We start from the raw sequence: 115,343 nt of genomic DNA, 5'->3' as shown, positions 1-115,343 counted from the left end.
GTTCAATAATTGCTCAAACTCCACACTGTCACACACAAACAGTTTGATTGTACGATTTCATATAGATTGTACGATTTCATATAATAGCATTCATTGTTGAGAAAAAAGGTAAATATTCAACGAATAAAATAGCTTTTTTATTTTAATAATACCCGAAAAAACATCCGGAAAAACATCCTGCGATTTTACCAAAAACAATAACGTTAACAACATATTGTAAACAAACGAATTGCCCCTTAATATTTCGACAATCAATTTTATTACCCTACGTTCAGAAAATGAGAAATCTATGCCGGTTTATCTAATTCGTCACGGTCAGTCAGAATTCAATGCCGTAGCCCGCGACGGTATTGATCCCCTCATCTACGACGCCCCCTTAACAGCCTTGGGGCAATCACAAGCCGACCGTGCCCGTGAAATGATCAGCGACCTCAATATCCAGCACGTTATTTGCTCGCCACTAACCCGCGCCGTGCAAACGGCGTTGCGCATTTTCAAAGATGAGGTTCCGATAACAATTGAGGCCACCCATCGGGAAATGGTCTGTAACAGCTGTGATGTGGGTCGGCACCCCGATACTTTATCCCGTGATTTTCCCGATCTCAGTTTTGAACACCTCGACGATCACTGGTGGCACAAAGGTCCAGAAAATGAACACGGTGTCCCACATGAACCAGAAGATGTTTTCAACAAACGTATAGAAGATTTTGTGTTGCGTTTGGAAACCACGGCGACAGCCCCCTTTACAACGCGTCCACTTGCCATCGTCGGACATGGACTATTCTTTCAGGGGTTGGTCGGTCGCCTGATGGATAACTGTGAAATCGTAAGGTACAAATAGCTTTGGCCAATATCTTGTGGCATACACTATGAGACAAAGCCTATCCGAAGATTACCCTATAAGAAAAGCAAACGATTATTGCTTTATTAGCGGTTGCATCGCGATTTCAGCTTTAAAACGCTCCACTGTTGTCATTAACCACTCCCGAAATGTCTCGACATGCGGTAATCTGGCCTTGCTTTTTTCAGTCACAAGATAATGCGCCCCGATAGGCAAGGCCTTGCACGCCACAGCGGGCACCAAGCTCCCCAAAGACAACTCATTCGAAACATATGCCAGATTAGCCAGGGCAATACCATGTCCCGCCACCGCAGTCTGAATAGCAGTATCGTCGTGTTCAAATTTGAGGGCCCGATCCAGCGCAAGTTCAACTTCCCCGGACTTTATGGCCCAACTGCGCCAATCCCGCCCCGTCGGTTCATTAAAAATAACCCGGTGATTTTTCAGATCCTTCAGTAACAAAGTTTTGCTGATATGATCGTTTCCTACTGTTTGCAGTTCCAGATACCCAGGCGCACAAACAGGCAATAGCCATTCTGTCATGATCAACTCACCGTTCTCGGGCACCGTGCTTGTCTTGTCTGATGGGTCGCCAAGTTGATAGATAATTGACGCATCAAACCGGCGACTTTGTACTGTTCCCGGATAGGTAACTGTTTGCAGGTTGATCGGGATATTGGGATACAGCGCCTCAAATCCGGATAGACGGGGCATCAACCAGCGAATGGCAAAGGACGTTGTTACCGATAGGGTAAAGTTGGATACACCACCAAGAATTTCATCAGAAACCTGAGCGATCTGGAACAGAGCCTGATCCGTCACATCATAAAGTTTGCGTCCCTCGTCACTTAGCTGGACACCACGGTGTAATCGCAAGAACAATGCACAGCCAAAATATTCTTCCAGTAATTTGATTTGCCGACTAATGGCCCCTTCCGTGACGCAAAGTTCTCGGGCAGCTTCCTTGAAACTCAGATGCGAAGCAGCGGCCGTAAAATGTCGTATCGCAGTCATGGGGGGTAATTTCATAACGACCTCTTAGTCTTCAATCATCCTTATTCGGAAAAGCCAGTTAAACACATGGCTTGATTTTTTGTAAAGACAAGCTGATTTTAAATCGTTTGAGAAAACAGCTATATTTCGTATTCTCTCAGTAATTAAAAAATATACTTCATTCAGAAGAAAGCAACTGAGATGTCCCCAAATATTAAAATCGACCTCGAAAGAATTTTTGCTGATACACCGGGCAAAGAAAGCTGTATTCATTTGAATAATTGTGGATCATCCCTAATGCCACAATCTGTATTGCAAAGTCAGATTGATCATCTGGAACTCGAAGCAGCAATCGGGGGATATGAGGCAGCCAACAAAAAATATGACGCAATCGAAGCGGTGTATGATTCCGTTGCTCGCTTGATAAATTGTCATAGAGACGAAGTTGCTGTTGTGGAAAATGCCACCGTGGGCTGGGCCATGGCTTTTTATGCCATTCCCTTTCAGGCAGGGGACCGTATCCTGACCGTCGAAGCGGAATATGCCTCTAACTATGTGGCCTATTTACAAATTGCCAAAGAGAAAGATGTATCCGTCGAAGTTATTCCCAGCGACGAAAACGGTGTCGTTTCTCTTGAGACATTGGAAGAAATGATTGATGAACGCGTCCGGGTTATCTCGGTTACACATGTTCCGACAAATTCTGGTTTGGTGAACCCTGTCGAAGAAATTGGTAAAATTGCGCGTAAACATGGCATTCTTTATGTTGTTGATGCCTGCCAATCTGCGGGGCAAATGTCGCTGGATGTGGAAAAGATCCAATGCGATGTACTCTCGGCCACCGCCCGTAAATTTTTACGCGGCCCCCGTGGTGTCGGTTTCGTTTATGTAAGGTCATCTGTTATTGAACACTTACATCCACCGATGATTGACCTGCTTTCCGCCACATGGGTTAGCGAAAATGAGTATGTATTAAGATCCGACGCACGGCGTTTCGAAAACTGGGAAAACAACTATGCGGCCAAACTGGGCATGGGGGCTTGCATCAATTATGCCCTTGAAATCGGGTTGGACAATATTCAAGCTAGAATAGATGAGTTGGCAAACTATCTACGGGATAACTTGCAGACAATTGACGCCGTGAAACTGCACACTCTCTGCCCGACCCAATGTGGAATAGTCACCTTTTCTATTGCGGGCAAAGATTCAGTAGATGCGGTCCAAACGATCCTTGAACAAGGCGTAAATGTCAGTACATCATCACCGTCCAGCACGCTGCTGGACGCCACTAAAAACAACCTACCGGTTCTTATCCGCTCGTCCGTACATTATTACAACGATCATCAGGAAATTGATCGCTTTGTCAGTATTATCCAAGATATCGCCAACGGATAATCAAAATTGAGCTAAAACAGGGAAAGATCAAGGATCCTGACATATAAAAACCAAGCTGCTGTTTAATATAAATTCGTATAAATTTTGTTTTATATCAATACACTAAAATTTAATCAGGTAGAAAAAATCAAGAAACAGTAGCTTGGTCATATTATGTTTAGAATTTATGACATATTCTGATATCTGCTTGTGAAAATTACACATGGTGGTGACAGTATATGTTCATTTCCGCGCAATCGGATTTGTCAGAATTAAAAGAATATCCGCGCCTGCTGGATGGTTGGCATTGGTATTCTGGCCTTTGTGAAAAACTGAGACGCCTTCCCTCTCGACAAGATATTAACCCGCTGGATATCAAATTCGCCCTAGGCTACGAAATGCTGGTCGAAAATGATCGCCAAACTCAGAACCCGCGTGTACGTCTGATCGGCATCGTTGCGGAAGAATTCATGGGTCTTTCTGTCAGTGCAACGGGAAAAACCTATGATACCTTTCTCACTGACGAGAGCAGAGTTACCGCCTGTGGCAAACTCACAGAAGCTCTAGACGAAGGGAAACCTCTGTTCGGGACAACAACATACGCCCGCAAAGACGGACGAACTTTTGGCTATGCCAGATTAATCTGCCCCCTTCACTCGCAAAACAATGAACCGGAAATGGTCTTTATCATCTTTCAAGCCTTTACAGAAAACGAAGACCGGGAAACAGGTGCAAAAAAAGAAGAAGCCATGAAACGCTGGCTTTAATTTAATTAATTCAAAGAACATCCAATTAATTATTAGACAAACAGTCGCTTGATCATATTCTGTTTAGAATATATGTCATATTCTGACATCTGCTTGTGATAATTAAATTTTGGTGACACTACATGTTCATTTCCGCGCAATCGGATTTGTCAGAACTCAAAGAATACCCCCGGCTGCTGGAAAGCTGGCATTGGTATTCCGCGCTTTGCAAAAAGCTAGGCTATCTTCCAACCCGACAAGATATTAATCCCACCGATATTAAATTTGCACTGGGTTATGAAATGCTGGTCGAAAATGACCGCGAGAATAAAAACCCGCGTGTACGCCTCGTCGGTATTGTGGCAGAGGAATTTATGGATCTGTCGGTCAGTGGCACAGGTAAAACATATGACGCCTTTCTGGATGACGAAAGCAGAATTAATGTCTGTGAAGAAGTGACTAGAGCACTGGATCAAGGACAGCCATTGTTCGGGATAATGACCTGTACCCGCAAGGATGGACGCTCTTTTACCTACGCACGAATTATCTGCCCTCTGCAAACTCTGGAAAATGAACCGGAAATGGTGTTCATTACCTTCCAGTCATTCACAGAAAATCAGGGCCCTCAATCAGGAACACAAAAAGAAGAGGTTGTTAGGCGTTGGCTTTAGAGGTCAACCGTAGCTATATCTTATTGACACAATCTATTATCAAAAAATAAGAAACAATCATTATATTTTTTCGTATATTATCATTTGGCGAAAAAGGCGCATATTAGTCATCAAGGGCAACCACTCTTTTATGAGTAACCAAGAGGACTAATTCGATGAAACCCATCGTAACTGCCAAAGATTTTGATTTTACAGCCGCTGATATCGACTTTCATGTTCGCGAAGCACATCGCCTGCGCTCTGAAGCTGCGGGCCGTTTGATTGTTGCTACGTTCAAGCCGCTGTTCAGATCCGTCAAAGAATTTCTGGGCCGTATGAGCTACCACAAGGTGAAACACGCCTAAGTCATTCAGCCAGAGCTTCTGTTCTTTAAAGCCAAATAATAACAACCCCACTGAGTGTCATTTTCATCCGAAAGGAAGCAACACTCACATTATTTGGCTAAGTTAGATATGAAGGTCAGCTAAAGACCAAAGCGGGAAAACCAAAGTGAAAAAAAGAGGATGTCGTCTCGACATCCTCTTTTTTGTGTCCGTACCACACAGGACTGTCTTAAGCATAAAGGTTTAAAATGCACATACCTTTCACGTTCACATATTTTTCACGTTCAGTGACCAGCTCAACTCCCGAGCCTCAAGCGATATAACGCTCAGGCTCTTTCTTCCAAAACGAATTAAACCAAAATTGTTTGGTGGACACATATCGTCCAAGAATAATAAATCATAAAAAATACCTCTCTGATCACAGATGATTATTGCACCCCGCCTCTGACTTGTTATCCTTTTTTCAATAAAAAAGTAACAACCCATTCTCTTGAAAAAACGGTTCCCTCCAGATGCCGAAAACGACACCCTTCTCAGAACAAAAAGAGCGGGAAATAGATCTGACAACATGGTCGCGGTATAGCCAGTACGCCATGTTCAAAGACTTTGCCTCGCCCCATTTCAGCATTACAACACGCGTTGATGTCACAGCGATAATGAAGGCAAGACAAAACCACGGCGCTTCGCCCTTTAACGCCATGCTCTTTTGCATCATGCAGGCATTCAATGCGGTGCCAGAACTAAGAACACGATTTCGCGATACAGCAGGACAGCCGACGGTTATAGAACATAACAGAGTTCACCCCTCGGTCACCGTTCCGATTGAAAATGATCGCTTTGCCTTTTGTGAAATTCCCTACACCTCTGATTGGCAGGCCTTTAACAATCACTGTCAAAGTGCGATTGCAGCGGGCAAGGCACAAACGGAACTAGATGAAAAAACCATCGACACGGATTACTGGATTTTCATGTCCTGTCTGCCCTGGTTGAACTTTACCGACATGCAACACCCCTTGAAAGGACCTGATGACTGTATCCCACGCCTGGCTTGGGGGAAGTTTGTTCCTCAACCAAAAATAGCCTCAAAAGGTGATGATCGATGGGAAGCCGCCGTTAATCTTACAGCCCATCACGCCCTTGTCGACGGTATTCATATGGCGCAATTTTTTCAAAATCTGGAAAATAATTGTCGCAATTTCTCATAACCTTACCTAGATAATATTGATCTAAAATACTTCCAATTTTAACAAAGAAAAATGATGATTTTCAATCACGTACAAATAAAAGTAAAAGACCTTGGATCGAGCAAACTCTTTTACGATCGCATAATGTTAGCCCTGGGATATGATCTCGTTCTTGATATTCCCGAGACGGTTTTTGGCTATGGTACCAGTGTTCATGACATGTTTGAAATACGTCAGGCTGATGAAGATGCCCCCCTCTCTCATGCGGTGCACATATCCTTTAACGCCAGCGATAAAAAAAGCGTTGATGAGTTCTATCGTATTGCCATAGAAAATGGCGCAAGCTGCAATGGCAAGCCGGGCTTACGACCGGAATACGAGGACGGCTATTACGCTGCTTTCATTTTGGATCTGGACGGTCATAACATCGAAGCAGTTTATGCGGAGCAAAGGGAGTAAACCTCACCCCCGCAGCATTTCCTGCTTTGGACTAAAGCCATAACGACGGGTGAAGGCCCGCGAGAGAGCAGCAGAGCTGGAAAAGCCAATTCGACCAGCAATAGCCTTGAGCGGCACCCCCCTGGACAGTTCTGTCCGTGCCAGCGTCAGACGCCAGTTTGAAAGATACTGTCCGGGTGTTACCCCCACTAATTTGCGAAAAGAATTGGCAAAATGAGTTCTGGACATTGCCGAAATTTCCGCAAGGTCTTCCAGATTATAATTACAATTCGGATTGTCATGCATCGCTATAATGGCCAATGAGATATTCGGATCGGCCAAGCCTGCCAATAACCCGACCTCTGTATGGCCCGCCTCTATCAAATGCCGCAACAGGCGTATGACCACAATCTCACAAAGGCGATCAATAACGGCACGACCACCGCAACGCGGCGCAATTGCTTCTTCCAAAAGAATATCCGTAACGGCCCGTAACGGCGCAGATTGATCTAATCGCACAATCACAAGATCAGGTAACGCCAAAGCAATCGGATTTGCTTCTCCACCTGTATCAACGACAGCACAAACGAAACCATTTGTAATGTGTCCTTCCCCTAAATCGCTCTCACCAAACGGCTCTCTTGAAATAATTTTGAAATCATGCGGCACACCGCGGGGATAAAAAACCAATAAAGGTACATCTGATTCCAGATCATTCAACTCAGGTGCAGATGATGAAATTTGCCCACGCTGTACAACAAAAAAGTTAGCCGCTCCAATAGGAAGCCCCGCACACGTAATGTTGGGGGCACCATCACTTTCGGGCTTCAATCTCAGCACATTTTCGTGGGTAGCTATATCCATTTGGGTAGCGACCTGACCGGTCGCACGTCCAGTGATCTCATCTACTGCACGGTCCGCAGTATCTTGCCCACCAAGATATTGCCCTTGTGCTTCAGGTTCTGGCTCTGGCTCTGGCGCTAACAAATCACGTCCGATGTTCTGCACACGGGCATGAATATGAAACCGTTGAATAAGGGCAGATAGGCGATCAGCTTTTTTAAATGGCTTTCGCAAAACAGTCTCCAGTTTCGTTTCTCACAAATTCTTTTTTGTACGATGGATCAACTTTTATGCACAAAAAGTATTTCTAAGTTCACTATATTCAATATCAAGCGCTGAAGTCCAGCCAAATGATTTATCAGACCAGACGACCTCCCAGAAAGGGACCCCTTGTAATGCTGATGCCTCGTCAGAAAACCCCAAACCTCTCTCTGCCAACACTCAATGATGGAACTTTTGACCTCAGTAGTGATAGCGCCGAGCGTTATACGCTTGTAACCTTTTACCGCGGCCTGCACTGCCCGATCTGTGCCAACTACCTGAAAGAGCTCGAGCGTCTGACACCGGAATTCGCAGAGCGCGGCGTAAAGACCATTGCCATCAGCTCAGACGGTAAAGAGCGTACAGAAGAAATGGCAGCAAAAATCGATGCCAAAAACCTGCGTTTTGCCTATGATCTTCCACTTTCTGTCGCCAAGGAATGGGGCCTCTATATCTCCACATCCCGCGGCAAGACATCTATCGGCATCGAAGAGCCAGCTCTTTTCTCTGAACCTGGTGTTTTCCTGATCACGCCGGAACAAACATTGTATTATGCATCCGTTCAGACAATGCCGTTTGTACGCCCGGTCTTCAAAGAAATGATCGGCGCTCTGGATTTCGTTATTGCTAACGATTACCCAGGACGGGGCGAGTACACAGGCGAAGTATAAGAATAAAAGAAATTAAAGAAGAAAAGGCCAAAAAGAAAAAAGCTAAAGCAGATAAACTAAATTAATTTGCGACAATCTTTTATCTTCTACTTGGTTTTTAAGAGACATATCGAGTTTCTGGAGGTGCCCGTATTTTGGCAATGTTGGCGTAGTCATGATACCTCCAATACCTCCAGAAATGAGTCCCCGGCCCACCACACACACAAGCAGGTCGGGGACTTTTTCTTTCCGATATGATCGGTAACTAAAGGCATCAAACTATTTAGATCTATTCTTCACTCATACCTTACACGCAAGCTCCATGCAGGATCATTGTGTTTATCCCAATAAAGCCGATGAACTTGTGTATATATCGGGCCAAGCTGACCACCGCCAACAGCATAATCATTCAGGCGCGTTACAGGCATAACCCCGCCAGCGGTCGACGAGATAAATATTTCATCAGCAGCAATCAACTTGTCCCGAGATATTTGCGTTGCTTCACATGTAATGCCCAGTTCGGCACAGAGATCAAAAACAGTCTGGCGCGTAATACCAAGTAACACACCACTGTCCGGTGTTGTCACAACGCCATCTTTTACGCAGAAAATATTAAAACCCGGGCCTTCCGCAATATTGCCGTGCCCGTTAACCAACAGCGTTGTTTCTGCGCCTTTTTCGTAAGCATCATATAGTCCCTGAACCAGATCCAACCAATGATAGTTCTTTATTGAAGGATCAACAGAACTCGGTGGAATACGAACCGTGTCGCTAATCGCAAGATGTAACCCTCGGTCCATCTGATCCTTGTTCGCCACAGATCCAAAGGGAATAGCAAAAGCCATAAAGCGATTAATGGCATCGCGGGGATCACGACTAAAATCAGGAGAATTCCCACGCGTACAAATCAGCTCGACATAGGCATCCCGATGCCCCGACAACGCCACACAGTTTTGCAGAATTTCCGTTATCTCATCCCGGTCATAGGGGATAGCCATGTGAAGTTTTTCCAACCCGGCGAAAAAACGATCCAGATGTAAATCAAGCCTGAAAAAAGCACCTTTCCAGACATGAACCACGTCATAGGTCGCATCAGAATGCAGGAAGCCATAATCCAAAACGGAAACTTTGGCCTGATTCATAGGCACATATTGGTCATCAAGAAAAGCAATACCTTTGGGGTAATGATGAGGATCACGATAGGTTTGCGTAACTTCCGGTAGGGACATCAGCTCGTCAGCCTTTTTGGAGATGGAAAATCAGGACCAAAGGAAAACCAGGACCAAGTAAGAAACATAACCTAACAGCCATTTCGCTGATGCTGTCAATAAACTTTCGCCTCAAACAGCTTCAACCTATCGGATCCAGTTTCTAAATACAGAAATTCAGAACGTCTTCCACCCTTTTTCCTACCCCCTAATTATGTAATGTAATCTATTCCATCTCTAAAACAGTACGCGTGATCATCTCACCATCTTCGTCAAAATCACATTCGTGCTGAAAACCGAACTTCGAGAGAATGTGCAAAGACGTAGCATTTTTCTTTTGTGCAAAAGCATAAATCGTTTTCATCCCCAGTTTCTCTATCCCGAAATCCAAGACCGTCCGCGCAGCCTCTGTGGCCAGACCACCACCCCAAAATTCGGGCAACAGACCATAGGAAAGTTCAACGACATCGCCGGTTTCACTTTCTTCCCGTATACCGCATTCGCCTAAGAATGTTTCATTAACGCGATCAAAAACTGCCCAGAGGCCAAAACCTCGTCGCAACCAATGATCGGTTATAATAGCGAGTTGCGCATCGCTTTCCTGTCGCGTTTGTGTTCCAATTTTACGGATCGCCATGACCTGATCATTTCCATAAAGTTGAAACAAAATATTCCCGTCTTCCGAAGAAAAAGGGCGCAGGATTAATCGTTCACTGGTAAGAGTTTTGCCTGTAAGGAAATTATCAGTAAGGACCTTAGCGGTAGAGTTTTTTGCTTGCATTCGAGATAACCTGAAAAGAATAAAACTTTAAAATAAAAGCTAACAGACAAATCAAAAAACCATATGGTCTATTTAAAAGACCATATGGTTTTTCAAATACAAAAAATTCAATGGCTGTAATCTAAAAGAAGAGAAGTGATTCATAACCAATTGATTTTAATTATTTTTTCACAAGTATAAAATCGATAAAATTTATCAACAATTGCACGATCGGTATCTGCGCACTTTCTATCTGGTTATAAATTAGGGCAACTTCAACCAGATTATTCCAGCAATCGACCTCATACAATAGCGCTATTCGGCTGCAATAGCTCCATCTTTACGGAACATTTTGAGCAGCAGGTTTATCCGGTGATCCCCCTTGAATTCCGGGCGGTGGACCAGCGCGATATTGATCTCAGCATTGCCACCTTCTAACGGGAAAACTGCCGCTCTGTTTTCCAACTCAAAACTTTCAACGATGGACCGTGGTAATACAGACGCGCATAGACCAGCCTTGATACAAGCAAGAATACCATCCAACGTCGAAATTTCCATCATCTTGGGCGCCGTCAGATTTTGTGCCCGATACCAGTCTATTGCAAAATTTCGATAGCCACAGCCTTCCTGAATCAAAACCATGATTGGTAACTCCAATGCCTGTTCCAATTTGGTTAAACCCTTTGGCGCAATATAAACCAACGGTTCAATAAAGAGCATATGCGTTGTTAAATTATCCTGATCTGTACTCCGCTTTCGGCGATCAACCACAACCGCGGCATCCAGACGACACTCATTCACCGCATTATTAAGAAAGCCTGAGACCCCGGTATCCACAGAAATCTCTGCATCAGGATGAAAACGTCGATATTCCGTAATAAACCGTGGCAACAGATGAGATGCCTGCGTATCCACAAACCCCATCCGGATATGGCCGACATCACCGGGGTTCACGGCCCCCTTGGCGGCACGTTCCAGGGTCAGCATGGCATTGGCATATTCCAACAGCTTCTCTGCCTCGTGCGTTGGCACCAGACGACGATGTGCACGCAAAAAAAGAGAAACACCGAGCTCATTTTCAAGCTTACGAATACGCGCGGTCACATTGGGCTGCACTGTATTCAAGCTCTCTGCCGCAGCAGTCACACTGCCCAAATCCATCACCAGCTTAAATGTACGTAATGCAGATAAATCCATTTTATCGATCTTATTTTAATTAATGTTTCTCATCATTATTTTTTATTTATTTATAAAAATAAACTATTTTTTTTGATGTTATTTTTACGCTTAACTTCCTCCTGTTCATTCATTGAAGGATAGATTGATCTCGACAGATGACCAATCACAGCAAAAAGGCTGTCCCAAGAATGATCTAAGAAAAACAAGCCACCAAAGATCCGCTGACCCGATATGAATTGATGCCAGTTAAAGAAAGTTAATCAGGAGCCCGCAATGACCTTTGAAATCTGGATAGCCTTTGTTCTCACTGCCAGTGCCAATATTCTTGCCCCGGGTCCTGCAATTGTCCTTGCGATTAGAAACGGTTTGTCGCTGGGGGTGGGCAAAACGGTCTATTCGACACTTGGCAATGTTGTGGCGATTGGCTGTGTTGGTCTCGCTGTCACACTCGGCTTAGGGGCAATTATAACGACAGAACCTAAGATACTTTCCATTTTGCGCGTTCTCGGCGGCAGCTACCTACTCTGGCTTGCCTTCCAGAACTGGCAAAGGGGCATGATCTCTCTTGACCATCTCTCCGGAGATGACAATGACATAACAGATACTACGGGCAATGTAGGAGCCGACACCAATAGCATTGTTCGTGCCTGTGCGTCATCTCGTCAAATTCAGAGATCTGCCCCATACCTTTTCCGGCAATCCCTGTGGGTCGGGCTTACAAATCCTAAAATGATTACCTTCCTGCTTGCCCTCTTCCCACTGTTCCTAAATGAAAAGGCCGCAGCCACGCCGCAGCTATTACTCATGACAGCAACCTTTATGGGGCTATCCTTTCTCTCTCTTAGTACCTTTGCCTATACCGCAGTGAAGCTATCCCGCCTAATCCAAAAACCGGCAACCGTCGCCTTTATCAATAAAATTATTGCCATCATCTTTTTTGGCTTTGGCTCAAGCCTCGTCTATTTCGGCATTACAACGATATAATCACGGGGCCTTTTACACTTTCGTCCCTTTTGTACTGGTACAATTTCACGTCAGATCACAGTTTTCAATACTTTATCTTGATACATCTTCCCCGGTCGTGTTTGCTAAAAACAGAAGTCCCCGAAAAGCAACATTTTACAAGCAATTGATCAGAGGCAGAATATGTCCGCGCGTACCCAGACAAACACCAACCCACGATACAGACATGCCTTGCCGCAACTACAAGGGGCGACATATCTTACCGATGGCGGTCAGGAAACCGATTTGATCTTTAACCAGGGGATTCCAATCAAAGCTTTTGCGGCCCACACTCTTTTGCCGGATAAAAAAGGGCGTGCCGCGCTGACGAACTATTACCGCGGTTTTCTGTCTCTGGCTCAACGGATGAACACAGGCTTCATCCTAGATGCACAAACATGGAAAGCGCATGCCCACTGGGCGGATGATCTAGGGGAAAGCCTGGAAGACATTGAAGCCGCAAATCATACTTCTGTTGCCTACATAGCTGCTCTTAGAGAGTCCTGTGTTGGTGCCACCCAACAGCCGATTGTATTAAACGCCTCACTTGGTCCCCGCGGTGATGCATATGCCCCGGACTATCATATCTCTGCCAAAGAAGCCGAAGACTACCATGCGCAACAGGTAAATTGGCTTGCCGCATCGACTGTCGATATGTTGACAGCCATGACCTTTACACAGTCAGAAGAAGCAATCGGGGCCGTACGTGCCGCCCACAAAGCAAAAATGCCCATCGCGGTTTCTTTTACAGTTGAAACGAATGGTTTGCTCCCCACCGGACAATCGCTTGCCGATGCCATAGACCAGGTTGACCGGGAAACCAATTCGCAGGCAATTTATTTTATGATCAACTGTGCACATCCTGATCATTTCCCAGGCGCTTTGTCAGACACCAATCTCAATGAGAAAAACTGGGCAAAAAGAATAAAAGGCATCCGCTGCAATGCCTCACGGATGAGCCATGCAGAATTGGATAATTGCGAGACACTTGATGCGGGAACCCCCAGCGAGCTGGGCCAGCAATACCAGGAAATCTATTCCAGAATGCCGTGGTTAAATATTTTTGGTGGTTGCTGTGGCTCTGACCTGCGCCATTTGACAGAAATCGCGCACTCAATCCTGCCCGGTCCAGACAAATGATGTTTAAGCACACCAAGCCGACCCTATAGCTATCTGACCCAGAGGCTCAATCAGATATACCCGTTCACTTAGATCATCGAAATCAGGCGCCCGAGAGTGATGGATAGACAAGTTCTTCAACGCTATCCAACCCGGCGCCAATATCAATGAACTGTCTTTTAAAAATCTTCAGGTAATCCAGATTTTCCATACGTGCATCCGGAAGACGTTTTTCACAATCCAATTCATTCTTTTGGAAAAGAATCATCGGATGGCCGTTTTCACCATTCAACAAAGGAAGACCAACCGTTTCCATGCAGACGCTCAGGCCATTTAGCATAATCTGTTCGACAATCCCCACAACGCCACAGGGTTTGTTTACAACAGTCCAAAGAGACTGTGACGCCTGTATTCTACGTTCGTCCCCCACAAGATCCAGATAATTACCACCAGTGTTTGCATCCCCAAACTTTTCACTAAGGTTCGTCCCAAGAAGGCGTATTTTTATATAATCGTCCGAGATCATCTCGTACATCATAAAATTGGGAAGTAATGACGGCACTTGTTCTGGGCGAAAGCTATCACGAGACGGCGCATAACCATCACGAGGCAAATCAAGCCAATAGCGATAAAACTCTGCAGATTTCGGATGTTGAAAATCCATAAAGAGCCACAGCCTTTTCTTATAGTAACGCAAGCACAGCAGCTTCCAGAACAGGAGTTGTAGACTGGCGCAATCGCCTCGTAAAAACAAGGATCAGGAAGCCACCAAAACCAACACTGAAAACAACAGACAAGATCATGTCTGTGTCCATCGACTTTAATCAAGAACCATCTTTAATCAAGAACTATCTTGCTGATTTCACTTCAGTTTTAAAAATAACCAATATTAAAATCTTGTAGCGACACAAAATTACACAAAATGGTTAATTTTCATCGTTAAATTACCAATCGATTCAACACAAAGCCATTGTAAATAAAAGAAAAGTTACAGGCAAACGGCTTCCAATTGCGAATCAATCTCTAAAGTCTGGAATACCTGCTCCGAGATCAAAAAAACGTCGCTCAGAAACCCTGATACACTTCAACAAACGATCTTCTTTATCATCAAACTGATCCCAATTTTCCAAGAGTAAATCATCCCGATCCCGACTAATCTCATTATTCTGGAACAGAATAAGCGGATGACCACCTTCAGTGTTTGAAATGGGTAATCCAACAGCCTCGATATATGCAATGCGTCCGGACATCAACTCTTGCTCTAAAAGCACATGCATTCCGCAGGGCTTTTCAACCTGCGACCACAGAGCAGCGGATGCACTTGGTTTGCGATGCTCTTCTACCATATCTAGATAATTCGTACCTGTACGGCTGCCACCAAAGCGTTCCTCAACCGTCGAACCAATGAGCCTTATCCTGATAAAATCAGACGATATCAACTCATAAACCAGCATTGTGGAAAGCAGGCTTGGAATTTCTTCTGGTTTGAAACTGCTTTTATCCGGTAAAATTCCTACCCTTGGCAGATTGCACCAATAGTCATAAAAGGCCTGACTTTTAGAATGCCTGAATTCTATCAACGCATTTATGCCCTTCTATCTCGTCCGCAAGCATCGTTCTGGGATAAAGGAATAGCCCCGAAAAGGGTTAAACCCGAAAACCCAAAACACGCATATAAAAACATAAATGAAATAGTTAATAAAGTATTAACAAAATTTTTGATTACATTACATTTCATGAATGAAAATGACTACGTTCAAAGCACTAAAATAGAAAAATTTACCCTATCTGATAATAACTTTGCCAAAGCTTGCCTAAGAAGGTTAAAAAAAGTTCATCAAACTCTTTCTAAGAAAATCACCTCAATGAGACAATCTCTAAAGCAAAAAATTATCGAAATCTGTGACCTTAAAATAGAGAAAAAAGGCGAAACCGTTGGCTTGTCTTTCTACGCTTTTTTTGCCAACAAAAACGACGATCCAGATCTTTTGATGGAAGCAGCTACATGGTGGATCAAAACGCATAAACTTGATCACTTTGAAAAGGCGCAAAAGATTAAAGACATGGTTTTGGCCGACAAATAGAAAGCGAGTGAGATTAAGAGAAAGCATCTATATCTGATCGGTCCCGGCGGTGTTGGCAAATCAACCGTCGCCCCGTTTGTTGCACGTCGACTTAATCGCGCCCTGATTGATCTGGATACAGAGTTCTGCCGGGACATCGGTAATATCGGGCACTACATCCGTGAACATGGCTATGAAAAGTATGTCAGGGAAAATTCCAGGCTGTTCAACAAACTCCTTTCTACACAAACAGAGCCAGTACTTTTTGTTCTGTCCTCGGGCTTTCTTACGACAGATATCGCAACGGAAACAATGGCGTTTAATCGAAAACAAGTAAAAGAAACCGGCACCTCTATTTTGCTGTTACCTAGCTTGGTCGCTGCGAAAGCAACAAAGATTATTTGCACACGCCAAATGCAACGCGGTTTTGGCCTAAACCCTACAACTGAAACAGCAAAATATCTGAGCCGCATCAATGCTTACCAAAGCCTTGCAGATCATCAAATAGTCTCAGATAAAAACCCTGAGGAGATCGCACAAAGAGTATGCGATCTCCTCAGTTCCATTAGAGCGACATAAAGTTCAACACAGGCCATATCAACCAAAAATCGAAGCCTCGCCCCAAGAACTGACTCGTCAGTTTTTCTGTTTGATGCATATCAGAGAAAATTTCACCACACTGGATTAAGATTGAGTTCCAAGGGAAAGTTCGCACAGTTGATCTTTAAAAAGTTGATCATTAACAGGCGGCTTTACCACTGGCAGAGGACATTATCTGTGAACAACAGTCGGGCCATAAGTTATGACATTGGAACACGATCATTCATCCGAAGCCATTCGGGAACGTTTTGCCAAGGGCCATAAAGCAAGTTATCTGCAGGATTGGGTCTATGGTAGCATTGATGGCGCTGTTACCACTTTCGCTGTTGTATCCGGTGTAATCGGCGCGCAACTGTCTGTCCGTATCATTCTGATCCTCGGGATTGCCAACTTACTTGCCGATGGCTTTTCCATGGCAGCAGGGAATTATAGCGCAACCAAATCCGAACTGGATGATACAGAACGCCTGCGCGCTATAGAACGAAAACACATAAAACAAGTTCCAGAGGGAGAACGGGAAGAAATTCGCCAAATCTTGTCCGCAAAAGGTCTCAGCGGATCAACTCTGGAAGAGGCCACAGACGCCATAACATCAAACGAAGAGCTTTGGATCAACACGATGATCACCGAAGAATATGGCATATCACCCACGTCACGAGCGCCTCTAAAATCGGCGTTATCAACATTCACGGCTTTCTTTATCGCAGGCGCAATCCCTTTGCTGCCTTTTATCTTCTCTATGCAAAACGCCTTTACTATCGCCTGTAGCATGACAGCTTTGGCGTTCTTCATTACAGGCATGATCAAAAGCCGTTGGGCACTGTCCCCATGGTGGCAATCAGGCACAGAAACACTTTTAATTGGTGGATTAGCTGCGGCAGTTTCTTACGGTGTTGGATACCTATTACGCGGAATTGTTGATTAATTCTTATTTTAAACCTTGATATAACTAGACTTTAACTGCTCGTCGATAAGCGCCGGGACCTTGACCATATTGTCGTTTAAAGCGACTGGAAAATGACGGTGTTGATGCATACCCGCAAAGTTCAGCAATTCTATCGATTGAATAATCAGTACTGGAAAGTAAAAGCCGGGCTCGCATTAATCGCCAAAGCGTAAGATACTCAATCGGAGGCAAGCCAACCATTCGGGTAAAATAATCTGCGAAACGTGCCCGAGACATACCCGCTGCCTCAGCAAGAGAATTTACTTTCCAACCCTTTTCTGGGGTTTTATGGATCGCATTTAACGCTTTGGACAACTGGATATCCGAAAGGGCAGCAATAAAGCCCTTATGAGCATGATCCGGATCTAAAGCCAATCGGCGAACCAGTTGAATGAAAATAATCTCAAGCAGGCGCGACAAAATACCGTTCCTGCCTTGCCCCGCAAGTTCAGCTTCCAATTTTAATAACTGTAACGCACCGGACATCCAAGGCTCAGGACCAAGATCCTTTTGATTAAGAACCAACAGCGAAGGAAGGTTAATTAAAACTGGATGGTCTATATCTTCGTCAAACTGGCAAAACCCACAGAGAAGCCGACACCGTCCCTCTCCTGCCCCGTAAACAAAAACGCCCTCAGCAAAATGTCCCTGTTCCATAGCATCGGACAAAACAACAGGGCGTGGATAATCAAAATTCTCACTATGAGAAATAACCTGCGCCACCCCATCCGGTACTAAAACAAGATCCCCTTCGCTCAACAATTGAGATTCCATCCCATCTGGTGTTAACCAGCAGCTCCCCTGTAAAACCAAATGAAACCGGATACGACGCTGCTCATGAGGTAACTCAATTGCATAAGGACCTTTGAAATCAGTTTTAAAATAAAGTTGACTGCGAAGCCGTAGCGTCGAAAAAACCTCGCTCAAAAGGTCCGTACTTATATTTTTAGCAGATATATTATTCATATTACCCACAAACAAGACGATTGAATAAAAATCAGAGACAAATCAAAAGTGACCTTCTCTTTTTGTGCTGTCAAGTTGGGACATCAAACGGCCGTTATATCTACATACGATTCATAGGAAATATCAAAAATGCCATTAGAGACCATACTTGCTATATTTGGCTTTGCTTTCGTTACCTCAATCTCCCCGGGTCCCGGTAATTTTTTACTCTTAACCTCTGGGGTCAATTTCGGTTTTGTTCGTTCTGTTCCCTTGATCCTGGGTATCAGCTTTGGTTTTTTGAGTATGGTCTTCCTGGTTGGTCTTGGGTTTGGGCAAATATTAAAATCATTTCCCTTTTTATACAGTGCTCTTAAGTATTGCTGTTTTGCATACGTACTCTGGCTTGCATGGAAGATCGGGACAAGCAAATCATTAGGGAATGATGCCAACAGCCCAACGACTACAAAAGGCTTTGATGACCCTATAAACTTTGTTCAAGCTGCCCTGTTGCAACTCCTAAATCCCAAAGCCTGGACTGTATCTCTAATTATCACCGTTAGCTACACTAGCCCGACAAATTACACCAATAGTTTAATTCTGCTCGTTCTTTTCTTTGCTATTGTTAATCTGCCTAGCATTTCAATTTGGGCGTTATCCGGCACCTTCCTGCGCCGTACGCTTATTCAAGGTAATCGCATTGCCATATTTAACCGGTTCATGGCACTACTGCTTATCGGATCTATGATCCCAATGGTCATAGCTGCATAAAGGAAGCCTTGTATAACGATTTCAAGCAATCACACAAATCCCAACAACCAAGGCAAGACAACCCAGAATGACTTCTCCATACTTTTTCCCACCTACTTTTGCTTGATTAATCAGGGTCTCTTCGGCAGGATTCGCCGGATTGTAATAAACATCCACAGTTGCCCCGACACAATGACTTTGGCCAAGCCCTTTGACCTCAACCTCATCTAACACTGTATAATAGGCAACTCGTGACCCGCTGTAGTTCTGTCCACCGACGGTATAATCATACCTGGCATAAAAAACATACTGGTTACTGGTAGATTTGGAGCGTGACACAATACTTTTGGTCATAACACCATTTATTCTTGTCCAAGAACCACAGGTCTCAAGTTTTTTCAGCGACTTAATAGCATTCACCAAAAGGTAAAGCGCCAATCCCACCAGAAAAATCCCACCAGAAAGAGGCCGCCCCAAAAAGAACTATTCATGTGTAAATTTCCTCTTCTGCAAAAAGAAACTCATTCTCTTCGGAAGCTTAGAGCTTCTCAATCTCTTCCATGGTTCGGCCCGGTTTGCTTTTATAGGTTGGCAGGTTCCAACCGTAATAAAGCGCACCACCGCGAACGCCAAAAGCAACGAGAAAACCAAGAATAGAACCAACTGCATTTCCAAGTCCCGCATGATGGGAAATTACCCAAGCCACGGCCCCGCAAAGAGCTGCTGTCACGTAAATTTCCCGACGCATCAGAACAGATTGTTCACCAGAGATAATATCACGCAGAACACCGCCAAAGGTTGCGGTCAAGATACCAGTCACAATGGCAACCGAAGACGACCCAGTTGCCAAAAATCCGATCTCCGCGCCTTTTACCGAAAAGACCGCCATACCGATCGCATCCAGCCACAATAGAACTTTATAACGGGATTCAAATCGGTGAGCCGTAAAAAAGACCACGACGCCTGTTCCCGTACAAATCAAAAGATAGATCTGCTCCTGCACCCAGAATACAGGTGTTTGCCCCAAAATCGCATCCCGAAAGGTACCACCACCGATACCTGTCGCCGCCGCGAGAAAAAGAAAAGCGATGAAATCCAGTTGCTTACGCGACGCCGCCAACGCGCCTGTCGCGGCAAACACAGCAACCCCGGCGTAATCCAGCCATTGAACAATATCCACCTGTTCCCCCTTAATATTTTAAGCCACTTGCAGGTATAAACACCCTTTATCTAAGTAGCATATATCAAGTTAAGATAGCAGAATAATTAACAAATACAGTTAATTATACCGAGAAAATCCTCAATGTTTTCTCGGAACACTTGTTTTCCGATAATTCAAAAACAACCAAGCTTAAAGCACAGGATTAGCCCATAAAAACGGGAGCACCCTTGCCTATATCTATGATGTTCCGTTCAACAACGAGAATAAGTTTCAAACGTTCATCTGCCTGATAACCTAAGGAGTTCAAGTCATTGATTTCATTGCTTTGATAGATAATAATCGGGTTAGGCGTGCTGCCATCTACGGTCATGATATCATTGTGCAGAGGAAAACCTATTGATTCCACAGTTATATTACGCCCACTCGACAAGGCATGTTCCAGAACCGCAAGAACCCCACAGGGTTGTTCTGCCATCATCCAAAAGGCATCCGCCGCAATCTTTTTGCGATCCTCTTCAACATAATCCAGATAATTCCCCCCGGTCATATCATGACCAAAACGCTCATTGATCGCCGTGCCCTGCAGGCGTATTTTAATGTTTTCGCGGGATACCAGCTCGTAGATAATAATATTGGGCAGTAGTGAAGGAATATCTTCCGGGCGAAAAGCACTTCGGTTTGGCACAACAGTACCTTCTGGCTTTTCTAAACTTAGCCAATAATCATAGAACTGGCGATTTTTGGCATTTCTTATGTTCACAAAACCTCACTCCATACTCTGTCATCTGGTTACAGCCTGTTCTTGTCCCCCTGTCACCCGACAAATGCAGCCTATAGATTTTTTATGTAAGCATACAGTGATTTTTTATTGCTTGTTTCTGGAACTTTTCCGCACTGATATTGCTTCCTGTCGCAAAGCAAAAAAACAAACTCGACACAAAGTTACACCTTGTGAAATTTTCACAATCATACAGCTTCACTTTCTTTCTTGACCTCTATCAAAAGGGATGGTTTTATATTTCTACATTTCACGAAAAGTTACTGTTAGACCTCAAGCCACTTCTTGATGGTTTGTGCAGATAAGCGACCGGATATCTAAAACCGAATATCAGGGTAAGGACTTTATCGGTGCCTTTAGGGTATTCGACAAAGCCATATCAGGTATAGACACCCGGCCATAACCTAAAACACATAAACCTACCGGCTCCCTGTTTCTTAAGGGCCTCCCTGTTTCTTAAGGGAATGTCTCGGCTTTGTTTTGCTCGACCTATTCACGAGTAGATCACACCATGCTGCGGATAACCATTTTGAGCCTCAAGTGTATCTGTTCGCCGGATGCCTGGGGTATTAAACCAGTCAACGAAGTGTCAAACGGACTCCCCCTGGGTCTAGTCGATTGGTTTCACACTATTTTACTGCCATTGGATTGCGCCACCGTAATCAAGGCAATCTAATGCAAGACACTCTGCGAAACAGAGTAACAAAACGGAGAGTTACCATGTTGACACTATTTCATGCACCAGGAGCTTGTTCTTTGGCCTCTTGTATCGCACTGGAAGAAACCGGTGCAGAGTTTGAAGTAACAAATGTTTCCTTTGCTGACGGTGAGCAACATAAAGCAGATTATCTACGACTGAACCCCAAAGGCCGCGTGCCAGCACTTGTTGTTGAAGAAAAAGCTACAGAGAGCGGTATATTAACAGAAACACCCGCGATCCTCTACTACATCGCCCAACGTTTCCCTGATGCCAAACTGGCTCCTCATGGAAACGACTTTGCCCTGGCACAGATGCAATCATTCAACAGTTTTCTCTGTTCGACAGTTCATGTTGCACATGCCCACAAATTACGTGGTGCACGTTGGGCAAATGAACAGAACTCATTGGACGACATGCGTGCCAAGGTGCCTGAAAACATGTCAGCCCTTTTTACTATGATTGAAGAAACCTATCTCGGCCAGCCTTGGGTGCTGGGCGAACAGTACAGCATTAGCGACACTTATCTCTATACCATCGCGCGTTGGCTGGAAGGTGACGGTGTCGATATCACCACCTTTCCGCACGTCAATGCGCATTTCAAACGTATGGAAGACCGTCCTGCTGTACAAAGAGCCTTGAGGCATTAGCCCCGGGCTCGGACCTGATGACGCCAATCTATTTTGATAATCAGCTTTGGCGCTTCAGGTTTTAAACAATAAAGATAGAACCTATTATGAATAAGAGTCCTTTAAAACTACCTGAGTTCGTCATTCTTTTTGCCCTACTCACATCCATTACTGCCCTCAGCATTGATGCTATGCTGCCTGCTTTACCACAGATCAGTGCGGATCTTGCCATTTCCGATCCCCTTGATAGCCAATTGATCATCTCTCTTTTTATTTTTGGAATGGTCTTTGGTGAATTGTTTATTGGCCCTGTCTCTGACGCTATTGGTCGCAAAGGTGCGATCTTGCTCGGTGTCGGGATCTATGTTGGCGGCACTCTTGTCGCCATGACTGCCTCTACATTCGAGGTCCTTATTTTAGGTCGTATTATTCAGGGTATTGGTGCATCTGGTCCTAAAATTGCGACCAGAGCTCTGATCCGTGACCAATACGAAGGCGAAGCCATGGCACGGATCATGTCCTTTATCATGGTTATCTTTATCATGATCCCCATGATTGCACCCGCTTTTGGTCAACTGGTACTCGCCATTGCCGAATGGCGTTATATCTTTTTCTCTTTTCTGGTTCTTTCTCTTTCAACAGGCATTTGGTTGATCGTCCGGCAACCAGAAACCCTGTTACCGGAAAACCGCATTCCCCTTTCTCCGGGCAAGCTTATGAAATCCACCGGGCGTATTCTAAAACATGGCAAAGTCATGTGCTATTCTGTCTCTGGCGGCATGATTTTCGGTGCCTTGCTGGTATATGTCAGCACATCACAATCCATTTTTGAAGATCTCTATGGTGTCGTTGATAATTTCCCGCTCTACTTTGCGGTATTGGCCTCTTCTGTTGCTCTGTCTTCGTTGATCAACTCACAATTGGTGATGCGGTTTGGGATGCACAGAATGGTGGTCGTTGCTCTGAGTGGGCTACTTCTGTTTACAGCAAGCCTGTTTTTCTTCGCCTTGCCTTATAACGGAATTCCACCCTTTGCTGTCTTTATGGTCAATGGCTTCTTCATTTTTCTGTGGGTTGGCATTCTTTTTGGCAACATCAATGCCATGGCCATGCAATCCCTAGGTAAGATGGCAGGATTGGGCGCATCGGTCATTGCATCTATATCAAGTTTGGTTGCCGTGGCTGTTTCAATATCTGCCGGTCGGCTCTATGACGGAACCGTGATGCACATGGTTATTGCCCTGTCTTTCTGCGGGATCACAGCTCTTATTCTCGTCCTTGTGGCAAAACGTAGCAAAGCCGGCGCACTACTTCCTGCTTGATATTTCTTATTTTCGGCTTATATGACGAAAATAACCAATAATTTAGCTTTTCCTCTTTCCCCAAAGAGGTTACCAACAACTGAATTATTCATTTAAGTATGGGCTCGCATTATTCTAGCCCTGCTTAACGGGGTCCATCATATCCCCCTTAATGATGGACCCCACCTTTTCTCCTTGGAAGATTTAAATTTTTAGTCGATGAAAAAGAGCTGACGAAACCATCAGCCCTTCTCCTTTCAATCACGTTTTAGCAATTAACTTCCGTAAATCTCATCTTTCGGGAAACGTCCGATACCCTGTCTCTCAGCATCAAGAGGCGCAGAATATCCCTTTGCCTGTCTGGTTGCTTCGATGACAATAGCCTGAGCCTGAAGCTCATCAACCGGACTTGTCGCCATACCAGTTTTATAAGCATTTGCAACGACACGTGTTATCATAGGCGCGGCGACAGAGGTTCCATCCAATGTCACTGACACACCGGAATTGACACCTGATGCCTGCACGCCCCTAAAAACAAGGCTGCGATCACTTTCCGCAGAAACAAAGGGTGTTTTCGCCTGTTCAGGCAAGCCTGCATCTGTTGTCTGATACCCACTATAAATCGCAGTACGACCTGTGGCCTCTACATGACCTGCGACAACAATCGGAACGGTGCCTGTTGCCAAACCGTTGGATGATCCAGCCCGCTTTACAATGGAATGGTTATCCTGCTCCTGCAGTTTTCCTTCGCGATCATAAAGCTGATAGGCGACATCGTCGAAATAGGCTTGGCGACCCAGGGCAGGATAACCAAAAGGTGATGCATCGCGCTGAATACGGGCATGAATAGGCTCTGGCATTGTTTTGTCAAACTTCTTGATGACCCGCACTGTCCACAAACCATTGGGCACAGGCTTGAGAGGATTTAGATGCAGAGCTGTATCATTACGCACTTCTGTTGGCGCGAGAATCAACATAAAACGACCACGTTCGTCTTCTTCTGACAAAGGCGTATGCCTGTCATAAGACAGGCGCGCTACAGCTCCCGTATCACGGTTGAGAATAACCGCGCTATTCACCACACCAGATAATCTTTGCACCGGAATATTATCTGTACTTGGTGGAATAACCTCGACCTCAATGTCCCCGTCTTCATAATCTGATTTAGGCATCCATATCTCAAGATAGCTGGACGTTCGATCATTAGGCTGGACGCGCCAGGGCAGGTCACAGAAACAATCAGCAGCCCCAGAACTGTCACTCGCACCATCAACTTTAAAATCTGCATCTGCGATAACAGCATGAGATCGTTCCAGATGATGATTGCCAGATGGTAACACCACCGATGTTGGCGCGACACGATCATTACGCGCCGTTACGATTTCATCAATCGCTTTTTCCAACAGCGACGTGCCATCATGTGGTCCGCCAAATATCCCGTAACTAAAGTTAATCACCACAGGCAGGTTCGGCGCAATACGATCTGCACGATCAAGAATATAGTGCACACCGGCCAGAATAAAGCTGCCCAGCCCCATACCCGATGTATCCCAGGTAACAGCGGCTGGCACCTGTACCGTTATAATACGATCTTCTTCCAACACATCCGATGAAATACTGTCATAATCAGCCCCGGCAGCAAGATCCAGAACATGTGTACCGTGTGCGACTTTGCCATCCAGTGAATTGGGCATGACCTTACGACTATCAATCAGTCCCAGCGCGCGATAGAGGGCCGCTTCATTTGTAGCCCCCAGTGCATCAGTGTGTTCTGCTAGGGCACCATCAATATCAGCCTTGGTATACTCACGCCCAAAGGCAACGTCAGAACCAACCCCAAAACGGGAACCGGACCGGGTACCTCCAGACTGGGCATCCCCGTCCTGTACCCAGGCAAAATCAATCCGCGTACTGCCAGGCGCAGATTGGAAACGGCGATTGGCAATGGCAATGCCATCATCAATAACACCAACCACAACCTTTGCCCCAGAGGATACAGAAGGTAAAACAGGATTTGGCGTAGCTTGGGGTGTATAGCTTTGGTTCACGCTTGCCGCACGCAGGGGAACGCCGATCCGGCGTTTGATCTTCGAGGCTCCGTGACTTGACGGCTTAAAGCCGCTACCAACCGTACTCTCCCGCAAGACAAAGGGACGAAAGCTGGGCTGTTCGCCGCCCGGACGGTAAAGTTTGGGATAAATCGCATCCGGGTTTTCATCTCCCGCTACAAAACCATCCGAAGCTTCGGTTCCGGTATAACAATGCGCTTCATTTGGAGGACCAAAGGGAAAGCCATAACCCGCCCCTGTCTCTAGCAACCAGTCTTCATAGGGATCAACGGCTTTGACGCCATCATCCCGCCACTCATAGGAATCAGCCATTGCTGCCTCCTGCTGCTGGCGCGTCCTCCCACTCGCTTCTGGCCTTGAGCCACAGCCAGCGGAACAGGTTATCCGGCTCACCATGAACCTCTGACGTACCCCACTTCACAACGGGATCACTGTCCGCATCACCCAATGCGATGACAGATTTATCAAAATCACCCGTGGCGTTGTTGCCAATAAACTCAACGGCATCAATATCACCGCTTTGCCCGCTGGCAAGCTGTAGCAAATAATGTCCAAGCGTCGTCCCCAACGCCGCCCCGGCTGTACTATCCGCCGGGAAATGCACACCCGCAACAGTACGGTTCACAGCAACTCTTTCAGCAACTGAAAGAAGTAGTGTTTTAATCGAAGGGCTTTGCTGAAAATCCATCGGAGTATTCTTGAGTAAGGCACCATAAACTGTTGCAACAATAAAGGCAGCAGTCGCATGACCACTCGGCAGTGTTCCATGGCCAGGCGTGGGTATTATTGGCTGTATCTGAGCGGAATAGATATCAGGACGACGGCATGCCATTGAGTGTTTAACCCTTAAGACCACATAATCGGCTATCATTTGAACTTGGCCTAAAAGTTCTAATGTCCATTTATGTTTTCCTCCGTGAAGAGGTACTACGGAGCCAAAAAACTCTGTTGGAAAGCCTAGTTGAGTTAGAATCTCAGCAGATCTTTCTGACCTCTGATCGGCATAGTTTCTAACGTATTCCAATTGATCTCTAAACACAGCTTCACTTGGCCGTGTGAGTTTAATGAGCTTTGAATAAGAAGGATGCGGAGCATGATCCACCCCCCCGTGAGGATGGTTGTGTTGTATCCAAACCGAAAATGCTCCGTTCGCATCCCCTTTAAAAGCCAACTTAGATAAAATTTCCGAACGGATTGCGAAGGCACGTGCCCAAGGGGCCCACTGAGATAAATTCGCGGCACTATCAGAAGGCATATGAGGCGGTGCTTGTCCTGGTTCTGGTAGATTCCAGGGACTTCGAATTGCATCAGAAGAAGTATTAAGTGCAGAAACTAGTAATGGATCATAGAAACCCGCAGTACCGAGCACACCATCTTTACTAGCAATACCACCCGTACCTGCTGTACCAGCTGTACCGGCTGTACCTGCCGTGCCTGCTGTACCTGCTGTACCTGCCGTGCCTGCTAAAGTTGAATTCAACGTCATAATAATCTCCCTATAAGTCTGGGTTTATTTATCTGAACCAGAAAATCATCAAGAACCCTCAAGTATTAGGAATCCCAGAACTCAACAGAGCCTTTGACCATTCTTGACCTGTAGAAAACGATGCTGCTGGATGGTTTTTTAACCAGCCTTCTACAGTTAAATTTGGCTCAAGATTTAATAATTTTTTGGCCGTTTCATTAGCCTCTGCTTTACGATCCATATAATACAGAGACACAATTTTTGTTCTTAAAGTCGATGTATGCCTGCTGTTAGACTTAAGCGAATTCTCAGCTAAAGATAAGGCGCGCTCATACTCTTTATTTGCATTGAGTGCTGTTGCAGACAGGGATTGGAAAAAATACCGATGAGGATCAATCGGTGACAATAAATTTGCTCGCGAGGTATAGGACACCGCAGCTTCACCCTCATCAATGAAAGCATGGCAAGTTCCTTTTAGTAACCATGCGAGAGCATCATTTGGATTCAAATGAACAGCTTGATCAAATCGTTTTAAAGCTACATCAAATTTTTTATGTAAAAAGTTTAGAACTAACCCATTTACTGCAAGTGAAAATGAGTTATCAGGGTCTAAATCAAGAGCACGCTCTGAACAATCCAAGGCAATTTGATTATCTTTTACTAAGTTATCGCTCCAGCCCTGTGTAACAGATAATACGTACCATTTACCCAACCAAGCGTAGAGTGATGGGTGTTTTGGAAACTTTCGTATTATCTCTTCGATAAGTGGTCGCGCTTTGGCGAAACTCGCCAGTGTTTGCCGATGCATTAAAGTCACACCGGAGACCAATAGAGCGTGACTAGAAATTTCTGACAGAGGTTTACTGGTCGCCAACTCAATGGATGTCGAAAGGATTGACTGGCCAATCTGTCGAGAAATATCGGCCACAAACTCCTGGCTGCCATTGAGGAAATCAAACATCTTGGCATTGAATTGACGAGACCAAAGGATCCGACCGCTTTCAGCATCTAAAAAGTCAGCATCAAGATGAAAGTGCTCCCCCTCCTGCCGATAGCTACCATGGATGACATACTCAACATTCAAGGCTCTGCGCACATCAGCAAGGTTCAAAAGCTTCATATTGAGATTGCGGCATGAAAGATGAGAAATAACATCAATGAGTTGGGACTTGGAAAGTGCCCGAGACACTTCTTCAGCCAGCATATCACCAAGAACATTATCACCCTGCCGATTAAAGCTCTGCAAAAAGGGGAGTACGGCCACCGCAGGTAATATCCCTGTCTTTTCCGAGGCTCTGAAATACTCTAACTCAGAGGTTAATTGAGGGCGATTGTTTCTCTGTTCATTTACCCACGAGGTAAAACCACCTTCTGCGATTTCAATACCTTCAAGAAACTCGCCTTCGGTTGGTGTCCCCACGAGTTCAACAAGATCATCATTAAGAGCTATATTATCATGACAGACTTCAAACAGAGTTTCAAAGTCAGCGCCAATTGCGCGCTTCAGATCACTCAACCCACGGCGCAAACTTGCCCGCCCAAGTTCCGCGCCGGATAAGGACCAAAGCTTATCCTGCAGCCAGGAACGTGTCCGGGTCATATCCGGCGCCATCGCCAAAAGGGCAATCATTGCCCGCAGTTTTGTACTACGCACATTGAGCCTGGTACCATCAGACCATTCTGCGCTGAAGGTACCGTAAAGCCGAAGTTTAAGTGTTTTTTCTGCCGGGTTATTTTGCATTTTTGTACCCAGACCCTATTTCCCAGATCAGAAGCTTTAGAAACATTAGAACAATGTTCCTAAAATTACCCTTTTAAGTTCACAAAGATTACCACTTGTAGAGAAAGTTAAAAAACCTTTTACGTTTTTTTCACGCTTTTTGGACGCTACCCAGGCTCGGAACTGCTTCATAATACATTATATAAAAAATTAGATTTTAGATTGGCGGATAATAACTTGATAAGAGTTCAACATAATCTTTGCGGTTAATAACACAACAGCAAGAAAACAAAAATACTTATATTGCAAAGACTTGAAGCCAAGAGAATAGGAAAGAAGTGTGACCGGAGATAATAAACCGACCCCACAATTAGTACCAGAACAAGACTCTCTGAAACCCAGAGACCTCAGTGATTTCTGCCAAAAGTGGAATGATTTGAAAATACACGCAAGCGACAAACAGCTGGAAGCAGCCAAACTTTCACCGGAAAGCCGAGAGGTTATTTCCTGGCTTACAGTCCTTGCTGATAAAGTTTGTCACACCGAAGATTTTTAAGCGACCCACTGCTATTACCATGAAGCTCCTGGATTACCCGTGCTTAATCTTGCGTTCGCGCCAGAAAGAATAGAGGCCGGTAGCAATCAACAAGCTACAGCCGACCACGGTTGCTGTGTCCGGCGCTTCATCAAAAACAAAATATCCGACCAGAAGCGCCCAAACCATAACGGTATAGCGAAAGGGTGTTACAAAAGCGACCTCGCCCACGCGCATTGCCCGGATCAGGGTAATATGGACCAGCATAATAAAAACCGCGGCGCCCAATAAAAGCCCGATGGTATCGCTTTTAACCTCTTTCCATTCCATTGTTGGTAATAATACGGCACAAACCAGCGTGACGGAAACCATGGTCACGAAAGCAACAAAAAGAGACGGCAAGTTAGACGATATCTTTCGCGTCGCCAGATCCCTCAAAGCAACGGATAACATGGAAGCAAGAGCCCATAAGGAATAGACACTAAACCCATCCGTTCCCGGCTGGACAATGATCAGAACCCCAACAAAGCCCAGTACAATGCCGCCATAGCGCCGCCAACCAACAGTTTCACCAAGAAAAACAGCGGCCCCTAGTGTCACGACCAGCGGCAAGGCCTGAAGAATAGCTGTTACATTGGCAACCGGCATATTGAAAAGCGCCATAAAGTAACAAAGGGATGCACCGATTTCTCCGATCACCCGGATAGTTAAAACCCTGGCATCAGCGCGGGTTAGGGTAACAAACAGTTCTTTGCGATAATAAGCCACCCCCCCCAGGACAACTGCTGCACAACACCCCCGAAGAAAAATAGCCTGGAAAAGGGTCAAGTCGAAAGAGACCAGCTTCATCAGCGTGACGTTGCCAATAAAAGCAGCCATGCCGAGTGACATCAGTAAAGCCCCGCGTAGGTTACCATTTGCCCCCTGTTCGCTTTTAGCCTCGCAAACAGCGTCCGCATTGATACTTGTCACAGGTTCATTACTGCTGTGTCCGCTCAATGCAAAGTCCTCAATTTTCCGCTTCTAACGATTGATCAACTCCTCTGCTTTTTCCAGATCTTCTGTCTTTTCTGGCCAGATCCCCCGCTCATCTTGACTATCAGGAATATCTTTTTTCTTTTGACTTGAAGCTTTTTGGGCTTCTGCCCTCTTCTTCAGCTTGTTCTCACGATAGAATGTATAACCACCAGTGATAACCAGAATGATACTACCCACAATGGTCCAGAAATCCGGTAACTCACTAAAGACAAAGACACCGAGCAATATTGCCCAAAGCAAGATCGTGTAACGGAAAGGCGATACAAAAGCCGTTTCCCCCATACGCATCGCAGCAATAACACTGAGATAGCCGATCATCAAAAAGCAACCTGCCCCCGATAAATACCCCAAAGATACGGCCTGAACAGGCTGCCACCCCGTCGTCGGTAGCAATACAGCGGCTGTCACGGTTAAAGAAATTGATGTCAGTAACGCAACATAGATAGACGGGACATCATTGGAGATTTTCTTGGTCACAAGATCCCGCAATACAATGAAGACCACCGCCGCCAAGGCCCAAAAGGAATAGGCATTAAACCCGTCGGCCCCTGGTCGCACAATAATCATCACACCGATAAAGCCAACTGCAATAGCAGAATAACGGCGCCAGCCAACCGTTTCCCCCAGGAAGAGAGCCGCCCCAAGTGTAACGGCCAGAGGTAACGCCTGTAAAATAGCTGTTGAATTGGCAATCGGCATATTAAAAAGTGCCGTAAGGTAACAAAGCGTGGCACCAACTTCACCAATAACCCGCAGCGCTAATATTTTCCGATCTGCCATTGGAAGCGGACGAAATAACGCCCCTGCTCTCCAGGCAATCAATCCCAAAAAGAAAGTTGTAAAAAGACCGCGTAAAAAAATCGTCTGAAAAAGAGACAGATCAGCAGAAGCCAGCTTCATCAGTGCATCGTTAAAAACAAACGTTGCCTGACTTAAAACCATAAAGGCAGCCCCCTTGAAGTTCTCAGCCGCCGTAACCTCAGTATTTCCTGCGCTCGCAGAATATCCGGCACGCCCAGAAGGATTACTGTTCTGTGGGGTCATTGACCTATTCCATTTTCGATAAATATACCTTCATAGAGCAAGCTTTCAGGTATAATTGCAAGAAGGATTGTAGAAAATATGCATTTTGGCGAGAGCAGGATATTATTATCAGAAAAAGCGCGGGAAATGTCGTTTAAAGACGGTTATTGCCAAGAACCTATTCATGATATGCCCAGATTAGATTGTTCGGGCGCCAAATTGTTTAAATGCTAGTCTGTTTAAATAATGATGCCAAACTGGTTATATTCCACCATGCCCTGTTGGAATTTCTTGAAAGAGATGCATCCAGTTTTCATATATAAATCAAATATTTTTCCTAGGGGCTCATCAGCATGACAGAATACCTCTGTGCCACCTGCGGCACCCAATACCCCGAACAAAAACCAGATCCCCACCAACTCCGCCCCACTGCCCCATCTGTGAGGACGAGCGGCAATACGTGCCAGAGGCTGGTCAGAAATAGGTAACATCATCAGATCTGAAAGCTCATCATCATATAAGACATGTAAAGCACGCCGAAGGTCTGTACAGTTTGATCGTGGAACCACACGCAGCTATCGGACAACGTGCCTTTCTGATTGAAACACCCTATGGAAATATTCTCTGGGATTGCCTGACTCTCCTTGACCAAGCAACAATTGACTGGATCAAAAGCAAGGGGAAACTGACAGCTATCGCCATTTCCCACCCCCATTACTACACCGCAATGGGAAGCTGGAGCGATGCCTTTGATCAGATCCCTATCTAGCTTCATCAAAATGACGCCCGGTGGGTACAAAAGTCACATCCTGCCATTCATCATTGGACGGAAAACACCCTTTCAATCAATCCTGACATAACCTTGATCAAATGTGGCGGTCACTTCACAGGCGGAACCGTCCTCCATTGGCGTGATGCCAAAGGCTATCTTTTTACGGGCGATATCATGCAGGTTGTCGCAGACCGAAAACATGTCAGCTTTATGTACAGCTACCCAAACTATATTCCCTTGTCAGCCAGCAAGGTTGCCAACATTGGACGTTCTATTGAAGTTTACGATTTTGATACTCTACATGGAGCTTTCGAAGACAGGACAATCAAGACCGACGCAAAGCGGGCAGTTGAGCGTTCTGTGGTTCGTTATCTAAAAGCTTTGGAAGATTAGGAGTGCATCTTCATCAAAGCCTAATCTACTATTCCGTATTTGGTATCGATTTCAGGTCGATAAACAGGGATTAAATTCCAGATCGCTTCAGCAATATCCCGGTTAACATCATAATACTGATGGCTAAACAGCAAATAATAGGCTTTTGCCTGCAAATTTGGCGATAGTTTAATGATATCCTTATATCTGAGTGGGTCTTTTTGAATTAAAAAATCCCCTACCTCGGCCAATGTTGCAATGACTTCGATACGCCGGTGCTTTAACATTTCCAACAACAATTCAGTGTGCGGTTGTTCAGAAACTTTTACGCCAACACGATTTAATTTAGTTCCGATCGCGTAACCAAGCGGTATACCAATACTCTTGCCCTTTATTTGAGACAGATCGCCAGTCCAGACAAAGCGATGATTTTTCAAAACATAGAGCGAATAGCTCTTCTTGGCCAACCTCGCGTTCTGGTCAATAATGCCAGCCTTAAAGGGGTAATGGCCAATCGCTTTTCTTTCTTCAAGAAAAGATGCTCCCAGAACACCATCGATTTCATTTAACTCAAGCAATCTCAAACAACGATTCCAAGGGCGTCGCACCAAAGACAATTCGATCTCCAGTTGAGCAGCCACTTTCGTAAGTATTTCAATATAGATGCCTTGCTTCTGAGAAGGCACAATCACGCTATCTCCGAGATAATAAGGAGGTTGTTCGCGGTTTTCATAACAAAGTTTAAGCGAAGAAATATCAGCCCGCGCACTTGTATGAAATGTAAAACAAAAAACCGAAGCTAAAAAAGCCTTAAGGAACAACTTCATTAAGCATGACCTCCCTTCGCCTCATAATACACTATCATACTCAACTTCCGCAGCCATGATATAGATTAAGCCAATTTATCTATATTCCCAATAGGGCTGATCACCACCAAGCTTCTCAACGAGGAAATCAACAAAGACCCTGACTTTAGCAGGAAGATGCCGACGCTCGGGAAAGACAGCATATATTGTCTGGCTGGGTAATTTATAATCAACCAAAAGAGGCACCAATCGCCCTGCTGATATTTCTTCTCCGGCTATAAAGGTGGGCAGACGCGCGATACCTATACCTGCAACAATGGCTTCACGAAGAGCTTCGGAATTATTGACCTGATAGTTTCCCTTTGTTTCCAGGCTGACCGTTTCTCCATTAGCCTGCTCAAACTGCCAAGTATGAATTGTACTGGCATAGGCATACTGCAGACAATTATGATCACGTAAATTTTCTGGCTTTTGCGGGGTGCCGTGCTTTTCAAGATAACGCGGTGCAGCACACAAAAGATTGTGACAAGGGGCAAGTTTTCTGGCGATTAACGCACTGTCTTCCAGTGTACGCACCCGGATCGCAAGGTCAAAACCGCCTTCCACCATATCAACAACACGATCATCCATGACCATATCAATCTCAACCCCAGGGTAGGCAGACAGGAATTCAGGGATAAGAGGTGCAACATGCAAACGACCAAAAGACATTGGCGTATTTATACGCAATCTGCCTTGTGGAGCCCCCTGTAATTGAGTGACCGCATCTTCTGCATCCTGCGCCGCCGCCAGCGATTGAATTGCATGCGCGAGATACTGCTCACCCGCCTCGCTCAAACTTAGTTTACGCGTTGAGCGATGTAAAAGCTGAACCCCTAAGTGGGTTTCGAGTTGAGAAATCCGCTTACTGATCGCCGATTTTGTGACACCTATCCGACGGGCAGCCCCTGCGAAACTACCCTCTTCGACCACAGCAACGAATACTGGGATTACATTCATACTTTCCATAGGAGCTTCCTGACAGCAATAATTTTGTCAACTTTTTCTCACCAATCCGTTTCCATATACACCTATTAAAACACAAAAGGAAACACCTTACCTTTAATCCAGACACAACGATAATTGTCTTTTCTTGCAACCAGATGCTGCAAAAAAGACGAACTTTATACAGTTCAGGAATTGAAAGGAAAGTTCCATGGTCCGTTTTGAACATGCCAATTTGGTTGTCACCGATTTAGCGGCAACTTTAGATTTCATCCAAACCGCCTTTCCCAAGTGGATCGTTCGCGGTCAGGGCGAAATGCAATGGAGAGGAAAGCCACGTCGCTGGTTACATGTCGGGGATGACACCACTTACATTACCCTGAATGACAACGGGGACGGCGAAAACCGCGAACTTGCCGGGCACAAACCCGGTCTCGCACACTTGGGATTTGAAGTTAATGATGTGGACGACATTATTAATCGCCTTCAGGCCAAGGGATTTGAAATCGACATTCAGGGCGTTGAACACCCTTTTCGTAAAACGGTTTATTTTGTTGATCCCGAAGGTTTCCAGTTTGAATTCATCCAGTATTACAGTGATGACCCTGCCGAACGGAACCTATACGACACGCCATAAGAGACACAATCAGATCAATCTCGACCAGAAATTAATCACGCAACTAATCACAATGAGAAATAATAATGCCAAACCTTGCTTATAAAACGCCTGTATCACACCCAGAAAATACTTCGTCAGATGCAAAGAGTTTGATCGCAGCACTATACAATGCTGTGGATGGAAAAAATACATCAGACCTTGGGGAATTCCTGGCAGACGATCTTCGTTTTCAGCTTGGAAACTTTGATGAGGTCAGAGGCAAAGATGCCGTTCTGGAAACTAACGAAGCTTTCTTTCAAATCATTGATCGCATGACACACCGAATTGACGGCACCTGGGCGCAGGGCGATGATATTATTTGCAAGGGCGAAGTACATTATAAACGACTGGACCAAAGTGAACTTTCCTTGCCCTTTGCAACGGTTTTGCGGATGAAATCGGGTCTTATTCAGGACTATCAGATTTATGTTGATGTCACGCCACTCTAATTCTTGACAGTATTGCTCTGCCTAGAAAACGATCTCTCAGATAATAGATTTCTGATAGATAATACGATAGAGAGTCCGTTTTTTTGGCTGGCTCTCTATTATTTTCCCTCGCATCGTTGATCCGTCATACCACGAGACGTTCCCGGCGTAATCTAGTTCCAGTCAGAGCCAATCAAAGCCTTAATCAGTCAAAAGATTGATAATGATGTAACCAGCAATCAACGATGAACTTTTCCATTCCTGGCGGAATATGCGCCTCGTTCCATTTTTTTCCTGCAAATCCTTTCAAAGCGGCTTCGCTGGACCAAGTTGAGATCATCACATACTCATCCGGTGCCCATACTGTCGGCTTTCCGATTGTTACCGATACAAACCCTTTGGCCTTTTGTACTGCATCGATGGATTTCACCCGATAAAGTGCTTCGAATTCTTCTCGTAATTCCGGTTTGATTTGCACCCTGAATATACGTGTGATCATATTACTGCCCTTAACTTCACGCTCTAAAATTTCTGTCTGTAAAGCCACTTTAATTTATAACATGGCAAACAATCAAACGCCTGTTCCCGTCAAGTCCTTATGATTGGCTTATTCGGGTTCGCCTATAGTTTTTTAATTACTTATCTGATAGCATTAATACAGTACCTTTAAGCGGGGGCAGAAAGGGGGCTGAAATGAACCATAAAATGTCTTTGGTATTGGCTGCCAACCTAGCCATTGTCGTAAGCCTTCTTATCATTTTATTCCAAACAACAGCCTGGGCAGAAGAACGGCCCTTTGTTCTCTGCACAGAGAACCAAAGCTACCCTCCTTATTTTATGGGAGAGCAAAATACCTTCCCTCAAAAAAACCCCGGTATACTTGTTGAGATCATTGACGCCTCTCTAAAAAAGACAGGATTTTCTGTAGAATTCATTCGCCGTCCCTGGAAGCGCTGTCTCAAGCTTATAGAACAAAATAAAGTTGATGGTATTTTTGCTTCTGTTCACCTGAAAGAACGCGAAATCATCGGGCGCTATCCCTATCTTCCCGTCAGGCTTAGCATCAGCAACAAGCCAGATCCTGATCGGCGTCTTCGACGCGTAACCTATAGTCTTTTCAAAAAAACGAACAGTGCTTTTGATTGGAACGGAGAGAAATTCAGTAACCTCAAACACTCCATCGGTGCACCTGCCGGGTATGTGGTTGTCAAAAAATTAAAAGAAGATCACAGCGTAATGGCAAACACCCGCCACTTGCCAGCAAAAGGCTTGCAACATGTCGCGGACGGGCGTCTGGATGCCTATATTGTCGAAAGCACAATAGGCAGAAGCCTTGTAAAAAAGCTCGGCTTAGAGAGCAAATTAACCGAAATAAAACAACCCTTTGCCAGTTACAACTGGTACATGATGATCAGTCATAAATTTTACAATACCAATCCCCAAATCGCCGATAAAATCTGGACGACACTCGGTCAATACAGGCAACAAAATATCCAACGACTGATAAAACACTACAATAGCGTACTATGACACCCACAAGTGGCATATCTGTAAATGGGATACCTGTTGGCAAAATTGGTTTAGTCGGGGTTAGTTTAGTTGGGATTGGTCGTTAATCTTTTTCAGATTTTATTTCTGCGCGATAATTGCTCTGTATCCTGATCAATCAACCTGCGGATAGTGCGGGTGTTTTTATCAAAATCAGTCTGCTTTTTGCCATAGGTCAGATTAAACCTGTAATCAAAATCTTCAGGATTTTGACCCTGTGTATGCTGAAGAACAGTTTCTAGCTTATCCAGTGCTTTCGCCAGCTGGGCTTCTTCTGATCGTCCCAGGTCATAGTCATCCCATAGCCCCATGATTTTAGTTTTCAGACCCGTGGGCAAAACAGATGTGACCTCATCAAGATCATTTCGCTCCTGAACATTTTTATTATGATCCACTGATTGATCAATCGCCGGGATATCACCATTAATTACCTCCCCCAGGTCATGAACAATACAAATCTTTAGAAGCTTTAGCATATCCAATTCCGGATACTCATCTTCGAGTAGCAACGCCATCAGACAAAGACGCCAAGTATGCTCTGCTGTACTTTCCTTGCGCCCAGAGGCCGTATAGCCGCTCCGCAAGGTCGATTTCAATGGTTCACTTGCTCGAAGAAAATCCAATAAAGCGGCGATGTCTTGTTTATTCATGAGAAAAGTCTTTAATTAACTCGATTATTCAGGACGCATAAAACGATCCCGTGCTTCGCGCACCTTGTCACGCATTATACAACCGTCAACATGATCGTTGATCAATCCCATTGCCTGCATCAGGGCGTACATCGTGGTTGGGCCGACAAACTTCCACCCCAGCTTTTTCAAATCTTTTGATAAGGCAACTGACGCCGGTGATGTTGACGCAGTTTGCGGTGCAGACAATTCTTCCTCTTTAGGCTCATACCGCCAGATAAAGGCTGCCAACGATCCCTCACACTTTACCAACTCCTGTGCGCGCTTGGCGTTATTAATAACAGCTTCGATCTTGCCCCGGTGGCGAATAATCCCTGCGTCCTGCAACAGGCGATCCCGATCTTCATCGGTGAAAAGCGCCACCTTGTTAAAATCAAAATTGTGAAATGCCGCGCGAAAGTTTTCACGCTTAGCCAGTATGGTGCGCCAGCTCAGGCCGGATTGAAAACCTTCCAGACAGAGCTTTTCAAACAGTCGGTGATCATCCCCGACCGGGAAGCCCCACTCATTGTCATGATAGTCGATAAATTCCGGGGCAGCATCACTCCATCGACAACGGATTTTTCCGTCTGGCCCCACAGTTGTTTCACTCATATTCTATCCTTTCAATCTAGAAGAAAGCTCAATCTGTCATCAGCTTTGGCCGGATCAATCTCCAGAATTTCAGCATTGACGACATTCTCCGCGACAAAAGGATCTTCCTCTACCCGCCTTTCCAACTCTTCCAAAGAAGAATTATGAGCAATAACCACTCCGCCAACCCCGGGTTTCAAACTGCCAACCATCAAAAAAACATCCTCATCAAACCCCTGTTTGATCCACGCCTTGTGTCCGTCCATAAACTGGCCCGCATTTTCTTTATTGGTTGAAAATCTTAGTAGCACGATAAACATCTGATTTTTCCTTGTGATAACAACTTCTGTTTAAAATCTTCGGAACTTATTTTCATTTTCCGAATTGTACTTGCGCCTGTTCAGTTCACCACCAACAGATCCTGTGCCTGATCATCAGCATTATTCTTTAGGCATATAAGCATTGAGCCAGTCGCACATCTGTGCAACTTCCTGATCAATGAATTTCGCATCGTGAAAAGCACTTGCCAAAGTCGCAACCCCTTGAGATCTGGCAAGCAAATGCATCGCCAGATCATCCGCATCTTTTGAACGACCGAGCAAAATAAATTGTTCCTCCAACCAAGTGCGGAAAAGAGTGAACAGAGCATTTGCCTCTTCCCTTGAGGCATGGTTCAACTTTGCCAGTTCAGTTGTCAGGGTGCCAACGGGGCACCCATAATTCAGAATTTTATCCCGATTGGTAATCAAAATTCGGATAAAGCATTCGATGCGACCCTGCGGCGTTGATCCGTCCAGTTCCCACTGGGCCAGCATCTTGCGGGTCTTATCCATACGCGCACTGATCACAGCGTCGAGAATATCGTCCTTGGTTTTGAAGTGGTAATAGAAATTACCGCGCGAAATCTGCACAGCATCGGATATATCCGTAAAGGATGTGTGCTCATACCCCTGTTGATAAAATAGCTGATCCGCTGCTTCAACAATATGGTCTCGCGTTTTTTGTTTCTTCATTTCTGAGTATCAATTTCAAAGTTAGGACAAGCGTCTTAATTAATATTAGGACACGCATCCTAAAAAATCAACATCTAAAACATTTACCTCAAAAGATAAAATGATCTCTAGCTCTAACCACTTTCAACAAAAACTAAAAAAGGGAGCAAATGCCCCCTTTTCTACAACAATCGTTTAACGCATCATGCTCTGCCATGTTCAGGATTCCGACAGACTGTCGACAACATCCCTGTCGCCAAGGCTTGTGAAAAATCGCAACAGATATCCATCCGGATCCTGGACAAGAAATTCACGGTTCCCCACTTTACTTTCACCCGCCCGATACCATTGGTCTTCCATTGGCCGGAACAAAGGCCACCTCAGGCGTTTTAAGCGATCATGAATGGCATGAACATCAGCGACCTCAATCATGAAATTCACACCACGTCCATAGGGCTTTGTTGCTCTAGCAGTCCACCAATCCCCCTCATCACTGCTGATTTCCGGGGTTTCATCCAGCATCATTTCGACCCCGCCCATTTCTAGATAAGCGAAACGATTTTCTGGTCGGTCATAAAGAACTCTAAAGCCAATAATGTTCACATAAAAATCAAGGCTTACTTCCAAATCAGAACAGAGTAATTCAGGCACCAGTTTTGGACGTGACATGTTCAATCTTCTTTTAAAACTCCGAGATAGAAATTACATTTCTATAAAGCCGTTAAATAGCACAAAAATATAAGCCAGCGAGAAAAGATGATCCAGGATCAAATGATAGCTTGGTAATGTGATATTAATCAGCACGACCCCTTCAACGAAGCTACCAGATGCATACATAACGAAAACAAAAACCGGATCTCGCTAACAGAGCTCCGGCTTGTTTATCCCAATAAATGGTACGATTAATCTTAACCTAAACAAAACACTTCACTTTACATAATGATGTCTTTTTGACTTTCCGTAATAACGATGGTGTTTGCGCTTATGATGCGACTTGGAATAGTGGCGTGAAAAATGATGCCTATTTCTTTTGTATTTAAAATGTCTGTGCGAATGATTTGGTTGATAATGCCTTTTACCACCAGATTTTGAATGAATGCCGTATGGCTTCTTTTTATAGTGATGATGTCTGCTGGCTGAATAGTGCTTGTTATAGTGATGAGCTTTCTTATGCGTTTTATGATGCTGACCATAATACGAATGTTGGCGATGTGGCTTGCGATATCCATAGCCAATAATTACTTGCCCTGATTTTTTAAAGGCAACATTAGAGCGCGAGGATTCTCCTGAATACCCAGACAGAGAATAGCTGGAATTACCCGTATCCTGAAAGGCATAAGCTGCCTTTAACGGCAGCACACCCAAAAGGACACTTGCAAAAACACGAATGGTGAAACTTCTGATCAGGTTTGAACGATATATCAACATAAGATACTCTCCTAACGGTGAATACCTTACATAAGCTTTCTGATTATAAACTACCCATCACATTCAATTTACAGGTTTGTTAACTGTTAACCTGTCAATCATTCCAAGACAAACCTTGTTATAAAAAATCGAGCCTAAGAAAAGGCTCGATTATATCACCAACGATAAACGAGGCCCAGCATACTACTAAATTGGTTGGCAGATCCTTCATCATCAACGATTGGACTGTCCGCCGCATCCCCCAACAATCGGGAGTATCCCCCAGTGGCAAGAACAGAGACATTTTCAGTAAGGGCATAGGAAAAACTGGCATTCAGGCCAACATCTTTTATACCGCTCTCTGCATTATAAACCGCATAATTATTACGAGAGGCTGCGGCTTGAGCTCCACTGATCCCAAAAGTATTTTCCATGTAATTATCATCAGCCCAAGTAATTGAAGGACCAAAGGAAAAGCGTCCCTTGTTCTCTAACACCATCATCCGATAATCAGCAGCCAATGTCGCTCGGGTACCTTCTCGATCTCCCGTTAGATCACTCGCCAACTCTGCAGAAAACTCAACGGGTCCGTACTCATAAGCAAGCGCTCCGACAGCCACCGCGCCCACATCCAGATCCCCAAGCCCTTCCAGTGCATCGTTATCGTTATCATTTTCATCACGACCAAATTCATATCGAACACCACCTCTGACAGAGAAATCATCCCAAATCTCATGTTGAAGGTAAAGCCCTGGGCCGCCATCCCGGGTAGTCAAGACAATAGTATCTTTCCAAGCGGCATGAACATACGGCAGTCCCATCAACTCATAATCATCTGATCCTTCATAATCCGGAGAGAAGCCTCCAACAGCACCGAGTTCTAAATCCCAGACATCTGAATTAGTAGGGATCGTCACTTCGTCCGAAAGGGCAGAATTTACAGTAAAAAGGGCAGCCGTCATCATCCCCAAAACCAAGGGAAATGAACGTGATTTATGTACTTTCATATTCTTTAAACTCGTGTTTAATAACAGGGTAAAGACACATTAGACTCTGAATATGAAGTGAACCTGAAAACGACCTGAACCTTCGATATGCGTATATTAATCTACGAAGATGACCCTGCCATTGGTGATGGCTTGAAACGCCGGCTTCAGCAAGAAGGCTATACCGTTGACTGGCTGGAAGAAGGTATATCCTTGAGCTCAGCAGAAGAATATGATGATTTCACAGTCATTATTCTCGATCTAGGTCTTCCCGGCGAAGATGGCATGACAATTCTTGAAAATTTGCGCCATCTCGGAGCCAACACACCTGTGCTTATTCTCACAGCGCGGGATAGCATCACAGACAGGGTTAAAGGTCTGGATGCCAATGCAGATGACTATCTGACCAAACCTTTTGTTATGGAAGAGCTTCTTGCCCGGGTTCGTGCGCTTTCCAGAAGAAAAACAGCCAAGGCACAGAAAACTGTTATCTATGGTGATATTGAAATAGATATTTCCGGTATGACTGTTCGCAAGGGAACAGAAGTTATCGAATTCACGCCAAAAATTTTCAACCTACTACTCACGCTTGTCAATAATAGTGGTCGGGTGCTTACACGTGCCGAGCTGGGTGAGAAACTCTATGGCTGGGACGGTGATGCCGAAAGCAACACGCTCGAAGTTTATATTTCCCAAATTCGCCGCAGGCTCGGTTCTGACATAATTAAAACTGTTCGGGGCATTGGGTATATGTCGCCTAAAAAGTAAGTATTAACATAAGACATGATTGCGAAATAAACAGGAGCTCGAAAAGGTGCCCACATTATCCATAAGGGATGTACTTTACCGCCGATTGTCGATTTATTTAGCGACAGGTTGGATTATCGCTACAGTCCTCATTGGCTTTGCCAGTTCACAATACTTCAACGAAGCTCAACGTGGTCAAATCACACATCTCGCTCATCGGATCCTCGCCTTTGAAAGTGCCTACAACAAAACTGAAAATTCAATAAAACAAACCCATAGCCAGCTAACCCAAACAACTAGTGACATTGGTATTGCAGACTATTTTATTGTTATCATTAAAAACGGACAAATACACTATACGACGATAAACCTTGCCGACGATGAACTGTTGGCTTTACCAATGGAAGGTCAGTTAAAATATCAAGCTAAAAACCATCCTTGGGGGGTAATTGATAATAACTGGGCTCTATACGGTGTTTATAATCAAGAACAGAACATAAAGGTAATTGTTGGCACTTGGCAGGGAGAAGTCTTTCTCGGAATTTTAATCACAACAGCCTTTGTCTTTTCAATCGGTTTGATTGTTGGGGTTATTTCTCTGCTTGTTGCACGTCGTACTGTTAAACAGGTTGTCGAGCCAATGGAACATGCGGCAACAATCGTTCGTGCGCGAAAACATAATCAGCTTTCACCAATAGAATTGGGAAGTGATTTATATGAAATAAGAGAAATAGAAGATGCTTTGAACAACCTCATTGCGCGAATGGATCAAACAATTCGGCGAGAGCAAAACTTTATCGCCAACGCAGCACATGAATTACGCACGCCATTAACCGCTGTGCGAACACAAGCCGAAGCCATCAACCCCAAAACCATTCCCGAGGAAGTGAAAAAACAAATTAGCGGTATGCTCGCCGCAACCGAAAGAGCCACAAGGTTGATATCACAACTATTACAGTTGGCACGGTCAGAAAGTGTTACTCTTCGGGCAAACGAAGGTGAACTCACTGACTTAGTTGATTTTACGCGAACAGTAATATCAGATTTTGTGCCCCGAATTTACGAAGGCGGCGGTGAAATTGAACTGATCTCACCCGACAATTTAAACCAGACAATCAATCGTGCCCTAATCCACAGTCTACTAGGTAACTTGATAGAGAATGCTATAAAATATTCCGGAAAATATGTCAGTAAGGATGCAAGTGACGATACCAAGGCAAACATCTCTAAACTCATATCAGTAGAGCTAGGGCATACAGAACAAGGTAAAGTATTCATCAGTGTCGAAGATAATGGTGACGGAATGAGTAAAAGCGATTTTAAAGCCAGCTTTGCTAAGTTTGATCGCCTTGGAAAAAAGTCAGGCTCTGGCGCTGGTTTGGGGCTTTCTATCGTAAAACAGATAGCCCAACGCCAGAACTTGATACTTGATCAACAGCCAGCAACTCGGTTAGGCGGCCATAAGATTGTTGTTATTTTTAATTCACCAAGCGGCATCAAATAAAGCGAGCAAAAGTAAGTAAACTAACTATGGCCAAGGCATTGCTTCACAAATTTAAAACCAAAGATACCGACGCTCATTGAAAACAAAAATACATAAATTTCGGTTGATCCTATTGTAAGTGCTGTGAGCGCAGGTCCCGGACAAAGACCGGTTATTCCCCATCCAAGACCAAACAAAACAGAACCTATAACAAGCTTGCTATCAATTTGTTTTTTCACAGGCAATAAAAAATCAGGTGATAAAACGGGGCGCTTTCGGAAAAATATCAACCTGTATCCAATCCCCGTGGTGATAAGGGCACCGCCCATCACAAATGCCAAGCTGGGATCCCAATCACCGGCGACATCCAGAAAAGCCAATATCTTTGCAGGATTTACCATCCCGGATACAATTAATCCCAGGCCAAAAACTACCCCCACGATCAAAGCCACAAAGCTCTGTTTTATGATTTTCCTAAACATATTAAGCTCCCCAAACATGACGAACAAAGAAAACGGTCAAGGCTGCTGTACTCATAAAAATCAACGTTGCCACGATGGAACGAATAGAGAAACGGGATATGCCACACACACCATGCCCGCTAGTACAGCCGCTTCCCAGTTGAGTACCAATCCCGACTAGTACGCCACCAAGAGCAAGAAACGGCCATGAAACAGAGAAGGTAATTTCCGGTATTTGACCGACAAGAACACGATAGAAGAAAGGCGCAATGACAAGTCCGACGAGGAAGGCTATACGCCACAAAGTATCATTCGAATTGAAAGGAAAAACACCGCCTAGGATACCACTAATTCCGGCAATCCTGCCATTGAACAACATCAACCCGATCGCAGCAATACCAATTAATATACCACCCCCCAAGGCCGGGATCAGTGAAAAAATATCCATAGGGCTTTCCCAGTATAATTAAACGTATGATTTAAACGACCATACGACTAATACTCTATTTTAAACAGGGAAACAGCTTACAAAAATGACGCACCCATAGCCTCCCTCTCTCAGCTAAAACAAGACCATAAACACGATTGGCTTTGTGATCATCAGTCATCAACGACAAACAGCCACAAAGCCAATTCAATTTCATCAATCGGTGTTAATCAGTCCCCCATAACCGTCCCTTCACGGCGGGTGTCTGCGCCGCCCACAAGCTCTCCGTCAAAGATCTGGATTGCATGAAGGCCGGAATTAAGATCACGAACATTGATCTCGTGACCTTTGGCTTCTAACGCAGGGATCATGGCAACGGCATCCGTGCCTTCTTCGACATCTGTAGCGCCATTGCGGTTAACGATATGGGGCTGGCTAATCGCAACCTGTGGGTCCATGCCAAAGTCCAAAATACCAATAATGGATTGGGCCACATAGTTAATAATCCGCGATCCGCCGGGTGATCCGATTGCAAGAACAGGTTTACCGTCTTTTAGAACAATGGTTGGTGCCATGGATGATCTTGGGCGCTTTCCACCTTCAACACGGTTGGCAATCGGTTTGCCGTCTTCTTCCGGGGCACGAGAGAAATCCGTCAATTCGTTATTCAGCAAGAACCCGTTACTCATGACACGAGACCCAAAACCGGTTTCAATGGTTGTGGTCATGGAAATGACATTACCCTCGGCATCCACAATCGAAAAGTGGCTGGTTCCCGGGCGTTCCAGTTGCGTATCCGGCGCATAGCGGCTTGCTTCTTTCCACGGCGGCGTCCCTGCATCTGCCTTGCCCATGGTTTTTGCCGGATCAATCAATCCTGCACGTTCCTTCAGATAGGTCTGGTCCAATAGGCCTTCAGGCATCTTCACAAAATCACTGTCAGCCATGTAAAGCCCACGGTCAGCATAGGCCAGCTTGGCCGCTTCCAGATAAAGGTGGGTACTCTCTGCGCCCGCCCCCATTGCCGGAAGATCATAGTTGGACAGAACGGACAGAATTTGCCCAACCGTCAAGGCACCAGATGAAGGCGGGCCCATGCCGCAGACTTCATACCCACGATAAGGCGCACAGGCAGGCTTGCGTTCGACAACTTCATAGGCTTTCATATCTTCCAGTGTCAGAATGCCGCTGTTTTCCTCGGTCTTCACGGCCTCGACAATGTCTTTGGCAATTTGTCCTTCGTAGAAGACTTTGGAGCCTTCTTTCTGGATCATTGCAAGGGCTGCGGCAAATTCAGGGTTACGTAATAATGTGCCCTGTTTTAGGGGCTCGCCGTTCTTGTCAAAAAAGTAAGCCCGTGTATGGGGCATGGCTTCCAGCTTGCGTTTACCTACGGCATTAGCAATGGAATTGGCCATGCGATGGGAAACCTGAAACCCGCCCTGTGCCAGTGCACGGGTTGGTTCGATCAGCTCAGCCCAATCCTGAGTACCATAACGCTGATGCACGGTTTCAATCAGCTTAAGCGTGCCCGGCACCCCGACGGATCGACCACCGACAACCGCATCAAACCAACCAACAGGCTGACCATCAGCACCCAACCAATAGTCTGGCGTAGCTGCCATTGGTGCTTTTTCGCGACCATCAAAGGTTGTCAGGCTTTTGTCTTTGGCATCCCAATAAACCATAAAGGCACCGCCACCAATGCCAGAGCTTTGCGGCTCGACAAGGTTAAGCATCAACTGCACAGCAACAGCCGCATCCGCAGCCGTTCCGCCGCGTTCCAACACTTCATAGCCTGCCTGGGTTGCGATTGGATTGGCCGATGCCACCATAAATTTTTTGGATTTTACCGCCTGCTTTTCAACAACCGCATGGGTCGCTTCCGGCTGTACAGCTTCCTGAGCCATAGCCGTGTTGCCAAGAATGACGGATGCACCCAAAATGGAGGATGCGTAGAGGGGTAAGGAGGTCGCAAAGGCCAAAAATGGCTTTTTCGAAATCATGGACATAAAACTATTCCCTGTCTTTATGTTACTTTCGATCTTTAACATTTCCCGCCCAGTATTGATCAGTGCTTCACAGTACCGGATAGTTATTTGGATAGTCTATTGAAGTGAGTGGAGAGAAATTGATTGATAGATTTTATTTATGAACTCTACACTTCACATCAACACGTAAATACAAAACCTATTCACAAAACATACAGAATATCTTTTATCGGTATTACATTCACGCTGGGGTTAACGGCTAAAGAGTTATAAGATTGCCATCAACCTTATAAAAAAATACTATGAACCTATAGGTAGTTTTAATAGCATAGCCCGTTATGAATTTATTTGGCAACGAGACAAACAAAATTGACACATATTCACTCTGCTATCCGCCCGAATATGGCAGTCAAACAGAAAAACCCCATGGCAAAACATAAAGATGGTAAAACATAAAGACAGCAAGCTCGCCCATTTGAAATCACTCGAAGCTTTTGCTGTAGTGATGGAAAGTGGCAGTATTACAAAAGCGGCAAATGAACTTGGCGTCACCCAACCTTCTGTAAGCCAGCACATCCAGCGGCTCGAAAATATCTTTGAAACCGATCTTTTCATTCGCCGAAACGGCAGAGTCTTCCCAACCGAACGCGCAAAAATCCTGTTCGAAGATGTAGAAGAATTGCTGTCAGGCGTCGATAAAACATTCAGTAAATGGCGGCGCGGACAAACCCGCGAAGTCAGCCAACTGCGTATCTGCGCTTCTTTTTCCAACTGTTCTCTGGTCTTGCCTCATCTACTGACAAAACTACCCCGACAAAACAGTATGCATTTTCAGGTCACCTCTGCCTCGGTAGAGGAATCAATTACTGCTCTGATTGACAATCGTGCTGATGTTGCTTTTCAGACCAAGCCTTTGGATCACAGCAGTATTGAAAACAACCTTTTTATTGCGGCCAGACAAGTCTGTGTTCTACCCAAAAATCACCCGCTGGCTAAGAAGGAAATTATTTCTGCCACCGACCTCGACCAGCAAAAAATGATCTCGGTCTCCAAAGGCGATCCTTGCTATCAGGAACATAGAGATATTCTGCGTCGTCACGGATTGAAAATTCAGAACCTGTTGGAAACGCCCTATTCAACCCTCGCCATGCAGATGGCCGAAGAATTCAATGCTCTTTACATCGGTAACATCCTGATTGCAGAGCTTTTTTGTCAGAAAAATCCAGGCCTCGTCTGGCGAGAAATTGACGAGTTCGACCAAAAAACCAACTTCTATTTTGCCGTTTCACCCTGGCTCAAAAATTCCGACACCGAACAAGAACTCGCCCATTCAATTCAAGATGCCTTTGCAGATTTATCGACAAAACTTATGTTGTAAGAGAAAACTCTTTTAAACAGTCTTTTTCCAAACGCTTTTCCCTCTGCGTATCGTTTCCACTACACTAAGTTTATCCAGATGGTCCGCATTGGCGATAGGATCATCAGTCAAAATTGCAAGGTCGGCCAACTTTCCGGGTTCGATTGAACCACGTTCTTTTTCCTGAAATACCTGCCAGGCTGCATCAATAGTATGGGCCCGCAAGGCACTTATGGCTGAAATTCGCTGATCTCCCCCAAGGACGCGCCCCGATGATGTTTGACGATTTACGGCACAGTGCATCAAATGTAGAGGACGCGTAGGTGTCACAGATGCATCATTATGGATCGTATAACGCACACCCGCCCGTTCAGCGGATCCCGCCGGAGAAATTCTATTGGCACGGTCAGGCCCCAGAAAATCAGTGTAGTGCTTATCGCCCCAGAAATAGATATGTGCACTGAAAAAGCTGACGGTTACACCAAGTTTTTTCATGCGCGCCAATTGATCGTCCCGTAAAACTTGCCCATGAATAAGGGTGTGCCGATGATCGCCCCTCGGATTATCTTCTAAAGCAGCTTCCAAGGCATCCAGTAACATATCACTGCCCGCGTCACCGTTGGAATGAGTGTGAATCTGATATCCCATATCATGCAATTTTTTGATTTCTGAAAAAAGAACATCCCGCTCTACATAGGGCAGCCCACAATCAGGTTCGCCACCATCCTGTGCCGTAAAAAACGGTTCGGTTAGATAGGCCGTTCTCATTTGAAATGATCCGTCGGTAAAGAGTTTTCGCGGCCCAAGCTTCACGTGCGGATTATCTGGCCAACGAGCACCTAAACCGCTCGTAGAAAATGCAGGTTCAATTTCGGCAATCGGTAAAACCACAAGATCAATACCGGGATCACCATCTGCGGCAACTTCAGCAAACATTTCCAGCAAGGCTGTTGGCGCCCAGGCATTCTGCGCCAAAGTAACGCCATAGCTAAGGTATTCATCACGACAGGTATTAAAGCCTTCGCGAAAACGCTCAGAGTTGATCAGGAAATGCGTATCTCCCATGTCACCCATTGCAGAAATTCCCTCGATCTGGCCATTAAGCCTGCCAGCCCTATCCCGAAGAAAGCGCCCACCCAGAATATCCTGTATATCCTCGTTAATTCCTTGAAGTTCCAGAGCCATTGAGTTTGCGGTCCCACAATGTCCCGATGCATGAATAACCCAGATTGGATGTTCTGTGGAAATTGCATCCAGTTCATCTTTGTAAGGCATGCGCCCTTCTGACAATGACGTATGATCCAAGGCAGCGCCCATCACCCACTCGCCTTTGGGTGTTTGGGTAACCTTTTCCGCAATCAATCGAAAAGCATCCTTCAGACATACGCACTGCCCCCGAGGAGGCGAAGCGAGATCCACCCGAAACAAATCAATAAAACCGGGATCAGGGAAATGTCCATGAGGATCAATAAACGCCGGGATCAGCGTTTTACCCTCGAGATCATTTTTCTCTGAATCAGATGGCATTCTTTCCAACACATAGGTCAAATCACCAACGGCAATAATACGGTCGCCGGTAATGCCGACAGCCTCAACAACACTGTTGTGATCATCAACGGTCTGTATGTGACCGTTCATAAATATCTTATTTACATTACGCATATTAATTACCTGAGTTTTCCCAAATTTTAGGCGTGTGACAGCGATGAAAACTGCCACTTTCGGCTTTTGTCCATTTGGGAATGTCGGTTGAACAAGAAGAATGTACAAAGGGGCAGCGATTATGAAACTCACAGCCTGTTGGGCGTCGCAAAATACTTGGCGGCTCACCATTTAATTCTACCCGCATTAGCTTTGCATCCGGATCAGGTTCCGGATTTGCCGCTAATAACGCCAACGTATAGGGGTGCTGAGGATTAGCGAAGACTTCTTCCGTTGGCCCTTCTTCAACGAGCTTCCCCAGATACATAATCCCGACCTTATCAGTAATATGCCGCACAACATTCAGGTTATGGGTGATGATCATAATCGCCAGCCCCAATTCATCTTGAAGACGAGCCAGTAGATTGAGCATTTCCCCTTGGATAGATACATCCAATCCTGCTGTTGGTTCATCTGCAATAAGCAGTTTAGGCTCTAATGCCAAAGCCCTTGCAACCCCGACCCGCCGAGCCTGCCCACCCGAAATTTGATAGGGATAGCGATTGGCAAATTCAGCGGGCAAACCAACCATTTTTAATAATCGATTTGCCTCTGCATCCAGGTCTTTGCCTTTCATACCCTGAATACGAAAAGGCTCTGTGATCAGTGCCCTAATATTCAAACGTGGGCTAAGGCTACCAATCGGATCTTGAAACATCATAACAATTTCACTGCGCAGAGGACGAAATTCAGCTTCGGGAAGGCCTCTTAGTTCCTGATCTCCATAACGAATTGAACCTTCACTGGCATGATGCAATCCAGCAACTGCCTGTGCCAATGTTGTTTTACCAGATCCACTTTCGCCAACAATGCCATAGGTTTTTCCTGCCTCAATTGACAGACTGACACCCGAGACAGCATCAATACTCAATCTGCTTCCGAACAGGCTTTTGTTTCGGACACCGAACCTGACAAAAACATCTTCGACTTCCAGAAGAGTACTCATCCTCTTGCCTCCTTATGGTCTGAGTCATCAGCATTTTTATTGTTTAAGTGACAAGCGACGGAATGCTGTTCATTTACAGCTTCAAACAGAGGTCTTTTGACCTGACATTGCGGAACTTTCCTGGAACAGCGATCTTGAAAAATACATCCGGCGGGCACATCGACTAAATCAGGAATTTCACCGGGAATAGTTGGTAAATTACGGGTTTTTTCCTTAATATGGCCGGGATCGCATTTCAAGAGAGCTGCTGTATAGGGATGAGCAGGGCTATGAAAGACATCTCTGACAGATCCCTGTTCGACCACTTCACCCGCATACATCACAACAACTTCATCACATAGCTCGGCAATTACGCCAAGATGGTGCGAAATAAACAAGATGGAACACCCGATTTCTTCCTGGAGCTCTTCGAGGCGTTTAATAATTTGCACTTCAAGCGTGGCATCCAGAGCTGTTGTCGGTTCATCAGCAATCAAAAGATCAGGTTTAGCCATCAAAGCCATCGCAATAGCAATCCGCTGGCGCATACCCCCGGAAAATTCATAAGGATACTGGTTAAGTCGTGCCTGCGCATCAGGAATACCAACCAGTGACAACATCTCTGCCGCTCGTTGACGTTTTTTTGATTTTGATAGCTTGTCCCGATACTGGATATCAATCATCTGCTGACCAATGGTCAGAACCGGGTTGTGGGTTTGCATCGGGTCCTGAAAAACCATGGAAATATCGATGCCACGCAAGGCGCGCATTTCCCGCTCTTTAAAATCAAGCAAGTTACTATTATGAAACAAGATCTCACCAGAATGAACAGTCGCATTATTTGCCATTAGCCGGATGATTGCCGAGATAAGGGTTGATTTTCCGCAGCCGCTTTCCCCAACAATGCCAACAATTTTTTTCTGTCCGATCGCCATGGAAACATTACGCAAGGCCTTTAGATCTCCACGGGGTGTCGAATAGGAAACGGAAAGATTTTTCACATCAAGAACGTTCGTATCTGGCATTATTTTGCACCTCCACGACCACGTAGTTTCGGATCAACAACATCCCGGAGTGCTTCACCCAAAAAGGTAAACCCGAGTGTAATCAGGATGAGTGGGATCCCCCCGGCGACAATCAACCAGGGTGTGTTGCGAATAAGGGAATAGCCATCATTTAACAAAGATCCCCACGATGGTGTCGGTGGCTTTACGCCCATCCCTAGAAAACTCAATCCGGCTTCCAGACCGACAACAGTTGGAATATCCATCGCCGCCAAAACGGCTAATGGTCCCAATACATTCGGCAGAATATGGACTGACATGATACGAAAGGTGGATGCACCAAGTGAGCGCTCTGCCATGATGAATTCACTGGTTTTAATAGACAGGGTCATGGTGCGAACAACGCGCCCATAGGTGGGAATTGACGTTGCCATAATCACAAAGATAACCGTGTTCAGGCTTGGCCCGACAAGCGCCACCACAGCAAGAGCAAACATAACGGTTGGGAAAGAGCGTACAGTATCAAAGAAAAGCAGGATTAGATTGTCCAGCCACTTTGGACCATATCCGGCTATCATTCCCAACACGAGACCAAGGAATAAAGCCCCGGCTATTGTCGGCAAGGCGACCTGCAAAGCCACTCTGCCACCGTATATGACCCGTGAAAAAGTGTCTCTTCCCAGTTGGTCTGTCCCTAACAGATGGACAAAACTGGGACCTTGAACACGGTCGGGAATATTCAAAGCAACGGGATCATAGGGTGCTATCAAAGGAGCGAATAACGCACTTCCGATAATAAGCATTACGATAATCAATCCGAGAAGCCCCAGTCGATCACGGATAAGATGGCGAAAAATTTCTACAATTTCTGAATTGTTTTTAGCGGGTTTATTCACAATATCCATCCTATCTTGCAGACCGTAGACGCGGATCGAGCAGCGCATTGATAATGTCAGCCAAGGTCGTAGAAGCGACGAAAATCAGAGTAGAAAACAGCACAGACCCCATAACCACGGGATAGTTGCGCGTGGTTATTGAATCGATCACCAACTTGCCAAGGCCCGGTCTGGAAAAGACAATTTCTGTAAAAACAGCCGCTGATAAGAGAAACCCCATACCAACACCAATGACGGTTACCGTAGGCAGGATGGCAAGCCGTAATGCATAGCGATAGGTAATCCATCGTTCCGGTAAGCCAAAGGCACGGGCTGTGCGCACATGACCTTCACCCATTATCTCAAGCATTGAGGCCCGGACCAACCTTGCAATGTACCCAACCCATGACAAACCAATCGCCAGACTAGGCAAAACGAGATGCCAGAGCTGATCGCCAAAATCACCGGGTTCTCCGGCGCCAATTGCCGGGAACCATTTCAAGGTTACGGCAAAAAACAAAAGCGAATACAGAGAAACCACAAATGCTGGCACCGCAATCATGCTGACTGAAAGAACTCCGGTTAAGCGATCACCAAAAGAATTACGGTTTGCTGCGGAATAACAGCCCAGCGCAATACCAATAATCGCCGACCAACCTATCGAGGTCAGAATAAGCGTCAGCGTATAGGGTACCTGCCCAAGAACAATATCCGTGACCTGGCGATTGGAGAAAACATCAATTCCCAAATCTCCCCTGAGCATATTGGCAAAAAACAACCCGATTTGAATCAACAGAGGTTCGTTAAGACCCATGCGTTCTTCAAGAGCCGCCCGTAATTCCGGGGATGCTTTAGGGCCCAGCATCGTACTGACGGGATCACCCGGAATCATATGAATAATTACGAAGAGCAACGACACTGCAAGCACTGTAATCACAAGCGCCAAGCCAGTTCGCCTTAAGATATAAGACAGCATTTCAACAGTCTTTCATGCCAGAGGTATTTCGAGGAAATTTAAAGCAACAATATCACCGCAAAAAAGTGGGCAGCGACAGAACCACCAGCCGCCGCCCTCAGGGAAACTATGCCTTACTGAAGTACCTGTAGAGCGGTAATCCATCCGGCCTTAGCGCTGGCGAGATTGTATTGCGATAAATATTTGGTGTTGCCTCGTGGGTAATGAACTTATAGGCCCCACTCTCTTCCATCAGATCCTGCGCACGTTGGTACATCTGATTGCGTTTGACCGGATCGCTTTCGGCTTGGGCATCAGTATGAATTTTATCAAACTCTTCACTGCCAAAACGTTCCCAGTTCCAAACTCCGGCTTGTTCTGTGATAAACCAGGATGTTGCATAGTAAGGATCTGGCGTCATTGAGAAACGATTCAGAATCAATTCGAGATCTTCGTTACCACCTAAATTCCAGAAGGTTGCCCCTTCGTGCAAACGCACCTCAAGCGAGATACCAATTGCAGCAAGGTTAGCCTGAATAATTTGCGCGGTGGTAACATTCGTTGACTTGTTCAGGATATCAATCGTCAACGAGACATTACTCTCACCAGACTCATCCATCAGTTTTTGCGCCATTTCGAGGTTCGCAGCAATCCCCGTTAAAGACTGATCGCGATGCCCGGAAAGGCCGGGTGCAATAATGCCCGTTGATGGTGCCGCCCCGCCAAAATAGGATGCCTGCATAATAGACGGAACATCAATTGCGTATTGAATTGCCTGGCGAAGCTTCAAATTACCCAACTTCGGATTGCTCAGGTTCATTCCAACCCAGACATAAAACAGTGACGGGAATTCCGCGACTGTCGTGTTTTCTGGTGGGGATGATTTTAACCTGTCCAGTGAATCAAGGCTTACACGTGTGAAATCAATTGAATTTGCTTCATACGCGATTTCGGATGCTTTTTCATCATCAATTGGGTAGATCTGAATTTCATCAAAAGCAGCCGGATCACCTTTCCAATCTGGATTACGAACCAGCGTTGTTTTCTGTTTTGGCACCCAGGACTTGTGCATATAAGGTCCCGACGTTGCCACTGGCGTGGTATCGATTTTACCACCGACAGATTCAAATGCCTTTTTAGAGACAATGTTACCAGCAATATAGGGAAGTGTGATGCTCCACAAAGGCTGGAAAGCATTCTTCAGCACGATAGTTCCTGTGCGCTCACCTGTGACTTCAACGTGATCCAGCGCGCTCCAGTCAGGTTTGTTCGATGATTCCAGTTTATCATCTATAATTCGCTCAAATGAATATTTCACATCTTCAGCGGTCATGGCACCAAAGCCATTCGTGAAACCAATATTGTCTTTCAGCGTAAAATTGATATGCGTACCGTCAACCTGTTCAATACTCTCGGCTGCATCCAGCTGCCAGCCCCATTCACTTCCAGACTTGTATTGAATGAGCTTGTTATAGATCGGCGCTTGAATCTCTTCATCAGGAACACCTTGTGAAAAAGCCGGATCCAACGATCGCATGTCCGCGTAAGCTCTGGTTTTTAAAACTGCACCATCAGCAAACGCATTGCCAGAAAAGCCAAGACCAGTTGCACCTGCTAAACCAAGCATTGATGCACCTTGTAAAAAGCTCCTGCGACCTACAGGTATTTTTGTCCACTCAATATTTGTTTTTTTCATTTTTCTTTCCTCCCAGGGGATAGCTGTCCTTTAGCGGATATTGATATCTGCGCGCGTTCGGAAAGATGCCCGCAGTTTTCATCCCTCGAAGAAAAGACTGACCTGTTAGAAAATGGATTACAATTTCGCGTATGCGCGCTACTTGTTGCACTTTTTCGCAAAAAGAGCGTAAACTCGCTTAAAATTAATAATATTTCATGATACAAATGAAAAAAACATCTGATATCCCGCTTATACAGGGCGGATCTTCTCGTATGATAAGCAGGATTTCCAGTCGTGATCGAATCTGATTTTTGCAAAAACCTGAGCTTTTTATGCACTTACGAGGCTTCTGTTTCAGAAGCTTGTCGGGCAATGGGCATTAACAGGCAACAGTTCAGTAAATACCTTAACGGCACCTCCACCCCGTCCAATAAAAACATGCACAAAATATGCGATTATTTTGAGATCAGGTTGTCAGACCTTTACCTGCCTGAGGATGAATTTCAACAGACCGAAGCAATCATCCATAGACAGATACAATCAAAATCATCTCGACCGATGCACGGTCCGCTGGCGATGGCTTTCCAAAATCAGGGACGAAGCCTGTCAAAATACCTGGGCCTTTATCTTTGCTATTTTCATTCCTTTAGCTGGAAAGGAAGAATTCTCTGTGCCGTGACCCACTTGTTTGAAAAAGATGGTATCGTTCAGACCAAAACAATCGAACGATCCCGCGATCCGGATGATAATGCTTTTTTCTTGTCAAAATATCGGGGACAGGCAACTTTGCTCGGCAATCGTATCTTTGTCGTCGAATTTCAAGAACTTGCTAAAGACGCCATCGTCGAAACCATTCTCTATCCCATGAGCAGAAGCCGCCTCACCTATATGCAAGGGGTGACTTTTGGTGTTTCAAGCCAACGTCGTCACCCCTATATGTCCAAATCTGTTTGGAAATATCTCGGCCCAAATGCTGATACAAAAGAAGCCCTAAAAATGGTTGGTGTGCACGATATTTCCTCGAGATTGGTAGATCCACAGGTGCGAAATTATCTGGGTGAACCCAATGTCATTGGCGGCAGCCAGCTTTTTAATTTCGAGCTTTAGCATCTCACTTATAATACCGCTTTTGTAAAACAGGCGGGATAGTAGGAACACTTAAATTATCCCCGCTATTTTCTTCTGAAATCTGTGTAGCGATAATCAACTCTGTCCTGCCTTTCGCATCATTCTGACCAGAATGATTATTCGATAACAAAACCAATGCAGTAGAAACCGTGACCACCATCGCAACCAACAAATTTCCCGCTCGTCTTTGAACTTCATTTTTATCTATCATGGTTCTATTTCCTCGTAAAACTACAGCACATTCAGAGAAGCAAGCTGTTGATCACACACTATAAATCAGCTCTATTCACGACACATCATGGGCGTCGTTTAATGTACTTATCACCCTGATTATGACCTGTTGATAAATGCATAAATCGGTATTCCACAACGCCAACTACACTTGGAAGTTCACGAGGATCATATCCAAGTTCGCCAACCAGTTGTGCACGGGATAGGCCTACTTCTTCGAGCCACTTATCGTCATAGGACAACAGTGCATGTATCTCGCGCTTTCGGGCATTTTTCTGTCGCCGCGCAAGAAACCAGGATCGAATATTCGATACCCACGTATCGGCCAAAGATATGAATTCAGGACCTAGTGTGTTTTCAATTTTATGTGTCATCTCACCAATTCCTTATTTCTGTTACTTCTGAATATAGGCACGCACTAGACATTCCTGAAATTAATAGTTAAAATGACAGGCATTCGAATAATTTATGATTATTCTTTTTTCAGGACTGACTTATGAATCCCAATCTGGAAAGCGATCTTCTCCGTACTTTTGTCGCGATAGCAGAGACGAAAAATTTCACGCGGGCATCAGAAATTGTTGGCCGAACACAGTCTGCCGTTAGCATTCAAATGAAAAAATTGGAAGAAATTGTTGACGGAAAATTATTTGATCGCGGCCCCCGTGGCGTTACCCTTACCTCGTCAGGTGAACAACTGGTCAAGGATGCAAAACGCATCCTGTCTTTGCTAGATCAAGCCGCCGCATCCCTGCAATCAGATCCGCTAAACGGTACTGTTCGAATTGGCATACCAGAAGAATATGGGGGGACCTTCCTTCCCTGTGTTCTGTCCCGTTTTGCCAAAACCCACCCCCAAGCAGAAGTAACCGTTCGCTGTGCGCAATCTGCCGCCCTGAATACAGGCCTGGAAAAAGGGGAACTTGATCTGGTTGTACTTCATGAAGAAGCCACAAAAATTGGCGGCGAGATTCTCCTCAATAACCCTGTGGTCTGGATTACGTCAGATACCTATCGCCAACATGAATGCGTCCCGATGCCTGTTGCCGTCTATGATAGTGGATGCTGGTGGCGCGACTGGGCACTGGCCTGTTTGGAACAGCAGAAAAAAGACTATAAGATCAGCTATATCAGCAGCAGCACATTTGGCCTGCAAGCCGCCGTATCATCCGGGATTGCCGTTGGCATTCTGGCGCAAAGCCAAATACCGCCGGATTGCCGCGAACTAACACCCGAAGAAGGATTTCCAAGGCTTCAGGGTACCAACATTGTTCTTCGACAACGCGTACAACACGAATGCAGCACCAAATCAGGAATGGCCCAGGCAATACGCGATGCCTTCCAAGCCTCTAGGGCTTAGATAACTTTTCTTGTTCCGCTGCTTTTGTTGGCATGTTAATCGCTGCAACGCCGACGACAGCGGCCAGAATTCCTATAGCAACAACAAATGAAATCTCTTCACCCAGAAAAGCAACGCCTAGCATTACCCCGACACCTGCGCGCAAGTACGCCTGACTGGCAACGCCCAGTGATCCCAGTGTTTTGATAAGGCGGAAATAGATCAGAAGCGCAACACCGGTACAAAAGATCGACAGAATGATCAAAGAACCAAGTGCCTCTGTGGACGGTGTCAAAGTCCAAGGTCGATCAACGACCAGACTAACAGGGACCAGAACAAGGCTGGCCCAGAGCATTGTGCCCGTTGCAATGACTGGCGAACTCAAATGAGTGAAGCGCTTGCCGTAGATCGCGGCACAACCATAAAGGAAGGCGCCACCAACCGCACAAAGTTGTCCCAGAACTTCCTGACCTAAACCGTTTAGCGCATCCACGCCAACGATAAAGATCACTCCTAAAAGACCAAGAGTTGCTCCAAGAAGCTTTAACCCTGTTACCTTTTCATGCCGTGTAAAAAGAAATGTAATAAAGAAAACGAAGATTGGTGATGTCGAATTAAGCACGCTCGCCAGTGCACTATCCACGTACTGTTGTCCCCACGCTAATATCGTCCATGCAGCAATAGAGCTTAGAACCGACTGGACGAACAACATCCTCCAACTTCTCGGATCCCGAGGCAGCCGTTCTTTTTTAACGATCAACACTACTGCCAAGAAAAGTGTCGCCCCGCTCACACGAACCGCAACCAGCGTCAGTGGTGGAATCTCTGTTACTGCCACCTTGGCAAAAAGATAAGACGATCCCCATAACAATGCGAGTAGAGAGAGAAAACCAAGCTCAATGAAGAGCGTGGGTTGCTTTTGTTTCACCACCATAATCGACCTTTAAATTCAATATCACCAATTCCGAATGGGAAAGTATAAATGACATCATCACAAAAATGCTTCGTCTTCAAACGAACTATTAAAATCATTTTTAGGTTATCGATAATTACTCATTAACAGTAAAGCTATCGCATTTTTCTCGCCTTTAGGTTATGGTTACCAAATTGTTACCAGACAATTTGGTAGCAACTGATCATAAGATCCAAAATATAAAAACATTGGAACCGAATATGCAGAGGGGCGCTTTCAACATTGAGTAAGAAGCCCCTGAAAAAATAAAAACACAACAAGAGGGGAATCAAATGTCCGCTAAATTAATTGTAGGACTTGATGGCACTGAATCCGGTAACCGTGCCCTTGCCTACGCGACAAAACTTGCCAATCTGATTGGCGGGTGCGAATTACTCGTGGTCTATGTGATCGAGTGGTCACCTTACACATTCCAGACAGCAGAAGAAAACTCGCAACGGCACAAGCGTCGTGAAGAAGAAACAAAAATGGCGATGGAACGCATTATAGATCCCGCCGTAGCTTCATTAAAAGCAGACGACCTCAATGCCAGAGGGATCGTTCGCCATGGTGACGTAGCCGAGCTTATCGATGCGGTTGCCGTCGAAGAAAAAGCCGAACAAATCATTGTTGCCCGCTCGTCAGAAGGCGGCTTTGTAAAGCGTGTCTTTGGCACTGCCACGGCCAATCTGGTCATGCACGCCAGCGTCCCCGTCACAGTTGTCGGATAAGGAGAGCACTCATGAATAAAATTTTTAAAATCCTCATGCCTGTGCTTGCCTTTTTAAGCACGACATCAATTTCAGCAGCACAAGAAACCAGTAGTCTGGATGCCCAGATCAACGCAGGGTTTGCGGCCGCAACCGGCTGGTTTGTAAACTTTATCTTTGCCCCCTTCCCCGGCACAAGTTTCCCCTGGATTGTTATGTGGCTTGTGATCGCAGCTTCCGTCTTCAGTCTCTATTTTGTCTTTGTTCAATTTCGCCTCTTTGGCCATGCGATCTCATTGGTCAAAGGTGATTATTCTGACCCCAATGATGCCGGTGAAGTCAGCCATTTCCAAGCTCTGGCCACAGCCCTTTCCGGAACCGTCGGTCTTGGTAACATCGCTGGCGTCGCCGTTGCTGTCGGTATTGGTGGTCCGGGGGCAACCTTCTGGATGATCCTTGCCGGATTGCTTGGTATGGCATCCAAGTTCACCGAGTGTACCCTTGGTGTGAAATACAGGAATGAGTATGAAGACGGCACTGTTTCCGGTGGCCCCATGTACTACATTTCCAAAGGTTTTACCGAGCGCGGATTACCCTGCGGAAAATTCCTGGCAATCCTGTTTTCCGTTTTCTGTATTCTTGGTGCACTTGGCGGCGGCAACATGTTTCAGGCCAATCAGGCTCATGCGCAGATCGCAGGCATTTTTGGCGATTACCCCGGCTGGATTACCGGCTTGATTTTCGCGGGTGTTGTTTTTGCGGTTATCGTCGGTGGTATCAAATCCATTGCCAATGTTACGGAAAAAGTCGTGCCTTTCATGGGCATCCTCTATGTCGGTGCAGCCCTTGTCATTCTTATCATGAATGCAGATCAGATAGGTTGGGCTTTTGGCCAAATCTTCGAAGGTGCCTTTACCGGACTTGGTATTGCCGGTGGTTTTGTTGGCGCTTTGATCCAGGGTTTCAAACGTGCGGCCTTCTCTAACGAAGCTGGTGTTGGTTCTGCTGCAATTGCACACTCTGCCGTGCGGACCAAAGAACCCGTAACAGAGGGCGTTGTTTCTTTGCTGGAACCTTTCATTGATACTGTTGTGATCTGTACAATGACTGCGTTGGTAATTATCATTACGGGTCAGTTGACAATCAATCCTGAAACAGGGAACTACATTGTCGAGGGTGGCACAATCGTCACGGCAACGGGTGCTTCCGGTGTCGCGTTGACATCAGCGGCCTTTGCCTCTGCCTTTGATTGGTTCCCATACGTGCTAGCCGTTGCCGTAGTTCTTTTTGCTTTCTCTACAATGCTGTCATGGTCTTATTATGGCCTGAAAGCATGGACTTATATGTTCGGTGAAAGCAAAGGTGCAGAACTAACCTTTAAGATTATATTCTGTATCTTTATTGTCATTGGTGCCGCAGCCAGCCTGGGTCCGGTTATCGACTTCTCGGATGCCGCGATCTTTGCCATGGCCGTTGTGAACATCACCGGCCTTTACTTCCTGATGCCAATCGTTAAACGAGAGCTTAACAGCTATATGGCCCGCCTCAAAAGCGGTGAGATCAAGAAGTTCTCAGGCGAAGCTGGTAAAAGTGCCGCTGAATAGAGGGTAAAGTAAATAAACGGGCGGCTATCAGTCGCCCGTTTATTCCGTGTGAAAAGCTAATCACTTCCGCAACCACTGTCGCCACCATAACCACTACTATCGGTTCCGTTGTTACCGCTGGCGTAATCAAGACTGGTCCATGAAGGCTCATGCATAATTGCTAATGCACCTGATAATCCATAGGTGCTTAAAGCAGTAGAACAGCCAATGTTATTTGTACAAAACTCCATCTTTTTGCCATCTAAACAATCGCGTTTATAATAAAAACCGTTTGGAATTTTTAGTTTACGATCTATCTCGAAGAGACGAGGCAGAGGGTCTTTAGACAAAGAAAGCCCCTTCTTCTTTTGCCTTGTATTGGTGACAAGATCTTCCAACTCACACGCCAGTCGCCATGCTCTCTTAATCCCTTCTTGGGCATTGGTAGGGCTTTTCATCGCCTCTGCAGGTGTATGATGAAGAAAACGACCGAAAGCCTTTTTACAAAAATCATGATACTCACGGGTGAAAAGAATAAATTCATGCCAAGCAACATCCACAACCTGCGAAGGCATCGAGACCATCCCTTTTGGAGCACGACTGCAGAGATAAAAATAATCCCTAAGCCCTGAGATCACTTCTCTTACCTGTGCTTCCGTTAAATGAGGATATGTCTCTAATATTCGCTCTGTGATTTTTACCGGAAATCTATAGTTATCAATAAATTTTTGTCTTTTCGCGTATCTTCTACGTGACAAACTTCTCACGAAAAATATTATAAATACGCAAAATATAATTGTTAAAATAATGTCCATTTTTTCAGAAGGAAACTTGCGGGACTTCCTTCTCCCCCAATAAACAAGCCAACACGATGATAATAAATAAAAATGCTCCATGAATCATATTATAAATCATCATACATATAAGCTCTCTCTAATACATCCTTATTAAAAAAATCTCATCAAGCACGACAACCCGTCTCGTCACAGGGAATTTCTTTTCCCTGTTCTTCATCAGAAATTTGCCCCCTGCCCAGATCAACCTTAAATGGCTGTTCCTTCATCAAAGCCATAATTTCGGCGCCGAGTTGTAGGTCTGACATTATTCCGAACTTTTGTCGCCTTAGCCTCCCTTGGCGATCAATAAGGAGTAGAGTTGGCGTTCCTTGTAGCTGGTAACTTGCCATGGTCTTTGGGATTGGACCCTGGCCTGCCGGCATATCGATGCCAACCGGAAACGTAATACGGTACTCGTACAAAAAGGCCTTTAGGCTTTCAGGCCCCATGGCAGTGTGGTGTTCAAAAACAGAGTGCAAACCCAACACAATAAGATCATCCGATGAGAACAGCTGTTGAGCTTTCTGAGCTTGAGGCAGCCCATGTTCGACACACCCGGGACAAAGCATCTGAAAGGCTTCGATTAGTACGACCTTTCCAAGACAACTCTTTAAGTTAATGTCTTCATCACTATTCATCCATTGGGATATTTGTAGTTCTGGTGCTCGTTGAAATTCACCTGTCATTTTCATCTTCCTTGAATTCTTGATCACGTCAATAAGCATTGGTTTCTGCGATCATCTGATAATGGGTCGTCACCACCAAAGAGACCGCGATCTGGTCATTGGCAGATTTCTCGTCATTTTTGTTTCGCCCATAGTATCCCTGCCAAAGAAGGGGGATTTTTCTCTGGAATTTTTCTTTGGCAGGGAAGACCAGAAAGCTTTGAACAGCTAATCGGATCTAGGTTAATCAGAAGTGAGATTAGTCTCCCCTTTCTTCATGATGATACCAGGGAAAGAGAGATCCCCCGAAGCCACATCGTGGGCCTGATTTACACAGAGCAAGGGGTTATGACTGTTTTCATCAGACACATTAAGTACCGCTGTCATAGCATCAAAATGAGCACCTTCCGCACCTTTGACCGGCAACGTTACCTTTAGCTGGTTATCAAATAAAATGGGACTTTGCCCCGGTGCATCCAGGGCGATCGGCAGATCAGGCATGGTGGCGGGCACAATATCTTGTCCGGGAGAAATTTCCCGAACTTTAAAACCTGCACCACATGCTTCATCTTGAGCAAGAACAGCCCAATGAGCATGCCAAGTCTTGCCATCATTCGCAGGGTCACCATCATTATTTTCATCATAAAGCGGTGTATCGTCAAAGTCAGGGTGGGATGTAATGGCTAATGCCAACACACCAGAATTAGGGGTAAAGCCCACACCTGATGGGTCAATTTTAGTTGGCCAAACATAAGCAAAAACCGATGAACCACGGAACGCACCAGTTACTTCTGGCGTAATGGTTCCAGTCTCTCCAGCCAACTCCATCAAGAACGTTGCCCAGCGTCCATCAGTATTGGCAGAGGCCTTAATAATATCAAAGGGTGGCGTGATATTTTTGTCCACTGAGCTTTTTATGTCATGCGCCATTACTTCTGTACTGACAAGAGATCCTGCCCCGACAAAGATCCCTGTCGCAAAAGCAAAAGGTATCAGATAAGCGCGGTTTTTATTGAGAAAATTTGTCATATTTTATTACTCCTTCTTTATTGCCACTTAACAATAGTATCGACTCGAAACTTATTTATACATAACATATTTATTCACACTTGCAAGAATTGTTTTTAGTCGATACTATTCCTGAATGAACAAACCACGGCAATTTATCAGTCTATTATCCCGAATTTCCCGCTTGGTTAACCACGATGGTCACGCCGAAGGTCTCAAGCCTGCACAATGGGATGCCTTGCGTTATCTCGCCCAGGCTAATCGTTTTTCTCGTAGCCCCGGTGCCCTAACTAGCTATCTCGGCGCGACCAAAGGCACGATATCCCAGACATTGATGTCGTTGGAAAAAAAGGGTTTTGTGGTCAAAACTCAAGATTTACATGACAAACGTTCAGTGGCTCTGGAGCTAACAACAGCAGGGAAAAATCTTGCCAAGGAAGACGCACTGCAACCTTTTCAGAAAATACTATCTGATCTTCCTGCCAACGATCAGAAAGACATCACGACTGCTCTGGAAAAATTACTCCTCGCCAAACTGAGAAGTGATGGCAATAAACCTTTTGGTATATGCAATACCTGTCGACACTTCAGGAAAAACAATCCATCAGGTTCTCCGCATTTTTGCGATCTACTAAAAGAGCCTCTTAGCGATGCTGGAAGTGAAAAAATTTGCATAGAACAAGCGGCAATTTAATTTAAAATTGCCCTACATGTAACTGCTTGCATTTATCCATTTATTTGGATTCAAATTAATTGCGAATATAAATCGGATCATAATCTTAGTCCCCTGATGCCAAAAGCGATTATAGACGACAATTAGCCTTTAATCATCATCACCTTCCGCTATAAAAATGCTTAGATAAAATTTTGCCTGTTAGACGTTGTTATCACGCATCTACCATTCTAAAGGTTTCTGGACAGCATCGCGATAGGCACATGTCAGCAACAATCAGCAGAATTGCAATTAAGGCAACAAATCCAAGAAATACATAAAGTCCGGCCGGACCAACTAATTCCATTGAATATCCAGAAATAACAGGTCCCAAAAGTGCACCAAAACTGTAACTGAGTAAGCCTGCGGTTGTCGCAGAGATTACATCCTGTTCACCCACAGCATCAACGATGCGACTGAATCCGAGCACGTAAAGGGGGACCAGGCAACCACCAGCGACAACACTTACCATCGTGACCAACCAGAATGACGTGGGTTGTACAAGGGATGCAAAAAGACAGGCGAGCATTGAGAGGCACGCAATGAACAGCGCAACCGGCATACGTCCAAATCGGTCAGAAAAGGCGCCAACGGGCAAAGCGATAACGGCAGGAGCGACAAGGACAATACCGACGAACAAAGCAATTTGAATGGTGCCGTATCCCAACCCATTTGCGTACACTGCACTTAAACCATAAAAACTGGCATTCGCAATCCCGCCACAAAACGCAATAGTAAGAGCAAACGGAAAACACCGGACTAAAGTTAAAATTCCGTTTGAGTGTTCATTGGGTTTTACTTTCAAGTTTGGCGTATCATTCAACAACGCAGGGATAAATGAAATCGTATAGATGACAGCAACTATCATGAAACTGGCCTTCGTTACCGCCACGATGATAATCGATGGACCAATAGCGGTTGCTAGCAGGCGTAGGGTTTCAAAACTAGCAATAAGACGCCCGCGGGTAGTTCGGGTGCCTAGTGCAGATACCCAGCTGTCAACAACGATATAGTAGGCACCAAGAGCATAACCACCAAGAAACCGCAGGACAAGCCACATAACCGCATCGTCAAACTGTGCCAGTAAAAAAGCTGCCGAGCCAGCAAACATCGCCATGAGGAAAAACGCAACCTTATAACCAATTCGGCGTAGAACCCATCCGTAAGTAAGAGCACCTGTCATAGATCCTGCGTAATAGAGCGATGTAACAGAACCAACAAAGGCTTCACCAAAATTCAATCGATCAAGCTCCAGAGCGACAAGTGGAAACAACGCACCTGTCGAAATACCAAAGAATGGAGCAGCGAGGAACAGCCAGCCCGCGCGGCGGATTATTGATGAAGGCTCAGACATAAATGCACCCTCGTAATTGTTGCTGCATATTTACATATTTGCACATTTGCACTATAACGCAAGGATGAATTCTAAAGAAGCAATTGCCGCCCTTCTCGCACTTGGGCAAAAGACAAGATTGGATACCTATCGGTTACTAGTCGAGCAAGGACCTGTAGGATTACCTGTCACTGAAATATCAACAAGGCTTGATGTCAACATTTCCACCATGTCGAGACACCTTGGGCATCTACAGCGAACCGGGTTATTACGCAGTTGGCGGTTTGAACGCCAAATCATTTACGCTGTTGAAGACAATGGTATAGAGAATCTTATAGGCTTTCTGACAGAAAATTGCTGCCGGGAAAGTTCGGATGCATGTAAAAGGACTGCCTCACAATGCAATGTTATTAAGAACACATCCTAGCGAATTAATGAAAGGTAAAATTAGTGGATAAATCCAGACCCAAGGCCGGATGATTGCAAACCGTTACATCTATATGCAACAAATCTTCATTGCATCCTCATTAAAAGAGGCGCAAGCTGTTATTAACTCCAAGTTCTTTCTAATTGCACAGCTTTTTGTCTGTTTACAAACTTCAACAGACCTCTTTGTTTACACATCTAATACTGGGTCCTGCCCTACTTTCCAACAAGACCAGCCTTTGCTGAATTAATGAGAAGATCAAAGAACTGACGCCAGAATGTCTTGTAGGTCATCTTAACAGGACGTCGTATTACCTTGACCTGTTTTGACAGGTCAGTCACTTCCGTCCCCCCATTTTGATGGATCACGGTTGAGATAACAGAGGACATTTGTCACCATGCAGTTCGTTCCTGAACGCATATCAACATACTGGTTAGAGGATCGCCTTCCCAAATTTTCGGGGCGATGGAATAGAATTCCCGGTAATATCCGCGGGGCTATTCTCGTGCTTCTCGCTACCCTAAGTGGTTCGATTATGGGGGCCTTGATTAAGGTAGTTGGTCAGCGTGTGCCTGTTTTTGAAATCCTTTTTATTCGCCAGCTTTTTGCCCTTCTTATGGTCGCGCCAATTATAATTAAATCAGGATCAGCCGCCTTAAAAACCAGTGTCTGGAAACTTTACCTGATACGGGGTGCTTTTTCTTTCATCGCCATGAGTGCAGGATTCACTGCCGTTGTCTATATGCCCTTGGCAGAAGTCACTGCCATAGGCTTCGTCCGCACTCTCTTTACGACTTTGCTTGCCATCGTTTTTCTGCACGAAGTAGTGGGGATACGCCGTTGGTCGGTTACAATTATTGGCTTTATCGGCGTGCTGGTGATCATTCGCCCCGATACCGGAGAGTTCAACATCTATGCGCTTCTGGCGGTGATCTCGGCGTTCTTTGTCGCTGCCATCATGATCATTCTACGCAAGGTGTCACAGATCGACAAGCCATCAACCATCATGGTTTACCAATCTCTTCTTGTAACTCTCTTCATGGCCGGCCCCGCTTGGTGGTATTGGACAGCCCCGACCCTGAGCGAAGTTTTGATTATTATCCTGATCGCCTTACTGCTATCAGCCATGCAGTGGTTTTATATCCAGGCCTATCGCGTAGCCGAAGCTGTCACAGTGGCACAGGTAGAATACGTGCGCCTGCTCTTTGCCACCGGGATCGGCATTCTCTTTTTCGCTGAAATTCCAACGATCTGGACGCTTCTTGGGGCCAGCATCATCGTTGCCTCAACCTTTTACACTGTCCACCGTTCTGCGGTGCGCAAAAGAGAGCGCGAAGTTGTTGATGATAAGTAAAAAGCGCCTTTGCAATTCAAAAAATTATACAATATGTATAATTATATGTATGATTTATAAAATAGTATCATTTTTAAAACGGAATAAATTATGCCCAATACCGCTAAAGTACGAAAAGTTGGGAACTCACTTTCTGTAACCCTGACAGATGTCCTCAAGCGGCATCGCATAGATGAAGGTGATACCCTGTACATATCCGAAACACCGTCAGGAATCATGTTGCAAAAGTATGATCCGGATTTTGAGACTGCAATGGAAGCAGCGCGGGAAATCATGGACAAGCACCCCAACATGATGAAAGAACTCGCCAAGTGAAATGGCTGACACCGGAAATTGTTCTGGGAATACATCAATATTCACTACGACAATACGGCGGACCAGAAGGCATTCGGGACAAGGGATTACTAATCTCAGCCGTTCAACGGCCAAAAGATGCGGAACATTACACAACCCCTACGCCATCAATATGGGAACTGGCGGCCACTTACTGTCATTCTATTGGCAAGAATCACCCCTTTATAGATGGGAATAAACGAACTGCAATCGCATCTTGTCTGGTTTTTTTACGAATTAATGGCAAGCCAAGTTTTATCCCTGAAGCCGAAGGTACGATTAGAGTATTGGATTTACTAACAGATAAAATAACAATTAAAGATTTTTCTATATGGCTGAAAAATGCGACATATTGAGAAACTAAAAAGATTTTGGGGCTGTACCAGATTACTTGGCACCAATGTAGGCGGCATACCCGGCAGCACCAGTGATATTGCATTTTGGGTATTTTCTGGCTTACTCGCGCTCGTGGTTGCCATCCAAATCTATATCTTTAAAAAGTTCAAGTAGTTCTCGCGCCATAAGCGGTTATTGCTACCGGAACATAGATGGTTGATCTCGATTTAAAAAAAGATATCAGGTTATTAACAAAGTAATAACCTACAATTGCTACTCTACTATAAAGAGCCAAAGATACGGTAAATTCAATTCATTATGGGGCGTACGTGTGAGGCACAGACTGGACTTTAAAAATCTTGCATGCTGCATAGTAGATGATGAACCCTTTATACAAAAAATCATCAAATCCATTTTAATATCACTGGACGTCAAGGACATACGCCTCGCCAAGGATGGAGCAGAAGGCTATCAACTGCTTCAAGCCAAGCCTACTGATCTGATTTTTATCGATTGGACCATGGAGCCCATGTCAGGAATTGAACTTCTTGAAAAAATTCGCGCCTCTGATAAACAGGAAATAGCTGAAACACCCGTTATCATGTTAACGGCTCATTCCGAGCAAGATTATGTCAAAAAAGCAATTTCCGCCGGGGCCAATGACTATCTGGTGAAGCCTGTTTCCCCTCTGTTATTACAACAACGCATCGAAGGTATTTTTAAAAAACAACTTCCTTTAAATGCTAAAGTCAGTAGGATAAAACCAAAAGAGACAATTTCCGCGGCTGGCATTAAACCAAAGAAAAAAGAAAAACCTCAAAATAGTGAATTTCTGGAGATCTCCGTAGAAGACAACTAAAAGGAGGCAAAGCCTCCTTCTTATACTTTGTAGCAGGTTTTCTGTCTTGCCATGGTAGTTTATTATCCCACTACTCGGCCATTTCTCCTATTCAACCATGCCAAGGGATTTCAAAAATTCGTGTTCCGTCATGCGGGGGTGATCCCCGGCAAAGTTATAGCCCGCGGGTTTGCTATCGATATAGATTTCACTGGCGAGTGAAAAGCCATCATTTTTATCAAAGGCCCCCGCCCATACAACTGTCATGCTGCCATCACGCATGCGATAAAAAAGATGCGTTCCACAATTTTGACAAAACCCGCGTTCAGCCCAATCGGATGACACAAAGGATTTAACATTATCCTCGTTTTCGAATTCCAGACCTTCGACATGAATTGCCATGGTTGGTCCACCTGACCATTTTCGGCAAGTTCCACAATGACACACACCATGATCGCCACCAACGCCGGTCGCAGTGAATTTCACAGATCCACACAGACATCCACCTGTCATTCCCTGGCCGCTTCCATTAGCTGTTTCTGACATTTTTATCCCCTCTAGGTTCAGATAAAAGTGAGCCTTGCGATAGTTTTCTCGGCTCGCAAGCCATCACTTCACAATACAATTTATAATATAAAACAGACCATACACGCCTGCTACTGACAACATTATGTCAGGAGAGTTTTCATTTTAAATATATCCTTATTACTGGACTTTAGTTCTACCTAATACCAACACCAAAAACTGTTCCTAACCTCGTCCATAAACACCTGAATAAGGATTGCGGCAACAGCCGTTTTCTATAGTCAACTCAACGGAGAATTTTGAATCATCACGGACCAATGCACTAAGTTCTAGCTCCAATCATTGGTATAGAAAATGACCGTTACGTAAATTTTAGATGCAGAGATCTCTCCAGGAAGGGATAACCAGCCATTAAAGACCGGGACTTACCTCGAAAGTGGTATTAAGATAAAAATAAGAGCCCAATCACTCCAGAAACATAGAGTATAATGTCAACAAAACCCCACACACTTAGCCACTACATATGGATTTTCTAGGATTTTCATGCTCAAACAGACCGAGTCCACATAACTTCCAAATATTTATTTCACATGGAATTGTTGTATTAACCACTTTGGATACAATATAATTGGTATTTAATATTTAAAATTATCGATACAAATCAATATGATACCTAAAATAATATGCCCTTTATAAGTGCAGTCATTATTTCACGCTTTTTTCACTCCACATATTCCCTAAAAACGTGTTCAATACTCCTACGCAAGCAACTTATCCCGATTTCTGAAGCGCTCGCACTGCGCACCATCTAAATCAGAAATCGGGATTTGCTTTCCTGTTCCCCCGAAAGAATATTCCACACGAAAACCAGCCTTTGAACAGGGCTATTTCATGCATTATCTCTGAAAATATTTTAAAATCATCATAACTTATTTCTTGCGGGGTTTATTTGTTTATCAGTTGCTCATTAGCGAATCTCATTTTACACATTTTGAGCCCCTTTCCCCTTCGCAAACACCAAGAATTACACCCCAAATCTCATGAAGATCAGTTAGATAAGCAAGTGTGTCCCTGACCGTGAATTGTTTTTCACGGTCTTTTCACTCACACCTTCAGCAAAAAATAGGTTTATATACTCATGCAAGCAACTTCCCCCGAACTGGCAAAACGTTCCTTTTGCACCACGTGATGCCGGTTCGGGGGTCGTATTAAGTTATATATTAACTTGGTTTTACTTTGCCTGTTATATTTTGGCTTTGCTTGCTGTTTTACCTTAATCGCTCTCTTAGCGATTTATTTCAGCACACCGCCGATATTTATTTTATCGGCACACCCTGAACTAGCCTTACCCAGCCGGCAATTTATTGCCTGCTTTTTGACTCTTGTTGACTTTGTTAGGGGGACAAATTCAGCAAGGGTCATTTTTTTTTGCGCTCCATGTTTTTTTTCGCCCCATAACATGTAATACCTGAAATCTATACCACCCTCGCAACAGGGCTTGTGCACAAAAAAAGCCCGGGACAGATAAATCCCAGGCTTTTGTATTTCTCAGCGATAAAAAGTTAGGCCGCAGCCATTCGTTTTTGAATTTGATGCGCATCTTCTTCCAGGCCAATTTTCCAATAGGCCGACACGTAAGTATCTTCTTTTGGAATCCCGCGCTCCTGATAAAGGTGGGTTCGCAATTCCTTCACTACCCCAGACTCTCCGGCGACAAAGATACTTGGGTATCCGGGCCGCCAACGCATCTTTCTGATAAAATCGCTTTGCTGATAACTTCTTTGTTTCGGGTTTTCATGAACCAGCCAATGAATATCAATCCCAACCGGGGCATCAATTTTTTGGCGATCATCTTCTGACGTTATCTCGAAAACAGCGGTTCCAACAGCGTCTTTGGGCAACTCTTCCAGTGCAGCAGCGGCGGCTGGGATTGCCGTCATATCAGCGGCAAGTAAAAACCAATCTGCATCCAGATACGTCATCTTTTTGGGGCCGGGTCCAAAGAGACCAATATAATCCCCCGGCAAGGCAGCTAATGCCCAATTACTAGCCGGACCGCCATCGCCATGAATGGCAAAATCAATATCAAGCTCGTTTTCATCCGCGCGATGATGACGTACGGTATAGGTCCGCATAACAGGACGCTGGCCACCTTCAACCTCTGCCACAAACTCTGCAGGATCAATATCACCTTGTGGGATCAAAACTTTCACATGTGCCCCTTCCTGATTTTCAGGAAATCCATGTAATCCAATCCCACCAAAGGTCACGCGTAACATATGCGGCGTAAGCTGCTCTTTACGCACAACGGTCAAGATCCTCGGTGGCTTTCGCTTACTCATTATCATCCCCTATTCGGCCCTATTCGGCCCCTATTCGACAAGGTGAATATATAACCATCAATTCCATTTATTGATTGCCCGCCAATGATTACCGGCCAATGTCCGGACGTTGCGAGCGACCTCGGCATCATTACCAGCGCGGGTATATCTACAGGAAATATAAGACGTAATTATGACAATGCAATGAGAATGATTCTTAATAAGTAATTATTAATGCTAACCTATTAATCTTAAATAAAATATTTTTATCTCACCTTGTAAAATATTTATAAAATTTTCAAAATACTTGCATCAAACTATCAAAATTATTTTCTGCAACCCGAAAAACAAACTCGCCTTATGCGCGTAAAAATTATTCAATAACGCTTTATTAATTACAAGTTCGCCATTAAAGGTTTACAGACGTTTATACATATATGTCGTCGGGTCCAAACGATCTGGGGCATGTGTATCCCGGCAAAAGTCAGGAATGATACCAGCCGTTTCATAACCTAACTTACGATAAAGCTGTTCTGCGTTGTCCCCCGTTCTTGTATCCAACGTAATCAAGATTTTTTGGCGATTACGTGCCTGCCTTTCCAGCTCAATCATCAAGGATTTTGCAATCCCCCGTTTACGGAAAAGCGGTGACACCAGAAGCTTTGAAACATCTGCCCGGTGCACCTGATTGGGCATGGTCGCAAAACACAATTGCACAGTACCAACGATTTGCTCTTCAAACATATAAACCATAGGAATCACCTGACCATTTGCAACCAAAGGGCGGACCTTGTCATTCCAGAAAACCAAGCTGTCTCTCAGAGAGAAGGGTAAGATAAACCCAACGCTGGCACCGTCTTGAACACAGGCATGCAGTACCGAAACCAAACCTTCGACGTTAGCGTCAAAATCTTCAATGCCGAGGCACCGGATATCACTCTGTTCATTCATGGTCAAAGCTCACTAGATTATCTTGTTGGAAAGGGTGCCTTATAAAACAACCAATGTGTATAAAGCCCCTTTGTTCTTATCAGCTTTAAAACAATTAGCTCCGTGCAGCTTATAACGCAGACAATCACCTGGTTGTAATTGATAGGATTGCGCTTCAATTGTTATTTCCAATACTCCATCTCTCAACACCAAATGATGCTCTAAGCCATTCTTGGGCGGACTGGAATAAGAGATTTCAGCTCCCGGCTTTAATCGAACGTCAAGAACCTCGCAATTCAGATTTTCAGAAGGTGGAGAAACGGATCGACGCTCAAGGCCTGTTTCTTTATCAATCCAGACAACCTGATCATTTCGACGCACCAGCGGGGAATAATTTTCTTCGGCCATGGCCATTAACCGCGACATTGTCATACCATAGACGGCACATAAACGTCCTAACACAGTCGCAGTCGGACTGACCTCGCCCTTCTCTATACGGGAAAGGGTCGCACGGCTAATATCACTGCGCCCTGCAAGTTCATCCAACGACCATTCGCGTTCGCCGCGTAAAGCTCTTAAACGCTCGGCAAGACGTTTGTCCTGGCTATCACCATCAACATATCCCATAAAAGAGAAATATTCTTAAATATGAGATATGTCAATTATATTATTGGAACCACTATACCCTCTTTCACTGATTGATTTTCGCCCCCCCCAAAAAACAATCTCACAAAAGTGACAGGATCTTAGCGAAAATTATTGCTAGAATTATATTGAGCAATAGACCCTTATTTCAAAGTACCCTCATAGAGATGAAGTTACCTAAACAGATGAACCGACAATTCAATCTTCGTATCCACTTTAATTTCCTTATGCTATGCGCTCTCTTGCTTATCGCACCTCAGGTTTCTGATGCCGGTGATTACGAGGACGGCATCGCGGCTTACCGTGCCGGGGAATATGACAAAGCCATCAAGCTTTTAAATAATGCTGGAAATAACGGAAATGCAAAGGCTCAATATTACCTCAGTGTTCTTTACGAGGGCGGATCCGGTATAGGTAAAGACATGGAATCATCTCTACATTGGCTCAAACGTGCGGCAGAGGGCGGCATGGTCGAGGCTCAGCGCAATCTTGGTGCTTTCTTTCATGATGATATCGATGACCCAGATGATGACCTTGATCAAGCAATCTATTGGTACCAACGCGCAGCAAGCCAAGGAGATTTGACGGGGCAATTACGTCTTGGCATCTTGCTGGACCGCGAGAAAAACACGATCTTTGATCATCGTGAAGCCATTCGCTGGTATCTTCTCGCAGCACGGCAGGGTGTTGCACAAGCCCAGCACAATCTAGGGGTTATGCATAGCCAGGGGCGCGGCACGCCAGTGAACCCAGACAAGGCTCTCGATTGGTTTTTTAAAGCAGCAAAACAACGCTACACAAATGCAATGGTTGCAATCGGCGAAACATATCTAACAGGAACAGGTGTGACACACTCAAACGTTGAGGCTTATAAATGGTTTCAACTCGCGGATATAAACGGCCATGAAACCATCGCTCAGCGAATGAAAGAAATCGCCGCGGATCTTACCAGTGAACAAATCAGACAGGCAGAGCACATGGCAAATGTTTGGCTCTCAGAAAATTGAATAGTTATACTTCAGAACTGTAACCTGGGGATTAGTAACAAAAGATCAGCACTTGGCGTCAACGCCTTGCTCACACCCCTCGTAGCTTCATTTCAAAACTATCGCGATCACGCTGGATTTCTTCCAACACATCACGTTTTGCGTTTGCCCGATCATCATGCTTGCCACTCCAGATTATTAGCTCGATCAATATCGGCGCAAGATCATACCCTTTCGATGTGAGACTATAGACGAAGCTGCGGCGGTTCTCTGGGTCTCTATTTTTTTCGAGAATTCCCTGGCTTTCAAGATGCTTGAGCCTGTCGATAAGAATATTGGTCGCGATGCCTTCTTCGGCTTGCAAGAATTCACTATAGGTCCGCTTACCGCGCAACATAATTTCGCGGATGACCAACAAGCTCCAGCGATCCCCAAAGGTATCAAGCCCGAAAGCAACAGGGCAGCCAGAGTTGCGTATCTTCGTTTCTGATTTCATTTCATCACAATAAAAAAATAACTTGCGAAATGCAATATGTAATGCTAACAATTTACGTATTGCATTTCGCAAGTTAAATGGAGAACACATTATGCCCATCACACTTACACTCACAAACGGCGTCATTTCAGCCGGGCAAGAAGCCGTAGCCATCTCAAAAATCACAACGTCTTTTCTCAAACATCACGGGCTGGAGGGGAACACGGTAATGACCCCCAATGTAACCGCCCATGTTGTCATCGTAGAAAAAGGACATTCCTTTGCAGGCGGGAAACCTATCGAAGGCGCCTGGATCGAAACCAAGACCCCATCGTTTGCCCTGGCAGACCACGATGTTCAAAGCGCATTTTTTGGTGAAGCAACACAAATTCTTCACGACCTGTCTGGCGGCACACTGCCCAAGGACCGTATCTGGTCGAACGGCGTCCACGCCGTTGATGGTACTTGGAACATATCCGGAAAAGCTCTGAAGAATGTCGAAATCGGCGAAGCAGTCTCAGCTGGATAATGATAGCGACCAACCATTAGTCATCTGAACAGGACTGCGTCTGGCGGAGCTATTCCCACTCTGTCAGACGCCGAATATAAAAGGGAAAGAGATGCAAATGAACACAAGCTTCACGCACCAAAATACGGACCTTATGCCCTCACGTATTCTTCACACAATGATCCGCGTAAACAGTCTGGAAAGATCTATTACCTTTTATCGGGACGCACTGGGGATGAGTGAAATACGCCGCGAAGATTATCCAGAAGGACGGTTCACCCTGTCATTTATGGGATACAGCGAAGATCCTCGAGGTTCCACCATCGAACTGACATATAACTACGACACAGTTGAATTCACCCATGGCTCGGGCTTTGGCCATATCGCAGTCGCAGTGTCCGACATTGATGCCACTTGTGAACGCCTTTCGGGTATGGATGTCAAAATCATTCGATGCCCCGGCCCAATGGCTTATACCACAACCAACGGCCAGCGAGACGTCATCGCCTTCATTTGTGATCCTGATGGCTACCAGATCGAACTGATTTCTACTCAGAAACCCTAGGTCGGGCCATCACCCGGATTTAATTTTTTCAAACACACCAAGGAGCACACCATGCCACTCGTCCGCATTTATCACCCTTCCAGTAACGATCCGCTTTATCCCTCAGCACTTAGTCAGGGCGTACACCGCGCTTTGATTGATGCCTTTGGTATTCCAGCCGATGACTATTTTCAGGTTGTGACCTCGCTTCAGGCTGGCACCGAATTGATCGGTCCAGAAGCATTTATGGGCATCGCCCATTCAGACGACCTTGTGATAATTCAAATTACATGTGCCAAAGGCAGAACAGTCGAGCAGAAAAAAGTACTTTATGAAGCAATCGTAGAAAATGTTAGCAATGACCCCGGCGTACCAAGAAACGATGTCATCATCAACCTGGTCGAGACGAAGCGCGAAAACTGGTCATTTGGGAATGGTCAGGCACCATTTGCCTAACCCATGGACTTCCCAACACTGATTAGGCTCAAAAAGATACGTTATCAATCGCTTGTTCAGATGAATTCAGTGCCCTCTTCCCATTCAAAAGAAGAAGACCATCATTGGTTGTTGGGAAATCATCCGATTATACCTTCCAGTAATTTGATAAGTAACTGCACAAGTTCAACATAATAATACCAGCATCATCTGGATTGAGGGGCGCGGGAGCGCCGTTTACCGCCCTGCTACCTTCTGACAAAATCTTGGCCACCTCCTCAAACGAGCCAGGTAAAATGATCGAACAGTTTTAGCTATCCAACGTCTGAACAGCATTGTCATATAACTGTGCCTTAGGGTTGTGCCTAGGACTTTGTCCGACCAGCCTTGATTTTCTTTTTCCAGCTCCCCAACGTCACGATAAAACTATCGTGAGATAAAAACAGATCACCTGTGTACTGTTCATGCAGTGGCTCCAATCGAACACCAGTTCCGTCAATGCAGATGAAATTCGCATTCGCAGAACCTTCCCACTTATAATTAGTATCCTTTAGCGCAGTCTGAGCCTTTTCAATCAACAAATCAGCCCATTGTAGATCAAACTGTACGTCGGTACGTAAAAACTCTTCTATACGGTTTTCTTTGGTCACTGATTTTGCCTCATTTTTTATCCAGACTTTATTTCATCCAGATGCTTGCTACAAAAGAAGGCAGGTTTCCCCTGCCTTCTCATCATTCACCGCTTATCAACAGGTCAAGACGGACGAGCCTTTGGGATCATAACCTTATAAACTAAGGTACAATTGGAAAAGCCGTATTGATGCGCCCGTCAGGTAAATAATACACCTGAATAGGAAAATCAGCGCCTTGTATTGTTCGACATGTTGGACCGGAATCATCACCCGTTGATGCATTGGCGATCGCCGTCAGAACATCGTTATAACTGCAATGATCCGGGAACATCGTCGAAATAGCTTTCACAGCTGTAACGCCATTATCGGTAATATCAAAATTAGTCAGGTTATATAGGCCCGTAGGAACCTCAACACCATCGACCACAACCCTATACTGGGTAAGTCCAGCAGTTGAAGTATCAACGGTTTCCGGGTTATCCCCGTTTGGGCGTGAGTGAAAACCCTTTGCTCTTTTCTTCTTCACTTCACCACAGAAAACATGCTTTCTGTTAACTTCTACCGTTTGAACCGGATCAGTACCCGGCACGTTAACGGTAACCCAATGATCCTGTGTTTCATCACAAGCGACTTGCGCTGATGCGGTACCAGTATGAACAATCATCGCGCCAACAATAAGTATCAGGGCGCAAAGCCCCTGAAAAATCATTTTTGGCAACATTTTTGATATGTTTTTTAGTTTCATAATATTCCCTCGTTTTCGGCACGCACCAGCCTCACAGAAAAGCAACGGAAGGGTTCGGGGAGACATAACCGCCTCTCCTGCAAGACCAGCACGTATTCGGCATAGAGTACAGATAATTCCGCAACGGATTATCTTATAAATCACCTCAGAAATACCTTCTGAGGTAGCGAGCTAAAGCTTATCACTGATGGAAAACACCGCTTTTTCCGTCATAAGTCATTGCAATTTCATTGATACCACCGCCAAACTTAGCAACGGCCTTATTGCCCGTGATATCTGTAACAATGGTCGAGCTTTGGAAATGCCCTTCTAACCAGATATAAATGTCCGTATAAGGCGTAATCTGGATGGATTGGGTTGCCAAAACAGAACTTGCAGAAATAGGCTTCCTATCCTGAATTTCCTGATTAACCTGTGCCGTTTGAGACAGACCAAACGTCAGGGCAGGGTATTTTCCATAGGACATGTTATTAACGGCAGAAAAAGTATCTGTTGGCACGTCAGGATTTTTAACCGCAGTACCAAAAGTTGCGTTATCACTAAAGGGATAAACCGACCCTGAAAGCGCAGGCCCGGGCTGAACTTCTGAGAGCTTGGTAATTCTCGTCCCACTCTTGGTGACAGAGGCCGTACTGGCGTAGAGCCAATATTCCTCTGACCATTGAATCGTATTACTTTCAAAAGCATCAAATGCCAACCAGATTACGTCAGCCTTGGAATTTCCAACAGGTTTTGCCAAGGCAATCTTTTGTTGAGCACCGTTGATAACGTCCAGATCTCCGGGGGCAACATTAAGTGTTAATGTGAAATCCATTATTATCTCCAAAATAAATTGAACAGCGAGCGACATTGCTCGTAAAAAGGAATAACAACAAATTAAACACACCTATAACGGGAATCATTCCCCTTAAGTTATCGGAAAATATGAGATAAGACGAATTCATCGGACACATGCACAGGGAACCCGATATGGAACGTCATATTTTCAAAGGCATACCAATTTATGATGAAGATGTGTTTCAAACACTGGAAGATCTATTCAATGAAAACAGGGGCCAAGTGCTTGCAGCCCTTCCCTGGCTCGTTTCAGAACTAATAGAATCAGTGAGTTTTAAAGAAGCAATGACATTCATCTACATAAATGGAGGACGAAAACTTTACATCAACAAAGATTGGCATGATCTGGCTCAAAAATTTGGGTTTCCAGTATCAGAACATCTCTATAACCAAATTATGATTTTATCAGATAGCAGTGGCTACCTCGAAATCCCTTCGCCGTGGGGCGTTTCTGAACGCATTCGAAAAGCCCTGGTCGTTTCCGCCTATAACAATGGAAGATCACGGGAAGAGATAAGAGAAACATTTGGCATTTCAAGTCGATCTTTAACCAACCTGTTTCGTAATAATGTTCGCGCTACAAAAAATATGGCACTATGAACAGGCGTAACTCTTACCCCTTATTTTGCCCAATATTATCAGTGCGCATTTTGAAAACTTTGCCGCCGCGAATAACTGTACGATCCTGTCCTCTCCGAGAAGTAACCGACAGGCGTTGACGCCAATTCGCAACGGTCTGGGGGGACGTACCAACTTGTCTTGCAATCTCCCGGTCTGACCAGTTTGTACGTTCAGGATCAGTTAAATACGCCGTTATGGCTTCGCGTTTTTGCGCATTTGTCAGTCTGGGTTCATCCCCAGCCTCTCGCAACAAACGGGTTTCTAGCGCATCAACACGTGCCTGAAGGGCTGCTATTTCGTCATCGCGACTTTCAATCAAGTCTTGCGCCCAACTTCCCCATTGCTCCATTTGAGCAACACTTTGACGCAAGCTTTCCTGAAGAGAAGCAAATTGTTCTTTTGATCTCGCCAAGCTCTCTCTTTTTTTATCGCTTATTTTTTTTGACGTGGTGCCGCCATCTTTTTCTCTAGAAGCCATAATTCTGATCTAAGCGCCTAATCAAGCCTCTGCCCGCAGGCCCATTGCCAACTCAAGCGCATTTAACGTCTTCATATCCAATTCACTACTCTTCAGCGTTGAAGTATCAGAACCCTTTCCTCCATCAACAGGGACAGCTTCATCATTTCCTGCCTCTACAACAGCCGCCATAACCTGATGCCTGTCTTCCAGACGCGCCCAACGATATTCCTTTCCTACGGAACGATCCTCTCCGCCGACAAGATTAAAGGCCGCCTGTTCTAGCCGATCCGGGCGATCATTTTCTGAGGACATCTTTGTTATTTCGCTGGTAACACTGGCGACAACATCAACACCCCCCCTTCGTCGACGCGCCCCTACCGGGCTGATCTCTTGTCCTGTTTTCTGAGCAACTTTCCTGGACTGATCAGATTTTACGCCGACGTTATTCTTCATACGCTGACGCAATGCGACTTTAGGCCCGACACCCGTTTCCTTCTCAAAAGATTGATATAGAGCCAGTTCCCGTGTCAATCTCTCCACGTCTTCCTTTCGATTCAGAGCCTCTTCCATCTGCACGGCATGAGCTTTTCGCAGACCAACCAGTTCCCCTTCCTGAGCATGGCGTTTTGCCTGCTCAATCTGGATCACCGCGGATTTTTCTTCCACCGACTGGCGCAATGCTGCAACTTGCAGCTCATGCCGAGCAAGGGACCATCGTAGAGATTCAAGTTCCTGCTCCAGTCTTTGCACCTGGGCTGTATCAACCGCTTGTACAGGTTCTTGAGTTGATCCTTGAGAACTGGAGATCCCCACCTTTAGCTCTCTAAAGCTAACATCTGCACCAGCGAGCATATGCTTGGCACGCCCCAGAGCGGCAATCGCCTCTCCTTCGACGGCTGAATCCAGCAAAGCCAATACCTTCTCAAACCGATGCAAATCCAGTTGCGATCTCTTCACGATGTCCCCCTGCAGAGTGTTTCAACACTCATCTATCTAATTTATTAGATGATACTATTTAGTATCCAATAATTAATCAACTATAAAATTAGATAGATATAAAATAACATAACAAAATCAACTATAAACTTATCAAACCCGCAGAAATTCAATCTTGCACGCGAGAATAAAATTTAAATTATTGAAAGTTTTTCGCTAAAAGCAGAAAGGTCTGGTGCAGTAACAAGGTCGACAACTGTCCATTCATATAAATTTGGACAGTTAATCTTCAGGCAAATATTCCGTCTCGATCTCTGTACAAATGAAAGTGAACGAGTGAATAGAAAGAGAAATCAGTGATAATGAGTGCAACAGATTAAAAGAGGCAAAAAGATCCCGGCAATAAAAGTGCGCCTCGGGCCAAGCCCCCGCTATTCTACAGGCACAAGAAGCGTTCGCTCATCTTCCGGTACAGGCTCTTCATAGCAATCCACATTGGCAAGCGAACGATAACAATAGGTGGCTGGCCTTGGCTCTGAAACCACAACAACCTCTTCTTTTTGATAGGTATTTTTAGAACAACCGCCTGAAACAATAAATGCCGTCCCAATCAAACAGGATAGAATATTCATTCTCATTACAACACCTGTCATCGTTTGTCCCTTCGTTCTTCTAATAATATACAACTTGCACATACTCCTTACAAGAATTGCGCCAGTTTTCTACTCGTTGCTTCCCATGGTGAACAACCTGAACAGGCGTAAAAAGCATTGCAGAGTGGAATTGCTATATTAATTTCGAACTAACTCCTGACTAACTCATTGACCAAAAACAAAGAAGTCTTCTTATAAACGACTTATTAATCCTTTACTGGCACGATACTGTAGGTCGTAAAACATTGATGTTTTCCTCTTAACTGGCGGCTTCAACACTAACCAGCATATTAGCCCTTATTTCAGGCACTTTTCCATAACGAGGACCCAATGATAGACGAAGAAGATGAATTTGAGCACAGAGAGAGTTCCCTTGATGATCTGAGCCATGCCGAGTTCTTGATGATCTATCGTGAAGCCGGTGAAAACCTGCTCTTTGCCAAACGCCAGCAATGGCAAGCTCTTGCGTACCTCAGTCTGTCATTTGTTGCAATTTACTTCCTCGCAAAAGCAAATGCCTATGATGCCAAATTCCTGAATTATCTAATCGCCTGCTCTCTTGCCTTAACTATTTTCGCCATTGCAACAGAAATTTTTCTGCAATTCTGGCAAATCAATGAAAAACGTAAAATACACGAAATATCGAAACACTTATCAACATCGACGCAACGAGTCCGTGCCCTCAAATCACGTGGAGAGTCCAACGCACACCGCTACATTATGCTCTTTATGTTGATGACCTATATTCTTATGGCACAAATTGCCCTCTTACGTGTGTTGTGGAGTATGGCAAACTGATCGCTCACTCCTATTCCATTCCACAGCACCCAAAGGCCCGCCCGAGTAAATTCACGGCGGGCCTTATTCTCCCTAGAAGAGTATCCACTTTTTTCATAAACTGCATGCAATACAATTGAATCTTCACTTACTTGGTCAGAATTGCTACGTTATACTTTATACTTTCTTTAATCATTCAAGGAAAATCAATGGCACTCTCAGCTCCAAATATCAAAAGAAGCTGTATTTTTACGTCATTGACTGTCCTCATTTTAGCCACAACAGCGGACGATGTCCGTGCCAAATATGTCACCATATCCAAAGCACCAAAAAGTTTTTTGAATAAAACACAACAGGTTCAGTTTCATCACCGTTGGTTACGAGAATTTCACTCCTACGACAAAAACAAATCAAAACGCGTGCGAAGTTGGTACAGAAATCTAATGGCAGAAAAATCGAGCGATGCGGTAAAAGAACTCAAATCGCTTTATGCATTGGCTGGCCGCAATGTAAAATACAAAACTGAACGCAAAGACTATTGGTCAACACCCGGAGAAACCATCGCCCGGGGATACGGGGATTGCGATGATTACGCACATGTTTATCTGACATCAGCGGCCTTGTTGGGCTATGACCAACGCGATCTTTGGATGGTTGCCGGGACTTTTTACGGGCGATACGGCCCTGTTGGTCATGCCGTTGCCGTTGTGGAAACCAAGTCGGGTGATCAATATGTACTCGATAATTTATATCAACGGGTCATTTCTGAAGAACAACACCATAGCTTCAAACCAAGTTACGAAATAAACATGGAAGAACAAGCTGCGTTTGTCAGTGTAAACACACAGTTTCACGATGCCTTCTAACCAAACTTAACAAGCCCTCATCTTCATTTTAATTCATGCCAGAGCGATCCAAATGAAAAAGTTCCTCTCTAAAACCGCAACACTACCCGTTCTTTTTCTCGTCTTAGGCCTTTCCTTGTTTTCCCAAATTTCTCACGCAGAGGCAAAAGACAGTACGCTGAAACGAATTGAAAAAACTAACAGCTTTGTCATTGGTTATCGAAATGAAAAACACCCCTTTTCCAATGTAACTGTAACAGGCGATGTGGAAGGTTATTCAATAGATCTCTGCAAGGGAATTTACGAGAAGCTGAAACAGGACCTTAATAAACCAGATCTCGAACTAAAAATGGTCGAAATAACAGCTGACAATCGCTTTGACTATGTACGAGACGGGAAAGTGGATATTGTTTGTGGCACTACTTCCTGGACATTCAAACGTCAGGAAAAGGTGAGTTTTAGCCTTTTGACCTACGTTACTGGTGCCGAAATGCTTGTGAAAGATGATAGCCGGATCAGAAGCTTGAAAAGCCTCAAGGGGAAAAAAGCTGGCATTATCTATGGCACACTAACAGCCGAGGCGATTACCAAACGCGTAGAACGTGACAAACTTGACGTTGAGCTCATCACTTACAAACACCCTAAGACAGGAATCGAAGCGCTGGAGAACAGAGAGATCGATGCCTATATAGCTGATCGTGTCATTCTCATTGGCTTACTTGACGCTGCTGACGCCCCAAATGACCTTAAGTTGGTTAATCGCTTTTACACTTATGATCCCTACGCCTTAATGTTCGCACGCCAGTCACTTGATTTCAAACTCCTTGTTGACCGACACCTAGCAAACCTCTATCGAAGTAATAAATCACTGGAACTCTTTAATAAATGGTTTTCACATATGGGCATTCGTTCCAATGAAAACATTCTCCGTGCCATGTTCAAGCTACAAAGTATTCCTGAATAGATTTCGAAATCTTGACCAAAAAATAAACTTTTTAATACAAACAAGATCAAAAAGAGTACACTCAACAATTGAGAAAGAGCTACTTGCAAAGCAACGGAGCATATTACTTGAAGCTTTTGCCCCTGGTCTTCTTTTTTCTGTTCTCACCATTTGTGGCGACCGCCACTCCCATGAAGCTGGCCTTTCCCGAAAACTACGCCCCCATGATATGGACTGAAAACGGACAGATGAAAGGTGTTGTCATTGATGTCCTTAATACAGTCCTTAGAAACAAACTAAGTATAGAAACTCAATACGATGGATACCCTTGGGCACGCGCACAGGTAAACGTCAAAAAAGGGCTCGCTGATGCTTTTATCACCATCCCCACTCCTGAACGGCTTGAATATACAGTCTGCAGTAAAGAACCTGTTTTTTTCGGTAATATCGTCATTTATACCTATGTAAACCACCCAAAACGCGATGAAATCCTCGCCATAAAATCAGCCCAGGATCTCTTAAATTTTGTATTGGTTGATTACAGAGGAAATGGATGGCTCAAAAGCAAGCTTCCTGATGCAAAGGTCGTCTGGACTGATACTTTGGAACAAACATACAAATTACTCGCAAATAAACGCGCAGATATCATCATACGAGACACCGTCAATTTTGATTTCTTTGCACGAGATCACAAATACACAGACCGCATAGAAAAAACGTCCGTGATCGTCGACACCATAAATATCCATCTGTGTATCAACAAGAAATCAGAATACGCATCCATACTCCCTGATTTTGACAATGTTATAAAGGATCTTCGCAAAGAAGGAACAATTGAGGCTATTATTGATAGCTATACAAAACCGTCCGTTCCTATGAATTAGAAGTCTCGTTACTCAAAATCGAGTTTTACGAGAATGAATAACTTTCATGAAGATACGTGGCTCTCAAGGGAATAAAAGCTCTATCCGATCATTCCCCTGTCTATAGAAGCATATGAAAACCTTATATTCCATAATAAATCCCTCGCTCCCACAACAAACTTGAAATATCTCGTTCATATTAGCTTATTCAACCAATCCATATTAAACGACAAGAAAACACTCTTCCTTCTTTGTAGGATCGTGACAAAAGGCAAGAATATCTATAAGAATGCCCCAGATTAACTAATCCCTTTGTTCCTGAGATTATTTTTATTCCAGCTGAGGTCTTTCGGCTATTTTGCCCGACAAGATAATATTTTCAGCAAACTGATATTTATGGAGTTGTCATGATTATTGAAAACCTGACCTTTCGCCAAAGATTAACCTGGTTAGCACATGCATGGAAAGCCCTTGCCTTTCAACATCATACAGAATTGTCTGCGCCCTTTTCTCGCTATATCAAAAAAGATTCTGTCATTCTTGATATCGGCGCACATGCAGGGCAGTTTGCCAAACTATTTGCAAGGATTACGCCTAACGGACGCATCATTTCTTTTGAGCCGGGCAGTTACGCCCGTTCCATTCTTTCACGAGTTGTTAGCCTACACAGACTGGGTAATGTCGAGATCAAACCCTATGCAGTCGGGTCGGAAAAAAGTTCTTTCACATTGAATGTTCCAGTTAAGAAATCTGGTTCACTTGGCTTTGGCTTAAGTTTCGTTGGCGACCCTAGCACCGTTGATTGTCGGATTTTAAGTGAAGAAATTAGCATCGTAACACTTGATGAAGAATTGACAGAACAAGATGGCAGCCTTCCCAACATTGACTTTATCAAAGCAGATATTGAAGGCTTTGAGTTAGAAATGTTACGAGGAGCCCGAAAGATTATTTCCCAGTCTCACCCAGCCCTGTTTATCGAGATCGGTACCGATACACTGAACCGTGCAGGTGGTAGTAGAGAAGAACTGTTTCAACTTCTCAAAGCCGAAGGCTATTTTCCGACAGATCTCAAAACAGGGGTAAAACAATCATGGGAAGAACTGGAGAATATTTCCGAAGATCTTGACGTGCTTTTTGCCTGTCATTAACAGAAAATTGCTCCAGTTAAAAACAAAGCCATCATGTCTTTATTGCAAAGCAACAGAAACATTATCGCACTGGTTGCATTCAAGTTAAGTATTTCTTATCAAAATTATATCACAATTATACTGTTAAAATTTGGAACAAAACACAGAACTAACCGCCAAAATGTTACTGTACGCCCGATAGATGTTCAGATCATAGGACCATATGACCAGGCCATTGGAACAAGGACATAAGACAGGTGATACTCTTCTCTCTGACCAAGAGCAGAAAACCTTGCCCGCTGAATCATTTGCCATTTTCAACAAACGTGGCCTCTTAGTCAGCTACAGTCCTAATCTGCAACAAACGCTCCAGGCTCCAAATAATTCCCTCAATGAAATACATGACAACTTTATAGAACCCGATATTCCAATCTCGTTATTTATGGACAAAATTGTCGTTGATGCAGGCAAACACTTAACAGAACAACAACAACTTTTCTGGCGAAAAAACCTACGCGACTTTGAAACGGGCAAGATCACCAATCTTGACCTGGCGGGGTTAGGAAGCTTAAGAATTACCTGCACATGTCACCCGCTTCATGATGGTTCAAGGTTATATACTTTCAAACCACCACCTCACTTTCCTTCTTCCTTAGACCCATCGAAATCAGACAAAGCCAGAAAGGTTGCAGAGCAGGTCTTCTCTGCATTGGAAGATATCAACGTCGGCTTTATTCTCTATGACGAACAAAGTAAACTTGTATTTTGCAATGCCCGCCACAGAGAGCTTTACCCTGAAGTCGCCCACATGTTTCAACCCGGCGCCGAGCGCCAGGAAATACTCAACACCTATTGGGATAAGATAGGCGACAAGGCATCCGAAATTGACAAAGGAGCGAAATGGAACCGGGATGGCCTCTTACCGCGTGGCGACAAAGAACGACAACTTCCCAATGGTCGATGGGTTCAAATTAGTGAACTGGAAAGTAAAGCCGGCGGTATTGTCGCCGTAAGAACAGAAATCACAGACCTTAAGGCCCATCAATCAGTCTTATTCAAAGTTAATGAACGTCTGCTGGAACAAGCCCAGGAACTGGAAGATGCCTCGAGAGCAGCAAAACAGGCAACCGAAGCTAAATCAAGTTTTCTCTCAACGATGAGCCACGAGATCCGCACGCCCTTAAACGGTGTGATCGGCATGGCACAATTGCTAAGAGATTCAGAACTTAACAACGACCAGAAGACCCAACTGGATATCATCATTACATCAGGGCTTAGCCTTCTAGAAATCATTAATGATATTCTTGATATGAGCAAGATTGAAACCGGCAACGTTGAGCTGGAACATACCGCTTTCGACCTTAAAGAAATGACTGAGACAATAACAACGCCACTTCTTTCCCTTGCTGAAGACAATGGGCTTTATCTCACCACAATAATTCATGAAAGCTGCCCACAATACATCAAGACAGACAGCACAAAATTACGCCAAATTCTGACCAACCTGCTCAGTAACGCCATCAAATTTACTCTGAGCGGTGGGGTTACGCTATCCCTTCAGAAACTTGCTGTTGATGATCCCCGATGCCGAGATTTTTCATCTGTAAGAAAGCAAATTACACCACGACAAGACATTTTGATAATTAGTGTAAGAGATACCGGAACAGGTATAGCCGAAGACAGGATAGAATCTATCTTTCAATCCTTTACACAAGAAGACAACACAATTACCCGCAAATTTGGGGGCACGGGACTTGGTCTAGCCATTGTAAAAAACCTGGCAGAAATGCTGGGAGGAAAAATCAGTGTTTCAAGTAAACTCAACATCGGCAGTGAGTTCGAGATTATTTTCCCAATTTATATACCCGACACCGAAGAAATCACTATTTTGGAAGAACAACACATCCCCCTGGATGAACTCGATTGTCCGCCTCTCGATATTCTGGTTGCCGAAGACAACATGGTAAACGCCACCATTGCAAAAGCTTTTCTTGAAAAATTTGGCCATCACCCAACCATCGCAGTAAACGGACAACAGGCCGTTGATGCTCTGAAAGATGCCAGTTTCGACCTGATTTTCATGGATATTCACATGCCACAGATGGACGGCATGGAAGCGACCCTGATCATTCGCGCGGGAGAACAACAACCGGATATACCTATTATTGGCCTAACAGCCGAAGCCTTTAGAGAACGCCATGCTCACTTCAAAGAAATAGGTATGAATGACGTGCTGTCAAAACCCTTTACTGAGCAACAACTAAAAGGCACTATCATCAAATATATAGACATAATAAATCAGCAACGAAAAGCTGATCCATCACGACCATCACAGTTTACGTCCCGCACCCAAAAAGCTGTTATCGAAGAAGAATTCACAGAAGAGGTTCCGCCGAATATGACAAGTATCCCAGATGAAACAGGCATGCCAATCGGCTCTGAAGATGAATATGATCTCATGAGGTCGCAAATAGGCGACGAAGTTTTGGCGGAACTCATCGGGATGGCCCCAGATACAATTAATACCCAGATAGATAAACTAAGAGAAGGCCTGTCATCTGGTGACAGCGAGTTAATTTATCATGCGGCCCATACAATCAAAGGATCAGCCAGCTCAATGTTTGCTCCTCGTTTGGCGGAACAGGCAAAAACAATGGAAAGCCACGCCCAGGATATAACAGCCGCAGGTAACTATCTACCAACGCTTCAACAAACGGCCCAAGAAACAATCAGCTGGTGGAATAGCAAACTGAGCGTATAGGGAATGACTGTATCAGCAACAGTACGGAGGTAGTCTTAGTTGGAGCAGCCTTCATCATTTTCTGCCCCAACTGATTTAGACGCAACAGCAAAAATCACCTAATTTTAATGTAGCTGACCGCCTGAGAACCTCCCTTTGGGAAATTGACTTCTCGTCGGTTGTATACGAGAAAGCCCGTTTTGATCTGAATGATTGCGAAGGGATATACGCTCTTCGGGGAAAACCTCATTCAACACAGCGCCTAAATGTTTTGATTTTCCGAGTAACTCTTCCAAACCGGACCAATAGCCTGCCCGGTCAAGGGTCAGGCGTCCTGCCGTTTCCATCGCCAGAGTATTTTCGACCCTCGCAGCCTGTATTAACCACAAAGCATTAAGCTCTGTTACACAAATTTGCTGACGACAGATCTCACAACAAGATACGATAAACTCAAACGATGCCTTGCGCTCGTTTCGTATAGTTCGAATAAAAGCAGCCGTTGCATTGACAACCCACGCCCCATCATACGGCCCGAGCTCTTTTTCACCTAGGATGAATGCTTTTTCCCAAGCAAAAGAGTCAGGGGCAGAATAAGACTGGCAATAATAACGTAACAGGTCGAGAACCAATAGCTCTGACGGCTGGAAACGATAATTCCTTAGGGGATAGCTTTTAGATTTTTGCGACCAATTTCCATGGCCCGGTGTTTTTGAACAGGTCATTCTCTTTACTTTCCAGCTCGATTGCCCGATGGAAAGAATAATGCGGTAAACACCACATTATTAGAACACAACGGATCCAGCCTTATGTTTTAAAATGTCCTGACGTTTTTCTGGCTACCATTCTTATGTGGCCATTATTACTTACCATTCATATAGGGAAGCTCCGGGATTATTGAGAATTCCCTGACCAAGGTCAAGAGCCGTAATTGAAAATAAACCAAACGAAGGAACCATCGTCAAAAATCTATTTTTTCCATATATAATATAATCTTAACTATTATGGAGTATTCTACTCACAATAATAAATACAAGCAGGTAAGCGGTGTTTGTTTCACGAATTAGCGAATGAATCAGCTTAACAAAACAAACACGCTAGTTTCTGGAATACTAAAAATAAACCAGATCGCGAACCTGATAAGGGTTTAGGTTGTTACAAAAAATGAATAGCTCAACGCCATCACATCCGATGATGTCGTCAAAAATCAAACATGGCTGTCTTTCCCATAACCGGCAGTTTAAACATTTGGGCTGGGTCACGTATGACTGACCTGGTTTCCCTTGAATGGCAAAAGCTTTGTGCAACCCAACTACCGATCCCTGTGCTTTACGTGGATGATGACACTTCTTTTGTCGAAGAAGTCAAAGGTGTCCTCACTCCTTTGGGGTATAAGCTAACCCCTGTTCTATCAGCAGAAGAAGCATTTGAATTTCAAAGCATGTCGCCTGCATTTCTGGTAATTGTCAATCACACACTACCTGACAGCCCTGGTATTGACCTTATTAAAAAGCTCCTTGCTGTTAACCCACAACTTCAAACCGTCTTTATTACCTCGCAAGAAACTGAATACCAGGCCACCGAAGCCCTCCGGGCAGGCGTCACCTGCTATATTAACAAAGACCCAAAAGCCGTTTTCTTTGATGTCTTGCCAGCAATCCTTGAACGCACCCTGCTTCGCGCAGAGACAACCAAAAGACAGCAAAATCTGGAAAGGGAAGTTCGAGAGTCACAGCTTCGCCTGTCTCAAGCAGTTACCCTTGCAGAACTAGGTTTTTGGGAATGGGACGAAACCAGAAACACAGCTCTTTATTATTCACCGGAACTCTTGAAAATCTATGAAATGGACGCCAGTCAGGTCGAGTTGGGATCCTGGACAGCAAATAAAGATCTGAAGCATCTTCACCCGGATGATTATGAAAACTACCGCTATAAATCCCATTTCCATGATGGGACAACAGATCGCTTTGATGTTGAGTTCAGAATAAACAAGAGCAATGGGTCAATCGCATATCTTCGCGAGATCGGGCAAGCAATTCGTAATGACAGCGGAGATATTATCCGATCTTACGGCACTGTTCAGGACATCACCCAAATCAAAATTACAGAGCAAACCCTTCAACTTGCCTTGAGTGAAGCAGAAAAAGCAAACAGAACCAAGGCGTCTTTTTTGGCAAGCATGAGCCATGAGCTTCGAACGCCACTAAACGCCATTTTGGGATTCAGTGAAATTCTGACCGAGGAACATTTTGGCCCCCTTGGCTCAGAAAAATATATGCACTATGCACGGGACATTCATAACTCCGGCAACCATCTTTTAAGCCTTATTAGTAGTATACTCGAAGTATCTTCTGCAGAAGCAGGTCAGTTACAACTTGAAAAGGAAAGCCTCCCTCTTTGCCAACTAATCAAAGATTGCTTTGAAGAAACTACAGCAATTTTTACAAATACTGACATAGAAACAGAGCTGTCTATTCCCTTGGAAACCATGGTTATAGACGCAGATGCAAGAGCAATCAGACAGATTTTGTTTAACCTGCTAACGAATGCGGCCAAATTTACGCCCCGCAATGGCAAGGTAAGTATTATACTTGACGAAATCGTAATAGAGAGAGCGCATCAGTCCAATGGACGTCTATCGGAACACAGCGGATACGAGGCTGCTGTCCAAGATCACGCCCATATAGCTATCGCGGATAATGGGATCGGGATTGACCAAACCGATCTATCCAGATTGCAACAACCCTTTACCCGAATAAACACCGACCCGCATTTATCACAAGAAGGCATGGGGCTTGGGCTCGCAATTGTGAAATCCTTGATCGAAGCTCACAGTGGTATCATGGAAATCGAAAGCTATCCTGGACAGGGAACAACTGTTCACCTCTACCTTCCCCTTTAAAATAGCACTCGTTTTAAAACTTTAGGCCGTTTAGTCAAAGCCTTATGGATGTTTCCCGGGCAATAAATCATTCATCAATTATGTTAGAAACAACAATTAATAGTATAAATTCCTCATCAAATGGCTTACTCTGTTATCAAAAGAGCATCCAAAAACAAATAGTGATGCCAAGTGTCATCAGGGAAATAAAATATGGTCAATACTCCCAAAGGAAATACAGCAACCGATCGTACGCAAGATCAAACCATCAGGGATAATTCCCAGATAAAAAAAAGAAATCCCACCTGGCCGGATGTTTATAGCCTTTCGCCAAGTGTTATTCCCGAGATTTTAAAAGCCGGGATGTCTGATTTCTTAAACTCGATCAGCTATGGTTTGTTTTTTGGTGGCATCTATGCTGTCGGTGGTTGGGTGCTAATCATTCTCTTACTGGAACTAGAACTCCCCTATCTCGTCTACCCTCTTGCGATTGGTTTTGCCCTTATTGCCCCTTTTATCGCCAGTGGATTTTATTTCATCAGCCACCAACTGGAAGAAAATAATCCCCTTAGCTGGGGGCGTGCTTTTGGTGTCGTAGGATCCATGTTTAACAGAGACCTCGGCTGGATGGCCCTTGTGACCGGGTTTTCGCTTTTCATTTGGCTCGATATGGCTGCCTTTATCACCCTCAGTTTTTTTGGCTTCAAGCTCTTCAGCATGGCAGAACTTATCGATCTGATCTTTACAACCGAAAAGGGATTATTGTTCCTGTTTGTCGGACACATTGTCGGCGCAATCATTGCCCTGATTGTTTTTTCCTTTTCAGTCATTTCCTTTCCTATGCTGTATCATCGCGACATTGATTTTGTGACTGCCATGGTGACATCAGTCCGGTTGGTCAAAAACAATCCAAAGACCATGATACTTTGGTGTATTACGATCGCAGCACTCACTGTTTCATCCATCGTTGCGGGTTTGTTAGGCTTGTTCGTAACCTTACCTCTTCTGGGGCATGCAACCTGGCATCTATACAAGCGTGCCGTAGGTCCCAGTCCGACATGACATCTATAAAAAATAATGATGTCTATTGAATGAAACATAAATCCTTTTGCCAGGACCCTTATTTAGAATAAACTTTTATAAGAAAATATTGGTAAAACCACTCTGCTTTAACCCTGCGTTAATTGCCAGGGTCTAAACTTTTTAACGAATGAGGGGTATTGTAGTAACAGTTAGGCTACATGAACAACAAAGGACTATATTCTTAAAATAGATATTTATACTTATTTTGGTATAAAGCTCTAAGTTTGAGAATATAAATATCTTTCCCCATATATAAACTTCGGGATACCGATTTTAGGACGAATTTGACTATGGCACTTGCCGCGACAGACGAACGCCTTCACAAAGAGCTTGAAAAACTCGTCCTCTATGTAGAACGCTTGCGCCAGGAACTCGCCGACACTATGCGCAAAAAAGGGGACCGAACTGACTTTGAAAACATGTCCGTTCAGCTTGATGCGCTTGTTAAAAACACCGAAGAAGCATCAAACGGCATTCTGAAATCTTCCGAAGAAATTCTGGATGTTGTAGAAAAGCTGCGCGAAGACAACAGCGAAGAAGACCGTAATAAGCTCTGTGATCAGATAGTTGCCAACGCAACCAATAACCTCGAAGCTTGTAGCTTTCAGGACATAACCGGACAACGTGTCACCAAGATTTTACGGTCGATGCAATTTGTCGAAGACAGGGTCAGCACGATGGCTGAAATCTACGGCGAAGCAGCTATCCAAACACTGGGTATGGAAATTTCGGCAAAAGAAACACCAAGTGAAGAAGTCGCTATGGATGGACCTGCGATAGAAGTCGAAGAAGCGATCTCTCAGGATGAAATTGACGCCCTTTTTGATTAAGGTTTGATTATTTTATTCTCCAAATTTGATTATCTTATTCTAATGACAAGAAGTTCAAATTTTTACAGCAAGTGTATCCGTTAACGAAACAGCGCGTGAACACACCAAAATTCAATAAAATAGAAAAACCTTTCAAGCCTGAGAATACTATTCCCAATGCCCGAAAGGTTCTCTTTAACATATTACTATTCTAGAAACTGACATATTAATAACGTCAATACCAAAGCAGCTTACTCAGCAGCAACTTTATCCTGTGTCTTCAAATCAAAGTCGCTCGCGTGGTGACGTTCGTGCAATTGTGTATCCAGCTCACCCCAAGTGCGGTTGACCATTCTGCCACGTTGTACAGCGTCACGTTTATCGATTTCCTTGGCCCAACGCATTACATTTGTGTAGCTCTCGGCATCAAGGAATTCAGCGGCATCATAACTCCTATTCAACACAACAGATCCGTACCACGGCCAGATTGCGATATCGGCAATAGTGTATTCATCCCCACACATATACTTATTATTGCTTAGGTGTCGATCCAGAACATCAAGCTGACGTTTTACTTCCATGGTAAAACGATCAATACAGTATTCCATTTTGAACGGTGCATAGGCATAAAAATGACCAAAGCCGCCACCAAGATACGGTGCACTGCCCATTTGCCAGAAAAGCCAGGACAGGCACTCTGTACGCTTAACAGGATCTTTTGGTAAGAATGCATCAAACTTTTCTGCAAGATACAGTAGAATAGAACCGGATTCAAAAACCCTGATTGGTGTTTCAGCCCCGTTATCCAGCAAAGCAGGAATCTTTGAGTTCGGGTTAACATCAACAAACCCGCTGGAAAATTGATCTCCATCACCAATTTTAATCAGGTAAGCGTCATATTCCGCACCTTTGTGTCCCTGGCTCAAAAGTTCTTCCAGCATAATCGTGACTTTCACACCGTTTGGTGTCGCCAGGGAATACAGCTGTAGTGGGTTATCTCCGACGGGTAAGGCTTTGTCATGTGTTGGGCCAGCGATAGGGCGATTGATACTGGCCCATTCGCCACCATTTTCACTATCCCATTTCCATACTTTCGGGGGTGTATAGTCTGCCGGATAGTTTTCGGGGGTATTCGCAGGATTACTCATAGAAATTCCTTACCTGATCTCTCTTAGCTGGACGACGTAACTCAAGGGAATGGTTACAAAGAATTTTACGGTCAAACGATCCCTTTGGTCTTAGAGTTACGGGCTTGCTTGATTGTTCATATCTCACTTAGAGATTGATTGCCCTTTTTCAAGAACAGCAGCTAACTATAATACAATGGGTAAAGAAAAATGTACGACCAGTGTAATCCATGAAGACAGTGTAATCCATGAAGACAGTGTAATCCATGTAGGGAAAAGTCCCTGACTGGAACTCTCCTTTTATCATTGGCTGAAATAGGCTAGATCATCATAGCAGTTTGTTTAGCAACACCACCCTACCTTAGATTTATCACGGGCCTGACCGAGGACATAACTTGAAACTCTTTGTATCCGATTTGGATTTCACTTTACTGGACAGCGTCGGGGATCTACCCAAAACTTCGGTGCAAAGGCTCAACAACCTGATTGAACAGGGTGTTCATTTTACAATCGCGACTGCCCGGGCAACGCCCTCTATCAGACACCTTATGGAAGATGTTAATCTCCAACTGCCCATTATTGAATTGAACGGCGCAATTATCAGAGACCTGAACACGGACCATATCCTTGATCACAAGGGTTTAGGCCTGAACAATGCCACACTTGCCTTTGACTGTTTTCAGGAACTTGGCTTGATCCCCTATGTTTCGGGTCTCAGGAGCGATGACAACCCTTTGTACTATCCAGAACTGAAAAACAAAGGCATGCAATGGTTTCATGACGAAAAAATCATTCGCCGCGACCCGCGTTTATGCGAACTGCCCTCTCATCTTTTCAACAGCGAAGTGCCGGATACTTCACAAAATCACAATCGACAGGCAGAGACTTTACTGGATGATGTGCTCTGTTTTGTATATCTGGGAAGCAAAGAAGAGATCTTTGCCATCAAAGACCTGATCCAGGAAAAGCTCCCTCACCTTCTGATTACCCTTTACCCCAACCACTACATTGGTGGCTGGGAAATCATTGTCTCCGCCCCCGAAGCGAACAAGGGTTTCGCGGTAAAATCTCTCCTTGGCCACATCAAGGATCGTCACAACCTGACCATCAAAGAGACCACCGCCTTCGGGGATAGCTCCAATGACCTCGACATGCTTCGTTCCGTCCATATGCCAATTGCTGTCGCCAACGCCAGCGACGAGATCAAAGCCCAGGCCCGCAGAATCATCGGCCACCATAGCGAAGAAGCCGTATTGAGTTATATAGAAGCATTGCATATAGGCAATTCGCCCGAGTTAACGGAACTATAAAACGATTCTGTTCCCTGAACTTACGAAACATATGTCAGACGAAAATATCAAAACATGACGTTTTTCCGTCAAATCTGTTAACCTTTGATTAGCCATAATATGACTTTTAAGTGATAGCGACGCCATAAAAATTACTGAATTCTGGATCACCTAAAAATCAAAGCTCAGAGAATTCAATAGCTTTCATAGTAAACCCACCTGAAACATACCCTCTCTCTATCCCGCGGAAAGTGTCGGTTTTGTGGCATGCGCTTTCTGCATATCCGAGTTGTAGGATTGCCATTCGTAAAAATAAATCAATGGGATTATATCTCTGGGTATCGGACGAACACGAACTTTCGCGAAGCGTCTAAACTTTATTTACCTACTGTTTAGGAGTTAGAACAATGGCTACAGTAACATTCACAGAAACACTTCCTGTAAACCCAACTGCAACTTATGCAGAACGTATTGGTTTTGCGCTTGGTAATCTTTTTGTTTCCGCGATTGAAGCTATTGAAAACTACAAGCTTCGCAGAGAAACACTTATCGCTCTTGAAGGTTGCAGCGATGCAACTCTTGAAGACATCGGTCTGGCACGTTGCGATATCTCTGGTATCGTTTCTAAAATCTAATCGATTTTGCCGACCGTGTTCATAGAAGGCTCGCTCTAAAAACTACCCTCCCATAGTTTTTAAGGCTTGTAGCTTTCTCGATGAAAAGACCTCAAAGATTAATTCTTTGAGGTCTTTTTTTATGACGAGAATATAACCTCAGTTTTTATATATCGTCGTATAGAGACATTGGAATGAGAGACATTGGAATAGGAGACAGTGGAATAGGAGACAGTGGAATAGGAGACAGTGGCCGCTCAACGATATTGCCATTTTTGCTATTCGCGATATTAATAGTCAATCACCTTCTTATTCTGAACTATTCAGACTCTTCACAGAATAAAGCAGGATGATGTTCACAAAATCATCATCATCCGACAGCGGTAGAAATAGAATTTCTTCGTGAAAAAATTTTCCTATTCTATCTCCATCAACGGTATGATCGTAAATGAACGATTTGCACTCACAGACGTAACGATAATTTTCTTCGACCTCTTCCCAGCTATCCCCGTAAAAATGTTCTTTTACCCGTTTACCTGTTGGATCTTTTTTTCGTATTTCTACGGCTTCGGTTCCCACCAACCGATAAAAGAGTTCCCCCGTTTTACGGTCTTTCTCGACAAGGATAATACCAGAGAGAAAACGTTTCAAATCCAGAGGATCAAAGTCCTTACGTCCCGGCATTGTTCGCCCCAGCTTGCGAACGCAATACTCATGATAGAACGCCGTTATCTTCGGATCACATTTATCTAGAAACCGCTCGTCATAAATTTTATTTCGCGGGTGCTTCAATTCGAACATAAAGCTCTCTTCCAGGTCGCAGATAGCTATTAGTGACGTAAATCATTATTACGTTCAATTATTATTGTTTGGTAAAATTTTGACCTAAAAAATCAGGATTAAGGATGAAAACCAAGAGCTTTAATTAGGGCAATGAATTGGGACAGTATTATTAGTGTTGCGCAAACTGCTGAACAGAAAACAACATAATCATATTAACAGTATTATCATCCTTTGAAAGCGGCACAAAGAGAGTTTCATCATGAATGATTTTATTTGATTTATCCGCGTCATTGGTATGGTCATAAAGAAACGTTTTATATTCACTCACATACCTGTAATTTTCTTCGACTTCTTCAACGACCACCCCGTAGAATTCATCGCGCACACTTTTTCCTGTGGGGTCTTTGCCCCTGATTTCGACCTCTTTGGTACCTACCAGTCGATAGATGAAATCGTTTGTCTCTGGCTTCACATCAACCAGTGTCATACTAGGTAGAAATTCTCTCATCTCAAGAGGATCAAAATCGGATCGGGACGGCATAGAGCGCCCCTGTTTTTTAGCACAATAGAATTCATAAAACGCCAAGATATTTGCATGACAGACGTCAAGAAAAGACTCATCATAGATTTTATCTTTCTTATATCTCAACTCCATCATACCACCTGATCATTTCTCTCTCTTAGTTTGTTGTTTTTCTATTACTACATTGCTATTCAGAAACGGGAAAGCATAGACAAGCACAGGTCCCCTGTCCCGGATCACTCTCAATCTCTAACCTACCACCATGAAGTTCAATAAATGATTTAACCAGTGGCAGGCCAAGTCCCGTCCCATTGTCTGTATTGGTTGAGACATCCCCCACCTGCTGAAAAGGAATAAGAGCAAGTGCGAGATCAGCTTTATTCATACCGACACCCGTATCTTTCACCCCGATCACTTTTCGATTTTGTTCATCCCGTGTAAAAAATAACACAACCTGCCCTCCCTCCGCCGTGTATTTACAGGCGTTGGAAAGAAGGTTGACGACCATTTGTTTGGTGATTCTGGAATCAGCATGCAGCGTTGCATTTTGATGGTTAACTTCGATAGCGATTGTGACACCACGGGTGACCGCTAATCCCTTTATCAAGCGGGCGCATTCCTGCAAAAATTCTCTCACATCAAGGAGTTCTAAATCCAACTCCATTTTACCCGCTTCGACCTTTGCCAGATCGAGAATATCATTAATAATCGCGAGTAAATGCTGACCACTCTCATGTATTAAAAAGGGGTACTCTTCGTATCTATCATTGCCAATACCCCCAAAAATCTTTTCTGTCATCATCGAAGAAAAGCCAATAATCGCATTCAAGGGCGTCCTCAGTTCATGGCTCATCATGGCAAGGAATTCACTTTTGCTGCGATTAGCCTGCTCTGCCAGCACCTGCGCCTTTAATGCATCGGCATGAGATTTTTCCATGGCTTGCGCTGCTTTACCCAGCTGTTTATTGGCCTGAGACATCTCGTCCCGGAATTTCTTTTCCACGGTGATATCACGGCGCAGATTAACAAAGCCAACCCCGGGAATACGCATTTCATTCACCACATGCCATCCCACCCCGGTATCTTGTTCAAAGGGGCCATCATGCGGGTTATGCAAACGATCCAAACGCTTTTGCAAATAAGCTTCTGGATCAGTATGGCAGAGTGGATCAGTGATAACGCCTGGCACCTCCATCGTTATGCGAATGACGTCCAGATAGTGTTTGCCCACGAGCTCTTCGAGAGGTGGCATATATGAAAAAATTTTACGATATGCCTTGTTGAAATACATCAGTCGATCATCGACATCATATATGATCATTGCATCCGGCATATGTTCAACAGCCAGACGTAACAAAGCCCCGGCCTTTAACATTTTTTGGTCGTGGGATATCGGGGTTAGAGAAACAAGTTGCTGAACAACGCCTCCGATTTCAAGGCTACCAGACGAAACCCGACAGAATATGGATTGCCCATTTGCATGGCGTAAGGTGACCTCATCTTTGACAAGAGCCCACAAATTTCCGGCCTGTGTGGAACTGGGTGAGAAATCAATCAATTCATCAGGTGACAAGGCCAGTAATTCATCACGAGAATAACCAAGCATTTCGGTAGCGCGATGATTCGCGTCAAGAAGGGACAGGCAATCATCAGAAAGAACAAGGATGGCTGCCTCTATCCTGTCTTCCTGACGTGTTTGGGATATCCCCCCCTGATCAGGTCCCTTGATTTCTACTGACATACTCTAAACCTACTCACCTCTGTCAGCATCTGACATTGTGGTTTCTCCGCCTTTTCAGAGAAATCACAATATAGCACATCCTGTCCAGACAACTAGCCGTGAATAGACTTTAGGGAAAACAAGCTAAACAACTCTTAATTTTTATATCATCAGGGCATTCAAACCCCTTATTATGGTAAAACATAAGGGGTATTATCGATGCCATGTACAGAGTTATTCTTCATTCACAAAAGAAAAATTTAATCTTTTCCTCATAAGCTTTGGAATCACCCATAAGGTAAACAAACATTTTGCTGTAAAATGATTAGGGTTTTCAATGATCTCAATCTTCAAAAGTGCCCAAATGACCAACACACCCAGACGTCCTTTCGTGTTTGCCCCCCGATTACTTTTTGCCGCAGGTTTAATACTGATTACCAACAATTTATCCTCTGGTCCGGCAACCGCGTCCGTTCCGGAAAGTGAAGACCCGGTCAGGATTATTATAAACAACTGGACCAGCCAGATCGTTATGGCAAAAATCTTTGGTAAAACCCTAGGGTCCAAGGGGTACAATGTTGAATACAAAGAACTCACGACAAAGGATCAATGGGCAAGACTTCATCGCGGACTGGAACATGTACAAGTCGAAGTTTGGCAAGGTACCATGGCCGAAGATTTACAGCGGGTGCAAGAAAAAGGGCAAATTGTTATTGCTGGTGATCACGCAGCAAAAACCCGTGAAGAATGGTGGTATCCCAGCTACGTCGAGAAAGTTTGCCCCGGCCTGCCCGATTGGAAAGCCTTGAAAAAATGTGCCACACTCTTTTCCCATAACTCAACAGAACCAAAGGGAAGATATGTCGCCGGCCCATGGGAAAAACCGGAAAAAGCCCGTATAAGAGCCTTGGAAATGGACTTTACGGTCAGTCCTGTAAAACAAGCCGATGACCTGTGGGTAGAACTTGATAAATCCTATCAAAAACAAGAACCGATTGTTCTCTTCAACTGGAGTCCGAATTGGATAGAAGATCGGTTTGATGGTAAGTTTGTCGAATTCCCGGATTACGCAGAAAAATGTGAAAGCGATCCTGCCTGGGGTATTAACCCAAAACGCATTCACGATTGTGGGAACCCAAAAGATGGTTGGCTTAAAAAGGTCGCCTGGATAAAAATGGAACAAAACTGGCCCTGTGCTTTTGCGATCCTCAGTGACATGAACTTTACCAATGCCATGATAAGCCAGGTTTCCGCGTTAGTTGACGCCGATGGTTTGAGCCACGATCAGGCCGCAGATAAATGGATCAAAGAAAACCAGGATTTGCAAGCCACTTGGGGTAACAAGGCTTGTTCAGAAAACTGAGGAATGCACCATAGAGAATAATTGATTGAGTGAATAACGTGCAATCAGAAGACCCGTTCACACCCAAGATCCAGAAACGACTTGCTTCCAAAGTTGCGAGATCAGTGATCTTCGTTGCTCTACTCATCGGTCTATTCATGAGTGCGCTTGTTTCTTATCTTGATTTAAAGGAAACAAAAGAACACTTTCTCAAGACTGTAGAACAGGTTATCCAAACTGCCAATCAGCCTGCGGCGCGCGCAGCCTATAATGTGAATGACGACCTGGCTGGTGAAGTCGCGAATGGTCTGATGGAATATCAATCCATCATATCAGTCACCATTCTGGATGACCTGCACAATACACTCACCAGTAAATCCAGAGTTCTTGCCAAGTCCCCTCACCGCTGGATAGCAGATCATGGATTTGGGGGATTACAATCCTTTGAAATTGAGCTACGAACCATTGATGATCCTGAAGTAAGAGCCGGATATTTACAGGTGATTTCTGACCCTATTGATACTGCGACAGAGTTCGTTCAAAGAGCTGCGTTGGAAGTTTTGGTCATCCTGCTCCAAAGTCTCATTATTGCTGGTATTTTTTCCCTCGTTTTTTATCGTTTGCTTATCGGGCCATTGCAGAACATCTCGCGCGCACTAGCAAACACCAATCCTGATGACCCGCAAGCGACAAAGCTTGTCGTACCTGCAAAAAATCACGGCGACGAACTCTATGTATTAGCAGAGTCAGGAAATCGCCTATTGCATTCCATTGCAAAACGCATCCATGAACGCGATAAAGCAGAAACCGATCTAAGAAAAGCGGCTGACACCCTGGAACAACGTATTGTCGAACGAACAGCAGAGCTGGCAGAGCAATACGAAGCAGCAAAAGCAGCCAGTAAAGCCAAACAAGAGTTCCTGGCATCCATGAGTCATGAAATCCGCACCCCCATGGCCGGCGTACTTGGTTTGGCCGATATGTTGCTGGACGACACAATCTCTTCAGAAACAAGAGAAAAAGTTGAAAAAATTCAGGGCGCCACCCAATCTCTTCTCATCATTATTAACGATATCCTGGATCTATCGAAAATTGACGCGGGAAAGCTCAAGCTAGAGAATATTAACTATCAATTACGTAATGAACTCAATAAGACAATAGAAATTATTGAGCAGTCAGCACAACAAAAATTCCTAAAACTTAATATTCTAATAGCAGATGATATTCCAAACCATCTACACGGTGATGCCACCCGCTTGCGTCAAATCCTGATCAATTTGCTAGGGAATGCAATCAAGTTCACGGAAAAAGGGACCGTAACCCTATCTGCCAGACAAGAACACCAATCAAAAGATTTTTCGTGGCTTGTTATCAAAGTCTCAGATACCGGGATCGGTATCCCGTCAGATCGTTTGGATGAGATTTTTGACGAATTCACACAAGCTGACGCCTCTATTTCTCGCCGTTATTCAGGCACCGGATTAGGATTAGCCATATCAAAACGCTTGGTTAGTGTGATGGGGGGCAGCATCACAGTTTCATCCGAGGAAAACAAAGGTACTGATTTTGAATTCAAGATTCCGCTGAAAGAAGCAGATAAAAATGCTCTTTCTCTACCGGAAGACATTGAACCCGACTATTATGAAGTCAGACGAAAACTTGTTATTCTCGCTGTTGATGACAATCCGCTTAATCTTCGTATCGTTTCGGCTTTGATGGAGAAATATGGTCATAATGTTCAAGAAGCAAATAACGGGAAAGAGGCTGTAGATCAATTATCAAAGGCTGTGCAGGGCGATGAGCCAGATCTTATTCTTATGGATATACGTATGCCGGAAATGAGTGGTCCCGAAGCCACAAAGATCATACGAACGCTTGATGGACCTGTTGCAAAAACGCCAATCATCGCCCTCACCGCTGATGTTGTAGAAGAACATGTTAAGGAATATTTCGAAGCGGGAATGAACGCCTGTGTTGCAAAACCGATCAATCCGGCAAAGCTTTTAAATGAAATAAATAACGTCATGCAGGAATCTATTCACGAACCTGTCTTCCAAAAAGAACATAAAAAACCCGCCTACGGCCCTTAAGATCTAGTCATTTTATCGCTGACAAGATGTCCTACATTCATTGGAGCCAAGTAATTATCGTAAATCAAATGATTATTCAGCAATAGTGAGCACCATAATATGTTGTTGTTCACCCTCTTCTCATTAACCCCGTTTTAAGAACACGGTATTAGGATATAACACAGAGAAAACAGGTGTTTCTATATGTCGATCCGTGTTCGGGTTATTATAATTTTTACACTTCTCATGGTGTTGCTGGGCGCGACAACGCTCACCCTTGGCTTGGTCTATGACAGTTCAACTGAATTAACCCATAAAGAATTACAGCGTGTAAAAGCTTTAAAGCTTGCTGACCAACTACGCCAATCTTCAAATGACCTCACCCGTATGGCCAGAAGTTATGCCATCACAGGGGAACAGAGATTTGAGCAGTATTTCAATGATATTCTGGATATCCGAGATGGAAAGAAATCGCGACCTCAAAACTACAATAGTGTCTATTGGGATTTCGTTATTTCTGGGCAAACTAATAACGATACATCAGAAACCGCTACCTCTCTATTATCCTTGATTAAAGCTATCGGTGTCAGCAAAAAAGAACAGGAATTTCTGGAAGTTGCCAAATCAAATTCTGACGATCTTGTATTTCTGGAACGTAAAGCTTTTGCAGCACTCAATGGCCTCTTCACAGATGACAAAGGCAACTTGACCAGAAAGGCTGCTCCAGACCCGCAGCTTTCCGCAGATATTTTATTTAGCGATGCCTATCACAATGCCAAAGCAAAGATCATGCGTCCTATAAATAATTTTGGTATCGAGATTGATCAACGCACGGCTCGTGAAGTCGTTGAAATTGAACACAAGATCAATCACCTTACTATTGTTGCAGCCATTCTTGTTCTCTCGACAATAACCTTTGTCATTATTAGCTATTTTCATCTGCAAAGCAGACTTATTCGCCCAATCCTTCATCTTGCAGATGTGAGTACCCAAATCAAATCAGGCAACCTTGACATAAGGCTTCAAGACACCAGCAATGATGAAATCGGGCAACTCGGTTATAGCTTCAATGCAATGCTGGATCAAATCCAGGAGAGCCTGGCTTCGCTACAGAAAGAAATCGTAACACGGCGGGAACTGTCTGAACGTCTTGATAAAAATAACTATAATTTACTCCGTGCCCAGCGTGTAGCCCAAATGGGACATTGGTTTTGGGATTTAACAACAGGATACGAAGAGTGGTCAGAAAACCTCGCCAATATTTATGGCCTTCCCGATGATGTATCACCAGGTTACGACACATTTATCGCCTGTGTACATCCGGATGACCGAGAACGCGTTGAAAAAATTCAGAGCAAAAACTTGAAGAAAGGAACCAAGTTTTCTCTTAGTTATCGCGTCGTTCACCGAAATGGCGATATTCATTATCTAACCAGCTATAATGATCTCAACTGCGATGCATCAGGTAAGGTTATTCAAGTAACGGGTCTTGTTCAGGATATAACAGATCTCAAACTTGTTGAAGAAAGACTGGAAAGATCCAAACGAGAAGTAGACGAACTAAACCGTAATCTCGAAACAAAAATCCAACAGAGAACAAAAGCACTGGAAAAAGCTAGAGATACCGCAGAAACAGCCAATTCCGCGAAATCCGATTTTCTGGCAACCATGAGCCATGAAATTCGCACCCCCTTAAACGGCATGATCGGTATGGCCCAGTTATTGAAAAACACTCCTTTAAATACAGATCAGGAGCTCAAGATTTCAACATTGATTTCATCAAGCCAAGCCTTGTTGGAAATCATTAATGATGTGCTGGATATGAGCAAAATTGAAAGCGGCGCTCTCGAACTTGAGAATAGAATTTTTGATATAGCAAAGATGCTGGCACCTCTTGATGCGACGTTTAGTTCTCTTGCTGATGAAAAGAAGCTTAAGTTTATCACTGATATTGATCTGCAGGATCACAAGCTGATCTATAGTGATCAAACCCGGTTCCGGCAAATCCTGAATAACTTGTTGAGCAATGCTTTTAAATTCACCAAAGAAGGGCAGATAAAACTCTTAATATCTCTGACGAACGTAAACGATACTACCGAGCTAAGTATCCTTGTCGAAGATACCGGTGTTGGTATCGCAGAAGATCGATTAGATAGTATTTTTGATGCTTTTACCCAAGCCGATAATACCATCACTCGAAAATTTGGCGGAACAGGTCTAGGCTTAAGCATTACAAACAGCCTGATCTCGTTATTGAAAGGAAACATCAGAGTAACAAGCAAATTGGGCGTAGGAACATCATTTTGGATTGAGCTCCCCATAACACTACCTACCCAAGACGAAATTGATGTTTACCACAAACACCTTAGTCGCCCACAGCAAACTGATATCGGAAAGTTATCCATCCTGTTAGCCGAAGACAATCAGGTAAACGCTATGATTGCCAAGGCCTTTCTTACCAAGTTTGGCCATGACACTATTCAGGCAGAAAATGGAAAGAAAGCTGTTGATCTCTTTGCACAAAATGACATTGATCTCATTCTAATGGACGTCCACATGCCAATTATGAACGGTATCATTGCCACCGAACAGATCAGAGCCACGGATAAAGGAACCAACGTTCCAATCATTGGCCTGACAGCCGAAGCCTTTACCGATCGTCACGAAATTTTTCGCCAGGCAGGAATGAACGATGTCCTGACCAAACCCTTTATAGAAGAGCAATTGAAAGAAATAATAGAACAGTCGTATTTGTTATCCAATGATCATCCTCGAACTGCATCAGCATAAGTTATGTTGATAATCATCACAGTTTAACGCAACACTTCCGGGTATTTTCTTATCCATCCTCACCATCCCCATTCCCATTCCCATTCCCCTATAGTGTAGCCCTCTAATATGGCCTCGATAAGATAGCAATGTCAGAAACATTTCCGATAGATCATTATCATGATCCCATTCTTACCCGTCTTTATGACGCACAAAACCCCTGGGGACCAGATTGCGATTTCTTTCTCTCATTGGCAGAGGCCGCAGCTGTTCCGCCAAAAATACTTGATATAGGCTGTGGCACAGGGTTGCTCACGGCTGCTTTTGCGAAGGTCGGACATGATACAACCGGGGTTGACCCCGCACCGAATATGCTGGACATCGCCTTGAAACGGCCCTGCGGTAGCAAGGTATCCTGGGTTAGATCAGATGCCGCCACCTATAAGTCAGATAAACGCTTTGACCTTGTTATCCTGAGCGGTCATGCCTTTCAGGTTTTTCTGACTGATCAGGATATACAAGCAGTTCTCTCCAATATAAAGACTCACCTCTCCCCGAATGGACGAATTGCCTTTGACACCAGAAATTCGGCGGACAAAGCATGGTTAAGATGGACGCCCGAACGAACAAAAGAGATATTCATACTTCCCAAAAACGCAGAGATCTCAGCAGATAAAGAGTTTGAGGTATGGCATGACCTCCGTAACGTTATGGAACAGGGTGAAGGGGCCATTGTTAAATACTACACCCTTTACCGGGAAAGACACCCAACGCAAGGCAAGGCAGAAACCAACAGCGAAAACCATCATTCCAAAGTCGTAAAAACCGAGGCATGTATCCGCTTTCTGAGCCAACAAGAGTTATCAGATCATCTTGGCAAAGCAGGATTTCAAATCGAGCATCTATACGGAGATTGGGATCAATCCCCATTCAGGGCAAATCATAAAGAGATAATCGTCATTGCACGTGCAAACGATACAAACAAGACATGGGAGATACGTAAAACAGCCCAGAGCAATACCATTCAAAATGGGGCAATACCTTCAAAATAAAGTATCAAGGGCAATATAACTGCACCGGGCTGAAGAAAAGGAATTGAATTTAACCTGTTTGTGTTGCGTTAGCTCTTTGCCCATGCCCAGTAAAGTTCGCGGGCCAGTTTGCTCACAGGGCCAATGGGGTATTCCACATCTTCAAATTTAACAACCGACTAAATCGGCTTAATTGATGCAGGCACACCAGCACCAATATCTATATAACTTAACAGCTTTCCATTTATCACAAATAAGCTATTCACATCTTGATTAGAATAGTTAACCTGAACGGGTAAATCCTGTAGAATATATATCAAACACCGTGCACTGTTTGCATTTCTAACCGGAAAAGCAATTAAGTTTCCCGTTGAAAATACCCCCTTACACGTCCCCATCTGAAGATTAGCCAACAAACCCATGGGATATTCAATCATGGAAAAGATTGCTTGCGACACATTACTACGGTCAATCGGCCTCACAAAATCAAGATAATTTTGCCCTCCCAAATTACGTTGGTTGAATCTTGTCTCAATTGCAGAACCAACCAATCGCAATTTGAGAAAATCTCGATTTATAGGCTCTAAAACAACAATATTTGGCAATAATCCAGGAATACGTTCAGGCAAAAAATCATCCCGATCAGGTATGAAACCAACCTTTGGCAAGCTCGACCAATACCTTGTGAATTCTGTAATCAAAGAACCAGTATTGGATAAGCATTTTTTAATTTCTGGATTAAAAGCTTCTTGATCATTGCTTATGCAATATTTTTTTGGATTATTTTTTATTAGATACATTTACTCACTCCCCGTGCTCAAGCCCCCTTATTCCCTATACGTTCATTAGAGTTACTTTATTCCAATCCAATGCTCTATTCCGGCAATTAACGTGCCTGCCTAAAAAAAATCACTTGATATGGGAATAAAATTTTGAACCTGCCGTATTGGAAGTCATGAGCCCATGAAAACAAGAAAACCTGTTGAAGGGCAAAGGTAGAAAAACATTCAAGTCACTAAAATTACAGTGACTTTGACCGAGTTGAGCCCGAAACATTTTGTTGAACGGTTCACTTGTGATTAACCGGAGTAGTTACATGACTGATAATGTGTTACAGAGCGATCTTACTAAACAGGCATCAGATGAAATCACAATATCTTTGCCTCCAACAGGAGAAAACTTTCATATCTCTCTGGATGCTGGACAAAAAGCTGTTTTGAATTTTAACGCTGCAGATGCTAAGCCAAGTATAGAAGGCAATGATTATATCCTGACATTCGATACAGATCAGGATGGCGAAATTGACAACAGAATTGTATTTAGCAATCTGCTCGAAAAAATAAATGCTCAAGACATTCCCATTCTGGTTATCGGAGGCGTGGAATATTCTGCAGACCTTCTAATCAAACGCTCTCTTGCCTTGCTCACCGATGACACGTTGGAAACAGCAGCTTCAAACACAAACCCAGTTAGCGGCGGAGGAAGTACATACAACGATAATCTTGGCGACCTAATTTTTGATGATGGCGGTCTCGACGTACAAACAACTTTGCAAGGCAACACAGATCAAACTCTTGGACAAATCTTACTCCTAAGTAGAAGAAACGAATTCTTAGAATCTTCAGAATTAAGTCCCCCCTTAATCATTGATCAAACAATTATTGGCACGCCAGGAAAAGATAGGCTCACTGGTGGGGCAGGTAATGACAAGATCTATGGTCTTGACGGTGACGACAAACTCTTCGGAGGTGACGGTGACGACAAACTCTACGGTGGAGACGGTGACGACAAACTTGTTGGAGGTCCAGGTGATGATATCTTGCGGGGGCAAAAAGGTAATGATGAATTAAAAGGTAAAGATGGCAACGACAAACTTTTCGGAGGAAGTGGCGAAGATATTCTTGATGGTGGCCTAGGTGATGATGAACTTTACGGTGGAAACGATAACGATAAGCTTTATGGCGGAGAAGGTAACGACCACCTCGATGGTGGCGACGGTGATGACTATCTAGATGGTGGCGATGGCGATGACATTCTGGAAGGCGGTGCCGGAGACGACAAACTCAATGGGGGAGAAGGTAACGATATATTAAAAGGCGGCGATGGAAACGACAAACTGTCTGGCAAAACAGGTAACGACATTCTCCACGGTGGTGATGGAAACGATACACTTAAGGGCGGTGAAGGCGATGATCACCTTTTCGGTGGCGCGGGCGATGACAGCCTCGATGGTGGCGACGGTGATGACTATCTAGATGGTGGCGATGGCGATGACACCCTCGATGGCGGAGATGGAAATGATGCACTAACCGGTGGTTGGGGTGATGACAAAATCTATGCCGGGGCTGGAAACGATCTTCTCAATGGTGATTTAGGTAACGATCTTCTCGACGGTGGTGAGGGAGACGACAAACTGTGGGGTGGTGATGGGAATGATCAACTCATTGGTGGCGATGGTGATGATCTTCTGGAAGGCGGAGATGGTGACGACAAACTCAATGGGGGAGAAGGTGACGACATCTTGAAAGGCGGTGATGGCAACGACAAACTGTCTGGGAAATTAGGTAACGATATCATAGATGGTGGCGCAGGTGATGATTTACTTAAAGGTGGCGAAGGAGACGACAAACTCAATGGGGGAGAAGGTAACGACATCTTGAAAGGCGGTGATGGCAACGACAAACTGTCTGGGAAAACAGGTGACGATATCATTGATGGCGGCACAGGTGATGATCGCTTAAAGGGTGGAGAAGGCAATGACACACTGATCGGTGGGGAAGGTCTCGACTTACTTATCGGTGGCGAAGGCGACGACATTCTTATTGGCGGCGCTGGTGATGATACCTTCGATTTTTCCGGTCAGAATGTTGGCACTGATATAGATACTGTCCAAGGTTACTCATCCGGTGACATTTTGGACATTAGTGATCTAATTTCTGATACCTATAAAGATGGCGATGATATCAGCGATTACATAAAAATTACGCAAACAAAATCAGGGCAATACGTCCTCAAAGTGGATACTGATGGTACAAATTCAGGAGAAAGTTTCACAAAAATTGCTGTTTTCGATGCAACCAGCGACTTAACAAGTATCCTTGTTAAACTCGACGAAGATAATGTCGTTTCTTATGATCCGTAAAAATCATTTCATTATTAAGCGACACAAAACGCTGAATAAATTAATACTTTGACCTCCGACAAAAAACCTTTTTCAGGCCCCATAGTAAAATATTCATATTGCTATGAAAGCCCGAAAAAGGTTTTTTGCTTTCAAGTTTCAATAAGAGATTTCAGGCAAAAGAGAGCCTATGTAAAACAAACCACAAACCTTAATAAACAATCATTTTTCTGATGTGAAATCAAAAACTCACAGTACAAGTTAAAATTATTGTATTTTTTTCTCATCATAAGAGATTGATAAATAACAATTATAATTATTATTAAAAAAAATTTCACTTACACGGGAATTTTTTTATCCCCCGAGCGTATGGAGGTATGAGGGCGTTGTAGAGCGAGGGTTGATAAATGCAAGATAATGGCGGAAGCATCGTAGTTGAAAAAAATTTGGTATCTCTGATGCCAAAATTAAAACGCTATGCTGTATACCTAACAAAAGATCAGGAAAAGGCTTCGGACCTTTTACAAGAAACCTGTGCAAGAGTTTTATCTAAAAAATATACCTATAACGAAGACTATGGCCTGGAACCGTGGTTCAGAATGATTATGAAAAATCTCTGGATCGATCAAATTCGCCAAAGTCAGCGACAAGTAAAAATTCAGGGTTCAATTGATGACGATATTATTATTGATCCTGATTATTCTTCAGAAGCAAACATTGAACATCGTTCAATCCTTATGCAGGTTGAAAATGCCATTTACGGACTATCAGGTAACGACCGAAATGTTCTTAAGGAAATCGTTATTAACGGTAATAGCTATCAACAAACAGCGGATGAGCTCTCTCTACCACTTGGTACCGTTATGAGCAGATTTTCACGAGCAAGAACACGGCTAAGAGAAAAGCTCGATTTTGCCAAAGAAGATCTCCATTTTGCATTGCTACCCTATATCTTTCAAAGTGATTTTGAGCCAATGGATATCCAGTCCCTTGAAATCGAATTTGATGAAATCGAAGAAGATAGTGATTTTTATGATCGCTATTTGTCAGACCTTGATGCACAAGATAGACAACCAATTGACCAACGTCTGTTTCATCAACTTGGTTATCGAAAAAAGAACTCTTCTTCCCTTAAAACAGAGGCTTATTATTCCGCCTTGTTAGGGGCTGCTATCCCTGCTGTCGCTTTAGCCGACAAAGCAACAGGTCCTAATTCGGAAAAATCTGTTGTTGAGACAAATGAAGACGATTCCTATTTAGCAACAGATCTTCTAGAGGAACAGAGCTTTGATTTAGCAAACCTTATCAATGAAAGCTCTACAATCTCCGAAGCGACTTTACCTATACCAATAACCGAAGAACAACTCGGTATTGACGACCTTCTAACGACGACAGACAAGTTAAATTTGGACGCGACAGGTACTATTGGTCAAAGTCCTGTAGCGGCTGAACAAAACAACGATAATCTTTCCCCTCAACATAATCTTCCTGGCACGACGGCCTCTAACAACAATGAAAATCAGGATCAAGAAATCAACGATACTTCGAATGAAGGTATTACTTTAACAGGAAATACTGGTCATGATTTTATAACCGGAGGAGATAAAGACGACACCTTAAAAGGTAAACGAGGTGATGACAAAATTCGGGGAGCAAAAGGTTGTGATAAGCTTTATGGCGGTAAAGGGGATGATCAACTCAATGGCGGTAAAGGGGATGATCAACTCAATGGCGGTAAAGGGGATGATGTTCTTATAGGAAAGGCAGGTAACGATATCCTGATGGGCGGAAAAGGAAACGATACTCTCATAGGAGGTTCTGGTGACGATGTTTTTGATTTTGCCAAGCAAACTGTTGGTGTCGATATTGACACGATCAAAGACTATTCTTCGGGTGATGTTCTTGATATCAGTGATTTGATATCAGATAACTATGAAACTGGCGATGATATCAATGATTATGTAAGGCTGTTCACAGATGAAACAGGAAAAACTGTCCTTCAAATAAACGTTAATGGGTCAGAAGATAGTGCTGGTTTTACAACAATCGCATATCTTCATGGTGTAAACATCATGGATCAAGTTTTGGTTAAAATGGACGATGAAACCGATGTTTATATTAACGGGTAAAGTTCAATTCAATCTAATATGAATAAAGCGAAGCCCTGCGCAGGAGCAGGGCTTCGCTGCCCAACAAGGGATCGGGCAATTAGGTACCCTGAGCGCCATACAAACACAAACACAGTATGGTGCGGGGGAAGAAAGGATCACTGATGAGAAATCCTTTCGATCAAAGTACCTATAACCTAATACGGTCCATAAAGAATTTAATTCCAGAATTTATTTATTTTTTTAAAATTGAGAAATTATCTAAAAAAAACAACATCATATAGACATCATCAAAACTACCGTTAATATCTTTTTGAAAGTACATAGATGTTTAAACTAAATATCGGCAGTTTTTTATAACGAGCTTTTAATAATCATATGCCAGAAATCATCAATGCCTCTATGTTGTTCAATTGCTCCCCACCGATAGGGTAACCGATGCCATGCAGCAACATGATCAAACCTTGAATCAAGGATCATATCTCCCTCATCAGTATGCAGTACCAAAACCGCATGATTAAGCTTCGTCTCTGTCCAGCAAGTTGCAATAGAAAAAAGTGACCGTGGATAATTCAACATGACAGTCAGATCATGTAATTTCCTGAGAACTATATCTTCACAATCACCTTTTGTTTCTGCTACTTGCCAAAGATCATTTTTTTCATCTGATACATAATTAATATTTTTATTAACTCTCTTATTAAACTGGGCAATTTTATATAGATGATCACGATCCAGTTTGATTTGCCCCTTAGGAGATTTTGTTTTTAAATCTTCATTACCAGCAATAAAATTACGCCATCCAACAGGTGCAATGGTCCTGAAGCCAGATTGGATAAATTTTGAACTTTCAGGACGATCCACCGCAACAAAACCAGAGCAAAGAATGCCTTTTAAGAAGGTTCGCCTTTCCATTATCCCTGCTCCTTCTTTAATTTAAGAAATCGCAAATCAGAAAGTTCGCTTCGGTATATTTTCATGATAATTACTCTTCGAAAATTTTCATCTCTCCTTTCCCAATACGCAATCGAGAGAATTTTATTCCGAACAAAAAATTATCTCGCCAGATTAATCTTTCTATGAGGTTTGCTTTGACTAGAAATAGGCAAACATTCCGATTAACAGATAATTCAGATTGTCTGTTTAACATTGACGAAACTGTTCACTGCCAAATTCGTGTGAACAAGAAACAAATATTATGAAGGATGTTTCTGCAGTTCAAACGTACATAAATTTAACTAAGAGCAATTTTACAAGGACAGACAGATGAAAACTGACAGCGTTACACTTGTCATTGAAAACAATCTGATATCTTTGATGCCAAAATTAAAACGCTATGCAGTATATCTAACAAAAGATCAGGACAGAGCTGCTGATCTCGTTCAGGAAGCCTGTGCCCGTATTTTATCAAAAAGAGATACTTACAATAATGAATATGGTCTGGAGCCATGGTTTAAGACGATCATAAAAAATTTATGGATAGACCAAATACGTCATAGCAAGCGACAGGTGACTATCGAAGGCTCACTTGATGAAGATACAACAAAAAATCCACATGATTGCTCTGAAAAAACCCTCGAACACCGCTCTATATTAAGGCAAATAGAAACCGCTATATATGCTTTAACCGATAATGATCAGAACGTACTTGAACAAGTGATCATATATGGCAATAGTTACCAACAAACAGCCAACGAGCTTTCATTACCTCTTGGCACAGTGATGAGCCGTTTTTCACGCGCAAAAGGCCGCCTAAAACAAAGTCTCGGAATTACAGAGGAGTTTCATTTCGCATTACTACCTTTTGTATTTCAAAGCGATTTTAATCAACAAGATGCTCAAGTTTTAGAAATCGAATTTAATGGGGAAAAAAGGTATTATAATTACTTGAAGGCCTATATCTCTGATGAACAAACAACTTCGGAAACCAAACAATCATCGGAACACCGTTCGTTACAAAATCTTACCTACCAATCAAGAATAACGTCACCCCATTCAACAGAAATTTACTATTCAGCTTTGATTGGAACACTTGTTCCTTCTCTTGCTGTAGCAGACCAATTTAATAATGCATCGATTGCGCATGGTGAAACTTTTATCACTAATAAAAAAGATAACGATAACTTTGAAATTCCGAGTAACCTCCTTGAAGAGCAGAGTGATAAAGATTTTGCAGAAGATCATATAAATATTTACGAAATCAAATTTGATGAACCAGAAAAGTGTAAATTATCACTGGTAACGTCCAACTCAGCAGAAACGGTTAGTTATAATGACCTATTAATAGATGCTTCAGAACAAAGCCCAGGCTCAACAAATAATACACCTGTTCACCAAGCAAATCTTGACAATGATAGCAACACTGGCAGTCTAATTTCAAAAGTTAATGCAACAGATTCAGGTGCAGAGAATAATGTTACGACCACGGAACCAGAACCAGAAATCACTGTAGATCCACCAGACACATTTGAGCCAGGAATTGCCGTATGCATTGGTTTTCCACCGAATGGAACAGAAATTGGATTTCCAGTGATCTCGGTCTTATATAACACCATTGATGATACTATTATTCTGGTTTCAGATCATTAAAATCCAATCAGCAAAATTATCATTTATGAAAATTCAATTTTAATGGAATAAAAACTCCTCAAATACGTATTTTAAAATGAAGGCTCTTAAAATAATAGGAATTACTAGCTTACTTGTTCTTTCTGGCTGCTTTCTTTTTTTGCACATCGAGATTCATAACCTCCTAGTCCTCGCAAAAACTGATGCAGAGACATTTTAAGGGTCTTCACCCATACCTACTACTTCAAAAAACTAATCAAACAGTTCTAATACCCTTTGATTTGTCATTTATTTATAAATTTATTTTGTAGGGAATAAAGAAATCTCAGCACCGTATTAGAATACAAGAGTATGTAATTAATCGACATGCTCGGTAATTTTCTGACGATATAAAGAATAATACGGCATGCAAATCATACCTGTTTCACCACTTTTAAATCGATCACGATCAAGTTTCAGATCGCCTCCTGATTCTTTCTCAAAGGATACAGTGATAGAAGCCGAAGAGGTAATCAGCACAAAAAGAAGTACCAATGAGCCTTCAAAAATACTTTCTGTATCCAACTACACGAGAGGCCAAATCTTAGATATTTGGGTTTAGATAAATATTTTTGAGAAAAACAAAACAGTCCAAGGCAACATCTGTGCTTCGGACTGTTTAATTTAAACAAACTGGATATTTATCAATAACGACTAGCTCTTTGCCCATGCCCAGTAAAGTTCGCGGGCCAGTTTGCTCACAGGGCCAATGGGGTATTCCACATCTTCGAATTTAACAACTGGCGTGATTTTAGAGATATTTCCACTCATAAATACCTCATCTGCGCCTTCAAAGTCTTCAAAAGAAAGCGTTGTCTCAACAACTTCACGCCCGGCTTCTCGTAGAAGTCCAATAACACGTTGTCGCGTAATACCGTTCAGGAAAGTACCGTTTGGAACGGGCGTATAGATCACATCGTCTTTGACCATAAACACATTTGACGTACCTGTTTCTGCAACATTTCCGATCGCATCGGCAACAAGCGCATTATTATATCCCCGCGC

123 protein-coding genes (2 of these 123 cut by a window edge) are annotated in these 115,343 nt (G+C 44.2%); 58 read left to right on the top strand and 65 right to left on the bottom strand.

Annotated elements, in window-relative coordinates; genetic code table 11:
• Positions 1–7, bottom strand: the start of a protein-coding gene (locus tag WH96_RS04725; RefSeq protein WP_245629455.1) for a PAS domain-containing protein. The gene continues 527 nt to the left of window position 1, outside the view; the window shows 7 of its 534 coding nt (coding positions 1–7); the start codon lies at positions 5–7; its stop codon lies off the left edge, out of view.
• Between the two features lie 282 nt (positions 8–289).
• On the opposite strand from WH96_RS04725, the gene WH96_RS04720 reads away from it, so the two are divergent.
• The gene (locus WH96_RS04720; RefSeq protein ID WP_047762979.1) at positions 290–841 is read left to right on the top strand and encodes a histidine phosphatase family protein; all 552 of its coding nucleotides are present in this window, start codon (positions 290–292) and stop codon (positions 839–841) included.
• Between the two features lie 75 nt (positions 842–916).
• On the opposite strand, the gene WH96_RS04715 is transcribed toward WH96_RS04720, so the two are convergent.
• Positions 917–1,870 (bottom strand): LysR substrate-binding domain-containing protein, encoded by a 954-nt coding sequence (locus WH96_RS04715; RefSeq protein WP_047762978.1) that lies wholly within the window; start codon positions 1,868–1,870, stop codon positions 917–919.
• Positions 1,871–2,035: 165 nt separating this feature from the next.
• On the opposite strand from WH96_RS04715, the gene WH96_RS04710 reads away from it, so the two are divergent.
• The 6 genes from WH96_RS04710 (at position 2,036) to WH96_RS04685 (ending at position 6,591) form a co-directional block, all read left to right on the top strand.
• Positions 2,036–3,229, top strand: a complete 1,194-nt coding sequence (locus tag WH96_RS04710) for an aminotransferase class V-fold PLP-dependent enzyme (protein ID WP_047762977.1) — start codon at positions 2,036–2,038, stop codon at positions 3,227–3,229.
• A 218-nt stretch (positions 3,230–3,447) separates the two neighbouring features.
• Entirely contained in the window at positions 3,448–3,975 is a 528-nt protein-coding gene (locus tag WH96_RS04705; protein WP_047762976.1) for a PAS domain-containing protein, read from the top strand.
• A 122-nt stretch (positions 3,976–4,097) separates the two neighbouring features.
• On the top strand, positions 4,098–4,625 hold the full coding sequence (locus tag WH96_RS04700; RefSeq protein WP_047762975.1) for a PAS domain-containing protein: 528 nt from the start codon (positions 4,098–4,100) through the stop codon (positions 4,623–4,625).
• A 155-nt stretch (positions 4,626–4,780) separates the two neighbouring features.
• Positions 4,781–4,969: a hypothetical protein gene (locus tag WH96_RS04695; protein ID WP_047762974.1), complete on the top strand. Its 189-nt coding sequence runs from the start codon at positions 4,781–4,783 to the stop codon at positions 4,967–4,969.
• A 491-nt stretch (positions 4,970–5,460) separates the two neighbouring features.
• Positions 5,461–6,153, top strand: coding sequence for a CatA-like O-acetyltransferase (locus WH96_RS04690; RefSeq protein WP_047762973.1), 693 nt, complete (start codon positions 5,461–5,463; stop codon positions 6,151–6,153).
• A gap of 51 nt (positions 6,154–6,204) precedes the next feature.
• Positions 6,205–6,591: a VOC family protein gene (locus tag WH96_RS04685; protein ID WP_082130337.1), complete on the top strand. Its 387-nt coding sequence runs from the start codon at positions 6,205–6,207 to the stop codon at positions 6,589–6,591.
• A 3-nt stretch (positions 6,592–6,594) separates the two neighbouring features.
• Here WH96_RS04685 and WH96_RS21140 read toward each other — a convergent pair whose 3' ends face one another.
• Complete coding sequence (locus WH96_RS21140) at positions 6,595–7,647, bottom strand: helix-turn-helix transcriptional regulator (RefSeq protein WP_053005686.1); 1,053 nt, start codon at positions 7,645–7,647, stop codon at positions 6,595–6,597.
• Positions 7,648–7,808: 161 nt separating this feature from the next.
• On the opposite strand from WH96_RS21140, the gene WH96_RS04675 reads away from it, so the two are divergent.
• A complete protein-coding gene (locus tag WH96_RS04675; protein WP_047762971.1) occupies positions 7,809–8,345 on the top strand; it encodes a peroxiredoxin-like family protein in 537 nt (178 codons plus the stop codon).
• Positions 8,346–8,620: 275 nt separating this feature from the next.
• Here WH96_RS04675 and WH96_RS04670 read toward each other — a convergent pair whose 3' ends face one another.
• The 3 genes from WH96_RS04670 to WH96_RS21135 all read right to left on the bottom strand — a co-directional run bounded on the left by WH96_RS04670 (position 8,621) and on the right by WH96_RS21135 (position 11,489).
• Positions 8,621–9,553 (bottom strand): aminotransferase class IV, encoded by a 933-nt coding sequence (locus WH96_RS04670; protein WP_047762970.1) that lies wholly within the window; start codon positions 9,551–9,553, stop codon positions 8,621–8,623.
• Between the two features lie 205 nt (positions 9,554–9,758).
• Positions 9,759–10,313, bottom strand: coding sequence for a GNAT family N-acetyltransferase (locus tag WH96_RS04665; RefSeq protein WP_047762969.1), 555 nt, complete (start codon positions 10,311–10,313; stop codon positions 9,759–9,761).
• Between the two features lie 294 nt (positions 10,314–10,607).
• Positions 10,608–11,489: a LysR family transcriptional regulator gene (locus WH96_RS21135; protein WP_053005685.1), complete on the bottom strand. Its 882-nt coding sequence runs from the start codon at positions 11,487–11,489 to the stop codon at positions 10,608–10,610.
• 255 nt (positions 11,490–11,744) lie between these two features.
• On the opposite strand from WH96_RS21135, the gene WH96_RS04655 reads away from it, so the two are divergent.
• Positions 11,745–12,455: a LysE family translocator gene (locus WH96_RS04655; protein WP_047762968.1), complete on the top strand. Its 711-nt coding sequence runs from the start codon at positions 11,745–11,747 to the stop codon at positions 12,453–12,455.
• A 162-nt stretch (positions 12,456–12,617) separates the two neighbouring features.
• Positions 12,618–13,613: a homocysteine S-methyltransferase family protein gene (locus WH96_RS04650; protein WP_047762967.1), complete on the top strand. Its 996-nt coding sequence runs from the start codon at positions 12,618–12,620 to the stop codon at positions 13,611–13,613.
• Positions 13,614–13,695: 82 nt separating this feature from the next.
• Here WH96_RS04650 and WH96_RS04645 read toward each other — a convergent pair whose 3' ends face one another.
• Complete coding sequence (locus WH96_RS04645; RefSeq protein ID WP_047762966.1) at positions 13,696–14,256, bottom strand: PAS domain-containing protein; 561 nt, start codon at positions 14,254–14,256, stop codon at positions 13,696–13,698.
• Between the two features lie 352 nt (positions 14,257–14,608).
• Positions 14,609–15,172 carry a PAS domain-containing protein gene (locus WH96_RS04640; protein ID WP_162200118.1) on the bottom strand — a complete coding sequence of 188 codons (564 nt, stop codon included), beginning with the start codon at positions 15,170–15,172 and terminating at the stop codon, positions 14,609–14,611.
• On the opposite strand from WH96_RS04640, the gene WH96_RS22495 reads away from it, so the two are divergent.
• The 3 genes from WH96_RS22495 to WH96_RS04625 all read left to right on the top strand — a co-directional run bounded on the left by WH96_RS22495 (position 15,155) and on the right by WH96_RS04625 (position 17,180).
• Positions 15,155–15,676, top strand: a complete 522-nt coding sequence (locus WH96_RS22495; RefSeq protein WP_204248123.1) for a DUF6500 family protein — start codon at positions 15,155–15,157, stop codon at positions 15,674–15,676. The genes WH96_RS04640 and WH96_RS22495 overlap by 18 nt on opposite strands.
• 12 nt (positions 15,677–15,688) lie before the next feature.
• Entirely contained in the window at positions 15,689–16,234 is a 546-nt protein-coding gene (locus WH96_RS21715) for a shikimate kinase (protein WP_082130335.1), read from the top strand.
• A gap of 223 nt (positions 16,235–16,457) precedes the next feature.
• Positions 16,458–17,180 (top strand): VIT1/CCC1 transporter family protein, encoded by a 723-nt coding sequence (locus tag WH96_RS04625; RefSeq protein ID WP_047762964.1) that lies wholly within the window; start codon positions 16,458–16,460, stop codon positions 17,178–17,180.
• A 24-nt stretch (positions 17,181–17,204) separates the two neighbouring features.
• Here the strand turns inward: WH96_RS04625 and WH96_RS04620 are convergent, their stop codons facing one another.
• On the bottom strand, positions 17,205–18,167 hold the full coding sequence (locus WH96_RS04620; RefSeq protein ID WP_047762963.1) for an AraC family transcriptional regulator: 963 nt from the start codon (positions 18,165–18,167) through the stop codon (positions 17,205–17,207).
• A 129-nt stretch (positions 18,168–18,296) separates the two neighbouring features.
• Here WH96_RS04620 and WH96_RS04615 point away from each other — a divergent pair, with 129 nt between their 5' ends.
• Positions 18,297–18,917: a LysE family translocator gene (locus WH96_RS04615; protein WP_047762962.1), complete on the top strand. Its 621-nt coding sequence runs from the start codon at positions 18,297–18,299 to the stop codon at positions 18,915–18,917.
• A 21-nt stretch (positions 18,918–18,938) separates the two neighbouring features.
• Here WH96_RS04615 and WH96_RS04610 read toward each other — a convergent pair whose 3' ends face one another.
• The 3 genes from WH96_RS04610 to WH96_RS04600 form a co-directional block, all read right to left on the bottom strand.
• Complete coding sequence (locus WH96_RS04610) at positions 18,939–19,250, bottom strand: DUF3592 domain-containing protein (protein WP_455428437.1); 312 nt, start codon at positions 19,248–19,250, stop codon at positions 18,939–18,941.
• Between the two features lie 184 nt (positions 19,251–19,434).
• On the bottom strand, positions 19,435–20,076 hold the full coding sequence (locus tag WH96_RS04605) for a trimeric intracellular cation channel family protein (RefSeq protein WP_047762960.1): 642 nt from the start codon (positions 20,074–20,076) through the stop codon (positions 19,435–19,437).
• Positions 20,077–20,260: 184 nt separating this feature from the next.
• On the bottom strand, positions 20,261–20,818 hold the full coding sequence (locus WH96_RS04600) for a PAS domain-containing protein (RefSeq protein ID WP_047762959.1): 558 nt from the start codon (positions 20,816–20,818) through the stop codon (positions 20,261–20,263).
• Positions 20,819–21,556: 738 nt separating this feature from the next.
• Here WH96_RS04600 and WH96_RS04595 point away from each other — a divergent pair.
• Entirely contained in the window at positions 21,557–22,183 is a 627-nt protein-coding gene (locus WH96_RS04595) for a glutathione S-transferase family protein (protein ID WP_047762958.1), read from the top strand.
• 86 nt (positions 22,184–22,269) lie between these two features.
• Complete coding sequence (locus WH96_RS04590; RefSeq protein WP_047762957.1) at positions 22,270–23,484, top strand: multidrug effflux MFS transporter; 1,215 nt, start codon at positions 22,270–22,272, stop codon at positions 23,482–23,484.
• Between the two features lie 254 nt (positions 23,485–23,738).
• Here the strand turns inward: WH96_RS04590 and WH96_RS22105 are convergent, their stop codons facing one another.
• Genes WH96_RS22105 through WH96_RS04575 form a run of 3 tightly spaced genes read right to left on the bottom strand, consistent with a single transcriptional unit; the run spans position 23,739 to position 28,738 of the window.
• Complete coding sequence (locus WH96_RS22105; RefSeq protein ID WP_047762956.1) at positions 23,739–25,844, bottom strand: S8 family serine peptidase; 2,106 nt, start codon at positions 25,842–25,844, stop codon at positions 23,739–23,741.
• Positions 25,837–27,018: a phosphatase PAP2 family protein gene (locus WH96_RS21125; protein WP_053005683.1), complete on the bottom strand. Its 1,182-nt coding sequence runs from the start codon at positions 27,016–27,018 to the stop codon at positions 25,837–25,839. The genes WH96_RS22105 and WH96_RS21125 overlap by 8 nt, the downstream gene beginning before the upstream one ends.
• Positions 27,019–27,076: 58 nt before the next feature.
• Entirely contained in the window at positions 27,077–28,738 is a 1,662-nt protein-coding gene (locus WH96_RS04575; RefSeq protein WP_053005682.1) for a hypothetical protein, read from the bottom strand.
• Positions 28,739–29,057: 319 nt separating this feature from the next.
• Between WH96_RS04575 and WH96_RS04570 the strand changes: the two genes are divergently transcribed.
• Positions 29,058–29,273 carry a hypothetical protein gene (locus WH96_RS04570; RefSeq protein WP_047762955.1) on the top strand — a complete coding sequence of 72 codons (216 nt, stop codon included), beginning with the start codon at positions 29,058–29,060 and terminating at the stop codon, positions 29,271–29,273.
• 33 nt (positions 29,274–29,306) lie between these two features.
• Here the strand turns inward: WH96_RS04570 and WH96_RS04565 are convergent, their stop codons facing one another.
• The 3 genes from WH96_RS04565 to WH96_RS22300 form a co-directional block, all read right to left on the bottom strand.
• Positions 29,307–30,251: a DMT family transporter gene (locus WH96_RS04565; RefSeq protein WP_053005681.1), complete on the bottom strand. Its 945-nt coding sequence runs from the start codon at positions 30,249–30,251 to the stop codon at positions 29,307–29,309.
• 24 nt (positions 30,252–30,275) lie between these two features.
• Positions 30,276–31,334 carry a DMT family transporter gene (locus tag WH96_RS04560; protein ID WP_082130334.1) on the bottom strand — a complete coding sequence of 353 codons (1,059 nt, stop codon included), beginning with the start codon at positions 31,332–31,334 and terminating at the stop codon, positions 30,276–30,278.
• 218 nt (positions 31,335–31,552) lie between these two features.
• Positions 31,553–31,807, bottom strand: a complete 255-nt coding sequence (locus WH96_RS22300) for a hypothetical protein (RefSeq protein ID WP_204248122.1) — start codon at positions 31,805–31,807, stop codon at positions 31,553–31,555.
• Between the two features lie 59 nt (positions 31,808–31,866).
• Here WH96_RS22300 and WH96_RS22295 point away from each other — a divergent pair, with 59 nt between their 5' ends.
• Positions 31,867–32,082, top strand: coding sequence for an MBL fold metallo-hydrolase (locus WH96_RS22295; protein WP_204248121.1), 216 nt, complete (start codon positions 31,867–31,869; stop codon positions 32,080–32,082).
• Between the two features lie 93 nt (positions 32,083–32,175).
• Positions 32,176–32,478 (top strand): MBL fold metallo-hydrolase, encoded by a 303-nt coding sequence (locus WH96_RS22290; protein ID WP_204248120.1) that lies wholly within the window; start codon positions 32,176–32,178, stop codon positions 32,476–32,478.
• Positions 32,479–32,498: 20 nt separating this feature from the next.
• Here WH96_RS22290 and WH96_RS04550 read toward each other — a convergent pair whose 3' ends face one another.
• Together WH96_RS04550 and WH96_RS04545 are read right to left on the bottom strand one after the other, a co-directional pair.
• Positions 32,499–33,278: a substrate-binding periplasmic protein gene (locus WH96_RS04550; RefSeq protein ID WP_162200117.1), complete on the bottom strand. Its 780-nt coding sequence runs from the start codon at positions 33,276–33,278 to the stop codon at positions 32,499–32,501.
• Between the two features lie 81 nt (positions 33,279–33,359).
• Positions 33,360–34,271 carry a LysR family transcriptional regulator gene (locus WH96_RS04545; RefSeq protein ID WP_047762953.1) on the bottom strand — a complete coding sequence of 304 codons (912 nt, stop codon included), beginning with the start codon at positions 34,269–34,271 and terminating at the stop codon, positions 33,360–33,362.
• Between the two features lie 187 nt (positions 34,272–34,458).
• On the opposite strand from WH96_RS04545, the gene WH96_RS04540 reads away from it, so the two are divergent.
• The gene (locus WH96_RS04540) at positions 34,459–34,884 is read left to right on the top strand and encodes a VOC family protein (protein WP_047762952.1); all 426 of its coding nucleotides are present in this window, start codon (positions 34,459–34,461) and stop codon (positions 34,882–34,884) included.
• A gap of 65 nt (positions 34,885–34,949) precedes the next feature.
• Complete coding sequence (locus WH96_RS04535; RefSeq protein WP_082130333.1) at positions 34,950–35,354, top strand: nuclear transport factor 2 family protein; 405 nt, start codon at positions 34,950–34,952, stop codon at positions 35,352–35,354.
• A gap of 184 nt (positions 35,355–35,538) precedes the next feature.
• On the opposite strand, the gene WH96_RS04530 is transcribed toward WH96_RS04535, so the two are convergent.
• The gene (locus WH96_RS04530) at positions 35,539–35,832 is read right to left on the bottom strand and encodes an antibiotic biosynthesis monooxygenase family protein (protein ID WP_156176696.1); all 294 of its coding nucleotides are present in this window, start codon (positions 35,830–35,832) and stop codon (positions 35,539–35,541) included.
• A 194-nt stretch (positions 35,833–36,026) separates the two neighbouring features.
• On the opposite strand from WH96_RS04530, the gene WH96_RS04525 reads away from it, so the two are divergent.
• Complete coding sequence (locus WH96_RS04525) at positions 36,027–36,863, top strand: substrate-binding periplasmic protein (protein ID WP_047762950.1); 837 nt, start codon at positions 36,027–36,029, stop codon at positions 36,861–36,863.
• Between the two features lie 92 nt (positions 36,864–36,955).
• On the opposite strand, the gene WH96_RS04520 is transcribed toward WH96_RS04525, so the two are convergent.
• The 7 genes from WH96_RS04520 to WH96_RS04490 all read right to left on the bottom strand — a co-directional run bounded on the left by WH96_RS04520 (position 36,956) and on the right by WH96_RS04490 (position 41,549).
• Positions 36,956–37,531 (bottom strand): HD domain-containing protein, encoded by a 576-nt coding sequence (locus WH96_RS04520; RefSeq protein WP_047762949.1) that lies wholly within the window; start codon positions 37,529–37,531, stop codon positions 36,956–36,958.
• A 24-nt stretch (positions 37,532–37,555) separates the two neighbouring features.
• Complete coding sequence (locus WH96_RS04515; RefSeq protein ID WP_047762948.1) at positions 37,556–38,164, bottom strand: DNA-3-methyladenine glycosylase I; 609 nt, start codon at positions 38,162–38,164, stop codon at positions 37,556–37,558.
• An 11-nt stretch (positions 38,165–38,175) separates the two neighbouring features.
• Complete coding sequence (locus tag WH96_RS04510) at positions 38,176–38,463, bottom strand: YciI family protein (RefSeq protein WP_047762947.1); 288 nt, start codon at positions 38,461–38,463, stop codon at positions 38,176–38,178.
• 120 nt (positions 38,464–38,583) lie between these two features.
• On the bottom strand, positions 38,584–39,156 hold the full coding sequence (locus WH96_RS04505) for a TetR/AcrR family transcriptional regulator (protein WP_047762946.1): 573 nt from the start codon (positions 39,154–39,156) through the stop codon (positions 38,584–38,586).
• Positions 39,157–39,354: 198 nt separating this feature from the next.
• Positions 39,355–39,804: a bleomycin resistance protein gene (locus tag WH96_RS04500; protein ID WP_047762945.1), complete on the bottom strand. Its 450-nt coding sequence runs from the start codon at positions 39,802–39,804 to the stop codon at positions 39,355–39,357.
• A 263-nt stretch (positions 39,805–40,067) separates the two neighbouring features.
• Positions 40,068–40,370: a hypothetical protein gene (locus tag WH96_RS04495; RefSeq protein ID WP_156176695.1), complete on the bottom strand. Its 303-nt coding sequence runs from the start codon at positions 40,368–40,370 to the stop codon at positions 40,068–40,070.
• A 348-nt stretch (positions 40,371–40,718) separates the two neighbouring features.
• Positions 40,719–41,549 carry a MipA/OmpV family protein gene (locus WH96_RS04490; protein WP_047762943.1) on the bottom strand — a complete coding sequence of 277 codons (831 nt, stop codon included), beginning with the start codon at positions 41,547–41,549 and terminating at the stop codon, positions 40,719–40,721.
• An 87-nt stretch (positions 41,550–41,636) separates the two neighbouring features.
• On the opposite strand from WH96_RS04490, the gene WH96_RS04485 reads away from it, so the two are divergent.
• Together WH96_RS04485 and WH96_RS04480 are read left to right on the top strand one after the other, a co-directional pair.
• Positions 41,637–42,296, top strand: a complete 660-nt coding sequence (locus WH96_RS04485) for a response regulator (RefSeq protein WP_047762942.1) — start codon at positions 41,637–41,639, stop codon at positions 42,294–42,296.
• A 46-nt stretch (positions 42,297–42,342) separates the two neighbouring features.
• Positions 42,343–43,779: a sensor histidine kinase gene (locus WH96_RS04480; protein ID WP_156176694.1), complete on the top strand. Its 1,437-nt coding sequence runs from the start codon at positions 42,343–42,345 to the stop codon at positions 43,777–43,779.
• 20 nt (positions 43,780–43,799) lie between these two features.
• On the opposite strand, the gene WH96_RS04475 is transcribed toward WH96_RS04480, so the two are convergent.
• The 3 genes from WH96_RS04475 to ggt form a co-directional block, all read right to left on the bottom strand.
• Entirely contained in the window at positions 43,800–44,240 is a 441-nt protein-coding gene (locus tag WH96_RS04475) for a YeeE/YedE family protein (RefSeq protein WP_047762940.1), read from the bottom strand.
• A 1-nt stretch (position 44,241) separates the two neighbouring features.
• Positions 44,242–44,667 (bottom strand): YeeE/YedE family protein, encoded by a 426-nt coding sequence (locus tag WH96_RS04470; RefSeq protein WP_047762939.1) that lies wholly within the window; start codon positions 44,665–44,667, stop codon positions 44,242–44,244.
• Positions 44,668–44,876: 209 nt separating this feature from the next.
• On the bottom strand, positions 44,877–46,658 hold the full coding sequence (ggt, locus tag WH96_RS04465; protein ID WP_245629439.1) for a gamma-glutamyltransferase: 1,782 nt from the start codon (positions 46,656–46,658) through the stop codon (positions 44,877–44,879).
• Positions 46,659–47,079: 421 nt separating this feature from the next.
• On the opposite strand from ggt, the gene WH96_RS04460 reads away from it, so the two are divergent.
• Positions 47,080–48,015, top strand: coding sequence for a LysR family transcriptional regulator (locus WH96_RS04460; protein WP_047762938.1), 936 nt, complete (start codon positions 47,080–47,082; stop codon positions 48,013–48,015).
• 12 nt (positions 48,016–48,027) lie between these two features.
• On the opposite strand, the gene WH96_RS04455 is transcribed toward WH96_RS04460, so the two are convergent.
• The 6 genes from WH96_RS04455 to WH96_RS04430 form a co-directional block, all read right to left on the bottom strand.
• A complete protein-coding gene (locus WH96_RS04455; RefSeq protein ID WP_053005680.1) occupies positions 48,028–49,656 on the bottom strand; it encodes an amidohydrolase in 1,629 nt (542 codons plus the stop codon).
• Position 49,657: 1 nt separating this feature from the next.
• A complete protein-coding gene (locus WH96_RS04450; RefSeq protein WP_047762937.1) occupies positions 49,658–50,641 on the bottom strand; it encodes an oligopeptide/dipeptide ABC transporter ATP-binding protein in 984 nt (327 codons plus the stop codon).
• Positions 50,638–51,645 carry an ABC transporter ATP-binding protein gene (locus WH96_RS04445; RefSeq protein ID WP_047762936.1) on the bottom strand — a complete coding sequence of 336 codons (1,008 nt, stop codon included), beginning with the start codon at positions 51,643–51,645 and terminating at the stop codon, positions 50,638–50,640. Before WH96_RS04445 ends, WH96_RS04450 begins: the two co-directional genes overlap by 4 nt.
• The gene (locus WH96_RS04440) at positions 51,645–52,520 is read right to left on the bottom strand and encodes an ABC transporter permease (protein WP_204248119.1); all 876 of its coding nucleotides are present in this window, start codon (positions 52,518–52,520) and stop codon (positions 51,645–51,647) included. Before WH96_RS04440 ends, WH96_RS04445 begins: the two co-directional genes overlap by 1 nt.
• A 10-nt stretch (positions 52,521–52,530) precedes the next feature.
• Positions 52,531–53,475 carry an ABC transporter permease gene (locus WH96_RS04435; RefSeq protein ID WP_047762934.1) on the bottom strand — a complete coding sequence of 315 codons (945 nt, stop codon included), beginning with the start codon at positions 53,473–53,475 and terminating at the stop codon, positions 52,531–52,533.
• A gap of 106 nt (positions 53,476–53,581) precedes the next feature.
• The gene (locus WH96_RS04430; protein ID WP_047762933.1) at positions 53,582–55,150 is read right to left on the bottom strand and encodes an ABC transporter substrate-binding protein; all 1,569 of its coding nucleotides are present in this window, start codon (positions 55,148–55,150) and stop codon (positions 53,582–53,584) included.
• 276 nt (positions 55,151–55,426) lie between these two features.
• Here WH96_RS04430 and WH96_RS04425 point away from each other — a divergent pair, with 276 nt between their 5' ends.
• Complete coding sequence (locus WH96_RS04425) at positions 55,427–56,239, top strand: helix-turn-helix domain-containing protein (RefSeq protein WP_047762932.1); 813 nt, start codon at positions 55,427–55,429, stop codon at positions 56,237–56,239.
• Between the two features lie 4 nt (positions 56,240–56,243).
• Here WH96_RS04425 and WH96_RS04420 read toward each other — a convergent pair whose 3' ends face one another.
• Both WH96_RS04420 and WH96_RS04415 read right to left on the bottom strand, forming a co-directional pair.
• Positions 56,244–56,471, bottom strand: a complete 228-nt coding sequence (locus WH96_RS04420; RefSeq protein ID WP_047762931.1) for a hypothetical protein — start codon at positions 56,469–56,471, stop codon at positions 56,244–56,246.
• Positions 56,472–56,556: 85 nt separating this feature from the next.
• Entirely contained in the window at positions 56,557–56,865 is a 309-nt protein-coding gene (locus WH96_RS04415; protein ID WP_047762930.1) for a hypothetical protein, read from the bottom strand.
• Positions 56,866–56,987: 122 nt separating this feature from the next.
• On the opposite strand from WH96_RS04415, the gene WH96_RS04410 reads away from it, so the two are divergent.
• Complete coding sequence (locus WH96_RS04410; RefSeq protein ID WP_047762929.1) at positions 56,988–57,851, top strand: LysR substrate-binding domain-containing protein; 864 nt, start codon at positions 56,988–56,990, stop codon at positions 57,849–57,851.
• Here WH96_RS04410 and WH96_RS04405 read toward each other — a convergent pair.
• Positions 57,841–58,764, bottom strand: a complete 924-nt coding sequence (locus WH96_RS04405) for a DMT family transporter (protein WP_047762928.1) — start codon at positions 58,762–58,764, stop codon at positions 57,841–57,843. The genes WH96_RS04410 and WH96_RS04405 overlap by 11 nt on opposite strands.
• A gap of 311 nt (positions 58,765–59,075) precedes the next feature.
• Here WH96_RS04405 and WH96_RS04400 point away from each other — a divergent pair, with 311 nt between their 5' ends.
• Both WH96_RS04400 and WH96_RS04395 read left to right on the top strand, forming a co-directional pair.
• A complete protein-coding gene (locus WH96_RS04400; protein ID WP_047762927.1) occupies positions 59,076–59,513 on the top strand; it encodes a universal stress protein in 438 nt (145 codons plus the stop codon).
• Between the two features lie 11 nt (positions 59,514–59,524).
• The gene (locus tag WH96_RS04395; RefSeq protein WP_047762926.1) at positions 59,525–61,096 is read left to right on the top strand and encodes an alanine/glycine:cation symporter family protein; all 1,572 of its coding nucleotides are present in this window, start codon (positions 59,525–59,527) and stop codon (positions 61,094–61,096) included.
• A 56-nt stretch (positions 61,097–61,152) separates the two neighbouring features.
• Here WH96_RS04395 and WH96_RS21120 read toward each other — a convergent pair whose 3' ends face one another.
• The 3 genes from WH96_RS21120 to WH96_RS04380 all read right to left on the bottom strand — a co-directional run bounded on the left by WH96_RS21120 (position 61,153) and on the right by WH96_RS04380 (position 63,605).
• Positions 61,153–61,833 carry a glycine-rich domain-containing protein gene (locus WH96_RS21120; protein ID WP_204248117.1) on the bottom strand — a complete coding sequence of 227 codons (681 nt, stop codon included), beginning with the start codon at positions 61,831–61,833 and terminating at the stop codon, positions 61,153–61,155.
• A gap of 203 nt (positions 61,834–62,036) precedes the next feature.
• Positions 62,037–62,597 carry a redoxin domain-containing protein gene (locus WH96_RS04385; RefSeq protein ID WP_047763277.1) on the bottom strand — a complete coding sequence of 187 codons (561 nt, stop codon included), beginning with the start codon at positions 62,595–62,597 and terminating at the stop codon, positions 62,037–62,039.
• 222 nt (positions 62,598–62,819) lie between these two features.
• A complete protein-coding gene (locus tag WH96_RS04380) occupies positions 62,820–63,605 on the bottom strand; it encodes a hypothetical protein (RefSeq protein ID WP_218045008.1) in 786 nt (261 codons plus the stop codon).
• A 115-nt stretch (positions 63,606–63,720) separates the two neighbouring features.
• Between WH96_RS04380 and WH96_RS04375 the strand changes: the two genes are divergently transcribed.
• Positions 63,721–64,278: a MarR family winged helix-turn-helix transcriptional regulator gene (locus WH96_RS04375; RefSeq protein ID WP_047762925.1), complete on the top strand. Its 558-nt coding sequence runs from the start codon at positions 63,721–63,723 to the stop codon at positions 64,276–64,278.
• Between the two features lie 193 nt (positions 64,279–64,471).
• Here the strand turns inward: WH96_RS04375 and WH96_RS04370 are convergent, their stop codons facing one another.
• On the bottom strand, positions 64,472–65,650 hold the full coding sequence (locus WH96_RS04370) for an MFS transporter (RefSeq protein ID WP_047762924.1): 1,179 nt from the start codon (positions 65,648–65,650) through the stop codon (positions 64,472–64,474).
• A gap of 64 nt (positions 65,651–65,714) precedes the next feature.
• Between WH96_RS04370 and WH96_RS21710 the strand changes: the two genes are divergently transcribed.
• Positions 65,715–66,056: an ArsR/SmtB family transcription factor gene (locus tag WH96_RS21710; RefSeq protein ID WP_082130332.1), complete on the top strand. Its 342-nt coding sequence runs from the start codon at positions 65,715–65,717 to the stop codon at positions 66,054–66,056.
• Between the two features lie 215 nt (positions 66,057–66,271).
• Here WH96_RS21710 and WH96_RS21875 read toward each other — a convergent pair whose 3' ends face one another.
• Positions 66,272–66,445, bottom strand: coding sequence for a BSD domain-containing protein (locus WH96_RS21875; RefSeq protein WP_156176692.1), 174 nt, complete (start codon positions 66,443–66,445; stop codon positions 66,272–66,274).
• A gap of 8 nt (positions 66,446–66,453) precedes the next feature.
• On the opposite strand from WH96_RS21875, the gene WH96_RS04365 reads away from it, so the two are divergent.
• From WH96_RS04365 to WH96_RS04350, 4 genes are all read left to right on the top strand, one after another.
• Positions 66,454–67,410: a DMT family transporter gene (locus tag WH96_RS04365; RefSeq protein ID WP_047762923.1), complete on the top strand. Its 957-nt coding sequence runs from the start codon at positions 66,454–66,456 to the stop codon at positions 67,408–67,410.
• 90 nt (positions 67,411–67,500) lie between these two features.
• Positions 67,501–67,725 carry an AbrB/MazE/SpoVT family DNA-binding domain-containing protein gene (locus WH96_RS04360; protein WP_047762922.1) on the top strand — a complete coding sequence of 75 codons (225 nt, stop codon included), beginning with the start codon at positions 67,501–67,503 and terminating at the stop codon, positions 67,723–67,725.
• Positions 67,722–68,099, top strand: coding sequence for a type II toxin-antitoxin system death-on-curing family toxin (locus tag WH96_RS04355; protein ID WP_047762921.1), 378 nt, complete (start codon positions 67,722–67,724; stop codon positions 68,097–68,099). The genes WH96_RS04360 and WH96_RS04355 overlap by 4 nt, the downstream gene beginning before the upstream one ends.
• 311 nt (positions 68,100–68,410) lie before the next feature.
• Entirely contained in the window at positions 68,411–68,938 is a 528-nt protein-coding gene (locus tag WH96_RS04350; protein WP_053005678.1) for a response regulator, read from the top strand.
• Between the two features lie 87 nt (positions 68,939–69,025).
• Here WH96_RS04350 and WH96_RS04345 read toward each other — a convergent pair whose 3' ends face one another.
• The 4 genes from WH96_RS04345 to WH96_RS04330 all read right to left on the bottom strand — a co-directional run bounded on the left by WH96_RS04345 (position 69,026) and on the right by WH96_RS04330 (position 73,320).
• Positions 69,026–69,463 (bottom strand): GFA family protein, encoded by a 438-nt coding sequence (locus WH96_RS04345; RefSeq protein WP_053005677.1) that lies wholly within the window; start codon positions 69,461–69,463, stop codon positions 69,026–69,028.
• Positions 69,464–71,004: 1,541 nt separating this feature from the next.
• Positions 71,005–71,784, bottom strand: a complete 780-nt coding sequence (locus WH96_RS04340; protein ID WP_204248116.1) for a siderophore-interacting protein — start codon at positions 71,782–71,784, stop codon at positions 71,005–71,007.
• Positions 71,785–72,180: 396 nt separating this feature from the next.
• Positions 72,181–72,714 (bottom strand): GNAT family N-acetyltransferase, encoded by a 534-nt coding sequence (locus WH96_RS04335; protein WP_082130330.1) that lies wholly within the window; start codon positions 72,712–72,714, stop codon positions 72,181–72,183.
• 39 nt (positions 72,715–72,753) lie between these two features.
• Complete coding sequence (locus tag WH96_RS04330) at positions 72,754–73,320, bottom strand: helix-turn-helix domain-containing protein (protein WP_047762920.1); 567 nt, start codon at positions 73,318–73,320, stop codon at positions 72,754–72,756.
• 185 nt (positions 73,321–73,505) lie between these two features.
• On the opposite strand from WH96_RS04330, the gene WH96_RS04325 reads away from it, so the two are divergent.
• Complete coding sequence (locus WH96_RS04325) at positions 73,506–74,345, top strand: tetratricopeptide repeat protein (RefSeq protein ID WP_082130329.1); 840 nt, start codon at positions 73,506–73,508, stop codon at positions 74,343–74,345.
• Between the two features lie 70 nt (positions 74,346–74,415).
• Here the strand turns inward: WH96_RS04325 and WH96_RS04320 are convergent, their stop codons facing one another.
• Complete coding sequence (locus tag WH96_RS04320; RefSeq protein WP_047763270.1) at positions 74,416–74,820, bottom strand: winged helix-turn-helix transcriptional regulator; 405 nt, start codon at positions 74,818–74,820, stop codon at positions 74,416–74,418.
• A 91-nt stretch (positions 74,821–74,911) separates the two neighbouring features.
• Here WH96_RS04320 and WH96_RS04315 point away from each other — a divergent pair, with 91 nt between their 5' ends.
• The 3 genes from WH96_RS04315 to WH96_RS04305 all read left to right on the top strand — a co-directional run bounded on the left by WH96_RS04315 (position 74,912) and on the right by WH96_RS04305 (position 76,307).
• Positions 74,912–75,328, top strand: coding sequence for a hypothetical protein (locus tag WH96_RS04315; protein WP_047762919.1), 417 nt, complete (start codon positions 74,912–74,914; stop codon positions 75,326–75,328).
• A 97-nt stretch (positions 75,329–75,425) separates the two neighbouring features.
• A complete protein-coding gene (gene gloA / locus WH96_RS04310) occupies positions 75,426–75,872 on the top strand; it encodes a lactoylglutathione lyase (RefSeq protein WP_245629437.1) in 447 nt (148 codons plus the stop codon).
• A gap of 51 nt (positions 75,873–75,923) precedes the next feature.
• Positions 75,924–76,307 carry a tautomerase family protein gene (locus WH96_RS04305; protein WP_047762918.1) on the top strand — a complete coding sequence of 128 codons (384 nt, stop codon included), beginning with the start codon at positions 75,924–75,926 and terminating at the stop codon, positions 76,305–76,307.
• Positions 76,308–76,651: 344 nt separating this feature from the next.
• On the opposite strand, the gene WH96_RS04300 is transcribed toward WH96_RS04305, so the two are convergent.
• The 3 genes from WH96_RS04300 to WH96_RS04290 all read right to left on the bottom strand — a co-directional run bounded on the left by WH96_RS04300 (position 76,652) and on the right by WH96_RS04290 (position 78,477).
• The gene (locus tag WH96_RS04300; protein ID WP_047762917.1) at positions 76,652–76,936 is read right to left on the bottom strand and encodes a hypothetical protein; all 285 of its coding nucleotides are present in this window, start codon (positions 76,934–76,936) and stop codon (positions 76,652–76,654) included.
• Between the two features lie 142 nt (positions 76,937–77,078).
• On the bottom strand, positions 77,079–77,729 hold the full coding sequence (locus tag WH96_RS04295; RefSeq protein ID WP_047762916.1) for an EndoU domain-containing protein: 651 nt from the start codon (positions 77,727–77,729) through the stop codon (positions 77,079–77,081).
• A 115-nt stretch (positions 77,730–77,844) separates the two neighbouring features.
• On the bottom strand, positions 77,845–78,477 hold the full coding sequence (locus tag WH96_RS04290) for a hypothetical protein (RefSeq protein WP_047762915.1): 633 nt from the start codon (positions 78,475–78,477) through the stop codon (positions 77,845–77,847).
• A gap of 155 nt (positions 78,478–78,632) precedes the next feature.
• On the opposite strand from WH96_RS04290, the gene WH96_RS04285 reads away from it, so the two are divergent.
• Entirely contained in the window at positions 78,633–79,100 is a 468-nt protein-coding gene (locus WH96_RS04285) for a hypothetical protein (protein ID WP_047762914.1), read from the top strand.
• A 13-nt stretch (positions 79,101–79,113) separates the two neighbouring features.
• Here WH96_RS04285 and WH96_RS04280 read toward each other — a convergent pair whose 3' ends face one another.
• The 3 genes from WH96_RS04280 to WH96_RS04270 all read right to left on the bottom strand — a co-directional run bounded on the left by WH96_RS04280 (position 79,114) and on the right by WH96_RS04270 (position 81,170).
• Positions 79,114–79,599 (bottom strand): helix-turn-helix domain-containing protein, encoded by a 486-nt coding sequence (locus tag WH96_RS04280; protein ID WP_047762913.1) that lies wholly within the window; start codon positions 79,597–79,599, stop codon positions 79,114–79,116.
• 21 nt (positions 79,600–79,620) lie between these two features.
• A complete protein-coding gene (locus WH96_RS04275; RefSeq protein ID WP_047762912.1) occupies positions 79,621–80,538 on the bottom strand; it encodes a hypothetical protein in 918 nt (305 codons plus the stop codon).
• 410 nt (positions 80,539–80,948) lie between these two features.
• Positions 80,949–81,170 carry a hypothetical protein gene (locus WH96_RS04270; protein WP_047762911.1) on the bottom strand — a complete coding sequence of 74 codons (222 nt, stop codon included), beginning with the start codon at positions 81,168–81,170 and terminating at the stop codon, positions 80,949–80,951.
• Positions 81,171–81,500: 330 nt separating this feature from the next.
• Here WH96_RS04270 and WH96_RS04265 point away from each other — a divergent pair, with 330 nt between their 5' ends.
• From WH96_RS04265 to WH96_RS21115, 6 genes are all read left to right on the top strand, one after another.
• Complete coding sequence (locus WH96_RS04265; RefSeq protein WP_047762910.1) at positions 81,501–81,968, top strand: hypothetical protein; 468 nt, start codon at positions 81,501–81,503, stop codon at positions 81,966–81,968.
• Positions 81,969–82,156: 188 nt separating this feature from the next.
• Positions 82,157–82,813, top strand: coding sequence for a transglutaminase-like domain-containing protein (locus tag WH96_RS04260; RefSeq protein ID WP_047762909.1), 657 nt, complete (start codon positions 82,157–82,159; stop codon positions 82,811–82,813).
• A 52-nt stretch (positions 82,814–82,865) separates the two neighbouring features.
• Entirely contained in the window at positions 82,866–83,756 is an 891-nt protein-coding gene (locus tag WH96_RS04255) for an amino acid ABC transporter substrate-binding protein (protein ID WP_047762908.1), read from the top strand.
• A gap of 170 nt (positions 83,757–83,926) precedes the next feature.
• Positions 83,927–84,619, top strand: coding sequence for a substrate-binding periplasmic protein (locus WH96_RS04250; protein WP_156176691.1), 693 nt, complete (start codon positions 83,927–83,929; stop codon positions 84,617–84,619).
• Between the two features lie 386 nt (positions 84,620–85,005).
• Entirely contained in the window at positions 85,006–85,746 is a 741-nt protein-coding gene (locus WH96_RS04245) for an FkbM family methyltransferase (RefSeq protein WP_047762906.1), read from the top strand.
• 202 nt (positions 85,747–85,948) lie between these two features.
• The gene (locus WH96_RS21115; RefSeq protein ID WP_053005675.1) at positions 85,949–88,486 is read left to right on the top strand and encodes an ATP-binding protein; all 2,538 of its coding nucleotides are present in this window, start codon (positions 85,949–85,951) and stop codon (positions 88,484–88,486) included.
• A 104-nt stretch (positions 88,487–88,590) separates the two neighbouring features.
• Here the strand turns inward: WH96_RS21115 and WH96_RS04235 are convergent, their stop codons facing one another.
• A complete protein-coding gene (locus WH96_RS04235; RefSeq protein WP_047762905.1) occupies positions 88,591–89,187 on the bottom strand; it encodes a hypothetical protein in 597 nt (198 codons plus the stop codon).
• 539 nt (positions 89,188–89,726) lie between these two features.
• On the opposite strand from WH96_RS04235, the gene WH96_RS21110 reads away from it, so the two are divergent.
• The 3 genes from WH96_RS21110 (at position 89,727) to WH96_RS04220 (ending at position 93,256) form a co-directional block, all read left to right on the top strand.
• Complete coding sequence (locus WH96_RS21110) at positions 89,727–91,364, top strand: hybrid sensor histidine kinase/response regulator (RefSeq protein ID WP_162200116.1); 1,638 nt, start codon at positions 89,727–89,729, stop codon at positions 91,362–91,364.
• A 192-nt stretch (positions 91,365–91,556) separates the two neighbouring features.
• Entirely contained in the window at positions 91,557–92,405 is an 849-nt protein-coding gene (locus WH96_RS04225) for a DUF2189 domain-containing protein (protein ID WP_053005673.1), read from the top strand.
• Between the two features lie 311 nt (positions 92,406–92,716).
• Positions 92,717–93,256 carry a hypothetical protein gene (locus tag WH96_RS04220; protein WP_053005672.1) on the top strand — a complete coding sequence of 180 codons (540 nt, stop codon included), beginning with the start codon at positions 92,717–92,719 and terminating at the stop codon, positions 93,254–93,256.
• Between the two features lie 230 nt (positions 93,257–93,486).
• Here the strand turns inward: WH96_RS04220 and yghU are convergent, their stop codons facing one another.
• Positions 93,487–94,383: a glutathione-dependent disulfide-bond oxidoreductase gene (gene yghU / locus WH96_RS04215; protein WP_047762904.1), complete on the bottom strand. Its 897-nt coding sequence runs from the start codon at positions 94,381–94,383 to the stop codon at positions 93,487–93,489.
• A 374-nt stretch (positions 94,384–94,757) separates the two neighbouring features.
• On the opposite strand from yghU, the gene WH96_RS04210 reads away from it, so the two are divergent.
• The gene (locus WH96_RS04210) at positions 94,758–95,672 is read left to right on the top strand and encodes an HAD hydrolase family protein (RefSeq protein WP_047762903.1); all 915 of its coding nucleotides are present in this window, start codon (positions 94,758–94,760) and stop codon (positions 95,670–95,672) included.
• Between the two features lie 386 nt (positions 95,673–96,058).
• The gene (locus tag WH96_RS04205) at positions 96,059–96,286 is read left to right on the top strand and encodes a DUF1127 domain-containing protein (RefSeq protein ID WP_047762902.1); all 228 of its coding nucleotides are present in this window, start codon (positions 96,059–96,061) and stop codon (positions 96,284–96,286) included.
• Between the two features lie 288 nt (positions 96,287–96,574).
• Here WH96_RS04205 and WH96_RS04200 read toward each other — a convergent pair whose 3' ends face one another.
• The 3 genes from WH96_RS04200 to WH96_RS21100 all read right to left on the bottom strand — a co-directional run bounded on the left by WH96_RS04200 (position 96,575) and on the right by WH96_RS21100 (position 99,312).
• Positions 96,575–97,066, bottom strand: a complete 492-nt coding sequence (locus tag WH96_RS04200) for a PAS domain-containing protein (protein WP_047762901.1) — start codon at positions 97,064–97,066, stop codon at positions 96,575–96,577.
• Positions 97,067–97,217: 151 nt separating this feature from the next.
• Positions 97,218–97,703, bottom strand: coding sequence for a PAS domain-containing protein (locus WH96_RS21105; RefSeq protein WP_053005671.1), 486 nt, complete (start codon positions 97,701–97,703; stop codon positions 97,218–97,220).
• Positions 97,704–97,758: 55 nt separating this feature from the next.
• Positions 97,759–99,312: a PAS domain-containing sensor histidine kinase gene (locus WH96_RS21100; protein ID WP_053005670.1), complete on the bottom strand. Its 1,554-nt coding sequence runs from the start codon at positions 99,310–99,312 to the stop codon at positions 97,759–97,761.
• Positions 99,313–99,655: 343 nt separating this feature from the next.
• Between WH96_RS21100 and WH96_RS04185 the strand changes: the two genes are divergently transcribed.
• The 4 genes from WH96_RS04185 to WH96_RS04170 all read left to right on the top strand — a co-directional run bounded on the left by WH96_RS04185 (position 99,656) and on the right by WH96_RS04170 (position 106,523).
• Complete coding sequence (locus WH96_RS04185) at positions 99,656–100,654, top strand: ABC transporter substrate-binding protein (protein ID WP_082130362.1); 999 nt, start codon at positions 99,656–99,658, stop codon at positions 100,652–100,654.
• Positions 100,655–100,692: 38 nt separating this feature from the next.
• Complete coding sequence (locus WH96_RS04180; protein WP_053005669.1) at positions 100,693–102,723, top strand: ATP-binding protein; 2,031 nt, start codon at positions 100,693–100,695, stop codon at positions 102,721–102,723.
• 183 nt (positions 102,724–102,906) lie between these two features.
• A complete protein-coding gene (locus tag WH96_RS21095) occupies positions 102,907–105,492 on the top strand; it encodes an ATP-binding protein (protein ID WP_053005668.1) in 2,586 nt (861 codons plus the stop codon).
• A 128-nt stretch (positions 105,493–105,620) separates the two neighbouring features.
• Positions 105,621–106,523: a class I SAM-dependent DNA methyltransferase gene (locus WH96_RS04170; protein ID WP_053005667.1), complete on the top strand. Its 903-nt coding sequence runs from the start codon at positions 105,621–105,623 to the stop codon at positions 106,521–106,523.
• A gap of 158 nt (positions 106,524–106,681) precedes the next feature.
• Here the strand turns inward: WH96_RS04170 and WH96_RS04165 are convergent, their stop codons facing one another.
• Positions 106,682–107,302: a PAS domain-containing protein gene (locus tag WH96_RS04165; protein WP_047762900.1), complete on the bottom strand. Its 621-nt coding sequence runs from the start codon at positions 107,300–107,302 to the stop codon at positions 106,682–106,684.
• Positions 107,303–107,598: 296 nt separating this feature from the next.
• Between WH96_RS04165 and WH96_RS21090 the strand changes: the two genes are divergently transcribed.
• Positions 107,599–109,644 carry a calcium-binding protein gene (locus WH96_RS21090; protein WP_053005666.1) on the top strand — a complete coding sequence of 682 codons (2,046 nt, stop codon included), beginning with the start codon at positions 107,599–107,601 and terminating at the stop codon, positions 109,642–109,644.
• A gap of 386 nt (positions 109,645–110,030) precedes the next feature.
• Positions 110,031–111,752, top strand: a complete 1,722-nt coding sequence (locus WH96_RS21085; RefSeq protein ID WP_053005665.1) for a sigma-70 family RNA polymerase sigma factor — start codon at positions 110,031–110,033, stop codon at positions 111,750–111,752.
• Positions 111,753–112,085: 333 nt separating this feature from the next.
• Here WH96_RS21085 and WH96_RS21080 read toward each other — a convergent pair whose 3' ends face one another.
• Positions 112,086–112,595, bottom strand: coding sequence for a transglutaminase-like cysteine peptidase (locus WH96_RS21080; protein WP_162200115.1), 510 nt, complete (start codon positions 112,593–112,595; stop codon positions 112,086–112,088).
• A gap of 402 nt (positions 112,596–112,997) precedes the next feature.
• Between WH96_RS21080 and WH96_RS04145 the strand changes: the two genes are divergently transcribed.
• Positions 112,998–114,320 (top strand): RNA polymerase sigma factor, encoded by a 1,323-nt coding sequence (locus WH96_RS04145; RefSeq protein WP_047762899.1) that lies wholly within the window; start codon positions 112,998–113,000, stop codon positions 114,318–114,320.
• Positions 114,321–114,656: 336 nt separating this feature from the next.
• Here the strand turns inward: WH96_RS04145 and WH96_RS04140 are convergent, their stop codons facing one another.
• Both WH96_RS04140 and WH96_RS04135 read right to left on the bottom strand, forming a co-directional pair.
• The gene (locus tag WH96_RS04140; protein WP_047762898.1) at positions 114,657–114,863 is read right to left on the bottom strand and encodes a hypothetical protein; all 207 of its coding nucleotides are present in this window, start codon (positions 114,861–114,863) and stop codon (positions 114,657–114,659) included.
• A 129-nt stretch (positions 114,864–114,992) separates the two neighbouring features.
• Positions 114,993–115,343: the end of a branched-chain amino acid aminotransferase gene (locus WH96_RS04135; protein ID WP_047762897.1), read on the bottom strand. Its footprint extends 507 nt past the window's final position; 351 of the gene's 858 nt are visible here — the last part of the coding sequence; its start codon lies off the right edge, out of view — the gene reads right to left on this strand; its stop codon occupies positions 114,993–114,995.

Origin of the sequence: Kiloniella spongiae (assembly GCF_001026905.1) — a bacterium.
Taxonomy (GTDB): Bacteria; Pseudomonadota; Alphaproteobacteria; order Kiloniellales; family Kiloniellaceae; genus Kiloniella; species Kiloniella spongiae.
This window is presented reverse-complemented; position numbering and strand designations above follow the sequence as displayed.

What these genes read in the sequence shown, in the direction of transcription:
- WH96_RS22300 (WP_204248122.1), bottom strand. Translation starts at nt 31,807, where the DNA reads ATGATGTTACCTATTTCTGACCAGCCTCTGGCACGTATTGCCGCTCGT.
- WH96_RS21125 (WP_053005683.1), bottom strand. Translation starts at nt 27,018, where the DNA reads ATGACGTTGAATTCAACTTTAGCAGGCACGGCAGGTACAGCAGGTACA.
- WH96_RS04280 (WP_047762913.1), bottom strand. Translation starts at nt 79,599, where the DNA reads ATGGCTTCTAGAGAAAAAGATGGCGGCACCACGTCAAAAAAAATAAGC.
- WH96_RS04365 (WP_047762923.1), top strand. Translation starts at nt 66,454, where the DNA reads ATGCAGTTCGTTCCTGAACGCATATCAACATACTGGTTAGAGGATCGC.
- WH96_RS04225 (WP_053005673.1), top strand. Translation starts at nt 91,557, where the DNA reads ATGGTCAATACTCCCAAAGGAAATACAGCAACCGATCGTACGCAAGAT.
- WH96_RS21100 (WP_053005670.1), bottom strand. Translation starts at nt 99,312, where the DNA reads ATGTCAGTAGAAATCAAGGGACCTGATCAGGGGGGGATATCCCAAACA.
- WH96_RS04715 (WP_047762978.1), bottom strand. Translation starts at nt 1,870, where the DNA reads ATGAAATTACCCCCCATGACTGCGATACGACATTTTACGGCCGCTGCT.
- WH96_RS04205 (WP_047762902.1), top strand. Translation starts at nt 96,059, where the DNA reads ATGGCTACAGTAACATTCACAGAAACACTTCCTGTAAACCCAACTGCA.
- WH96_RS04705 (WP_047762976.1), top strand. Translation starts at nt 3,448, where the DNA reads ATGTTCATTTCCGCGCAATCGGATTTGTCAGAATTAAAAGAATATCCG.
- gloA (WP_245629437.1), top strand. Translation starts at nt 75,426, where the DNA reads ATGAACACAAGCTTCACGCACCAAAATACGGACCTTATGCCCTCACGT.
- WH96_RS04720 (WP_047762979.1), top strand. Translation starts at nt 290, where the DNA reads ATGCCGGTTTATCTAATTCGTCACGGTCAGTCAGAATTCAATGCCGTA.
- WH96_RS04450 (WP_047762937.1), bottom strand. Translation starts at nt 50,641, where the DNA reads ATGAGTACTCTTCTGGAAGTCGAAGATGTTTTTGTCAGGTTCGGTGTC.
- WH96_RS04500 (WP_047762945.1), bottom strand. Translation starts at nt 39,804, where the DNA reads ATGTCACGTCCAAAACTGGTGCCTGAATTACTCTGTTCTGATTTGGAA.
- WH96_RS22105 (WP_047762956.1), bottom strand. Translation starts at nt 25,844, where the DNA reads ATGGCTGATTCCTATGAGTGGCGGGATGATGGCGTCAAAGCCGTTGAT.
- WH96_RS04145 (WP_047762899.1), top strand. Translation starts at nt 112,998, where the DNA reads ATGAAAACTGACAGCGTTACACTTGTCATTGAAAACAATCTGATATCT.
- WH96_RS04540 (WP_047762952.1), top strand. Translation starts at nt 34,459, where the DNA reads ATGGTCCGTTTTGAACATGCCAATTTGGTTGTCACCGATTTAGCGGCA.
- WH96_RS04340 (WP_204248116.1), bottom strand. Translation starts at nt 71,784, where the DNA reads ATGAGTAAGCGAAAGCCACCGAGGATCTTGACCGTTGTGCGTAAAGAG.
- WH96_RS04520 (WP_047762949.1), bottom strand. Translation starts at nt 37,531, where the DNA reads ATGAATAAACAAGACATCGCCGCTTTATTGGATTTTCTTCGAGCAAGT.
- WH96_RS04560 (WP_082130334.1), bottom strand. Translation starts at nt 31,334, where the DNA reads ATGACCCCACAGAACAGTAATCCTTCTGGGCGTGCCGGATATTCTGCG.
- WH96_RS21090 (WP_053005666.1), top strand. Translation starts at nt 107,599, where the DNA reads ATGACTGATAATGTGTTACAGAGCGATCTTACTAAACAGGCATCAGAT.
- WH96_RS04700 (WP_047762975.1), top strand. Translation starts at nt 4,098, where the DNA reads ATGTTCATTTCCGCGCAATCGGATTTGTCAGAACTCAAAGAATACCCC.
- WH96_RS04470 (WP_047762939.1), bottom strand. Translation starts at nt 44,667, where the DNA reads ATGGATATTTTTTCACTGATCCCGGCCTTGGGGGGTGGTATATTAATT.
- WH96_RS04220 (WP_053005672.1), top strand. Translation starts at nt 92,717, where the DNA reads ATGGCACTTGCCGCGACAGACGAACGCCTTCACAAAGAGCTTGAAAAA.
- WH96_RS04235 (WP_047762905.1), bottom strand. Translation starts at nt 89,187, where the DNA reads ATGACCTGTTCAAAAACACCGGGCCATGGAAATTGGTCGCAAAAATCT.
- WH96_RS04265 (WP_047762910.1), top strand. Translation starts at nt 81,501, where the DNA reads ATGATAGACGAAGAAGATGAATTTGAGCACAGAGAGAGTTCCCTTGAT.
- WH96_RS04400 (WP_047762927.1), top strand. Translation starts at nt 59,076, where the DNA reads ATGTCCGCTAAATTAATTGTAGGACTTGATGGCACTGAATCCGGTAAC.
- WH96_RS04335 (WP_082130330.1), bottom strand. Translation starts at nt 72,714, where the DNA reads ATGAATGAACAGAGTGATATCCGGTGCCTCGGCATTGAAGATTTTGAC.
- WH96_RS04625 (WP_047762964.1), top strand. Translation starts at nt 16,458, where the DNA reads ATGACATTGGAACACGATCATTCATCCGAAGCCATTCGGGAACGTTTT.
- WH96_RS04510 (WP_047762947.1), bottom strand. Translation starts at nt 38,463, where the DNA reads ATGTTTATCGTGCTACTAAGATTTTCAACCAATAAAGAAAATGCGGGC.
- WH96_RS21095 (WP_053005668.1), top strand. Translation starts at nt 102,907, where the DNA reads ATGTCGATCCGTGTTCGGGTTATTATAATTTTTACACTTCTCATGGTG.
- WH96_RS04295 (WP_047762916.1), bottom strand. Translation starts at nt 77,729, where the DNA reads ATGTCTCCCCGAACCCTTCCGTTGCTTTTCTGTGAGGCTGGTGCGTGC.
- WH96_RS04595 (WP_047762958.1), top strand. Translation starts at nt 21,557, where the DNA reads ATGTTGACACTATTTCATGCACCAGGAGCTTGTTCTTTGGCCTCTTGT.
- WH96_RS04420 (WP_047762931.1), bottom strand. Translation starts at nt 56,471, where the DNA reads ATGATAGATAAAAATGAAGTTCAAAGACGAGCGGGAAATTTGTTGGTT.
- WH96_RS21110 (WP_162200116.1), top strand. Translation starts at nt 89,727, where the DNA reads ATGACTGACCTGGTTTCCCTTGAATGGCAAAAGCTTTGTGCAACCCAA.
- WH96_RS04515 (WP_047762948.1), bottom strand. Translation starts at nt 38,164, where the DNA reads ATGAGTGAAACAACTGTGGGGCCAGACGGAAAAATCCGTTGTCGATGG.
- WH96_RS04255 (WP_047762908.1), top strand. Translation starts at nt 82,866, where the DNA reads ATGAAAAAGTTCCTCTCTAAAACCGCAACACTACCCGTTCTTTTTCTC.
- WH96_RS22495 (WP_204248123.1), top strand. Translation starts at nt 15,155, where the DNA reads ATGCCTGAATTCTATCAACGCATTTATGCCCTTCTATCTCGTCCGCAA.
- WH96_RS21710 (WP_082130332.1), top strand. Translation starts at nt 65,715, where the DNA reads ATGAATTCTAAAGAAGCAATTGCCGCCCTTCTCGCACTTGGGCAAAAG.
- WH96_RS04645 (WP_047762966.1), bottom strand. Translation starts at nt 14,256, where the DNA reads ATGGATTTTCAACATCCGAAATCTGCAGAGTTTTATCGCTATTGGCTT.
- WH96_RS04690 (WP_047762973.1), top strand. Translation starts at nt 5,461, where the DNA reads ATGCCGAAAACGACACCCTTCTCAGAACAAAAAGAGCGGGAAATAGAT.
- WH96_RS04485 (WP_047762942.1), top strand. Translation starts at nt 41,637, where the DNA reads ATGCGTATATTAATCTACGAAGATGACCCTGCCATTGGTGATGGCTTG.
- WH96_RS04380 (WP_218045008.1), bottom strand. Translation starts at nt 63,605, where the DNA reads ATGACAAATTTTCTCAATAAAAACCGCGCTTATCTGATACCTTTTGCT.
- WH96_RS04345 (WP_053005677.1), bottom strand. Translation starts at nt 69,463, where the DNA reads ATGTCAGAAACAGCTAATGGAAGCGGCCAGGGAATGACAGGTGGATGT.
- yghU (WP_047762904.1), bottom strand. Translation starts at nt 94,383, where the DNA reads ATGAGTAATCCTGCGAATACCCCCGAAAACTATCCGGCAGACTATACA.
- WH96_RS04410 (WP_047762929.1), top strand. Translation starts at nt 56,988, where the DNA reads ATGAATCCCAATCTGGAAAGCGATCTTCTCCGTACTTTTGTCGCGATA.
- WH96_RS04505 (WP_047762946.1), bottom strand. Translation starts at nt 39,156, where the DNA reads ATGAAGAAACAAAAAACGCGAGACCATATTGTTGAAGCAGCGGATCAG.
- WH96_RS21105 (WP_053005671.1), bottom strand. Translation starts at nt 97,703, where the DNA reads ATGGAGTTGAGATATAAGAAAGATAAAATCTATGATGAGTCTTTTCTT.
- WH96_RS04245 (WP_047762906.1), top strand. Translation starts at nt 85,006, where the DNA reads ATGATTATTGAAAACCTGACCTTTCGCCAAAGATTAACCTGGTTAGCA.
- WH96_RS04395 (WP_047762926.1), top strand. Translation starts at nt 59,525, where the DNA reads ATGAATAAAATTTTTAAAATCCTCATGCCTGTGCTTGCCTTTTTAAGC.
- WH96_RS21875 (WP_156176692.1), bottom strand. Translation starts at nt 66,445, where the DNA reads ATGTCCTCTGTTATCTCAACCGTGATCCATCAAAATGGGGGGACGGAA.
- WH96_RS04260 (WP_047762909.1), top strand. Translation starts at nt 82,157, where the DNA reads ATGGCACTCTCAGCTCCAAATATCAAAAGAAGCTGTATTTTTACGTCA.
- WH96_RS04525 (WP_047762950.1), top strand. Translation starts at nt 36,027, where the DNA reads ATGAACCATAAAATGTCTTTGGTATTGGCTGCCAACCTAGCCATTGTC.
- WH96_RS04415 (WP_047762930.1), bottom strand. Translation starts at nt 56,865, where the DNA reads ATGACACATAAAATTGAAAACACACTAGGTCCTGAATTCATATCTTTG.
- WH96_RS04610 (WP_455428437.1), bottom strand. Translation starts at nt 19,250, where the DNA reads ATGACCAAAAGTATTGTGTCACGCTCCAAATCTACCAGTAACCAGTAT.
- WH96_RS04710 (WP_047762977.1), top strand. Translation starts at nt 2,036, where the DNA reads ATGTCCCCAAATATTAAAATCGACCTCGAAAGAATTTTTGCTGATACA.
- WH96_RS04285 (WP_047762914.1), top strand. Translation starts at nt 78,633, where the DNA reads ATGGAACGTCATATTTTCAAAGGCATACCAATTTATGATGAAGATGTG.
- WH96_RS04475 (WP_047762940.1), bottom strand. Translation starts at nt 44,240, where the DNA reads ATGTTTAGGAAAATCATAAAACAGAGCTTTGTGGCTTTGATCGTGGGG.
- WH96_RS04535 (WP_082130333.1), top strand. Translation starts at nt 34,950, where the DNA reads ATGCCAAACCTTGCTTATAAAACGCCTGTATCACACCCAGAAAATACT.
- WH96_RS04455 (WP_053005680.1), bottom strand. Translation starts at nt 49,656, where the DNA reads ATGCGTAATGTAAATAAGATATTTATGAACGGTCACATACAGACCGTT.
- WH96_RS04290 (WP_047762915.1), bottom strand. Translation starts at nt 78,477, where the DNA reads ATGGATTTCACATTAACACTTAATGTTGCCCCCGGAGATCTGGACGTT.
- WH96_RS04250 (WP_156176691.1), top strand. Translation starts at nt 83,927, where the DNA reads ATGAAGCTGGCCTTTCCCGAAAACTACGCCCCCATGATATGGACTGAA.
- WH96_RS04305 (WP_047762918.1), top strand. Translation starts at nt 75,924, where the DNA reads ATGCCACTCGTCCGCATTTATCACCCTTCCAGTAACGATCCGCTTTAT.
- WH96_RS04460 (WP_047762938.1), top strand. Translation starts at nt 47,080, where the DNA reads ATGGTAAAACATAAAGACAGCAAGCTCGCCCATTTGAAATCACTCGAA.
- WH96_RS04375 (WP_047762925.1), top strand. Translation starts at nt 63,721, where the DNA reads ATGAACAAACCACGGCAATTTATCAGTCTATTATCCCGAATTTCCCGC.
- WH96_RS21085 (WP_053005665.1), top strand. Translation starts at nt 110,031, where the DNA reads ATGCAAGATAATGGCGGAAGCATCGTAGTTGAAAAAAATTTGGTATCT.
- WH96_RS04325 (WP_082130329.1), top strand. Translation starts at nt 73,506, where the DNA reads ATGAAGTTACCTAAACAGATGAACCGACAATTCAATCTTCGTATCCAC.
- WH96_RS04530 (WP_156176696.1), bottom strand. Translation starts at nt 35,832, where the DNA reads ATGATCACACGTATATTCAGGGTGCAAATCAAACCGGAATTACGAGAA.
- WH96_RS04430 (WP_047762933.1), bottom strand. Translation starts at nt 55,150, where the DNA reads ATGAAAAAAACAAATATTGAGTGGACAAAAATACCTGTAGGTCGCAGG.
- WH96_RS04545 (WP_047762953.1), bottom strand. Translation starts at nt 34,271, where the DNA reads ATGGAAAGTATGAATGTAATCCCAGTATTCGTTGCTGTGGTCGAAGAG.
- WH96_RS04165 (WP_047762900.1), bottom strand. Translation starts at nt 107,302, where the DNA reads ATGTATCTAATAAAAAATAATCCAAAAAAATATTGCATAAGCAATGAT.
- WH96_RS04685 (WP_082130337.1), top strand. Translation starts at nt 6,205, where the DNA reads ATGATGATTTTCAATCACGTACAAATAAAAGTAAAAGACCTTGGATCG.
- WH96_RS04695 (WP_047762974.1), top strand. Translation starts at nt 4,781, where the DNA reads ATGAAACCCATCGTAACTGCCAAAGATTTTGATTTTACAGCCGCTGAT.
- WH96_RS04615 (WP_047762962.1), top strand. Translation starts at nt 18,297, where the DNA reads ATGCCATTAGAGACCATACTTGCTATATTTGGCTTTGCTTTCGTTACC.
- WH96_RS04590 (WP_047762957.1), top strand. Translation starts at nt 22,270, where the DNA reads ATGAATAAGAGTCCTTTAAAACTACCTGAGTTCGTCATTCTTTTTGCC.
- WH96_RS04360 (WP_047762922.1), top strand. Translation starts at nt 67,501, where the DNA reads ATGCCCAATACCGCTAAAGTACGAAAAGTTGGGAACTCACTTTCTGTA.
- WH96_RS04435 (WP_047762934.1), bottom strand. Translation starts at nt 53,475, where the DNA reads ATGCTGTCTTATATCTTAAGGCGAACTGGCTTGGCGCTTGTGATTACA.
- WH96_RS04575 (WP_053005682.1), bottom strand. Translation starts at nt 28,738, where the DNA reads ATGCAAAATAACCCGGCAGAAAAAACACTTAAACTTCGGCTTTACGGT.
- WH96_RS04650 (WP_047762967.1), top strand. Translation starts at nt 12,618, where the DNA reads ATGTCCGCGCGTACCCAGACAAACACCAACCCACGATACAGACATGCC.
- WH96_RS04655 (WP_047762968.1), top strand. Translation starts at nt 11,745, where the DNA reads ATGACCTTTGAAATCTGGATAGCCTTTGTTCTCACTGCCAGTGCCAAT.
- WH96_RS04675 (WP_047762971.1), top strand. Translation starts at nt 7,809, where the DNA reads ATGCTGATGCCTCGTCAGAAAACCCCAAACCTCTCTCTGCCAACACTC.
- WH96_RS04405 (WP_047762928.1), bottom strand. Translation starts at nt 58,764, where the DNA reads ATGGTGGTGAAACAAAAGCAACCCACGCTCTTCATTGAGCTTGGTTTT.
- WH96_RS04665 (WP_047762969.1), bottom strand. Translation starts at nt 10,313, where the DNA reads ATGCAAGCAAAAAACTCTACCGCTAAGGTCCTTACTGATAATTTCCTT.
- WH96_RS04385 (WP_047763277.1), bottom strand. Translation starts at nt 62,597, where the DNA reads ATGACAGGTGAATTTCAACGAGCACCAGAACTACAAATATCCCAATGG.
- WH96_RS04330 (WP_047762920.1), bottom strand. Translation starts at nt 73,320, where the DNA reads ATGGGATATGTTGATGGTGATAGCCAGGACAAACGTCTTGCCGAGCGT.
- WH96_RS21135 (WP_053005685.1), bottom strand. Translation starts at nt 11,489, where the DNA reads ATGGATTTATCTGCATTACGTACATTTAAGCTGGTGATGGATTTGGGC.
- WH96_RS04620 (WP_047762963.1), bottom strand. Translation starts at nt 18,167, where the DNA reads ATGAATAATATATCTGCTAAAAATATAAGTACGGACCTTTTGAGCGAG.
- WH96_RS04445 (WP_047762936.1), bottom strand. Translation starts at nt 51,645, where the DNA reads ATGCCAGATACGAACGTTCTTGATGTGAAAAATCTTTCCGTTTCCTAT.
- WH96_RS04315 (WP_047762919.1), top strand. Translation starts at nt 74,912, where the DNA reads ATGCCCATCACACTTACACTCACAAACGGCGTCATTTCAGCCGGGCAA.
- ggt (WP_245629439.1), bottom strand. Translation starts at nt 46,658, where the DNA reads ATGTCCATGATTTCGAAAAAGCCATTTTTGGCCTTTGCGACCTCCTTA.
- WH96_RS04270 (WP_047762911.1), bottom strand. Translation starts at nt 81,170, where the DNA reads ATGACAGGTGTTGTAATGAGAATGAATATTCTATCCTGTTTGATTGGG.
- WH96_RS04200 (WP_047762901.1), bottom strand. Translation starts at nt 97,066, where the DNA reads ATGTTCGAATTGAAGCACCCGCGAAATAAAATTTATGACGAGCGGTTT.
- WH96_RS04320 (WP_047763270.1), bottom strand. Translation starts at nt 74,820, where the DNA reads ATGAAATCAGAAACGAAGATACGCAACTCTGGCTGCCCTGTTGCTTTC.
- WH96_RS04170 (WP_053005667.1), top strand. Translation starts at nt 105,621, where the DNA reads ATGTCAGAAACATTTCCGATAGATCATTATCATGATCCCATTCTTACC.
- WH96_RS04670 (WP_047762970.1), bottom strand. Translation starts at nt 9,553, where the DNA reads ATGTCCCTACCGGAAGTTACGCAAACCTATCGTGATCCTCATCATTAC.
- WH96_RS04370 (WP_047762924.1), bottom strand. Translation starts at nt 65,650, where the DNA reads ATGTCTGAGCCTTCATCAATAATCCGCCGCGCGGGCTGGCTGTTCCTC.
- WH96_RS21115 (WP_053005675.1), top strand. Translation starts at nt 85,949, where the DNA reads ATGACCAGGCCATTGGAACAAGGACATAAGACAGGTGATACTCTTCTC.
- WH96_RS04185 (WP_082130362.1), top strand. Translation starts at nt 99,656, where the DNA reads ATGACCAACACACCCAGACGTCCTTTCGTGTTTGCCCCCCGATTACTT.
- WH96_RS04490 (WP_047762943.1), bottom strand. Translation starts at nt 41,549, where the DNA reads ATGAAAGTACATAAATCACGTTCATTTCCCTTGGTTTTGGGGATGATG.